This window comes from Ferrovibrio sp. MS7 (assembly GCF_038404985.1).
In the GTDB taxonomy this organism is placed as follows: Bacteria; Pseudomonadota; Alphaproteobacteria; order Ferrovibrionales; family Ferrovibrionaceae; genus Ferrovibrio; species Ferrovibrio plantarum.
In genome coordinates, this window is sequence record NZ_JBBKBA010000003.1 from 278,134 (window position 1) to 391,032 (window position 112,899).

Annotated in this window: 109 protein-coding genes and 2 tRNA genes (2 of these 111 cut by a window edge); 49 read left to right on the forward strand and 62 right to left on the reverse strand. The window is 62.8% G+C overall.

Annotated features, from left to right (window positions below):
• Positions 1–126 carry the start of a substrate-binding periplasmic protein gene (locus V6B08_RS19630; protein WP_341984118.1) on the reverse strand. The gene continues 609 nt to the left of window position 1, outside the view, so 126 of the gene's 735 nt are visible here — the first part of the coding sequence; it begins with the start codon at positions 124–126; its stop codon lies beyond the left edge, outside the window.
• A 179-nt stretch (positions 127–305) separates the two neighbouring features.
• Between V6B08_RS19630 and V6B08_RS19635 the strand changes: the two genes are divergently transcribed.
• The gene (locus tag V6B08_RS19635; protein ID WP_341984120.1) at positions 306–1,529 is read left to right on the forward strand and encodes an MFS transporter; all 1,224 of its coding nucleotides are present in this window, start codon (positions 306–308) and stop codon (positions 1,527–1,529) included.
• Positions 1,530–1,547: 18 nt separating this feature from the next.
• Here V6B08_RS19635 and V6B08_RS19640 read toward each other — a convergent pair whose 3' ends face one another.
• A complete protein-coding gene (locus tag V6B08_RS19640) occupies positions 1,548–1,946 on the reverse strand; it encodes an OmpA family protein (RefSeq protein ID WP_341984121.1) in 399 nt (132 codons plus the stop codon).
• Positions 1,947–2,047: 101 nt separating this feature from the next.
• A complete protein-coding gene (locus V6B08_RS19645) occupies positions 2,048–2,425 on the reverse strand; it encodes a nuclear transport factor 2 family protein (protein WP_341984123.1) in 378 nt (125 codons plus the stop codon).
• Positions 2,426–2,484: 59 nt separating this feature from the next.
• On the opposite strand from V6B08_RS19645, the gene V6B08_RS19650 reads away from it, so the two are divergent.
• Positions 2,485–3,909, forward strand: coding sequence for a dipeptidase (locus V6B08_RS19650; RefSeq protein WP_341984125.1), 1,425 nt, complete (start codon positions 2,485–2,487; stop codon positions 3,907–3,909).
• Between the two features lie 50 nt (positions 3,910–3,959).
• Here V6B08_RS19650 and V6B08_RS19655 read toward each other — a convergent pair whose 3' ends face one another.
• The 6 genes from V6B08_RS19655 to V6B08_RS19680 form a co-directional block, all read right to left on the reverse strand.
• Entirely contained in the window at positions 3,960–4,385 is a 426-nt protein-coding gene (locus tag V6B08_RS19655; RefSeq protein WP_341984127.1) for a cytidine deaminase, read from the reverse strand.
• 1 nt (position 4,386) lies between these two features.
• Positions 4,387–7,044: a valine--tRNA ligase gene (locus tag V6B08_RS19660; RefSeq protein WP_341984129.1), complete on the reverse strand. Its 2,658-nt coding sequence runs from the start codon at positions 7,042–7,044 to the stop codon at positions 4,387–4,389.
• Positions 7,045–7,129: 85 nt separating this feature from the next.
• Positions 7,130–7,765, reverse strand: a complete 636-nt coding sequence (locus tag V6B08_RS19665) for a DUF2497 domain-containing protein (protein WP_341984130.1) — start codon at positions 7,763–7,765, stop codon at positions 7,130–7,132.
• A 209-nt stretch (positions 7,766–7,974) separates the two neighbouring features.
• Positions 7,975–9,369 (reverse strand): TolC family outer membrane protein, encoded by a 1,395-nt coding sequence (locus tag V6B08_RS19670; protein ID WP_341984131.1) that lies wholly within the window; start codon positions 9,367–9,369, stop codon positions 7,975–7,977.
• Between the two features lie 68 nt (positions 9,370–9,437).
• Entirely contained in the window at positions 9,438–9,767 is a 330-nt protein-coding gene (locus V6B08_RS19675) for a rhodanese-like domain-containing protein (RefSeq protein WP_341984133.1), read from the reverse strand.
• Between the two features lie 4 nt (positions 9,768–9,771).
• Positions 9,772–10,443 carry a protein-L-isoaspartate O-methyltransferase family protein gene (locus V6B08_RS19680; RefSeq protein WP_341984135.1) on the reverse strand — a complete coding sequence of 224 codons (672 nt, stop codon included), beginning with the start codon at positions 10,441–10,443 and terminating at the stop codon, positions 9,772–9,774.
• Positions 10,444–10,685: 242 nt separating this feature from the next.
• Here V6B08_RS19680 and V6B08_RS19685 point away from each other — a divergent pair.
• The 8 genes from V6B08_RS19685 to V6B08_RS19720 all read left to right on the forward strand — a co-directional run bounded on the left by V6B08_RS19685 (position 10,686) and on the right by V6B08_RS19720 (position 17,806).
• A tRNA-Cys gene (locus tag V6B08_RS19685) sits at positions 10,686–10,759 on the forward strand.
• Positions 10,760–10,894: 135 nt separating this feature from the next.
• Entirely contained in the window at positions 10,895–11,806 is a 912-nt protein-coding gene (locus V6B08_RS19690) for an AAA family ATPase (RefSeq protein WP_341984137.1), read from the forward strand.
• A gap of 3 nt (positions 11,807–11,809) precedes the next feature.
• A complete protein-coding gene (locus V6B08_RS19695; RefSeq protein WP_341984139.1) occupies positions 11,810–13,045 on the forward strand; it encodes a vWA domain-containing protein in 1,236 nt (411 codons plus the stop codon).
• A complete protein-coding gene (locus V6B08_RS19700; RefSeq protein WP_341984141.1) occupies positions 13,042–13,386 on the forward strand; it encodes an XdhC family protein in 345 nt (114 codons plus the stop codon). The genes V6B08_RS19695 and V6B08_RS19700 overlap by 4 nt, the downstream gene beginning before the upstream one ends.
• The gene (locus V6B08_RS19705; protein ID WP_341984143.1) at positions 13,383–14,117 is read left to right on the forward strand and encodes an XdhC family protein; all 735 of its coding nucleotides are present in this window, start codon (positions 13,383–13,385) and stop codon (positions 14,115–14,117) included. The genes V6B08_RS19700 and V6B08_RS19705 overlap by 4 nt, the downstream gene beginning before the upstream one ends.
• 4 nt (positions 14,118–14,121) lie before the next feature.
• Complete coding sequence (locus V6B08_RS19710) at positions 14,122–15,792, forward strand: NTP transferase domain-containing protein (RefSeq protein ID WP_341984145.1); 1,671 nt, start codon at positions 14,122–14,124, stop codon at positions 15,790–15,792.
• 179 nt (positions 15,793–15,971) lie between these two features.
• Positions 15,972–17,258, forward strand: coding sequence for an EAL domain-containing protein (locus tag V6B08_RS19715; RefSeq protein ID WP_341984147.1), 1,287 nt, complete (start codon positions 15,972–15,974; stop codon positions 17,256–17,258).
• Positions 17,259–17,380: 122 nt separating this feature from the next.
• Positions 17,381–17,806: a hypothetical protein gene (locus V6B08_RS19720; RefSeq protein ID WP_341984150.1), complete on the forward strand. Its 426-nt coding sequence runs from the start codon at positions 17,381–17,383 to the stop codon at positions 17,804–17,806.
• Positions 17,807–17,959: 153 nt separating this feature from the next.
• Here V6B08_RS19720 and V6B08_RS19725 read toward each other — a convergent pair whose 3' ends face one another.
• Positions 17,960–18,730 (reverse strand): hypothetical protein, encoded by a 771-nt coding sequence (locus tag V6B08_RS19725; RefSeq protein ID WP_341984152.1) that lies wholly within the window; start codon positions 18,728–18,730, stop codon positions 17,960–17,962.
• 157 nt (positions 18,731–18,887) lie between these two features.
• Here V6B08_RS19725 and V6B08_RS19730 point away from each other — a divergent pair, with 157 nt between their 5' ends.
• Positions 18,888–19,370, forward strand: coding sequence for a response regulator (locus tag V6B08_RS19730; protein WP_341984154.1), 483 nt, complete (start codon positions 18,888–18,890; stop codon positions 19,368–19,370).
• Between the two features lie 39 nt (positions 19,371–19,409).
• Positions 19,410–20,264 carry a formyltetrahydrofolate deformylase gene (gene purU / locus V6B08_RS19735; protein ID WP_341984156.1) on the forward strand — a complete coding sequence of 285 codons (855 nt, stop codon included), beginning with the start codon at positions 19,410–19,412 and terminating at the stop codon, positions 20,262–20,264.
• A gap of 19 nt (positions 20,265–20,283) precedes the next feature.
• Here purU and V6B08_RS19740 read toward each other — a convergent pair whose 3' ends face one another.
• A complete protein-coding gene (locus V6B08_RS19740; RefSeq protein WP_341984159.1) occupies positions 20,284–21,222 on the reverse strand; it encodes a hypothetical protein in 939 nt (312 codons plus the stop codon).
• Positions 21,223–21,299: 77 nt separating this feature from the next.
• Here V6B08_RS19740 and V6B08_RS19745 point away from each other — a divergent pair, with 77 nt between their 5' ends.
• The 3 genes from V6B08_RS19745 to V6B08_RS19755 are packed head-to-tail and all read left to right on the forward strand — an operon-like array spanning position 21,300 to position 24,671.
• Complete coding sequence (locus tag V6B08_RS19745; RefSeq protein ID WP_341984161.1) at positions 21,300–21,455, forward strand: DUF2256 domain-containing protein; 156 nt, start codon at positions 21,300–21,302, stop codon at positions 21,453–21,455.
• A complete protein-coding gene (locus V6B08_RS19750; protein WP_341984163.1) occupies positions 21,452–22,990 on the forward strand; it encodes a cryptochrome/photolyase family protein in 1,539 nt (512 codons plus the stop codon). Before V6B08_RS19745 ends, V6B08_RS19750 begins: the two co-directional genes overlap by 4 nt.
• 31 nt (positions 22,991–23,021) lie before the next feature.
• A complete protein-coding gene (locus V6B08_RS19755) occupies positions 23,022–24,671 on the forward strand; it encodes an adenylate/guanylate cyclase domain-containing protein (protein ID WP_341984165.1) in 1,650 nt (549 codons plus the stop codon).
• 4 nt (positions 24,672–24,675) lie between these two features.
• On the opposite strand, the gene V6B08_RS19760 is transcribed toward V6B08_RS19755, so the two are convergent.
• Complete coding sequence (locus V6B08_RS19760) at positions 24,676–25,302, reverse strand: LysE family translocator (protein ID WP_341984167.1); 627 nt, start codon at positions 25,300–25,302, stop codon at positions 24,676–24,678.
• A 74-nt stretch (positions 25,303–25,376) separates the two neighbouring features.
• Positions 25,377–25,646 carry a hypothetical protein gene (locus tag V6B08_RS19765; protein ID WP_341984169.1) on the reverse strand — a complete coding sequence of 90 codons (270 nt, stop codon included), beginning with the start codon at positions 25,644–25,646 and terminating at the stop codon, positions 25,377–25,379.
• A gap of 142 nt (positions 25,647–25,788) precedes the next feature.
• Between V6B08_RS19765 and V6B08_RS19770 the strand changes: the two genes are divergently transcribed.
• From V6B08_RS19770 to V6B08_RS19780, 3 genes are all read left to right on the forward strand, one after another.
• Positions 25,789–26,166 (forward strand): hypothetical protein, encoded by a 378-nt coding sequence (locus V6B08_RS19770; protein WP_341984171.1) that lies wholly within the window; start codon positions 25,789–25,791, stop codon positions 26,164–26,166.
• Between the two features lie 96 nt (positions 26,167–26,262).
• Positions 26,263–26,338, forward strand: a tRNA-Glu gene (locus tag V6B08_RS19775).
• Between the two features lie 163 nt (positions 26,339–26,501).
• Complete coding sequence (locus V6B08_RS19780; RefSeq protein ID WP_341984173.1) at positions 26,502–28,076, forward strand: tyrosine-type recombinase/integrase; 1,575 nt, start codon at positions 26,502–26,504, stop codon at positions 28,074–28,076.
• A 585-nt stretch (positions 28,077–28,661) separates the two neighbouring features.
• Here V6B08_RS19780 and V6B08_RS19785 read toward each other — a convergent pair.
• Positions 28,662–30,098, reverse strand: coding sequence for a hypothetical protein (locus V6B08_RS19785; RefSeq protein ID WP_341984174.1), 1,437 nt, complete (start codon positions 30,096–30,098; stop codon positions 28,662–28,664).
• 743 nt (positions 30,099–30,841) lie between these two features.
• On the opposite strand from V6B08_RS19785, the gene V6B08_RS19790 reads away from it, so the two are divergent.
• On the forward strand, positions 30,842–31,531 hold the full coding sequence (locus tag V6B08_RS19790; protein ID WP_341984176.1) for a recombinase family protein: 690 nt from the start codon (positions 30,842–30,844) through the stop codon (positions 31,529–31,531).
• 244 nt (positions 31,532–31,775) lie between these two features.
• Positions 31,776–32,072: a hypothetical protein gene (locus tag V6B08_RS19795; protein WP_341984179.1), complete on the forward strand. Its 297-nt coding sequence runs from the start codon at positions 31,776–31,778 to the stop codon at positions 32,070–32,072.
• A gap of 33 nt (positions 32,073–32,105) precedes the next feature.
• On the opposite strand, the gene V6B08_RS19800 is transcribed toward V6B08_RS19795, so the two are convergent.
• From V6B08_RS19800 to V6B08_RS19830, 7 genes are all read right to left on the reverse strand, one after another.
• Positions 32,106–32,498: a hypothetical protein gene (locus V6B08_RS19800; protein WP_341984180.1), complete on the reverse strand. Its 393-nt coding sequence runs from the start codon at positions 32,496–32,498 to the stop codon at positions 32,106–32,108.
• A gap of 885 nt (positions 32,499–33,383) precedes the next feature.
• Positions 33,384–34,469 carry a DUF5677 domain-containing protein gene (locus V6B08_RS19805; RefSeq protein WP_341984182.1) on the reverse strand — a complete coding sequence of 362 codons (1,086 nt, stop codon included), beginning with the start codon at positions 34,467–34,469 and terminating at the stop codon, positions 33,384–33,386.
• Positions 34,466–35,185: a hypothetical protein gene (locus V6B08_RS19810; protein ID WP_341984184.1), complete on the reverse strand. Its 720-nt coding sequence runs from the start codon at positions 35,183–35,185 to the stop codon at positions 34,466–34,468. The genes V6B08_RS19805 and V6B08_RS19810 overlap by 4 nt, the downstream gene beginning before the upstream one ends.
• Before the next feature lie 202 nt (positions 35,186–35,387).
• Positions 35,388–36,155, reverse strand: coding sequence for a hypothetical protein (locus tag V6B08_RS19815; protein ID WP_341984186.1), 768 nt, complete (start codon positions 36,153–36,155; stop codon positions 35,388–35,390).
• A 27-nt stretch (positions 36,156–36,182) separates the two neighbouring features.
• Entirely contained in the window at positions 36,183–37,289 is a 1,107-nt protein-coding gene (locus V6B08_RS19820; protein WP_341984188.1) for a hypothetical protein, read from the reverse strand.
• A gap of 47 nt (positions 37,290–37,336) precedes the next feature.
• Positions 37,337–37,834, reverse strand: a complete 498-nt coding sequence (locus V6B08_RS19825; RefSeq protein WP_341984190.1) for an MltR family transcriptional regulator — start codon at positions 37,832–37,834, stop codon at positions 37,337–37,339.
• A gap of 107 nt (positions 37,835–37,941) precedes the next feature.
• Positions 37,942–38,511 carry an SOS response-associated peptidase gene (locus V6B08_RS19830; RefSeq protein WP_341984192.1) on the reverse strand — a complete coding sequence of 190 codons (570 nt, stop codon included), beginning with the start codon at positions 38,509–38,511 and terminating at the stop codon, positions 37,942–37,944.
• Between the two features lie 86 nt (positions 38,512–38,597).
• Here V6B08_RS19830 and V6B08_RS19835 point away from each other — a divergent pair, with 86 nt between their 5' ends.
• Positions 38,598–38,879 (forward strand): hypothetical protein, encoded by a 282-nt coding sequence (locus V6B08_RS19835; protein ID WP_341984194.1) that lies wholly within the window; start codon positions 38,598–38,600, stop codon positions 38,877–38,879.
• A gap of 1,099 nt (positions 38,880–39,978) precedes the next feature.
• Here V6B08_RS19835 and recJ read toward each other — a convergent pair.
• The 5 genes from recJ to V6B08_RS19860 all read right to left on the reverse strand — a co-directional run bounded on the left by recJ (position 39,979) and on the right by V6B08_RS19860 (position 46,532).
• Positions 39,979–41,790, reverse strand: coding sequence for a single-stranded-DNA-specific exonuclease RecJ (recJ, locus tag V6B08_RS19840; RefSeq protein ID WP_341984196.1), 1,812 nt, complete (start codon positions 41,788–41,790; stop codon positions 39,979–39,981).
• 3 nt (positions 41,791–41,793) lie between these two features.
• Positions 41,794–42,741, reverse strand: a complete 948-nt coding sequence (glpX, locus tag V6B08_RS19845) for a class II fructose-bisphosphatase (protein WP_341984482.1) — start codon at positions 42,739–42,741, stop codon at positions 41,794–41,796.
• A gap of 40 nt (positions 42,742–42,781) precedes the next feature.
• Positions 42,782–44,101, reverse strand: coding sequence for a homoserine dehydrogenase (locus V6B08_RS19850; RefSeq protein WP_341984199.1), 1,320 nt, complete (start codon positions 44,099–44,101; stop codon positions 42,782–42,784).
• Positions 44,101–45,318, reverse strand: a complete 1,218-nt coding sequence (locus V6B08_RS19855) for an LL-diaminopimelate aminotransferase (RefSeq protein WP_341984201.1) — start codon at positions 45,316–45,318, stop codon at positions 44,101–44,103. The genes V6B08_RS19850 and V6B08_RS19855 overlap by 1 nt, the downstream gene beginning before the upstream one ends.
• Positions 45,319–45,416: 98 nt before the next feature.
• Positions 45,417–46,532 (reverse strand): OmpA family protein, encoded by a 1,116-nt coding sequence (locus V6B08_RS19860; protein WP_341984203.1) that lies wholly within the window; start codon positions 46,530–46,532, stop codon positions 45,417–45,419.
• 174 nt (positions 46,533–46,706) lie between these two features.
• Here V6B08_RS19860 and V6B08_RS19865 point away from each other — a divergent pair, with 174 nt between their 5' ends.
• Complete coding sequence (locus V6B08_RS19865; protein ID WP_341984205.1) at positions 46,707–48,524, forward strand: PHA/PHB synthase family protein; 1,818 nt, start codon at positions 46,707–46,709, stop codon at positions 48,522–48,524.
• A 23-nt stretch (positions 48,525–48,547) separates the two neighbouring features.
• Here the strand turns inward: V6B08_RS19865 and V6B08_RS19870 are convergent, their stop codons facing one another.
• The 4 genes from V6B08_RS19870 to V6B08_RS19885 all read right to left on the reverse strand — a co-directional run bounded on the left by V6B08_RS19870 (position 48,548) and on the right by V6B08_RS19885 (position 51,977).
• A complete protein-coding gene (locus V6B08_RS19870) occupies positions 48,548–49,693 on the reverse strand; it encodes a helix-turn-helix transcriptional regulator (RefSeq protein ID WP_341984207.1) in 1,146 nt (381 codons plus the stop codon).
• Positions 49,694–49,824: 131 nt separating this feature from the next.
• On the reverse strand, positions 49,825–50,955 hold the full coding sequence (locus V6B08_RS19875; RefSeq protein WP_341984209.1) for a dienelactone hydrolase family protein: 1,131 nt from the start codon (positions 50,953–50,955) through the stop codon (positions 49,825–49,827).
• 9 nt (positions 50,956–50,964) lie between these two features.
• Positions 50,965–51,591: a hypothetical protein gene (locus V6B08_RS19880; protein WP_341984211.1), complete on the reverse strand. Its 627-nt coding sequence runs from the start codon at positions 51,589–51,591 to the stop codon at positions 50,965–50,967.
• Between the two features lie 107 nt (positions 51,592–51,698).
• Positions 51,699–51,977 carry a hypothetical protein gene (locus tag V6B08_RS19885; RefSeq protein ID WP_341984214.1) on the reverse strand — a complete coding sequence of 93 codons (279 nt, stop codon included), beginning with the start codon at positions 51,975–51,977 and terminating at the stop codon, positions 51,699–51,701.
• A 206-nt stretch (positions 51,978–52,183) separates the two neighbouring features.
• Between V6B08_RS19885 and V6B08_RS19890 the strand changes: the two genes are divergently transcribed.
• The 9 genes from V6B08_RS19890 to rpmG all read left to right on the forward strand — a co-directional run bounded on the left by V6B08_RS19890 (position 52,184) and on the right by rpmG (position 63,681).
• Positions 52,184–53,341, forward strand: coding sequence for a helix-turn-helix transcriptional regulator (locus V6B08_RS19890; RefSeq protein ID WP_341984216.1), 1,158 nt, complete (start codon positions 52,184–52,186; stop codon positions 53,339–53,341).
• Entirely contained in the window at positions 53,342–54,508 is a 1,167-nt protein-coding gene (locus tag V6B08_RS19895) for a helix-turn-helix transcriptional regulator (protein WP_341984218.1), read from the forward strand.
• A gap of 158 nt (positions 54,509–54,666) precedes the next feature.
• Positions 54,667–55,155 carry a PAS domain-containing protein gene (locus V6B08_RS19900; RefSeq protein WP_341984220.1) on the forward strand — a complete coding sequence of 163 codons (489 nt, stop codon included), beginning with the start codon at positions 54,667–54,669 and terminating at the stop codon, positions 55,153–55,155.
• 115 nt (positions 55,156–55,270) lie between these two features.
• Positions 55,271–58,009, forward strand: a complete 2,739-nt coding sequence (gene topA / locus V6B08_RS19905) for a type I DNA topoisomerase (RefSeq protein WP_341984222.1) — start codon at positions 55,271–55,273, stop codon at positions 58,007–58,009.
• Between the two features lie 2 nt (positions 58,010–58,011).
• The gene (rnr, locus tag V6B08_RS19910; protein WP_341984224.1) at positions 58,012–60,330 is read left to right on the forward strand and encodes a ribonuclease R; all 2,319 of its coding nucleotides are present in this window, start codon (positions 58,012–58,014) and stop codon (positions 60,328–60,330) included.
• A gap of 93 nt (positions 60,331–60,423) precedes the next feature.
• Positions 60,424–61,815, forward strand: coding sequence for a coiled-coil domain-containing protein (locus V6B08_RS19915; RefSeq protein ID WP_341984226.1), 1,392 nt, complete (start codon positions 60,424–60,426; stop codon positions 61,813–61,815).
• Positions 61,816–61,935: 120 nt separating this feature from the next.
• Positions 61,936–62,634, forward strand: coding sequence for an NUDIX hydrolase (locus V6B08_RS19920; RefSeq protein ID WP_341984228.1), 699 nt, complete (start codon positions 61,936–61,938; stop codon positions 62,632–62,634).
• 30 nt (positions 62,635–62,664) lie between these two features.
• Positions 62,665–63,357, forward strand: a complete 693-nt coding sequence (locus V6B08_RS19925) for an NUDIX hydrolase (RefSeq protein ID WP_341984230.1) — start codon at positions 62,665–62,667, stop codon at positions 63,355–63,357.
• A gap of 156 nt (positions 63,358–63,513) precedes the next feature.
• Positions 63,514–63,681 (forward strand): 50S ribosomal protein L33, encoded by a 168-nt coding sequence (rpmG, locus tag V6B08_RS19930; RefSeq protein ID WP_341984232.1) that lies wholly within the window; start codon positions 63,514–63,516, stop codon positions 63,679–63,681.
• A gap of 160 nt (positions 63,682–63,841) precedes the next feature.
• Here rpmG and V6B08_RS19935 read toward each other — a convergent pair whose 3' ends face one another.
• Positions 63,842–65,209, reverse strand: coding sequence for a PleD family two-component system response regulator (locus V6B08_RS19935; RefSeq protein ID WP_341984234.1), 1,368 nt, complete (start codon positions 65,207–65,209; stop codon positions 63,842–63,844).
• 10 nt (positions 65,210–65,219) lie between these two features.
• Complete coding sequence (locus V6B08_RS19940; RefSeq protein WP_341984236.1) at positions 65,220–65,594, reverse strand: response regulator; 375 nt, start codon at positions 65,592–65,594, stop codon at positions 65,220–65,222.
• A 129-nt stretch (positions 65,595–65,723) separates the two neighbouring features.
• On the opposite strand from V6B08_RS19940, the gene V6B08_RS19945 reads away from it, so the two are divergent.
• Together V6B08_RS19945 and V6B08_RS19950 are read left to right on the forward strand one after the other, a co-directional pair.
• Positions 65,724–66,410: a hypothetical protein gene (locus V6B08_RS19945; protein WP_341984238.1), complete on the forward strand. Its 687-nt coding sequence runs from the start codon at positions 65,724–65,726 to the stop codon at positions 66,408–66,410.
• Between the two features lie 3 nt (positions 66,411–66,413).
• Positions 66,414–67,337: an ROK family protein gene (locus V6B08_RS19950; RefSeq protein WP_341984240.1), complete on the forward strand. Its 924-nt coding sequence runs from the start codon at positions 66,414–66,416 to the stop codon at positions 67,335–67,337.
• Positions 67,338–67,490: 153 nt separating this feature from the next.
• Here the strand turns inward: V6B08_RS19950 and V6B08_RS19955 are convergent, their stop codons facing one another.
• Positions 67,491–68,336 (reverse strand): EipB family protein, encoded by an 846-nt coding sequence (locus V6B08_RS19955; RefSeq protein WP_341984242.1) that lies wholly within the window; start codon positions 68,334–68,336, stop codon positions 67,491–67,493.
• Positions 68,337–68,457: 121 nt separating this feature from the next.
• Between V6B08_RS19955 and V6B08_RS19960 the strand changes: the two genes are divergently transcribed.
• The 8 genes from V6B08_RS19960 (at position 68,458) to V6B08_RS19995 (ending at position 74,452) form a co-directional block, all read left to right on the forward strand.
• A complete protein-coding gene (locus V6B08_RS19960) occupies positions 68,458–69,423 on the forward strand; it encodes a 2-hydroxyacid dehydrogenase (RefSeq protein WP_341984244.1) in 966 nt (321 codons plus the stop codon).
• A gap of 112 nt (positions 69,424–69,535) precedes the next feature.
• Positions 69,536–70,294, forward strand: a complete 759-nt coding sequence (locus tag V6B08_RS19965; RefSeq protein WP_341984246.1) for a GGDEF domain-containing protein — start codon at positions 69,536–69,538, stop codon at positions 70,292–70,294.
• Between the two features lie 97 nt (positions 70,295–70,391).
• Positions 70,392–70,859, forward strand: a complete 468-nt coding sequence (locus V6B08_RS19970) for a RidA family protein (RefSeq protein WP_341984248.1) — start codon at positions 70,392–70,394, stop codon at positions 70,857–70,859.
• Between the two features lie 4 nt (positions 70,860–70,863).
• Positions 70,864–71,334 carry a RidA family protein gene (locus tag V6B08_RS19975; RefSeq protein ID WP_341984250.1) on the forward strand — a complete coding sequence of 157 codons (471 nt, stop codon included), beginning with the start codon at positions 70,864–70,866 and terminating at the stop codon, positions 71,332–71,334.
• Between the two features lie 9 nt (positions 71,335–71,343).
• Entirely contained in the window at positions 71,344–72,093 is a 750-nt protein-coding gene (locus V6B08_RS19980; protein WP_341984251.1) for a glycerophosphodiester phosphodiesterase, read from the forward strand.
• Complete coding sequence (locus V6B08_RS19985) at positions 72,090–73,253, forward strand: GNAT family N-acetyltransferase (RefSeq protein ID WP_341984253.1); 1,164 nt, start codon at positions 72,090–72,092, stop codon at positions 73,251–73,253. The genes V6B08_RS19980 and V6B08_RS19985 overlap by 4 nt, the downstream gene beginning before the upstream one ends.
• A 109-nt stretch (positions 73,254–73,362) precedes the next feature.
• Positions 73,363–73,779, forward strand: coding sequence for an HIT family protein (locus tag V6B08_RS19990; protein ID WP_341984255.1), 417 nt, complete (start codon positions 73,363–73,365; stop codon positions 73,777–73,779).
• Positions 73,780–73,783: 4 nt separating this feature from the next.
• Positions 73,784–74,452, forward strand: a complete 669-nt coding sequence (locus tag V6B08_RS19995) for a tetratricopeptide repeat protein (RefSeq protein ID WP_341984259.1) — start codon at positions 73,784–73,786, stop codon at positions 74,450–74,452.
• A gap of 233 nt (positions 74,453–74,685) precedes the next feature.
• On the opposite strand, the gene V6B08_RS20000 is transcribed toward V6B08_RS19995, so the two are convergent.
• The 8 genes from V6B08_RS20000 to V6B08_RS20035 all read right to left on the reverse strand — a co-directional run bounded on the left by V6B08_RS20000 (position 74,686) and on the right by V6B08_RS20035 (position 84,109).
• Positions 74,686–75,600, reverse strand: coding sequence for an ABC transporter permease (locus V6B08_RS20000; RefSeq protein ID WP_341984260.1), 915 nt, complete (start codon positions 75,598–75,600; stop codon positions 74,686–74,688).
• Positions 75,597–76,586: an ABC transporter permease gene (locus V6B08_RS20005; RefSeq protein WP_341984262.1), complete on the reverse strand. Its 990-nt coding sequence runs from the start codon at positions 76,584–76,586 to the stop codon at positions 75,597–75,599. Before V6B08_RS20005 ends, V6B08_RS20000 begins: the two co-directional genes overlap by 4 nt.
• A gap of 55 nt (positions 76,587–76,641) precedes the next feature.
• Positions 76,642–78,249, reverse strand: a complete 1,608-nt coding sequence (locus V6B08_RS20010) for an ABC transporter substrate-binding protein (RefSeq protein ID WP_341984264.1) — start codon at positions 78,247–78,249, stop codon at positions 76,642–76,644.
• A gap of 179 nt (positions 78,250–78,428) precedes the next feature.
• Positions 78,429–79,481, reverse strand: a complete 1,053-nt coding sequence (locus V6B08_RS20015; protein WP_341984266.1) for a methyl-accepting chemotaxis protein — start codon at positions 79,479–79,481, stop codon at positions 78,429–78,431.
• 116 nt (positions 79,482–79,597) lie between these two features.
• Positions 79,598–81,970, reverse strand: coding sequence for an ATP-dependent Clp protease ATP-binding subunit ClpA (gene clpA / locus V6B08_RS20020; RefSeq protein WP_341984269.1), 2,373 nt, complete (start codon positions 81,968–81,970; stop codon positions 79,598–79,600).
• Between the two features lie 73 nt (positions 81,971–82,043).
• Entirely contained in the window at positions 82,044–82,373 is a 330-nt protein-coding gene (gene clpS, locus V6B08_RS20025; protein ID WP_341984270.1) for an ATP-dependent Clp protease adapter ClpS, read from the reverse strand.
• A 267-nt stretch (positions 82,374–82,640) separates the two neighbouring features.
• Entirely contained in the window at positions 82,641–83,168 is a 528-nt protein-coding gene (locus V6B08_RS20030; RefSeq protein WP_341984271.1) for a phasin family protein, read from the reverse strand.
• Between the two features lie 224 nt (positions 83,169–83,392).
• Positions 83,393–84,109 carry a hypothetical protein gene (locus V6B08_RS20035; protein ID WP_341984274.1) on the reverse strand — a complete coding sequence of 239 codons (717 nt, stop codon included), beginning with the start codon at positions 84,107–84,109 and terminating at the stop codon, positions 83,393–83,395.
• 195 nt (positions 84,110–84,304) lie between these two features.
• Here V6B08_RS20035 and V6B08_RS20040 point away from each other — a divergent pair, with 195 nt between their 5' ends.
• Entirely contained in the window at positions 84,305–85,546 is a 1,242-nt protein-coding gene (locus V6B08_RS20040) for a serine hydrolase (protein WP_341984276.1), read from the forward strand.
• 68 nt (positions 85,547–85,614) lie between these two features.
• Complete coding sequence (locus V6B08_RS20045) at positions 85,615–87,117, forward strand: TrkH family potassium uptake protein (RefSeq protein WP_341984278.1); 1,503 nt, start codon at positions 85,615–85,617, stop codon at positions 87,115–87,117.
• 3 nt (positions 87,118–87,120) lie between these two features.
• Here V6B08_RS20045 and V6B08_RS20050 read toward each other — a convergent pair whose 3' ends face one another.
• Both V6B08_RS20050 and V6B08_RS20055 read right to left on the reverse strand, forming a co-directional pair.
• Positions 87,121–88,395: a TRAP transporter large permease gene (locus V6B08_RS20050; protein WP_341984280.1), complete on the reverse strand. Its 1,275-nt coding sequence runs from the start codon at positions 88,393–88,395 to the stop codon at positions 87,121–87,123.
• A 26-nt stretch (positions 88,396–88,421) separates the two neighbouring features.
• A complete protein-coding gene (locus V6B08_RS20055; protein WP_341984282.1) occupies positions 88,422–88,982 on the reverse strand; it encodes a TRAP transporter small permease in 561 nt (186 codons plus the stop codon).
• A 38-nt stretch (positions 88,983–89,020) separates the two neighbouring features.
• Between V6B08_RS20055 and V6B08_RS20060 the strand changes: the two genes are divergently transcribed.
• Positions 89,021–90,130: a mandelate racemase/muconate lactonizing enzyme family protein gene (locus V6B08_RS20060; RefSeq protein WP_341984284.1), complete on the forward strand. Its 1,110-nt coding sequence runs from the start codon at positions 89,021–89,023 to the stop codon at positions 90,128–90,130.
• Between the two features lie 52 nt (positions 90,131–90,182).
• On the opposite strand, the gene V6B08_RS20065 is transcribed toward V6B08_RS20060, so the two are convergent.
• Both V6B08_RS20065 and V6B08_RS20070 read right to left on the reverse strand, forming a co-directional pair.
• Positions 90,183–91,157 carry a sialic acid TRAP transporter substrate-binding protein SiaP gene (locus tag V6B08_RS20065; RefSeq protein ID WP_341984286.1) on the reverse strand — a complete coding sequence of 325 codons (975 nt, stop codon included), beginning with the start codon at positions 91,155–91,157 and terminating at the stop codon, positions 90,183–90,185.
• A gap of 64 nt (positions 91,158–91,221) precedes the next feature.
• Entirely contained in the window at positions 91,222–91,989 is a 768-nt protein-coding gene (locus V6B08_RS20070; protein WP_341984288.1) for a GntR family transcriptional regulator, read from the reverse strand.
• Positions 91,990–92,179: 190 nt separating this feature from the next.
• On the opposite strand from V6B08_RS20070, the gene V6B08_RS20075 reads away from it, so the two are divergent.
• Positions 92,180–93,241: an MBL fold metallo-hydrolase gene (locus V6B08_RS20075; protein WP_341984290.1), complete on the forward strand. Its 1,062-nt coding sequence runs from the start codon at positions 92,180–92,182 to the stop codon at positions 93,239–93,241.
• Positions 93,242–93,243: 2 nt separating this feature from the next.
• Here the strand turns inward: V6B08_RS20075 and V6B08_RS20080 are convergent, their stop codons facing one another.
• From V6B08_RS20080 to V6B08_RS20095, 4 genes are read right to left on the reverse strand one after another with little or no spacing between them, the layout of a single operon-like run.
• Positions 93,244–93,507 (reverse strand): BrnA antitoxin family protein, encoded by a 264-nt coding sequence (locus tag V6B08_RS20080; RefSeq protein ID WP_341984292.1) that lies wholly within the window; start codon positions 93,505–93,507, stop codon positions 93,244–93,246.
• Entirely contained in the window at positions 93,488–93,793 is a 306-nt protein-coding gene (locus V6B08_RS20085; RefSeq protein WP_341984294.1) for a BrnT family toxin, read from the reverse strand. Before V6B08_RS20085 ends, V6B08_RS20080 begins: the two co-directional genes overlap by 20 nt.
• 37 nt (positions 93,794–93,830) lie before the next feature.
• On the reverse strand, positions 93,831–94,304 hold the full coding sequence (locus V6B08_RS20090; protein WP_341984296.1) for a hypothetical protein: 474 nt from the start codon (positions 94,302–94,304) through the stop codon (positions 93,831–93,833).
• Entirely contained in the window at positions 94,301–94,699 is a 399-nt protein-coding gene (locus V6B08_RS20095; RefSeq protein ID WP_341984298.1) for an acyl-CoA thioesterase, read from the reverse strand. Before V6B08_RS20095 ends, V6B08_RS20090 begins: the two co-directional genes overlap by 4 nt.
• 127 nt (positions 94,700–94,826) lie before the next feature.
• On the opposite strand from V6B08_RS20095, the gene parE reads away from it, so the two are divergent.
• From parE to V6B08_RS20110, 3 genes are all read left to right on the forward strand, one after another.
• On the forward strand, positions 94,827–96,797 hold the full coding sequence (gene parE, locus V6B08_RS20100) for a DNA topoisomerase IV subunit B (RefSeq protein ID WP_341984485.1): 1,971 nt from the start codon (positions 94,827–94,829) through the stop codon (positions 96,795–96,797).
• 13 nt (positions 96,798–96,810) lie between these two features.
• Positions 96,811–97,470, forward strand: a complete 660-nt coding sequence (locus V6B08_RS20105) for a Rossmann-fold NAD(P)-binding domain-containing protein (RefSeq protein WP_341984300.1) — start codon at positions 96,811–96,813, stop codon at positions 97,468–97,470.
• Positions 97,471–97,541: 71 nt separating this feature from the next.
• The gene (locus V6B08_RS20110; protein WP_341984302.1) at positions 97,542–98,744 is read left to right on the forward strand and encodes a GGDEF domain-containing protein; all 1,203 of its coding nucleotides are present in this window, start codon (positions 97,542–97,544) and stop codon (positions 98,742–98,744) included.
• On the opposite strand, the gene V6B08_RS20115 is transcribed toward V6B08_RS20110, so the two are convergent.
• From V6B08_RS20115 to V6B08_RS20160, 10 genes are all read right to left on the reverse strand, one after another.
• Entirely contained in the window at positions 98,722–99,426 is a 705-nt protein-coding gene (locus tag V6B08_RS20115) for an alpha/beta fold hydrolase (protein ID WP_341984303.1), read from the reverse strand. The genes V6B08_RS20110 and V6B08_RS20115 overlap by 23 nt on opposite strands.
• 92 nt (positions 99,427–99,518) lie before the next feature.
• Positions 99,519–100,355, reverse strand: coding sequence for a universal stress protein (locus tag V6B08_RS20120; RefSeq protein WP_341984304.1), 837 nt, complete (start codon positions 100,353–100,355; stop codon positions 99,519–99,521).
• Positions 100,356–100,534: 179 nt separating this feature from the next.
• On the reverse strand, positions 100,535–101,371 hold the full coding sequence (locus V6B08_RS20125; RefSeq protein ID WP_341984306.1) for a universal stress protein: 837 nt from the start codon (positions 101,369–101,371) through the stop codon (positions 100,535–100,537).
• A gap of 224 nt (positions 101,372–101,595) precedes the next feature.
• Positions 101,596–102,699, reverse strand: coding sequence for an ABC transporter ATP-binding protein (locus V6B08_RS20130; RefSeq protein ID WP_341984308.1), 1,104 nt, complete (start codon positions 102,697–102,699; stop codon positions 101,596–101,598).
• A complete protein-coding gene (locus tag V6B08_RS20135; protein WP_341984310.1) occupies positions 102,692–103,669 on the reverse strand; it encodes an ABC transporter ATP-binding protein in 978 nt (325 codons plus the stop codon). Before V6B08_RS20135 ends, V6B08_RS20130 begins: the two co-directional genes overlap by 8 nt.
• A gap of 7 nt (positions 103,670–103,676) precedes the next feature.
• Positions 103,677–104,609: an ABC transporter permease gene (locus V6B08_RS20140; protein ID WP_341984312.1), complete on the reverse strand. Its 933-nt coding sequence runs from the start codon at positions 104,607–104,609 to the stop codon at positions 103,677–103,679.
• Complete coding sequence (locus V6B08_RS20145) at positions 104,609–105,583, reverse strand: ABC transporter permease (protein ID WP_341984315.1); 975 nt, start codon at positions 105,581–105,583, stop codon at positions 104,609–104,611. The genes V6B08_RS20140 and V6B08_RS20145 overlap by 1 nt, the downstream gene beginning before the upstream one ends.
• Positions 105,584–105,640: 57 nt before the next feature.
• Positions 105,641–107,227, reverse strand: coding sequence for an ABC transporter substrate-binding protein (locus V6B08_RS20150; protein WP_341984316.1), 1,587 nt, complete (start codon positions 107,225–107,227; stop codon positions 105,641–105,643).
• A gap of 218 nt (positions 107,228–107,445) precedes the next feature.
• Complete coding sequence (locus V6B08_RS20155) at positions 107,446–108,402, reverse strand: M14 family metallopeptidase (protein WP_341984318.1); 957 nt, start codon at positions 108,400–108,402, stop codon at positions 107,446–107,448.
• Complete coding sequence (locus tag V6B08_RS20160) at positions 108,399–109,052, reverse strand: LysE family translocator (RefSeq protein WP_341984320.1); 654 nt, start codon at positions 109,050–109,052, stop codon at positions 108,399–108,401. Before V6B08_RS20160 ends, V6B08_RS20155 begins: the two co-directional genes overlap by 4 nt.
• Before the next feature lie 169 nt (positions 109,053–109,221).
• On the opposite strand from V6B08_RS20160, the gene V6B08_RS20165 reads away from it, so the two are divergent.
• Complete coding sequence (locus V6B08_RS20165; protein ID WP_341984322.1) at positions 109,222–109,908, forward strand: pyridoxamine 5'-phosphate oxidase family protein; 687 nt, start codon at positions 109,222–109,224, stop codon at positions 109,906–109,908.
• Here the strand turns inward: V6B08_RS20165 and pdxR are convergent.
• From pdxR to V6B08_RS20180, 3 genes are all read right to left on the reverse strand, one after another.
• Entirely contained in the window at positions 109,881–111,278 is a 1,398-nt protein-coding gene (gene pdxR / locus V6B08_RS20170) for a MocR-like pyridoxine biosynthesis transcription factor PdxR (protein WP_341984324.1), read from the reverse strand. The genes V6B08_RS20165 and pdxR overlap by 28 nt on opposite strands.
• Positions 111,279–111,403: 125 nt before the next feature.
• On the reverse strand, positions 111,404–112,090 hold the full coding sequence (locus tag V6B08_RS20175) for an NnrU family protein (RefSeq protein WP_341984325.1): 687 nt from the start codon (positions 112,088–112,090) through the stop codon (positions 111,404–111,406).
• A 20-nt stretch (positions 112,091–112,110) separates the two neighbouring features.
• Positions 112,111–112,899, reverse strand: the 3' end of a protein-coding gene (locus V6B08_RS20180) for a tetratricopeptide repeat protein (RefSeq protein WP_341984327.1). The gene runs 1,014 nt beyond the window's last position; only the last 789 of its 1,803 coding nucleotides appear in the window; its start codon lies off the right edge, out of view; its stop codon occupies positions 112,111–112,113.

Here is a 112,899-nt window from a genome sequence, read left to right on the forward strand (position 1 = left end):
AGTGCCAGACAGCGTGGTGTAATGCGGCGGGTAATCGAGATCCTCGACGCCGACAATTATGCCACGCGGCTGAGACCGGACATCGAAGCCGACGCCGAGTGCAGCCACCGCTAGAAATATGTACACAAACAATCTAACCACAAGAGGTTTTTGCCATAGGGCCAGGGGCAGCACAAGTGAGCTTTGCTGCGCGGCACCGCAAATCACAACCAGGGCTGTGTTTTTGGGCAAAAACCGCTACAGTGCATGCAACCGGCGGTAAAGCCGGGATGGAAACGCCGCCGCCAGCATAACCCAAACCGCTAATGACCGATCTCGCCCTCCCTGCCGGCCAGAAGCCGGAATTGCCCTTCCGCGACATGCAGGTGATGGCGCTGATCGGGCTGGCGCATGGCATCAGCCATTTCTTCCAGCTTGTGCTGCCGAGCCTGTTTCCGCTGCTCAAAGATGATTTCCAGGTCAGCTATACCCAGCTCGGCGCCGTGATGACTGTGTTCTATGTCACCTCCGGCCTGTTGCAGACGCCGGCCGGTTTCCTGGTCGACCGCATCGGCGCGCGCAACGTGCTGCTTGGCGGCCTCGGCCTCTATTGCGCCGGCATACTGCTCTATGGCCTGGCACCAAGCTTCTGGATGCTGTTTCCCATCGCCCTGCTCGCCGGCGCCGGCAACAGCGTGTTCCATCCCGCCGATTACTCGATCCTCAATGCCTCGGTGAACCAGACCAGGCTCGGCCGCGCCTATGGCTCGCATACGCTGGGCGGCAATCTCGGCTGGGCGCTGGCGCCGCCGCTGATGGCCGGTGCGGCCTTGCTGCTCGGCTGGCGCGGCGCGCTTGCGCTGGCGGCGGTGATCGGTTTCGCCACCCTGGCCTTGCTGCTGCTTGGCCGTGAGCGCCTGGCCGAGGATGTGAACAGCAAGGGCCGCGCCCAATCCGCCGGCGGCGACAAGGCCAGCCTCGCGCCCATGCTCAGCCTGCCGGTGCTGGTCTGCTTCGGCTATTTCCTGCTGCTCGCCATCGGGCTGGTGGCGATCCAGAATTTCCTGCCGACCACGCTGGATGCGCTGCATGGCACGCCGCTCAGCCTCGCCACTATCGCCCTCACCAGCTTCCTGCTCGGCGCTTCCGCCGGCGTGATGCTGGGCGGCATTGTGGCGGACCGCGGCATTCCGCCGGGCAAGATCGTGGTGTTCGGCCTGCTCAGCGCCGCTGCCCTGCTGCTGCTGGTGGCGCGCTTCGACCTGCCGGCCTTGCCGATGGTCGCGGCGATTGCTGCCGCCGGCTTCCTGCAAGGCAGCACCACGCCATCGCGCGACCTGATCGTGCGCGCCGCCGCGCCCAAGGGCGCCTCGGGCCGCGTGTTCGGTTTCGTCTATTCCGGCCTCGATGCCGGCTCGGCCCTGGCGCCGCTGGCGGTCGGGCTGCTGCTCGACCACGGCGCACCGCAGCATGTGCTGGTGCTGTCAGCGGCAACCTTTGCGCTGACCACGCTCACCGTCTACGGCATCCGCCGCGTCAGCGCGCAATAGGCTTCAGTTCAATAGCCCCTAGTTTATTAGCATGGGCTGGCGCTGGCGCAGTTCGGCGTTCACCATCGGGCCACCCTCTCCTGGCAGACTGATGCGGCTGGCGGTGACGGCGACATGGCCCGGCTCGACGCCGCGCGCCAGCAGGTAATCACGCACGGCTTCGGCACGCGCCAGGCTGAGCATCACGGCCTCGTCGCCCTCATCCAGCGAAGCTTCGCCGGTAAGGGTCAGTTCAGCATCATCGAGCAGCGCCACCTGAGTATCCAGCACGCGCTGCGCCAGATCGCTCAAGCCCGCCGATTGCTCGGAGAAGAATACAACCGTCTGTTTCAGCGTGTAGTCACGCTCTGCCTCCTGTGCCAGGACAGCGCCCGGCAGGGAAAGCATCAGGGTGGTTATCAGGGCAACAGCACGCATGGCCATCCTCCTTGATCGGATGGCCCTAGACTCCCGCCAGATTGGGGCCGCTTTGTGGCCCTGTTATGGAATCACTTTGACACTGCCGCCGGAAAACCACGTTAAACCGTTTCGAAATGATAGGTTTTCGAAATAATCTGCCAACGGCCATCGAGCAGCACGAAGTTCAGGTAGTCGGTGAACAGGCGCGGCAGGATGGCGCAATTCAGCTTCACCAGCGCCGTGTTCGGCCCGGTGACATCCAGCAGCAGCAGGCGCTCATGCTCGCGGCCCTGGCCCTTCGACTTGGCGGACGGGCGGGAATTCACCAGGTCGTACCACTGCTGCTGGTCCACATTCACCAGGGTGTTGCCGGTGGTGCAGTAGAGATGCGCCGCCGGATGGAACGCCTGCGCCAGTTTCTTGGTGTCGCCTTCATACAACCCATCGAGATAGGTCTGCACCACGGCGAGAATGTCCTGCTCTGGACGATTATGCATTGTTTGGTTTCCTCCTGGCTGCCTGCGCCGCATAATCGCCCGCGAAGCAGGAGGACGCAATGCGCATCGGCTGGGAGGATATCCACGCGGGCCGCACCGAAGCCCTGCACGGTACCTGGGTGGAACTGGAAGGCTGGTGCCTCGGCCTGGAAGGACCGCAGCGCAGCGACTATTTCGCGCTCACGGATGAGCCGGGCTGCTGCGCCACGCATCTGCCGCGCGATCCAGCACGGCGTGTGGAAGTGCTGGCTGCCCTGCCGCTGCGCCTCGATGCCCCGCGTCTGCGCCTGCGCGGCGAATGGCAACGCCTGCCCGGCGACGATCCCGACGACTGGCGCTACCAGCTTCGCCAAGCCAGCCCTGTCGCTGACCCGATGGAAGCCGCACCGCATCCCGGCTTCACCCGCCGCGCCATGCTGGCCGGCGGCGGCGCCCTGCTCGGCCTCTCCGCCTGGCGTCCCCAAGCCGCCCAGGCGGCAACACCGGCACTCGGCACAGCCGAGATGCGTGCCCTACTCACTGCCCTGCCCACCATCGACATCCACAGCCATGGCGGCTCGTTGATCGGCCTGCGCCGCACCGAGGAAGCCGCGCCCTTCTCACCGCTCGCCGAACCGATGCGCCAAGGCGGCATGGCGGTGGTCTGCCTTACCGTGGTGGCGGATACGCCGGTCACCACCATCACCGGCGGCCAGGTGAAGCCGGTGCGCGATCCCAAGCCCGGCGAACTTTATGGCTTCGCCACCAAGTCGTTTCCGCGCGCGCTGGCGCTCGCCAAGGCGCAGAATCTGAAAGTCATCACCACAGCAACCGAACTGGCGGCAACGCGGCCCGATAATCCCGGCGTGATCATCGCCAGCGAGGGCGCCGACTTCCTGGAAGGCAAGCTTGAGCGGCTGGACGAAGCCTATAACCGCTGGCAGCTTCGCCATCTACAATTGACGCATTACCGCCCGAACGAACTCGGCGATATCCAGACCGAGCCTGCCGTGCATGGCGGCCTCACGGCGTTTGGCGCCGAGGTGGTGAAACGCTGCAACCAGCTTGGCGTCGTGGTGGATGTGGCGCATGCGCCGATGAACATGGTGCGACAGGTGGCCGAGGTCAGCACCAAGCCGCTGGTACTGTCGCATACCTCGATGACCATCAAGCCCGGTCCGACCAGCCGGCAGATTTCGCGCGAGCATGCCCGCTTCATTGCCGCCACGCGCGGCGTCATCGGCATCTGGCCGCCCAGCGGTATCTACGCCACCATGGCCGAACTGGCCACCGGCATCGCCCGCGTGGCGGAACTGATCGGCACCGATTATGTCGGCATCGGCACCGACATGATGGGCTTGGTCGGCGCCTCGACGTTCGACAGCTATACCGAACTGCCGACCCTCGCCAATGCGCTGCTGGGCGTCGGCTTCAAGCCGGCGGAAGTGCAGAAAATCCTCGGCGGCAATTACGCCCGCGTCTTTGCCGCGACCGTTGGCGGCTGACCCTTGCTTCGTCACTCTCGCGAAAGCGAGGGTGACGAAGAAAATCAGCCTTAGGGCTGGCGGTGGTATTTCAGTGGCAGCAAGTCTGCGGTGCTAAAGGCACGCAGGCCGCCATCGACGTCCAGGATCACGCGGGCATCGGGCGCGAAGTCGCGCAGCATCTCGCGGCAGATGCCGCAGGGCGCCACAACTTGAATCTGCTGGTTAGCCTCGGTCGGCCTGGGATGCCGCACCGAGACGATGGCCGTGATCGGATCGTCCTTGCCGGCGCCCTGGGCCATCGCCTGCCCCACCGCCACCGCTTCCGCACAGACGGATGCACGCCCGACATAGGTATCGAGATGCAGGCCGGTGACGATCTTGCCCGAGCGCGTGCGCAGGGCCGCCGCGATGTGATGCCGCCCGACGGCGTAACGCTGCCGTATCAGCCCGCGCGCGGCTTCCAGCAATTCGGCATCTTCGGTGGGCAGCGTCATGTCAGCCAAGCTGCGCCAGCGCCTCGCCGAGTTTCTCGGCGAGCGCGCCCTGCACCACGCGGCGTTCGCGCTGTTCTTCCACCACGGCTTCCGGGGCGCGCGACATGAAGGTGGCGTCGCCGAGCTTGGCGTCGATCTTGGCGATCTCGGCCAGCGCCTTGTCGCGCTCCTTGGCCAGGCGCGTGCGCTCCTTGGCAATGTCGATCACATCGGCCAGCGGCAACACCAGGGTGGCATCATCCAGCACGACGCGGGCCGAGCCCTGCGGCACCGGCTGCTCCAGCGTGATCGTCTCGATGCGCGCCAGGCGCTTGATCGGATCGGCATGACGGTCCAGCCGCGCCGCCACGTCGGCGCCGCCGCCATTGACAATCAGCGCGATCTTCGCCGCCGCCGGCACGTTGAGTTCACTGCGCGCCGCGCGCACGCCCTCAATCAGGCGGATCAGCCAGTCGATCTCGGCAGTGGCTGCCGCATCGTCGGCGCGGGCGCCATCGCTCGGCCAGTCACGCAGCATCAGGAAGCCGCCACTCTTACCATCGGGGCTCTTGCCGTCAAACAACTGCTCCCAGAGTTCTTCCGTGATGAACGGCATGAAGGGATGCAGCAGATGGATCAACTGCCGCAGCACATAGGCGCAGGTGGCGCGCGTCTCGGCCTTGGCGGCGCCCTCCTCGCCCATCAGCACCGGCTTGATCAATTCCAGATACCAGTCGCAGAACACCGACCAGGTGAACTGGTAGAGCGCGGCGGCGGCCTCGTTGAACTTGTAGGCTTCCAGCGCGGCGGTGGTCTCGCGCGCAGCACGGCCCAAGCGGCCGATGATCCAGCGGTTCACCGTCTGCTGCACGGCGGCGGGATCGAAGCCGGCATCAAGCCGGCACTCGTTCATCTCGGCGAAGCGCGCGGCGTTCCACAGCTTGGTGGCGAAGTTGCGGTAGCCCTCGACGCGGCTCTCCGACATTTTCACGTCGCGGCCCTGGGCGGCGAAGATGGAGAGCGCGAAACGCAGCGCATCGGCGCCGAATTTGTCGATCAGGTCGAGCGGGTCAAGCACGTTGCCCTTCGACTTCGACATCTTCTGGCCCTTCTCGTCGCGGACCAGGGCGTGGATGTAGACGGTGCGGAACGGTACTTGCCTAGTGAAATGCAGGCCCATCATGATCATCCGGGCGACCCAGAAGAAGATGATGTCGAAACCGGTGACCAGCACGTCGTTCGGGTAATGCGCCTTCAGCACGTCGGTCGGTTCCGGCCAGCCGAGCGTCGAGAACGGCCACAGCGCGGACGAAAACCAGGTATCGAGCACATCCTCGTCGCGGGTCAGCGCAACGGTCTTGCCGTAATGCTTGCCGGCCTGCGCTTGCGCTTCCGCCTCGTCATAGGCGACGAATACCTGATTGTCCGGGCCATACCAGGCCGGGATCTGGTGGCCCCACCAGAGCTGGCGCGAGATGCACCAGGGCTGGATGTTACGCATCCATTCAAAGTAGGTCTTGTCCCAGCTCTTTGGCACGAACTGGATATCGCCCTTCTCCACCGCCTCGATGGCGGGCTTGGCCAGCACCTCGGCGTTGACATACCACTGCTCGGTCAGCCATGGCTCGATCACCACCTGCGAACGGTCGCCATGCGGCACCATATGGGTGTTGGGCTCGATCTTCTCGACCAGTTCGAGCGCCTCGAGATCGGCCACCACCTTCTTGCGCGCGGCGAACCGCTCCAGGCCACGATAGGCTTCCGGCACGTTGTCGTTGAGATGGGCGTGCTTGTCGAAAATGTTGATCATCTCGAGGCCATGGCGCTTGCCGACCTCGAAATCGTTGAAGTCATGCGCTGGCGTCATCTTCACCGCGCCCGAGCCCTTGGTGGGATCGGAATACTCGTCGCCGACAATCGGAATCCGCCGGCCGACCAGCGGCAGGATGGCATACGAGCCGATCAGGTGCTTGTAGCGTTCATCTTCCGGATGTACCGCAATGCCGGTATCGCCCAGCATGGTCTCGGGCCGCGTGGTGGCAACGGTGATGAATTCGCCGCTCCGGCCTTCCAGCGGATACTTGAAGTACCAGAGATGCGAACGCACCTCATGCTGCTCGACCTCAAGGTCGGAGATCGCCGTCAGCAGCTTCGGGTCCCAATTGACCAGCCGCTTGTCCTTGTAGATCAGGCCATCGCGATAGAGTTCGACGAACACCTTGCGCACGGCGGCGCTGAGGCCTTCATCCATGGTAAAGCGTTCGCGGCTCCAGTCGCAGCTTTCGCCAAGCCGGCGCTGCTGGCCGGTGATCATGCCGCCGGATTCCGCCTTCCACTCCCACACCGCCTCCAGGAACTTGGCGCGGCCCATGTCGTGACGGCTCATCTGCTTGGCGGCGAGCTGGCGCTCCACCACCATCTGCGTCGCGATGCCGGCATGGTCGGTGCCCGGCTGCCACAGCGCATTGCGGCCGCGCATACGCTCGAAGCGGATCAGCACATCCTGCAGGGTATGGTTCAGCGCATGGCCGATATGCAGGCTGCCGGTGACGTTCGGCGGCGGCAGCGCGATGGTGTAGGGCCTGCCGGATTTCACGCCGGGCTTGAAGGCGCCGGCCTGCTCCCAGGCCTCATAGAGGCGCTGTTCCACGGATTGCGGCTGATAGGTCTTGTCCAGCATGGTCCAACTCGGGGGCAAAAACGGGCGCAAATAAAAGACGATCCGGGCCAGTCAGTCCAGCCCGGAGAGCATCATTCAGGCGGATTTACAGGTGGTCCTGCTCCTCTTCCGCCTGAATAGTCAGGCGGGCCACCTCGCGCTCGACGATGCGCTGTACGATGGTGGCGAGATGCGCGTCGAGCCATTCCTTGAGCATCGGGCGCAGCAATTCCTTCACCAGCTCTTCCAGCGTGCGCTGGCCATTGCCCAGGCCCATGGCGCGGCCGCCGGCGACGGCGCCGGCAAGGGTGCCAAGATGGCTCGCGGCCCGGGTGGCCGTCGGCTGCGAGACCAGGGCCTCGTAGTCGTCGTCCCGCACCACATCGGTGAGGTCGTAGATTTCCTCGCGCGGCGGCGGCGGCGGGCGACGACGCGGCGGCGGGGGCGGGGGCGGAGGGACATATTCCTCCTCCGGCTCCGGTTCCGGGTCGGCCATACGCGGCGGCGGTGGCGGCGGGGGTGGAGGCGGCGGCGGCGGCTCGGGTTCCGGCTCCGGCTCGGGCTCGGGTTCCGGCTCGGGCGGCGGCGGTTCCGGCTCGGGTTCTGGCGCAGCAGCTACGGGTTCGGGCTCAGGCGCCGGCGCGGCGGCATTCTCAGCCCCATCCTCGGAAATAATCCGGCGGATGGAGGCAAGAATCTCCTCCATTGTCGGTTCGCTCTGCCCTGCCTTAGGGTCGCTCATCCCCTGCCCGATCTTCCCGTCACGGGGAAATCACCCCGGTCTGGCTGCTTGAACCTGCCTGTAGCGCGGCTAGCGGCACGAAACGGTGCCGACCAGCCGGTAACACCGACTCGTCAGCACCATGATATGCCTACAAAAGATAACCGAACTGTTAAACCGGGTTAAGGCGTTTTTCCCGATCCTGCAAGGCCTTCGCCGAAAATCTGCGATTATTCGACGTCGAGCCCGCCATCGGTGCCAAACCACAGGTCGCGCACCCGCGTGTAGTTCTCGGCCGGATCGTAAAGCTGTACCGGCAGGGAGAGGTTGCGGGCCGAAAGACGGCCAACCGCCGAGTAGAGCACGAAGCCGGCGACATACTCATCGCGCTCGGCGCGCACCTGCGCCACCTGGGCATCGAGGTATTCCTGCTCCGCGTCCAGCACGTCCAGCGTGGTGCGCGAGCCGACCTCGGCTTCCTGCTGCACGCCTTCGAGGGCGATGCGCGAGGCCTGCACCTGCGCCTTGCGGGCGTTGATGTTGGAGCGCGCGGTATTGAGGTTTTCCCAGGCCTGGGTGACGCTCTGGCGCACCAGGCGGCGCTGCTCGTCCACCTGGATGCGGCGCTGATTGAAGGTCTGCTTGCGCTGGCGGGTCTGGCTGTAGACGCCGCCGGCCTCATACAGCGGCACCGTCACCTGGATGCTGGCGCGGGCGGTGTTGAGGTCGAGATCGGCGCGGCTCTGCTCCGTGGTGCGGGCCGCCGAAGCATTCAGCGACACGCTGGGCAGCAGCGCGCCGGAGGCCGCGCGCACATCGGCGCGGGCCGACAGCTCGCGGAACTGCGCCGCCTGCAATTCGGGGTTTTCCTTGTCGCCAATCGAAATCGCCTCGTCCTCGTTGGCCGGCAGGGTCGGCAACGGCGGCGGCGGCACCAGGCGGCCCGGCTGAAGGCCGGTGATGCGGGCGAAGGTGGCGCGGCTGGAGATCAGCGCGCCCTCGGCGGAAATGCGGTCGGCGGTGGCACGGCTCAGGCGCGATTCCGCCTGCGCCACGTCGGTGCGGGTGATTTCACCGACGCGGAAACGCTCGCGGGTGGCTTCGAGCTGGCGACGCAGCACACCTTCGTTATTGCGGGTCAGATCGACCACGGCCTGATCGCGCAGCACGTCCATATAGGCCGTGACGCTATCCTGCAGCACGCGGCGCTCGGTGCTGGCGAGATCCTGGCGGGCGGCCTGGACCAGCGCCTCGGCACTGTCGGTCAGCGCTTCGACGCGGCCACCGCGATACAGCGGCTGGGTCACCGAAACGCCGAGCGAGGTCGGGTTGATCGTGTCGCTCATGGTGGAAGCGGTATTCGGCTTGTAATCCTGGCGCAGCACGCCGGCTTCGCCGGTCAGGCTGACGGTTGGACGCCAGCCGGAAAGCGCCTGCGGCACGCCTTCATCGGTGGCCCGCACCGCGGCGCGGGCGGCACCCAGTGTCGGGTTGTTGGTATAGGCGTTGGACAGCACCTCATTGAGGGTCTGCGCTCCGGCCTGGGACGCGGCCAGAAGCCAGGCGGCAGACAAGATCGCAGCACTACCAAGAAGCGCACCGCGCAAGAAAGATACTTTCGCCATTCCAACCACCATTCTTCCCCTGGGCCCCGTCTCCGGGCAGCCCGCCATATTCAATCAGCCAGAAACCGTCAGTAGGTCGCCATGTCCGGGTCGATCCGTTCGGCCCAGGCATGAATACCGCCGGCGAGGTTAATCGCCTGTGAAAATCCATTCGCCCGCAGCCACTGGGTGGCCCGCAGGCTGCGCCCGCCATGATGGCAGAACACCACCACCCGGCTGGCCTTCGGCACTTCCCCGGCCCGCGCGGGAACCTGGCCCAGCGGGATATGGATGGCACCCGGCAGGGCGCAAAGCTTCACTTCCCAATCCTCTCGCACGTCGAGCAGGGCGACATCTCCCTTGCCCTCGAGCCAGAGCGACAATTCCTCAACTTCGATTTCCACCGGCAGGGCAGTCATCGGCTCAGAACACGAAGCCCGCAGGACGCTCGAAGCCCGGCAGCGGCCGCGTGGCGGCGTCGAAGATCACACGTTCGGCGAACAGGTTTCCGGCGCGCTTGACCAGCACGGCCTGACCCATCGGCGCCCCGGTCGGACGACGCACCGCCACCAGACGGCCGCCCTCGGCAAGCTGCTGCTTGAGCTGGGCCGGGATTTCCGGCACCGCGCCGGCCAGCAGAATCACGTTATACGGCCCCTGCTTCGCCAGGCCATCGGCCAGCGGGCCTTCGATCACCGGGGCATTGTCGAGGCCAAGCTGGGCCATCAGCTTGGTCGCTTCGGCGGCAAGCGCCGGGTCGCTTTCCAGGCCGATCGCGGTGCTGGCCAGGCGGGCCAGCACGGCCAGGTCGTAGCCGGTGCCACAGCCGACCACCAGGGCGACATCGCTGGCGGCGATATCGGCTTCCTGCAGCAGGCGGGCCAGCACCAGCGGCTCCATCAGCGCGCGACCGGCGCCGACAGCGATATCCTCATCCAGATAGGCCACGCCCCGGTAGGATTTCGGCACGAATTGTTCGCGCGGGGTCGCCGACATGGCCGCAATCAGGCGCTCGTCGATCACCTTGTTCGGCAGCAACTGGGTCAGCACCATCTGGCGCCGGGCCTCGGCGAAAAGTCGGTCGGCGGAAGCCATCACACGATTCCGGTTTGGAGCAGAGGGAATTAGCCCTCGGTTTATAATGCCGCATTGCGGCAAAAACAACGTCCGTAGTTTGGCTTAGCCGCACCGGCCTGTGACATCTGTCACAGCCGCCAGTAGCCCGCCGGGGGTCTTCGGGCCAGAGACTCCGGCCTGGCTGCCCACGCCCCCCGGCACTTGACCCGGCCAACCGCTTCCGCCTACAAGGGCCGTCGCATCTGCTTGATGCCTTTCGGGGTCCGGTGGCGGAGTGGCTACGCAGAGGACTGCAAATCCTCGTACGCCGGTTCAATTCCGGCCCGGACCTCCATATTCCCCCTCCTGAAAGCCTTCCTTCAACCTGCGCTAGCAGGCCGGGTGAATTGCGCGCCACCCCTGGCCTGGGGCAGGATGGCCGCCCGTCCCGCTCCCCGCGGTTCCGTAGTCTGACCGGAAGCCCCCGCCTATGTCCGCCCTGCCCGCCTCCATCGATGCCGTCGAAACCCTGCTCGCCCATGGCGACTACGTGGCCGACCGGCCGCTGGCCACCAGCCTGTTCCTGGCGCTGAAAATGGGCCGGCCGCTGTTTCTCGAAGGCGAAGCCGGCGTCGGCAAGACCGAGATTGCCAAGGTGCTGGCAACCACGCTGAACCGCCGCCTGGTGCGGCTGCAATGCTATGAGGGCCTGGACCTCAATTCCGCCGTCTATGAATGGAACTACCCGCGCCAGATGCTGGAAATCCGTCTGGCGGAAGCCGCCGGCGAACAGGATCGCGGCAAGATCACCCGCGACATCTTTTCCCGCGACTTCCTGATCGAGCGACCGCTGCTGCAGGCGTTGCAGGACGATGCCGCCGGCCCGCCGGTGCTGCTGATCGACGAACTCGACCGCACCGATGAGCCTTTCGAGGCCTATCTGCTGGAAGTGCTGTCCGATTTCCAGATCAGCGTGCCCGAACTCGGTGTCATCAAGGCGGCCGAGCCGCCCATAGTCATCATCACTTCGAACCGGACCCGCGAAATCCACGACGCGCTGAAGCGCCGCTGCCTCTATTATTGGGTGGATTATCCCAGCGCCGAGCGCGAACTGGCGATCCTGGAGCGCAAGGTGCCGGGCGCGCCGAAGCGGCTGAGCCAGGAGATCGTGCGTTTCGTGCAGGCGCTGCGCAACCAGGAACTGTTCAAGCTGCCGGGCGTCGCCGAGACCATCGACTGGACTCGCGCGCTGACCTTCCTCGACAAGGTGGCGCTGGACCCGGAGACCATCGACAACACGCTGGGCGTCTTGCTCAAGTATCAGGACGACATCGCGAAGATGCAGGGCAGCGAGGCAGCCGCGATCCTGCGCCAGGTGCAGCAGGAACTGGCGGGGCTCTGACGCATGAACCTGATGGCGCCAAGCGAAAGCCCGGAAGGCGGCCGCTTCGCCGAGAATATCGTGCACTTCGTGCGCATGCTGCGCGCCGCCGGGCTGCGGCTCGGCCCCGGCAAGGCGCTGGAGGCGGTGCGCGCGGTGGAAGTCGCCGGCATCCAACGGCGCGACGATCTCTACTGGACTTTATTCTCCGTGCTGGTGAACCGCCGCGATCAGCGCGAATTATTCGATCAGGCGTTTCATATCTTCTGGCGCGATCCGAAAATCCTCGAACGCCTGATGCGCATGATGCTGCCCGAAGCCGAGGGTGGCGCCGAGCCGCAGAAGCATCAGATGTCGCGCCGCGTGCAGCAGGCGCTGATGCCGAACCGCCAGGGCAAGGCGAAGGAAGATGACCGCGAGCGCGAGATCGAACTCGATGCCACGCTGACTTTCTCGGCCAGCGAATTGTTGCAGACCAAGGATTTCGCCGAGATGAGCGCCGAGGAAGTGGCGGCGGCCCATGCAGCGCTGGCGCGCATCGCATGGCCTTTCCCGCCGCGCCGCACGCGCCGCTTCAAGCTTGATCCCAGCGGCAAGCGCATCGATCTGCGCGCCACGCTGCGGCGCTCGCTGCGGCTTGGCGGCGGCGCCATCCCGCTGGTGCGCAAATCCAATGTCACGCGCGAACCGCCGCTGGTGGTGCTATGCGACATTTCCGGCTCGATGAGCCAGTACAGCCGCATGTTCCTGCATTTCATGCATGCCCTGAGCAATGACCGAAGGCGCGTGCATAGCTTCCTGTTCGGCACCCGGCTGTCGAATATCTCGCGCCTGCTGCGCCAGAAGGATGTCGACAAGGCGCTGGCCGATGTCGGCTCGCGTGTGCCGGACTGGTCCGGTGGCACCCGCATCGGCGCCACGCTGGCCGAGTTCAACCGCTACTGGTCGCGCCGCGTACTCGGCCAGGGCGCCGTGGTGCTGCTGCTCACCGATGGCCTCGACCGCGAGCCGGGACCGCAGCTCGCGCGCGAAATGGAACGGCTGCACAAGTCATGCAAGCGGCTGATCTGGCTCAACCCGCTGCTGCGCTGGGATGGCTTCGAGCCGAAGGCGCTCGGCATCCGTGCCATTCTGCCGCATGTTGACGATTTCCGTCCCGTGCACAATCTAGACTCCATCGCCGAACTCGCCGCCGCGCTCAGCGGCCAGAACGACATCGGCAACCGGCTGCAACAGAACCTCGGAAGGATGGCGGCATGAGCCTTAATCAAGAGAGTAATGCAGCGCGCGAAGATCTGCTCGCCGAGGCCCTGGCCTGGAAAACCTCCGGCAAGGGCGTTGCCATCGCCACCGTGGTCACCACCTGGGGCTCGGCGCCGCGCCCGGTCGGCAGCCAGTTGGTGATCGATGATGAAGGCCGCTTCCTCGGCTCGGTCTCCGGCGGCTGCATCGAGGGCGCCGTGGTCACTGAAGGCCTGGACGCGATCCAGGATGGCAAGCCGCGCCTCTTGAGCTTTGGCGTGTCCGATGCCCAGGCCTGGGAAGTGGGCCTGGCCTGCGGCGGCAAGATCCAGGTCTATGTGGAGCGGCTGGACGGATGAAACAGGAAATCCTCACCCAACTCCAGGCCGACCGTGCCGCCAAGATTCCGGTGGTGCTGGGCACCTTCCTCAATAGCGGCGAGCAGCGGCTGTTCTATCTCTATGGCAAGAAGGGCCTGAAGGATATCGATCCGCGCATCGGCGAGGCGGCGCGCGCCGCCATGCTGGAAGACAAGCCGCGCACCATCGAGACCGATGACGGCCCCCTCTTCCTCAATGTGTTCAATCCGCCGCTGCGCCTGATCCTGGTTGGCGCCGTGCATATCGCGCAGGCGCTGGTGCCGATGGCGCAGTTCGCCGGCTACGAAGTGGCGGTGATCGATCCGCGCAGCGCCTTTGGCAGCGAGGCCCGCTTCCCCGGTGTGTGGCTGTCGAATGAGTGGCCGGACGAGGCCATGGCGCAATTGAAGCCTGACCTGCGCACGGCGGTAGTGACGCTGACGCATGATCCGAAGGTGGACGACCCGGCATTGCAGATGGCGCTGAAGTCGGACGTGTTCTATATCGGCGCGCTGGGCAGCAAGAAGACCCATGCCTCGCGCCTCGAACGCCTCACCGCCGCCGGCTTCGGGCCGGAGGATCTGGCGCGCATCCATGGCCCGGTAGGGCTGTCCATTGGCGCCAAGACACCGGCTGAAATCGCCATCGCCATCCTGGGCCAGATGACTCAGGCTTTGCGCCAGCCGGCGCCTAGTTCACATTCGGGCGCTACCACCAGCGCCGCCGCCTGACGTCATGTTTTTCGGTCCGGTTCCGGTTCGCGAGGCGGAAGGCTGCATTCTCGGCCATTCCATGAGCGTCGGCACGCAGCGGTTCCGCAAGGGCCGCGTGCTGAGTGCCGAGGATGTGCAGGCGCTCCGCCAGGCCGGACAGGACAGCGTCTATGCCGCCCGGCTCGGCCCCGACGACGTGCCCGAGGACCAGGCCGCCAGCCGCATCGCCGAGGCCGCGGCCGGCACATCGACACGCGCCGCCACCGCCTTCACCGGCCGCGCCAATATCTATGCCGAAGCCGCCGGCATCGCCGTGCTGGAACCGGCCCGCGTCGACGCCCTGAACCTGCTGCATGAAGCCGTCACCATCGCCACGGTGGCGCCTTACGATGTGGTGGAACCGGGCCAGATGCTGGCCACGGTGAAGATCATTCCGTTTGCCGCACCGCGCGATGTGGTGCAGCGCGCCGCTGAAATCGCTGCCGAAAACGGCCCGCTGGTGCGCGTGGCGCCATTCGCGCCGCGCCGTGTCGGCCTGGTGATGACCCGCGTCGACGACACCAAGGACAGCGTGCTGGCCAAGACCGAGGCGGCGTTGCGCGAGCGCCTGCTGCGCCTGGGCAGCGATCTCGGCGGCAGCCTCACCTGCGAGCATGACGCCACGGCCATCGCCGTCTGCGTGGCGCAACTGCGCGAGCAAGGCTGCGCGCCGATCCTGGTGTTCGGTGGCAGCGCCATCGTCGACCGCGAGGATGTGGTGCCCGCCGGCATCGTTGCCGCCGGCGGCATTGTCGAGCATTTCGGCATGCCGGTGGATCCCGGCAACCTGCTGCTGATCGGCCGCCTGGCAGAAGTGCCGGTGGTTGGCGTGCCGGGTTGCGCCCGTTCGCCGAAGCTGAACGGTTTCGACTGGGTGCTGCAACGGCTCTGTGCCGGCCTCGGCGTCGGTCGTGCCGAGATCATGCGCATGGGTGCCGGCGGCCTGCTGAAGGAAATTCCGACCCGGCCGCAGCCCCGATCAGGTCCGGGCGCCGGCACCAAGTCGGAAATTCAGGCGCCGACAGTCCAGCGCCGGCCCCGCATCGCTGCCGTGATCCTGGCCGGCGGCCTGTCCAGCCGCATGCAGGGCGGCAACAAGTTGCTGGCCGACCTGGAAGGCAAGCCGATCCTGCGCCATGTGGTGGAGCATGTGCTGGCCTCCCCCGCCCGGCCTGTCATAATCGTTACCGGCCACCGCGCCGAGGAAATCCAGGCCGCCGCCCTGGCCGCCGCCCCCTCCGATGGCCCAGGGCCAGATAGCTTGAGCTTCACCCACAACCCGGATTTCGCCGGCGGCCTGGCCACCTCCCTGGTGGCCGGCATCCGTGCCCTGCCCGAAGGGCTGGACGGCGCCCTGATCTGCCTCGGCGATATGCCGGACGTGCCACCGCGGGTGCTGGACAAGCTGATTTCCGCCTTCAACCCGGTGGAAGGCCGCGCCATATGCGTGCCAGTAGTGGGTTCCAAACGTGGCAACCCAATCTTGTGGGGCGCCCAGTTCTTTAATCAGCTCAAAGGCTTGGACGGCGATAGCGGTGCCCGCCGGCTGCTTGAGCAGCATTCTGACTGGGTTTGCGAGGTCGCTGCCGGGGATGATGGCGTGCTCAACGACATCGACACCGCCGAAGCGCTCGCCGCCCGCCGCCTGCGCTAACGGCCCAGGCGAACACCCAGGCTCTGCGTGTGTCACATAGCCGTGATTTCCACCAGTCTGGGGGAAATTAATGCTTTATTATCCCCGTAGCGGTTATTAACCAATCATCCGGCTTTTTAGCTGGGTCATAATTTGTCATAGTGCCGCCGACAGGGATTTTTACATCCGGAGGCGGCGCCGTGCAGCCCCCGGGGTGGGAGAAAGCGGCCGAGTCGATGATGAGCGAGGTCAATAATACGACGCCGGCGTCCGATGACGAAAAGATGTTCACGGACTTCGACCGCATTGTTCGCGGCAAGATCTTTGGCGGCCGCATCTGCGCCATCATGCAGTTCGTCAACCCGAAGAATTTCGAGCGCAACCGCGAAAGCTACAACATCGTAGTGCACGCGATCCGCTCTCTGATGTCGAAATACGAGGGCAGCTATTATACGCTGCACGACTATTCCATCGTGCTGTTCGCCCGCCTTTCCGAGCGCTTTTTCGAGCAGAGCTTCGAAAAGATGGTGCTCGAGATCGACGACGTGCTGACCCGCAATAACGTCGCCATCGGCCTCACCCCTGAGGAAGCCGAGAATGCCGTGCGCTGGTATCGCTTCGACCACAACCTGGATGAACTCCAGGAGTGGATGGATGCGATGGCGCAGCGTTTCCGCGTCTTTTCCGAGCGCCGCAAGCGCCTGCTGGCCAAGGCCGGCACGGGCGCCGGCGCCACCGATGGCGTGCCGATTACCCCCGGCGCCCTGCAGCAGATCGAGGACATCCTAAAGAAGGCGGATGTCACCACCTTCATGCGCCGCCAGCCGATTTCCGTAGTGTTCGGCAACCAGCCGCCGAAGCCGATTTTCCAGGAAATCTATGTCGGCGTGAACGAATTGCGCCAGGCCATCGCGCCGAATGTGAACCTGCGCGGCTCGCGCGCCCTGTTCCAGTATCTGACACGCACGCTGGACAGCCGCGTGTTCCGCTCGCTGCTGGATGGCTTCGTCACCCGCAACAGCGGCCCGTTCTCGATCAATCTCAATGTCTCGACGGTGCTGAGCGACCAGTTTCGCGATTTCGACAGCCGCATCGGCAACATCGTCAAGAAAGAGCAGATCATCATTGAGCTGCAGCGCTGGGACGTGTTCTGGGATTACGCCGAATACCTGCTGGCCTGCGAATTCCTGCAGAATAACGGCTACCGCATCCTGATCGATGGCATCACGCCCGACCTGCTCGGCCTGTTCGGCCGCAAGGAACTGCGCGCAGATTTCATCAAACTGTTCTATTTCAAGGACCACCACGACGACTGGGTGGCCAAGGATATCCAGCAGAAGATCACTGACGCCGATCCGAACCGGGTGATCATGGCGCGCTGCGAGACCGATGAAGCCCTGCGCGCCGGCCAGCAGGCCGGTATCCGCCTGTTCCAGGGCTGGCATATCGACAACCTGATCCGCGCCGCCAAGGAAGTCATTTCCTGATTGTTTACGCGCCGCTTGCTGGCGGCGGGCGGTCTCGTGCTATGCTGAATTGAGCCGAAGAAATCCGCCCCGGCGGGCAGCGCAGCCTGTCGCCTGCCTGGCCCTATGTACAGGTGATTGCCATGTGGAACCGCACTTCCTCCAAATCCGCCCTGCCCGAGCAAGAGATGAAGGAACGCATTGCCGCCACCTCCCCGCGCCCGCTTTCGGCCAAGGATAACGAGCGGATCGAGAAGATCCTGGCCTCCATCGCCATCGACACCTCGCAGACCTTCAACGCCATGCTCGACTCCCTGATGGGGGAGCGGCCGGTGACGCATCACCAGAGCAACCAGACCCGCGACTACATCGTCACCGTATTCGACGAGATCCGCATGGACTCGAACCGCGAGGCGATCCAGTTGGCGCGCAAATTCGCCGATCTCTGCATGCGAGCCGCCGACCAGCTCAACGACAATCACCAGCGCACCGTGGCGCGCTGCGTCAGCGAATTGTTCGAACAGTTCGCCGCCAAGCTCGACCACCGCGAGCCGGCAAACTCGAATTAAGCCTACTTACCAGCGTCATGCCCGGGCTCGACCCGGGCATCTTTATCAGGCGGCACGAGATGCCCGGCTCAAGGCCGGGCATGACGAGTGGAGTACGGTTAACCGTCATGGCCCGCCCACACCTGCAATCTACGCGTTTGTTTTCGGATAGCCTCAATCCGCCGGCTTGTAGCGGGCCAGGTTGACCATGAAGTCGCCAAACACCTCGGCCGGGGCCTCGCCCACGGTGTCGATGAAAAGCTGCTTGTCGGCGCCCTGCAGGTCGCGCAACGGCCGCACCAGACTGTCGAAGAAGGTGTAGAACTCTCGATTGCCGAAGGGCAGCGGTTCGCCATCGAATTCCTTCTCGATGAACACATTGGTTGCCAGGCCGACACTGGTCGGATCATGCTGCATGATCTTCAGCACCCAGTCGCGCCGGACCTCGAAGGCACGGAACGCCTTCACCACGCGAGCAATCACCGTGTAGAAAATCGCCTTCATGCGCGGATCGGCATAGAAGGCGTCCCAGCCCTCCTGGGTGTCGCCGGCACGCAATTCCTCGGCCACCTGGGCGCAGCTCTCGGCGAATTCGCTCACCTGGTCGCCGAACAGCGAGCGGATGAAGAAGAAGAAATTGCCGATCACGCGGCGGTCCAGCCGGCCTTCCTCGAATAGATCCGAGAGCGGGTGCACCACCAGCCGGCCGAAGGCATTGGTGCGGATATTGCGCTTCTTCTCTTCTTCCTGCAGGCGTTCGAGCTGCTGGTAGCTGGCGCGGTAGAAGTGGTCGAGATCGGATGAATCCTTGGTTGCCTCGACGATGCGTTGCAGATCGGCAAGGTTGAGCGGGCGGCTGGCCAGGCTCTCGCCCAGGGCATGCAGCAGGGCATCCAGCACCATGTTGGACATCTTGCGCAGATACTCGGGACCGGCATTGAACATCGACTGGCCTCCTCCTCGGGGCCTTGGGATTCGCACCTTTTTTGAGCATAGGAAGCCCCCGCCCAAGATGCGAGGCAAATCTTGCAATTATCGCGCGGGTCTTCCACACTCAGGGATTGTTAACCCAGCCCTAACCAAAGCGACGCCGGCAACGACCGTGAACACCCGCCTGCCTGCCTTCGATAATATGACCCGCCTGCCAGTGGACCTGCGGGTGCGGCGGATCATGATTGTCGACGACGATAATGTGTCGCGCCAGATCGCACTGCGGCTGCTGCAGCAATTCTCCTTCGGCCAGGTGCTGGAAGCCACCAATGGCGAGGAAGCCCTCTCGCTGCTCAAGGCCTCGGAAACCCCGATCGACCTGCTGCTGGTGGACCTGATCATGCCGATCATGGATGGGTTCGACCTGATCGACCGCATCCGCAGCGGCGAGCGCGGCATCGACCAGAATATCCCGATCATCATCATGTCTGGCCGTACCGACCCGGAAACCTTGCAACGGGTGCGCAAGATGCGTATCAACGGTTTCGTCGCCAAGCCGCCCCAGGCGCGCAATTTCTTCGAGCGCATTGTGGCGGCGCTGCAAAGCGCCAAGGCGAAGCCGAATTCCGATCCCGCCGTCCGCAAGCTGACCTGACCCCTCCCCACCAGCCCCCCCACTTATCAGCAAAGCTCCATGGGCCTGATCCTTACCCTGTCCTGCCTGGACCGCCCCGGCATCGTTGCCGCCGTGTCCGGCTTCCTCGCCGAGCAGCGTTTCAACATCCGCGAGTCCGCCCAGTTCGGCGCCGCCGAGACCGGCCTGTTCTTCATGCGCGTGACCATCGACGACCTCACCGAGAGCCACCGCCCGGTGGAGGATGTGCGCACCGCCTTCGCCCCTGTCACGGCGCCGTTCGGCATGACTTGGGCGATCCATGACGAAAGCGCGCGCCAGCGCGTGCTGGTCATGGTGTCGAAATTCGGCCATTGCCTGAACGACCTGCTCTATCGCTATTCCATCGGCGCGCTGCCGATCGAGATTCCGGCCATCGTCTCGAACCACCGCGAATGGTATCAGCGCGCCGCAGCCCATGACATCCCGTATCACTACCTGCCGGTGACACGCGACAACAAGGTGGCGCAGGAACAGCGCCTGCGCGACATCATCCGCGAGGAGCGCATCGACCTGGTGGTGCTGGCGCGCTACATGCAAGTGCTGTCGCCCGAACTCTGCGCCGACCTGCAGGGCCGCGTCATCAACATCCACCATTCCTTCCTGCCGAGCTTCAAGGGCGCCGCGCCCTATAGCCAGGCGCATAAGCGCGGCGTGAAGCTGATCGGCGCCACGGCGCATTATGTCACCAGCGACCTCGATGAAGGTCCGATCATCGAGCAGGAAGTGGCGCGCGTCGACCATTCCTATTCGCCGGAGCGGCTGGCCGCCCAGGGCCGCGATATCGAAAGCCTAGTGCTGGCGCGTGCGGTTGGCTACCACGTCGAGCACCGCATCTTCGTCAACGGCAGCAAGACCGTAATTTTCCGGGGCTGAACGCCCCGGCATTTTTCAGCTACTTCTTCTTCGGGGCGCAGTTGCGCGCCACGCCCATCACCGGCTTGATGCTGAAGGGCTGCGCTGCGTCCTGGCTGACGGTGATTTTCAACGCATCAACGATGCTGTCGCCGGGCACTTCCACCCGCAGCAGATTGGGGATTGGCGCCGCGTCTGGGCCGAAGCCCGGCGCTGCCGGCTGGATCACGCATTCATGGCTGTCGCCATGCACCAGCAATACCGGCTTCTGGAAGCGTCGCGTCTCCTCCTCCAGCAGCTTCATCAGATCGTCCATGCCGTCGCGCGAGCCCTTGCCGTTGTCGATCGTGTACCAGAGGTCGGCCTGCATGAAGAGCACCAGCGCGCGGTCGCCACGGGCAGAAGAGAAAAGCTGCCGCAGCCAGCTCAGGTTGGCATCGTTGCGGGCAGCATATTCGGTGCGGTCGCGGCGCATGTTGTTGAAGCTGCCGACCACATGCAGCGTGCCGAAGCGGATGCCGTCCGTGCGCCAGGCCTGGTTCTCGGGATAAGCATTGCTCTGGCGCTCCAGCGGCATCGGCCTGGCGCCCAGGCTGTCCGGGCGCTGGAAGAACATGCGCCGCAGCAGCTTCAATTCCTCATTCGGGTCGCTGGGCGGATTTGCGCGATGGCAATCGGTCCACTCGTTGTCCCCCGGCGTATAAATCAGCGGCGCCTGAAACATCGCGAACCAGGTCTGCACCCGCTTGTTCCAGGCTTCGCCGCAGGCGGTATGGCTGGCCTTGGTATCGCCGACATGCACCGAGAAGCGCGGCTTCTCGGCGTTGATGGCGTCGAACAGGGTCTCCATGTCGGGGATGTCGCGGTCCTGGTAGGGCATGTCGCCGAGCGCAACAAAGCTCCAACTGCCCTGCGCCAGGACAGGCCGGCCCAGGCAACCGATGACGAGTACAAGGACGAGAGCCAGGATGACGCGCATGTTGAATTCCTCCTCTGCGGCAAATCATAGCCGGAAGCGCCGTGGCAGCAAGATGCCGGCAATGACGGGAGAGTGACATGCACCGCAAGCCGCATCTGCCAAGCAAGCTCTGCGCAGTCTGCCAGCGGCCTTTCGCCTGGCGGCGTAAATGGGCCCGGGACTGGGAGCAGGTACGCTATTGCTCGGATGGCTGCCGCAAGCGCGGCAGCCATGGGCGCAAGGTGACGCCATGACCATCGCCAGCCTGCGCCTGGTACTCGGCGATCAACTGAGTCCGGCGCTTTCCAGCCTGCGCGATGCCGAGCCGGCGCATGACCAGATCTTGATGGCCGAAGTGATGCAGGAGGCCAGTTATGTGCCACATCATCCGCAGAAAATCGCTTTCATCTTTTCCGCCATGCGGCATTTCGCCGAAGAACTGCGCAGCCGTGGCTTCACGGTGCATTACACCCGCCTTGATGACCCGGCCAACAGCGGCAGCCTGTTTGGCGAAGCGCAAAGATTTGTCACGCTGTTGCAAGCGCCCCGGCTGGTCCTGACCGAGCCGGCGGAATGGCGCCTGGATCATGCCATGCGGCGCTGGGGCGATGAATTGAACCTGCCGGTGGAAATCCGTGATGACGACCGCTTCCTGTGCAGCCGTGCGGCCTTTGCCCGTTGGGCTGAGGGCAAGCGGCAATTGCGCATGGAATTTTTCTATCGTGCCATGCGGCGCCGGCATCAGGTGCTGCTGGATGCCACCGGCGAACCGGAAGGCGGCCAGTGGAATTTCGATGCCGAGAACCGCAAGGCGTTGCCCAAGGGCCTGGTCATCCCGCAGCGCCCTGCCCCCGCCCCCGATGCCATCACGCGCAGCGTGCTGGACCTGGTGCGCGCCCGCTTCCCGCATCACTACGGCCAGCTCGAACCTTTCCGCTGGGCGGTGACGCGGATCGAGGCCGAGGCGGCACTGAATTGGTTCATCGCCCATGCCCTGCCTGATTTCGGCGACTACCAGGATGCCATGGCGGCAGAGGAGCCGTTGCTGTTTCATAGCGTGCTGTCGCCTTACATCAATGTGGGGCTGCTCGATCCGCTGCAGGTGATCCGCGCCGCCGAAACGGCATACCGCAAAGGCCAGGTGAAGCTGAATGCCGCTGAAGGCTTCATCCGCCAGATCCTAGGCTGGCGCGAATATGTTCATGGCCTCTACTGGCTGGATATGCCGGGTTATGGCGACAGCAACGCACTGGATGCCCAGCGCCCCTTGCCGGAATTTTTCTGGACCGGCGAAACCGGCATGAACTGCCTGCGTCATGCCATCGGCGACACCCTGCGCCATGCCTATGCCCACCATATCCAGCGCCTGATGGTGATCGGCAATTTCGCGCTGCTGGCCGGGCTGGCGCCGAAGCAGGTGCAGGCTTGGTACCTCGCCGTCTATGCCGATGCCTTCGAATGGGTGGAATTGCCCAACACCCATGGCATGGCTTTATTCGCCGATGGTGGCCGCATGGCCTCGAAGCCCTATGCCAGTTCCGGCAAATACATCCAGCGCCAATCCGATTATTGCCGTGGTTGCACATATGACGTGTCGCAATCCACTGGACCGAGGGCTTGCCCGTTCAACGCGCTTTACTGGGACTTCCTTGCCCGCAACCAGGGCAAGCTCGCCGGCAATCCGCGCCTCGCCATGCCCTATCGCAACTGGGCCCGCTTCAGCGCCGAACGGCAGACAGACTTGCGCGCTCGGGCCGCGCAATGCCTGAACAAAATCGACCGATTGTAGGCGGGAACTACAACCGTTAGATTGCCGCGCCATGAGCGAGACAGTCTACGACGTCTACATCTTCGCCGATTACCGCTGGCAACTGGTGCGGCAATTCAAAAGCCACCAGCGCGAGCCGGCGGTGGAGTATGCCGAGTTCATGTATCGCGAGAAGCATGTGCTGGCCTACCGTGTGGTGGAAGAAACCCACGACGATGAGGGCGGCCAGCGCGAGCGCAAGATCGCCAACAAGAAGAAGGTCGATACGCTGCCGACCCGGCCGCCGCCAAGCCGCGTGGCAGCGCGCAGCATACCGGGCGCCCAGGCGCGGGTAACGCCCGGCGCCAGCCAGCCGGCACCAGGCAGCGACGCCCTGGCTCAGCCCGAACCGCTATCGCCGCGCGGGCGGCAGGCGGTGGCGGTGCTGCTGGCGGCCCTGGTGATCGGCGCCCTGGCGATCCTGGCCTTGCTGCTGAAAGCCGCCGGCGCCGCTGGCTTCGTTTCCACCACCATGCTCACCGGCCTGGCCGGCGGCTTCTCCGTCGCGGCGGCCCTCGGCCTTGGCCTGCTGGCTTCCGCCCCCGATGAGCGCAGCCGCATCCTGAGCCAGCTTTTCCGATTCTTAAGCGAGGCCGAGAAACAGCAGCACGCCGGAATGGTGCCGGTCGCCGTGCCGCTGACCCAGCCAGAAGCGGTGGCCGCGCTCGAGCCCGCCTTGAGCGAGCCGGAGCCCGAGCCGGAAGCCCTGGTGCAGCTCGACCCCGAAGACGCAGCCAGCCTGGTGACGGCGGAGCGGCACCGCTCGCTCGGCACCGTGATGCAGGGCTTTGTGCTGCTCACCCGGGCCTGGATGGCCAAGCTGCTCGGCCTGCCGGGTGCGGCCGAGAATGGTCAGATCACCGGCCATATGCGCTTCGGCCTGCATCTCTTCCTCGCCGGCCTGTGCGAGCAATCGGGCAAGCTGAAGCAATGGCAGCCGCATGAGCAGCGCTACGTGCTGGCCCAGAGCCTGGCGGAATTGTTCGGCGATGCCGCTGGCGCGCGGCGCTTCGCCGGCATCATCGACGATTATCTCGCCGAGCCGCGCTACATGGAGATGTACAAGGCCGGGCTGACCTGGGATGGCCGGCTGGACCAGGGCCTGCCCGGCGGACCGGCTCTGGTGGAGCGCTGGCTCAGCCGCAGCGATGGCCGGGCTGTCGAGCAAGTGGTGGTGATGTTCACCGATATCGTCGGCTCGACCGAATTCACCCAGCTCCACGGCGACAGCATGCAGATGGAATTGGTGCAGGCGCATGACCGCATCGTGCGGCAGTCGATCGAGGATCATAACGGCCGCTGGGTGAAGCATACCGGCGATGGCGCCATGGTGGCTTTCGACCGCGCACTGGAAGCTGTGCGTGCCGCCCTGCAGATCCAGGGCGAAGTGCGCGTGCATAACGAGATCATGCCAGCCCTGCCCTTGAAGCTGCGCATCGGGCTATCGGCGGGCAAGCCGATCAAGGCCGGCGACGACCTGTTTGGCTCGACCGTGCAGCTTGCCGCCCGCGTCTGCGGCCTTGCCATCCCCGGCCAGATCACTACCTCGGCCACGGTGCACGAGGCCTGCGCCAATGCCGGCATCGTGTTCACCGCGCTTGGCGACTACACGCTGAAGGGCTTCCAGGAGCCGCAGGCGGTCTACGCCATCAACCTGACCTGAGCCTCTACGAGAGGCGTGCCGTCAGGATCTTGAAGCCGGCATAGCCGAAGGCCAGCGCGAAAAGCCCCTCGAACCAGCGGCGCAGGCGCAGATAGGCGCGCACTGCCGGCGCACTCGAAAACAACAGCGCATAGCCGGCGAAGACCAGGGTGCTCTGCAGCGCCATGGCGCCGATTATGATCAGCAGGGTATGCGGCGAAGTCTGTGGCGGCACGCCGATGGCATAGAGCGAGCCGAAGAACAGGATCGGCTTCGGATTGGTGAGATGCAAAGCCAGGCCGCCGGCATAAGCCCGCCGCAAGGAGCCATACTGAACCGCTTTCGGGGCCACATCGCCGGGTTTCAAGGCCGAACGCGCCGATTTGAAGGCCAGGAAGATCAGGTAGCCGGCGCCGACATAGCGTAGCAATTCAAACAGCCAGGCATTGGCCAGCATCACCGCGCCGAGCCCGAAAGCGGCAGCGGTGGACCACATCAGCGAACCGGTGGCGACGCCGCCAGCAACCGCCAGGGCGAAAGGCCGGCCCGCCGTCATTGCTGTGCCGGCGATATTGAGCGTGGCGGGGCCGGGGCTGCCCGTGGCAAGCAGGGCGGCGGCGAGGATCAGGGGGAGATTTATCGTGTCGAGCATGGCCGCAGCTTGGCGATGGCGACCGTGAAAATTCAAGGGCTGAGATGTACCGCTACAATCCTGTGGCCAGCCTGCTACTTGAGGGCCGCTTTGCGGCCCTCGTGCGACTGGATGAGCTGCTCGCAGCGCACTTCGATATCGTAGGCGGTCTGGCGCGAGAAGCCGCCCTGCACCTTGCGCAGGCCTTCGTTGATGCATTCGTTGCGCGATGCCGGCGCCAGCGGCAGGGTATCTTCCGCCTGCACTGCAGCCACAACCTTCATGCCAATCACGCCGGTGGCGCCGAGGCCGCCGAGCACCAGAATGCCGACCAGGGCGGCACGCTGCAATTGTGAAAGTTTCATGGTCGACTCGTCTTTCTGAGAGGCTGTTTAGATGCATTTTTACCGACCGGAACCGCACGTCAAGCACTGTTACTTTTGGTGAGAATCTGACGCGCGGAGATTTTCGACGACATACGTTTTCGCCGCAAAAATAGCCACGAAAATGCTGGTCATCATGACTCGAACAGGCGTGGCTCGATTCAATACGAAAGCGAAAACCGTTGTGGTTGCGTGGGCTTCCACTCCGAAACCGCAAACCGATAGCGGCGGGCTGGTGGCTTCAACAAGGGGCGGATGTGGCATGCGTTGCAGGTTTTTGATCGTGGCATTCGGGTTGCTACTGCTTGCCATCGCCAAGCCAGGCTTGACCCAATGGCATCCCTTAGCGCCGCCGCCGCCGAAATGGACCGCCTCTATCAGCCTGATCAGCGGCTATGCCCACGCCTATCGCCCGCCGCCCAGCCCGAGTACCGGCACCAGCCCGGCGACGGTGGCACAGACCAGCGCGCCGGCCAGGGCGCCCTTTTCCATTACCCCCTGATTTTGCGCGGCACCGGCTTGATTTGACCGCCGAACCGGGCTACACCCTGCCCCGCCTCACCGGCTCGCCTCCCGCCCATGCGGCAGGCCCAGGACCGGCCCCTTCGTCTAGAGGCCTAGGACACTACCCTTTCACGGTAGGTACACGGGTTCGAATCCCGTAGGGGTCGCCAACACTTCAGCTTTCAGTTCCAAGTCCTTTTAGGCGCTACGTCAATCACTTAGGCGAAGCGCTATACCTACAAATCTATCTACAGGGCTAGCTACATCGGCTATTCTAAGGCTCCGGGACAGGGGGCAAGAATGGTTAGGGCGAGCGGCAGCAAAGTACCCTACTTGAAGCGCAACAACGGTTGCTGGGCTTACCAGCGGCGCGTGCCGAAAGACTGTATTCAGCTAGTCGGCTTTGAATGGATAAGGCTGCAAAGCCCCTCCCCCCATGACCGGCGAGCGTCCGAGAAGTGGGCCACCCAGCTTACCGCGCATTGGGATAACGAGTTTGACAAGGCGAAGGCTACGCTTGCCAATCAAGGTCGCCTCCGCCAGCAACTAGAAGCCGCCGCAGCCATCCCGGCTCTGCCAGCCATCGCCCTTCCATTCTTGGAGGCCCTAGGCCCGCTAGAAGCCCTACAGGACGCCAAGCGGGCAGTCATGCTGCCTGCCGGGCTAATCACTCCGGAGGCCCTAGCCCAACGCCTACAGGTCTTAAGCGGCTATGAGCGGCTGATTAAGCAAACCCAGGCCCTTTTGGAGCGGGACGTAATCGAGGCCACGGGCGGGACCACTGCCGACGACCCGGTATTGTCCGAGGTCGCCAAGTCTATGCGGGACGGTATCGAGGCCGACAAGCGGGCCATCAATGCGGCTGCTACCGGCAGCAACGCCAAGCCGCTCGCTGAAGCGGTAGAGAGCGCCATAGCTCTGTGGGAAGTAACCAACGGCCCCAAGCCCAGGAGCGTTGAGGAATGCCATCGGGCAATGAAGTATTTCCAGGATTCGTTAGCCGGTGAACCAGTGTCGCTGGAAAACGTCACAAAGGACCAAGCACGGGCGTTTATCGCCCACCTTAACAGCCTCAAAAAGTCGGATGGCAGTCAGCTAGCTCTCGCCACCCGCGAGAAGTATCGGAACTTTGTGTTTGGCATTTTCAAGACGCTTGAGGATGCAGGGAAGATTGAGGTCAATCCCTTCTACCGGATTGGCTTCTCCCGTGCCTTAAAGAAGAAAGACGCGGGCGGAAAGCGCGAGACATTCAGTCGCGACCAACTGCTACTGCTGTATAAGACGGCCTTGGAGTTTATCGGCACCACCGAACCTGACAATCAGGCGCGTGGCTGGGTGCTGCTACTTGGCATCACAACGGGCGCACGCCTTGGAGAACTGACCAAGCTAGAGTCGTCACGAGTTCTGCAACGCGATGACGTGTGGTGTGCCCACATTGAAGACGGCAAAACAGCGTCAAGCACACGTTACCTGCCAATTCCTCAAGCTGCTCTTGATGCCGGTTTCTTGCGCTACCACCAAACCAACAAAGAGCGGTCTTTTCTTTTCAACTATGCAAGCTACGACAAGTCCGACATTGAAGGGCTCGTAAAAGCTATGTCTAAGTGGTTCGCCCGCCTACTGACCGACCTGGGAATCAAGACCAGTCGCGGGCTGGTGTTCCACTCACTGCGGCACACGATGAAAGATGCTCTCCGCTTGGCGAAGATTGACAAGGAGCTTCGCGACCGGGTCCAAGGCCATACCGTAAGCGACGAGGCCGGGAAGTATGGCGCTGGCGACGCACTCGCGGCTCTAAAGGATGCCCTCGATACGGCTTACGCCACCTATACCGCAAAGCCGGTCGCTCCCCCTGCTCAAATGCCAGATGGGCAGAAACCGGCTGGCGCCTGGGAACAATCCGTGTAGCTCGCCACACCCACCAGGCGGCGCGAGCCGCTACATTGCCGCTGCAATAACTCGCCAGGGCGCCCAGGAGGCCCGCGCAGCACCTCGGAAGGCCACCCCGCTACCCACCCAGCGGAAACGCAACAAAGATTCTCAGTGAGTCTAAAAACCGCCCTAGCGGCGATTTCGACCTTCGCCCGCTCAAGGCCCGGCGGCTGGGAATTGAGGCCCAGGTCCAGAAAAGCGGCATTCTCGAATAAAAGACAAAGACTTAAGCCATTACCCCCCTCAAGCTTTTTATATTTTTGCGGTCCAGGCCTTCTGGGCGGACGCCGGAATTAACCTCCGCTAGTTATTGCTCTCTCTCCCTCTCAAGGCTGATTAAACGTCTCTTTAACGAGGACTAGATTGATAGAGACCTAGAGCTATTGAGAGAGATTAAGGATAGGGGGTGTGGGGGAAAGGATTGAGTTGCGGGTTATTATCTATACCTCGACCACAATCACTGTCTCCCCACGCCAACACCATCCAATGCAGACAAGCCAAGGATAATTGCTGCATCGGATAGCAAGGTGCTTAACGGTAATCCAATAAGAAAACCGTATCTCAGAAATCCCACGGCTTCTGACTCTCAACACTTGCGCTCGCGTCTAGTTTCGCGATGTCGGCTGGCCTGATGTTTTCGCTAGACGCCCCTGCATCACGTCTCGAAAAAAGAGATTGCCGGGCTATAGGGCCGTCACACCCCTCCACTTCCATGGCAGGCATGATGCCACAAACGCTGTAATAGGCGTTTCCGAAGGCAACAAGTGCAAAGCCTGCTTTAGAAGCAGGGACAATCAGGCTGTCGTGGACCGATAAACACGGAATCTCTTTGCGGACCAGTTCAAGCATCGTCGTAACCAGCGCCTGGCTTTCGAGATACATTAGGTCGAGATAGCCGAGTTGACCCTGGCTAAACCACTCCCGAAGAGCCGGAGTGTGAGCAAGCATCGAAGTTTCTATTTTCTTGATCGGATAGAGGCCCAAGTCCAGGCCAGACTCAGCAGCCTTCTTGACGTGCCCCTTGGTCCAACGAGACGGTAGTTTGTTCAAGCCAATGGCTTGTGTGAACCACAGCTTGCCAATCAGTCGAGGCGTCTCGGGCAGCGTATAGGGATCATGTTCATGCGGATTGTAGTCTAGCCGCCCAAGAGCACTGTGCGTCAACATCGGCATGCAAGACTTAATATCAATCTCAACGACTGGTTCGCCGTTGAACGTCATGGTTAGGCGCTGCTGCTCAGGTAGATTCTGATAGCTGCCTTCTCCAATCGAATAGAGCCGCCCTCCCTTATTCCAAGCGTAATCAGCTTTTCCCCCATCATTGAAGATGCGGGTAAAGCCCCGATGCGTGAAAGGTTGGATATCGACCTTAGAAAGGTAGGCGTTGATTTCCCTCACCTCGGCCTCAAGGCTGCGGGTCAACTCGGTAGCGTCAAACTTGATCGGTCGCCCCGATTGCTTGTTATCACCATATCCAGACGACGGCCCACGCAGAAGGAGCGCCTTCCCTGGGGGAGTGAATCTGAAATGGCGGGCGAACTTGTCTAATCCCAGGTTGACGCCATGTACTTGAGCAAGAGCAATCAGTGCCGATCGCGCTCTAAAGCGAGTTTGACGCCCCCAAATCCGGCCTGTCCTGCTAAAGGCGGATGCTTCTGCAAATCCTACTTTACGCTCAACTAAAGCAAGACGTTCAAGTCCCTCGATAGTGGCCCTGAATGCCGTGTAGGGATGATCCGTGCTACCTGCAAAGCTGGCCTCTGCAAGAGAGTGGCGGCACCAGCCTTTTGCGTTTGACCGCTTGACCGACTCCCTCACCTCAAAGAACCGAGCGTTATCCAAGAGGTCGATAACAATAGCGGAAACCGTCCGCTCAAAAGCCGCCGCTTCCGCACTGGTACGCTTCCGCTTCCTGGCCTCGCTCAGCAGGAGCTTTGACAGTAGGTCCGCCACCAGGGCCTTAGCCTCGGCAGATACCGGGTAGCCCTTAAGGTCCATGTGCGGGGCATCCATAAGGGCCGCGCTGTCGCTTGGCTCTTGTTCCGCCGGGCTAGGTCTATCTTGCTCAGCCGACATGCGAACCTCGATAAAAAAACACGTTTCCTTGTATATATTTAGCGTGAGGTAATCGCAGATATTGCGTCAATTGGGATGCCAATGGCACTATATATAGCGCTTGCATCTGGGCTAGTTACCTCGCGCCACAGAGATAGCCAGCCCGATAGCCGCCTTTAGGTGCTCGGCCTCGGCTACCAACTTTTCAACACCGGCAAGCTGCTCTGTGACGCCCTCAACGGTTGTCTCTAGGGCGATGCCTACCGACCGGCTGCCCTGGCCTGTCATCGCATCCACAGACAGATGAGCCATGGCAACCCGAGGCTTCCGGCCTACCTGCCGAACGCCCGAAACAATATCCATATCGTAGCGGAACTCGGCTGGCTCAAGTTGTTCGACGCCTTGTTGAGCCGCGTCATTAGTATTGTTTCTCAATGCCCCAGCCTCCGTGAATATATGACACAGTCGTAGCGCACCTTCTTAAGTACAAACTGGCGCCATCCTTATTATAGAACAAATACTTACGATGAATAACCGCCAGAAACCTGGGTTATTACTTTGCGGTCTTATGCTCTGGAATGTTGTAATTGTATCGAAAATAGCCCTTTTAATTTTTATATTGCCATCTTGAGGAATTGTCTTTAACGTCAATATCATTACAGACAACGACCATAGACAGATACGATATGACTGCCTCAGCAAAGCCCTGCATCGGTTACGTCCGCGTCTCGACCGCCAAACAGGGCGCTAGCGGCCTTGGCTTGCAGGCCCAGGAACAGGCCATCCGGGAATACGTCACCCGCCTGCCCAACGGCTCTCTGGTGTTGCCTCTATATGTCGAGGTGGAGAGCGGCAAGCGGATAGACCGCGTTGAGCTTAAGAGGGCGCTGGATAAGTGCCGCCTCATGGGCGCTACGCTGGTCGTCGCCAAGCTGGACCGGCTCTCCCGCAACGCTCAGTTCCTCATGTCCCTGGTCGATAGCGGCGTAGACGTGGTGTTCTGCGACCTGCCGAATGTGCCGCCTGGTCCGGTGGGCCGCTTCCTGTTGCAGCAGATGGCCGCTGTAGCCGAGCTAGAGCGGGGCCTGATATCCGAGCGTACCAAGGCAGCCCTACAAGCCGCCAAAGCCCGTGGGAAACGCCTAGGCGGCTACCGTGGCGGTGCCAAGGTTGACCCGGCGATGGGCCTAGAAGCTCGCCAGAAGGCCGCTGAAGGTTTCCGGGCAAGGGTGCTGCCTGCTATCGAGGAAATGCGCGCTAATGGCATTACCAGCGCTAATGCGCTTGCGAGAGAGCTGACTGAACGAGGCATCAAGACCGCCCGACAGTCAAGCCAGTGGTCACCTGCCCAGGTCTTGCGGGTGTTGGCCGGGTAGGAGTTCCAAGGTCTGAAAAACAGACCCCTGGGGGTAGAGAAAGCGCGATTTCAAAAAAGCCGTTAAAGGTCCCTTTTGTTATTGTTGTTAGTGGGGACAGTGAAGTGAGTGAATGAGATGAAAATTAAAGGATATTGCAACGAATATAAAAAGGGGGCTGATTAGACTGTGGCTCATTGCAACGGTAGTATGGGCTGGAGGGGCTGCGCTATATGCCTACAAGGAGTGGGATCGCTCTTCAAAGGTGAGTCGCTACACCATCAAAGGCAATGTGAACATCGAAGTGATGTTGCCTAAATGGCTTACAATGAATGAAGGCATTGTAAGGCAGGCCCTCGATCTTCCTGAGTATAAAGAAAGAAATGTTGATTGCGCTTTTATTAGGAAGCCCTATTGCGATGACCCTATGTATTTCTACCACCCAGCTACAAGGCCGGGCTATCTTCAATATGTAATCGTTGGTGCTCTAGTGCCTGTCACAGCGCTTATCGCACTCATGGTCATAAGCTGGGTACTCTCCGGCTTTAGTCGGCGCTTCTGAAAGACAATAACTAGCTCTAGATGGGCGCTCTACCTAATCCTCATAGCTATACTTAAAATCAGTAAGGTTAAGGTCTCTCGAAGTCAGCACTACGGCGAATCGCTTGAACAACACAACGAACTCGCCGAGCGATAGCTCAAGCTCAACACGCTTAACCGGCAGCGGGCCACAATTAGCGCGGACCAAGCTCTCCACTGCATCTGCGTTCGATAGCTGGGTTATCGTCGCGCAAACGAACACGGAGCCAAGCTCTCCGCCATGGACCTCGCCCACCCACAAGTGTGCAGACAGGAGGAATTCACCCTCATTCATTAGTCCGCGTTCTGTGAGCAGGTCGGAAAGGCTATTCTTATCAGCATCGTCAGCAGCTGCAGTGCCCTTCCAGTCGTTATATTGAACGCTCGCGCGATAGATGTTCTCAACCATTGCCCCCTCCACAATCACATACAAAAACTCGTAATGACGCGAGAATTACACTTTGCACCATACCACGGCGCCTGCCGTATTCCATCCACTAACCCAATTCCTATTGGTCCAGTAGAAGCCATCGATAGTCGTTGCTGTGCCATCTGTCCTGATATTCACGAAGCCCGCACCATCGTGTTGTGGCAATCACTCTGTTACGGGTTCTTAGTGAGGGTGTTGTGCAGATATGCAAGCACGATACCGCCGCTTTCCTTTCTGCGGATAACAACAACAAAGGTTTCGGACTCTGAGTATATATCTGTGGTTATGAGGCATACACGATGGACAAGCGATAACCGCTTGATCGGACTCGCCTTATCCAGTGTGCGTGGGTTCGGGCATCACCGGGGCATCACCACAGCGCATAGCCCCCAAGCGTGATGGTGGAAAACCGCCCCAAGCGGTCGATATCATATAACGCGCGTGCGCGAGGGAAGCACACCGGCAAGTGAGTGAAACCCGCAGCAACTGAGACGTAGGAGCGATGGAAGTTGTGTAGAACGGTGAAGGCATACTCGCCTTGCTCAGGCTGAACATGGATGGGCTCAAGCATCACACCGCTGACTAGGCCGCTTAGGAGCCGGATCGTCCTCGCCCTGTCCAGCCCGGCAAACCACGGCGGGCGTTGCGGTGGCCTGACTTGCCCAATCTCCATCAGATCGATTGGCAAATCATTCAATGGACTGTCGGCGGGGACTGCAGCCGGGAAGGCATTACGGTTGGGCTTTAACCCGACAAGTCCAGCCGTTCCCAATCAGTCGTTGCTAATTTCGAATTCTCGATCGTCGCTGAGCCTGCACTGCACATTCGCCCCATGTCTCAGACGCTGTTATGCACGCAACTGGCTCACTTCGAGACCTGCTTGGCCGCTTCCCGTTGCAGCCTCTTCTCATGTAGTCGGGTCAATCGGCGTTCAGTAGAAAGAAACGCTTCGCCGACTTTCTCACACAAATCTTGTAGCGCCCTTGCCATAACAATGTGCTCGGTAATAGGACGTTGCAAGATCAGGGCGGAGGTTATTTGAATTAGACTTATCGCCATCGAATGGGCCGGATCGGTAAGCCCCCTGTTGCTGAGCCCAACAAGCATCACTTGCGCGTTCTCGCCCGCCATTCCTAGCAAAGTGTGATGTGGCTTGAAGTTTCCATGGATGTATTGCGACGCCCACTTATAGCGCGGCCTCCAATGATCCATACCGTTGCATTCTTCGATGTCAGCGAAGTTCGGTTTATCTTTCTTGATGACTGGCTTGCACCACCAGTAGTCACCCTTTACTTCGCCGGGGTAGGCATCCTGAACATGCTTAAATAACACCTCTATATGCTCAATCTCTTCCTTTGAGAATTCCCCAAGATTCGCCTTCTTGTGGTGCTTTTGGTGCTGGCGCATCGCGTAATAGTTCTGCACATGCACATTCAACAGGTAGCGCTTCGCCACCTCTTGATCGCTACCGAAGATGCAGGCCCCCACTACCGACAACTCATGAAGACTCCTCCATCTTGAAAACGCTCCATCGGCAAGCCCACTCTCTAGCAAGCACAAGATTTCATTAGCGATCAAAATGGATCGCGCGTGCAAACCCACCATAGCTTCAAATTTATAGTCAGTTGAATCGAATGCTTGCTGCCGATACTTGTTGTTAAAACTCGACCCCACGTCTTCGGCGTAGATGACCAGTGCCTTTAATAGCTTGAACGGCTTTCCCCAATGACGTTTATGTCTTGTCAGAAAGCCTCGGTCTTCACGCTCCCGCTTCGAAACATACTTTGGAATATTTTTGTATATCTCTTCATAAACTGTGACCGTCATTTCGTGCAAAATATCTTCGACAGCCATTCGCGCTTGAAGCGTCGTGATCTTGCCTTCCGCGACAAGCTGGTCTAGCTGTTCCGTGACAGATTCCAGAATGTCTTCTGGTTGCGGTTCCGTCATCTCACGGGGCCCCGCCCCACAACTGCCTCGACCCGACGAGAAAGCTTTGCGCGTAGGTCAGCAGGCGCTTGCCACGATATGGTGTTGTACTGGCGTATATCGAAATGGAGGTCGCCCATTGCATCTTCGCGGCAGGTCCAGATCACCGGCAGGCCGAGGCCCATGGCGAAGCCGGATTCGAAGTAGACCCCTCCCCTATGCCCCGTAAAATCCGCAACGACAAACTTTGACCGACGAATCTGCATAATAATCTCATCGTCGATCTTATTGACGTGCTCCTTCTGATCGACGCGAAATGCTCGATAGCCAGCATCCAGAAGCGCGGGCGCGATCCCAGCCGTGAACGCCTCTGCTACGGCATCACCGAACCACATTGCGACAAAACCTTGATCGGAGGCTGGTACCTTCGCCCTCAATTCTTCAACGCGGGAAAACCCTTTCGGCGTTACCCCAATCGTCGTGTCTAATAAGGTCCCACCGGCTTGGATTGTGACAAAACCTTCTTCGCTAAGGAAATTCAGTAAGTATCGAACCTCCCGCTCCCTTCCAGTGAATGCCTTCCGTTGAAAGTACAGCGTGTTTGGTGATATTTTCTGGTCTATCGTCTTTATCGCCGCTGCGAATGCCATCAATAAATTGTTGGCTCGCTCCTGTACGCTCGGCACCGGAAACGCTTCAATTTGATTCAAAAGCTCGCCGCTTATGGTGACCGGCATACCTCTGTCCGACTGCCACCTGAGCCAACAACTTAGCTTTATCTTCTCATCATCGTTTAGGCGCAGTATTGTATTCGCCAGCGGCAGAAAGAACTGGTAATTCCCACAGCCTTCGCATTCGAAATGCATGTTCGTGTGACGGTGATCTACCGATGCAGGTTTCGCGCAGAGCGGACAATTCCCTACAGTCATAATGCCCCCGTCACATCGAAAATGGGTCTCGGGTTTCGAGCTTTACGTTGAGTTCGTCCAGCTCATTATTCATTTCATCGTCGGATGCCTTGCGAAGCGCCCAGTGTTTAGGATTGAACGATCTAGCCCGCTCTTCTTCAAAGTCTCCGTCTTGGTCGAGCAGTTGGCTGCATTTGCGACCTCCCCCAGCAAGCCGCATCAAGAAGTCGCACATCTTTTTCTTATTGCGAGTCAGAATTTCTATAGCCACCACCTCGGTCATGCAGTCCGCTTTCACCCCGGCAAGGATTTTGTCCTCCACCTCGTAGTAGAACTCAATCTTCTCAGGAAGGATCAGTGTGAATGCACGCAGAGCAATTAAACTATCAGCAACTCGTGGCTTAATGTCGGTGATCCGGGCGAGATTTGCATTGAGCACACCGGCCTGAAAATGATTAAGCAACCGTTTTTCAGTCGCGCCATACCGGCTTTCGGCAGCTTCGTTCTTCCACCATTGAGCTTCGTCGTATGCGGTTCCATATAGGCTGCTGATTTCAGTCCACAGTGCTTGCCGAAAGTTTCGCTTAGCCTTCTCGGCTTCGCTCACCTTCTGCCAATATGTCAGTAGCCAAATGAACGCCGATGACCCGACCGCCAACGATGAGCCCACCATAGCGCCTATCAGCGTTGAGTTTGCATTTTTTAGGAGTTCGCCGCCGAAATTGAGCAATGCCCATACGCCAATGTAGGGCAGCAGTAGCGCGCTGATAGCAACTGACAGAATCAGATTTGTCCGCATTGTCCCTACCCCCATGGACTTTGTCGATTAATCTCTATCCCACCCAGCTTTACCATCGCAGAATTCACAGCCGGTATAGCTACTACCCTCTAGATCACCGCCACCCATTTGCATTTCATTGCACCAGCCACAGGTGGCGATTGTCGGTTCTACACTCAGACATTCGGTGCAGACATAAACCTCTTTATGCTTCACCACGGTATCTACACCGATACAGTAAACGCAGTTCTTAGCACCGGTCGTCATTTCATGATCAACGTCTTCCGTATTGAGGGCATCGGCGATCTCAGAGCTGGTCAGCGTATGCCCACATGATTTGCATATGCCCTGTGTTCCGTGGTCGGCCTCCATTCGTATTGTGCTGCCACATCCTACGGTCGAGCATTTGAATTCGACATAGCGCTGGTGCAGCCCGCACACTTGGCAATCAAGGTCGAGGATCATATCAGTTACGCTCGACTCCTTCGAAGCCACGAACTGACAACCACCGCACTCCTCGTACTTGATGCCTTTCTTCTGATCGTTTTGTATTTCCGGCAATTCGCTGTCATACACCGCCTTTAGATACTGCCAATTCTGGCGCATCAATTTGTCAACGGCAGTGATCTCTACCCCGTACTTGGAGAACGGCTTCCCCCAACTCTTCAGCAGTCGTTCGAGGTGGTACCAGCCCAAGCACTGTTCCTTGATAACTGCTTCGATCTCTGATGGCTTTGCCCTCTTGGTTGCCGCCTCGTGGTAGAAATGAATGACACGGTTCCTGTTCTCGGCAATCGACTTAAATGCTGCCTTAGCATCGTCCGGAATATTCTCGCCACATACATTTCGGAGGCGAAGGATCGCATCATCTGTTCCAACCGTCTTCGACTTACCTTCGTAGAAATCTCGTTGTATCGCTTTTGATGGGTGCTCAACCACCAGCGTCCAATGCTCTTTCATCAATCTTGCTTTGAACATCAGCTCGATTGCAGTGGCGAAATTGATGATCGAGTATTTCGGGTGTGTTTCTATTTCTTTCGCGGCCCGATCAAGGAAGTCCAACGCGCTTTCCACGAGTCGTCGAATTGGCTTCTCGCTTCCGCCTTTAGCTTCGGCGGTCATGTTTCCCGCGAACAAATCTTTCTGTCGGCTCATGATTATTCCTTTGGGCCCTGCATCGTAATGCGGAGCGTCGTATCGTGTTATTTCATCGGCTTCTGCTTCTTAATGCGACTTGGCCTCGTCCCGAGTGTGACGTTGATCACTTGCGTTGAATGCCAAAATTTTTGTGCTGGCGTGTACTTCAGGTCTTTGCTGGAAAACTCAGTCGACAATTTCGAACACAACTTCACCACTGCCGGTTCATCGAACGAGCAATCGGGCTTATGTGCGAACTCGTTTCTGATCTTCGCTAATGTCTTTATCTCTTCGTATTCGCACTTGCTGATGAATCCTAGCGCGTAACACATACGCGCACGCGCAACCAACGGGCCTAGTGCGCCGTCAATCCCAACAATCTTCTGAGATTCTTCTGCATCGATTAAGTGCGCCAGCACCATCTGGCGTAATGTTTCATCAATGCTTGCAATTATGACCAGGACTTTTCCCCGGTCCGATTCATTGTCCATGTAATTATACACGCCGAACGTTCGCTTTACGTCCGGATGAGATATATCGAACACCACTGGCTTCTTTGTCATGCTGCGATCCGTTCTATTAAATCAGTGTGGTCTTTCTTGACGTTTCCCACATTGCGGCTCACTGGTAATGCTTCCATAAGATCGGGATCGTAAGGCTGAAATAGCGGTTACGGATCACCCTCGACTTCATCGAGCCACGCCTCCCAATCCTGTTCGTCTGAAATCACCGGCATCCGATCATGGATCGTTGCCATCAGCGAATTCGCCGTCGTGGTGAGGATTGAGAATGTCTTGTACCACCCGCTGTAGCCACTCTCTGGTGAATCCTTCCAGCCTTCCCAGATCACGGCTATCATCATCGGGGCTTGATCCTGGCTGCGGATTAGTAGGGGCCGTTTCACCTTCCCCTCTGCTCGCCACTCGTAGAACAAATCGACAGGCAGCAGTCCGCGACGCTTCTTGAATGCTACCCTGTAACTGGGCAGCGTCGCCACAGTCTCCGACTTGGCGTCGATCATGTTCGCCTGCTTCTGCTTGTCAGGCATGAAGCTAGGCACAAGGCCGAAGTGGAGCAGGTCAAGGCTGCCCTCCCCCGTTTCGGGATTTACCCGACACACCACCGCCTGCTGGATCGGGCAGAGATTATAACGCGGACCTGTGTTGGGCAGCCGCCACCGCACGCCTAGGGGTTCGGCGTAGCGGGCCACCTCACTGGTCTGTCCTATCCGTCCACACATTGACCGATGCCATCTCTTTCAAGCACCCGGACTATATTTGGAGAGCAGCCGCCCGGCTGCAAGTTCAACGCATACGGAATCCCATCATGGCCGACAACCTTTCCCCCAGAACCGTTCGCCGCTTCGGTCGCTATCGCGGCTACATCCTCGTCGAATACGAAGACGGCTCTATCTCGATCTGCTCCCCATCTGGCGTCCGACTTGCCGTCCGGTTCGGCATGGGGAAAGCTCTCGCCTTGATCGACCATTGGTGGGATAACGACGCCCATCCCCGGCCCGAAGACCAGCCCGACCCCGAGCCGATGCCGCCCGGAGAGTGGGAGCTAGAATGGGATGATCCCGTCCCGGTGTCTCGGCCCCGGCTATGAAAAGATGTGCGTAACCCCGTATCCGGCTCAGAACCCGTATCGACTCATGCTCCCTTTATATTCTTGTTGGGAATATGATCAATATTATGAGAGCTCTAGTGGAGTGCATCCGGTTTTGGATCGGTTTGCAAGCCATCCGCGACCAGTGCGGTGGTCGCTGGGAGGTGGACCTGAGACGGGCCGTCCGGGCTCCGGGTGCAGCGGCCAGGCAGGAGGACATTCACGACAGGGCACGGTGCCCGATGTGCCCCTCCGGCCGTGCGCTCGCCAGCGATCCAGTCATCAACAAGCCGAAGCCGAACAAGCTGATCTGCTTCAGCCACGCATGAAAGGAAGTTCAAGACAGCGAGCCCCCCAACGCATGACCCGATACCAAGGCCGTCCCACTCAGCACCAGCTTGAGCACCGCTTCCCCAAAATCGTGGAGATCGTGATTCCCCCGTTAGGCCCCGGGCTCCGGGTAATGCTGACCCACAATTGGCTACGACTGCACGCTGGCGAATATGCCAACTTGTCACGCAGCGACCGTGCCACGTTCGGCGGTGGTCGGGATAGGTAGCGCGGCAATGCTGGTCTTGCTCATTTTTAGGTGTGTTGGGTTGCACACTGTAGAGTCTTTGCTGGCTAAGTCGGAGCCCAGAAAATAGTAATCAACTGGGCATCAGCAGGAGGGATGAAGCGGGATATTCGGAGATTAAAGGGGGGATACACGAAACCGATCACAAAGCCGCATGTATCAAAGCGAAAATTCGAATTCCCCCTCACTTCACGCCCACTTACCAATTTGCCAGTATGTGCCTATGTCCTACTGTATGGTAAGTCAGTAGCTGACTCACTGTTTCGGCAGTCATACAAAGAAGTGCATAGATAGACTTAAGACTGTGGTTTCAATAGTACTGTCTCTCTAACCCAAACATGCATCGCAATAGTGTATAGAGCCGAGAGCTCGCTTCCCAATTTCGTTCAAACCAACTATCTACTTTACTATCTACATCGATCAGCCGCCCGCAAAGCAAGTTACTGATTTACAACAACATAAAATAAGGGTCGCCGCCTCCCGTAGGGGTCGCCACCTATTTTTCTTGAAAATCCGGGTTATTCACGCCACGTGAGCGGCGTCTTCCAGCACAAGCTGGATGCGGCGCTCGCCGCGCCAGTAATCGGCGCGCAGATGGCCGGCGAGATGCATCGGGCGGCCGGTACTGCGGGCCGCGATCAGCGCCTCGGCAAGTTCCGAACCCTTGGCGCTGCCGCCGCCATCCATGACGCGGAAGGCGATGCCGCGCAGCCGTGGCCCGTCGCCGCTTTCCGAACAGACCAGCAGGCGCAGATGGCGCTCGCCCACCACATCGGCCTGCAGGATGCGGGCGCGGGTGATGACAAAGCGCGGCTCGGCATTGCCCGAGCCATAGGGGCCGAGCATTTCAAGCTTCTCGTAAAGTTCCGTCGAACAGCCGCCGACATGCAGCGCGCCATCGAGGCCGAGGCTGGCATCGGCGCCGGCCTTGGCCACCTGTGGCGCCAACCGGGCGCTGAGGAAATCGTTCAGCGCCTGGATGCCATCGGCTGCCACCGTGAGTCCCGCCGCCATGGCATGGCCGCCACCATTCACCAGTAGGCCGGCCTGCTTCGCCGCCACCACGGCGCCGCCGAGATCGACGCCCGGCACCGAACGGCCCGAGCCTTTGGCAAGGCCGTTGTCTTCAATCGCCAGCACGAAGCTCGGCCGCCCCGCCGCCTCGCGGATCCGCGCGGCGACAATGCCGATCACGCCGGGATGCCAGCCCGCGCCAGCCACCAGCGCCAACGGCGCCTCATCAGGGATGGCTTGCAGCGCCAGCATGGCATCCGCCAGCACAAGCTGCTCGATCTCCTGGCGCTCCTTGTTCAGGCGGTCGAGTTCGCGCGCCAGATTGGCCGCCTCGCGCGGATCGTCGCTGGCGAGCAGCCGCGCGCCGAGATCGGACAGGCCGACGCGGCCACCGGCATTGACGCGCGGCCCGAGCAGGAAGCCGAGATGATAGGCGCCGGGCGGTTCGTTCAGACCGGCGACATCGGCAAGCGCCGCCAGGCCGACATTGCCGCGCCCGCGCAGCACCTTGATGCCTTGCGTCACCAGGGCGCGGTTTAGGCCGGTGAGCGGCACGACATCGCAGACCGTGCCGAGCGCCACCAGATCGAGCCAGCTGAGCAGGTCCGGCTCCGCGCCTTGCGCATAATAGCCGCGCTGGCGCAAAGCGCGGTTCAACGCCACCAGCAGCAGGAAGGCAACGCCGACGGCGGCAAGCTGGCCGTGGCCGGGCTGCTCATCCAGGCGATTGGGATTCACCACGGCCACCGCTTCCGGCAGATGCGGTTCGGCGAGATGGTGGTCGATCACCACCACATCGAGGCCGAGCTTCTTGGCTTCCGCCAGCGGCTCGAAGGACAGCGTGCCGCAATCGACCGTGACGACGACGCGCACGCCCTCCTCTGCCAGCTTGCGCATCGCCGGTGCGTTCGGGCCATAGCCTTCCTTCTGGCGGTCCGGGATATAGACCCGCAGCGGCCGGCCGATGGCCGAGAAGAACCGCTTCAGCAGCGCCGAGGAGGTGGCGCCATCCACGTCATAGTCGCCGAACACCGCCACCCGCTCGTTGCGCTCGATGGCCACGGCCAGCCGCGTGGCCGCCGTATCCATGTCGTGAAAGCGCGAGGGATCGGGCAGCAGGCGGCGCAGCGAGGGCTTGAGGAAATCCTCCACCGTCTCCGGGTCAACGCCGCGCCCGGCCAGCACGCGGCCCAATATTTCCGGCAGGCCGGCGCGCTGCGCCAAAGCCAAGCCGATGCGGTCATCGCCGCTGCGCAGCCGCCAGCGCCGCCCCTGCAGGGATTTATTGACGCCGAGGAAGGCTTCCGGCTGCGGCTGCATCGCTCAATCGAGCGCGTGCAGGATCACCGCCTCGATGCGGCGGATGGTGCGGGTCTCGGAGCGCATCGAGACCGAATGCACCTTGTGGCCGACTGCGGCGCGTTTGACGCCGGACAGCAGCGAGCCATCAGTGACGCCGGTGGCGGCGAAGATCACGTCGCCCGAGGCCAGGTCGGTGATCTCGTATTTGCGGTCCAGTTTCTCGATACCGAGCCGGCGGGCGCGCGAACGCTCATCCTCGTTGCGGAAGATCAGCCGGCCCTGCATCTGGCCGCCGATGCAGCGCAGGGCCGCCGCTGCCAGCACGCCTTCCGGCGCGCCGCCAGAGCCCATGTAGATGTCGATGCCGGTATCGCTGTCGGTGGTGGCGATGACGCCGGCAATGTCGCCATCCGAGATCAGCGCCACGCGGGCGCCGGTGGCGCGCACCGCGTTGATCAGTTCCATATGGCGCGGGCGATCAAGGATGCAGACAGTGAGATCGGATACCGCGACATTCTTGGCCGCCGCCAGGGATTTGAGATTCTCGGCCGGGCTGCGATCAAGATCGACCACGCCGGGCGGCAGGCCGGCACCCACCGCGATCTTGTCCATGTAGACATCCGGCGCATGCAGGAAGCAGCCGGCATTGGCAAACGCGATCACCGCCATCGCATTGGGTGCGCCCTTGGCGGCATTGGAGGTGCCTTCCAGCGGATCCAGCGCGATATCGATGGCCGGCCCCTTGCCGCTGCCGACTTCCTGGCCGACGAACAGGCGCGGCACGTCATCACGTTCACCCAGCCCAATCACCACCTTGCCGGCGATGTTCACGGCTTCCAGCGCCTTCAGCATCGCCGCCGAGGCGGCTTCGTCGGCGGCCTGCTCGTCACCCAGGCCGATCAGGCCGGCGGCGGCAATGGCGGCGGCTTCAGTCACGCGCACGGCTTCGAGCGTCAAGTTGCGCTCCATCGAAATGCTCTTCGCCGCCTTCGCCTTGGCCATCATTGCCTCACAGCGTTTCGATACGGATCAGGCGCGGCGCTTCCTGCATGGAGCGCAGCTTGGCGATCCGCTTCAGTGCCCGCACCATATCGGCCTCGCGGGCTTCATGGCTGATCAGCAGCACCGCCACCGGGGTATTCTCGCCCTCGGCACGGCCACGCTGCACCAGGCTTTCAATCGAGATCTTGTGGTCGCGCAGCACCGCCGAAACATCGGCCAGCACGCCCGGCCGGTCCTTCACCAGCAGGCGGATATAATAGCGGCCGACATGATCGGCCATCGCTGCTGACTTGAGCTTGCCGAGCTTCGCCGCCGGCACGCCGAAGGCGAAGCCGCTGCGACCCGCGGCGATATCGGCGAGATCGGCTACCACGGCCGAAGCGGTCGGGTTCTGGCCGGCGCCCCGGCCCTCGAACATCACCGGGCCGACGAAATCGCCTTCGGCGGCAACGGCGTTGAACACGCCATCGACATGGGCAATCGGCGTGTTGGCCGGCACCATGCAGGGATGCACACGTTGTTCGATGCCGCGCGGCGTACGGCGCGCGATGGCCAGCAGCTTGATGCGGTAGCCGAATTCGCGCGCGAACGCGATATCCACCGCCGAGACATGGCGGATGCCTTCCACATGCACGGCCTTGAAATCGACCTTGGTGTTGAAGGCCAGTGCGGTCAGCACGGTCAGCTTATGCGCGGCGTCGATGCCATCGACATCGAAGCTCGGATCGGCCTCGGCATAGCCGAGCTTCTGCGCATCGGCGAGCACGGCGCTGAAATCGCCGCCCTTCTCGCGCATCTCGGTGAGGATGTAGTTGCAGGTGCCGTTGAGAATGCCGTGCACGCGCTTCACGTTGTTGCCGGCCAATCCCTCGCGCAGCGCCTTGAGGATCGGGATACCGCCCGCCACCGCCGCCTCGAAAGCCAGCGGCACGCCGGCCTGCTCGGCAGCCAGCGCCAGCTTGTCGCCCTGCATGGCAAGCAGGGCTTTATTCGCCGTCACCACGCCCTTGCCGTTGCGCAGCGCGGTTTCGCAGAGTTCCTTGGCAACGCCGCCGGAGCCGCCGATCAGCTCGACCACCACATCCACATCGGGATCCTTGGCGATATCGACGGCATTGCTGTACCAGCGCCACTGACCTGCCGGCAGACCGCGCTTCTTGCGCTTGTCGCGCGCTGAAACCGCCACCACCTGGATCGGGCGGCCGCCGCGCGCGGCCAGCAGGCCGGCCTGTTCATGCAGCAGGCGCACCACACCAGCGCCGACAACGCCGAGGCCGGCGATACCAACGCGCAACGGCGACTGCTTGGACGATGCAGAACGAGCCATCAGCCAGCCACCTTCTTCAACGGCGCCTCTTCCTGATTGGAGGGCGAACCCAGCAGGCGCTTGATATTCTTCACCGCCTGGCGCGTACGGTGCTCATTCTCGACAAAGGCGAGACGGACGAAGTTGTCGCCGTATTCGCCGAAGCCGATGCCCGGCGCCACCGCCACCTTGGCCTCGCGCAGCAGCAGCTTGGAGAACTCCACCGAGCCGAGATGGGCGTAGCGTTCCGGGATCGGCGCCCAGGCGAACATCGAGGCATTCGGGTTCGGGATTTCCCAACCGGCCTGGGTCAGGCCCTGCACCAGCACATCGCGGCGCGATTTGTAGACGCCACGGATTTCCTCGACGCAATCCTGCGGCCCGTTCAGCGCCGCCGTGGCCGCCACCTGGATCGGCGTGAAGGCGCCGTAATCGAGATAGGACTTCACGCGGGCCAGCGCGCCGACCAGCTTGGCATTGCCGGCACCGAAGCCGATGCGCCAGCCCGGCATGTTGTAGGTCTTGGACAGCGAGGTGAATTCGATGGCGACATCGCGCGCACCCGGCACCTGCAGGATCGAGGGCGGCGGGTTGCCATCGAAATAGATCTCCGAATAGGCCAGGTCAGAGATGATCCACATGTTGCGCTTCTTGGCGAAATCCACCACCGCCGCGTAGAAGTCGAGATCGACGGTCATCGCGGTCGGGTTGGCCGGGAAGCTGACGATCAGCGCGATCGGCGCCGGCACGCTGTGGCGGTAGGCGCGATCCAGGCCGGCAAAGAAATCGAAGCCCGGGCCGATCGGCACGGAGCGCACATTGGCGCCGGCGATGATGAAGCCGAAGGCATGCATCGGATAGCTCGGGTTCGGCACCAGCACGGTATCGCCCGGCGCCGAGATCGCCATGGCGAGATTGGCCAGGCCCTCCTTGGAACCGAGCGTGACGATGCATTCCTTATCGGCATCCAGCGTCACGCCGAAGCGGCGGCCATAGTAATTCGCCAGCGCCTTGCGCAGGCCGGGCACGCCACGGCTGGAGGAATAACGGTGGGCACGCGGGTTCTGCGCCGCTTCCACCAGCTTGGCGACGATATGCGGCGGGGTCGAATTATCCGGGTTGCCCATGCCGAAGTCGATGATGTCCTCGCCCTGGGCACGCGCCTGGGCCTTCATCCGGTTGACTTCCTCGAACACGTAGGGCGGCAGGCGCTTGATGCGGTAAAACTCGGTATCCATGGCGTAGGTTCCAGTCTGGGAGAAATGAGCCGCCAGAAACGACAAAAGCGGGACTCGGTGGAGCCCCGTGCCGCCGCTGCTATCTAGCTCAATGTGGTCTAATTTTCGAGATAGATTTCGACGCGGCGGCTTTGTTCGGCGGTAGCGCCTGCGGCGGCCTGGGTATAGGCCGGGGCTCCCTCTGCCCTGGCCTCCAGAATCATCATGTTGGCCGGCACGTAATGTTTCTGCAGTTCGGCACCCGCGCTCTGGGCCCGCTTGGCGCTGATATCGGCAGCTTCGATGGTTGCCGAGGCATAGCCGACGACCCGAAGGCGGCCCTTGCCACCGACGCCCTTCTGATAGAAGGCCACATTCTTGAGCAATTCACGATCGCGCGCGTCCAGGACGGCCGAATTGGCCGCGAACCGCACCACGGCAAGAAGCTGGCGACCGCCAGGCTGCATGGTAGCCGAAGCCGGCACGGCGCCGGCCCCACCCAGCCCTGCAACCTGGGTTCCGGCCGGCTGGGCAAGCTGCGGCTGGCTCTGGGCCAGGTTCGGCGGCAGCACGGTGGCGGCGGAAGCCTGCAGGTTGGCGGCGTAGACCGAACCCATATTGGCGGCGTTGGCTGGCGCCTGATATGCGGGGGCCTGGTAAGCTGGCTGCTGCGGCGCGGCCTGGGCGGCCGGGGCATTCACCGCCCGCTGGCCGACCGGATCGTTGCGGCCCGCGGCCAGGCGCTGCATCTGCTGCGCCGGCACGGCGCCGCCTTGGAGCTGCTGGTTGGCCTGGATTTGACCCTGGGCCTGGCCCGGCAAGCCGGGAAGCTGGGTCTGCGGCGCGGCCGGGGCCGGCGGCACCTGGTTGCCGGTGGCCGGGCGGGCACGGAGCTCTTCGTCCGTATACCGCGCATTACTGCGGTCGGCGGCCAGCGTACCCATGGCCTGGCGGCGGTCGGCACTGCTCGACTGCTCCACCGGGCGCGGCGGCACGCGGCCGAGATTGGGGAACCGCTCATCGGTTGCGGCGGTGGCCGGCTTGGTAGCCTGCTGGGTAGCGACCGGATCATCATCGCCGAACCAGTTCAGCGGGTTGGCCCAGCTCGCCGCGTCGGACACGGTGGAACAGCCGGGCAGGACCAGCAGGGCGGCAAAGGCAGCAGCCAGCATGGCGGCACGGGCGCCAGTCGGGCGCTTGGTCGTCTCTGCCGTGAACTGGCTCTTGCTGCTCATCACCGAACTCCTCGAAACCTACCCCGCGCCAATCTGCCTTGTAGCATCATGGCTTGCGGGCATTACCCACAATCCCGTAACCTCATGTTCCGGCGCCAAGCGGCGGCGGGCGAGCGCGCCATGAATAAGGCCGACCGCCCGGAGGAAACGGGGTGAGAGAATAGGGATAGTCGGATGAACAAGCAACCAGACAGTGGCGTGAAGCTTCCCGACCCGACCGAATGGGCCAAGAACTGGAACGAGATCGCGGAGCAGAGCCAGAAGCTGGTTTCCGAATTCCTTGCCCGCCAGGGTAGCGAACCGCTGCCCTCCCCGGCCGCCATCGCCCCGGACCCGCTCAACATCGGCTCCGCCTTCATGGAAATGACGGCGAAGATGATGACCAACCCGGAAAAGCTGGTGGAAGCCCAGGTCGAGCTGTGGCGGGCCTATACCGAGCTGTGGACCTCCTCGGCGCAGCGCTTCATGGGCCAGGAGGCGCAGCCGATCGCCCAGCCGGAAAAGGGCGACAAGCGGTTCAAAGATGCCGCCTGGAACGAAAGCTACCTGTTCGACTACATCAAGCAATCCTACCTGCTCACCGCGCGCTGGCTGCAGAAGACCGTGAACGATGTCGACGGCCTGGATGCCAAGACACGTAAGAAGGTGGATTTCTATACCCGCCAGTTCGTCGATGCGATGGCGCCGTCCAACTTCGTGATGACCAATCCGGAAGTGCTGAAGGCGACCATCGACAGCAACGGCGAGAATTTGGTCAAGGGCCTGCACAACCTGCTGGAGGATCTGGAGCGCGGCAAGGGCAAGCTGAACATCAAGATGGTGGATGCCAAGGCGTTCGAGGTCGGCGGCAATGTAGCCACCACGCCGGGCAAGGTTGTCTACCAGAACGACCTGATGCAGCTGATCCAGTACAGCCCGACCACCAAGGAGGTCTACACGCGGCCGCTCTACATCGTGCCGCCCTGGATCAACAAGTTTTACATCCTGGACCTCAAGCCGGAGAATTCCTTCATCAAGTGGATGGTGGCGAAGGGCTACACCGTTTTCGTGGTGTCGTGGAACCAGCCCGATGAGCGCCATGTGGACAAGACCTTCGAAAGCTACATGCGCGAAGGCATCCTGGATGGCCTCGATGCGGTGAAGCAGGCCACCGGCGAAGAGGAAGTCACTGCCATCGGCTATTGCATCGGCGGCACCCTGATGGCCTCCACCCTGGCTTGGATGGCGGCGCAGGGCGACAACCGCATCAAGGCTGTCACCTTCTTCGCCGCCCAGGTGGAATTCTCGGAGGCCGGCGAACTCTCGGTGTTCATCGACGAGGAGCAGATCAAGTATTTCGAGGAGCTTATGTCGCAGAAGGGCTATCTCGAAGGCACCGAGATGGCGAACACCTTCAACATGCTGCGCGCCAACGACCTGATCTGGTCCTTCGTGGTCAACAACTACCTGCTGGGCAAGGAGCCCTTCCCGTTCGACCTGCTGTACTGGAATGCCGACGCCACCCGCATGCCGGCGAAGATGCACAGCTTCTATCTGCGCAACATGTATCAGCGCAATCTGCTGGCCCAGCCCGGCGGCCTGGAATTGGGCGGCCAGAAGATCGACCTGCGCAAGATCAAGATTCCGGTCTACCTGCAGGCCAGCCGCGAGGATCACATCGCGCCGTTCCGCTCGGTCTACAAGGCATCGCAGCTTTATTCCGGCCCGGTGCGCTTCCTGCTTGCCGGCTCCGGCCATATCGCCGGCGTGATCAATCCGCCGGCGGCGAAGAAGTACCAGCACTGGACCAACGACACCAAGACCAACCCGGCCAAGGTCGAGGACTGGATCAAGGGCGCCACCGAGCATCCCGGCTCATGGTGGGAGGACTGGGATGCCTGGCTCTCGGCGAAGTCCGGTCCGAAGGTGAAGGCGCGCGTGCCGGGTGACGGCAAGCTCAAGGCCATCGAGGACGCCCCCGGATCCTACGTGAAGAAGCGCATCATCGACTGATGCGCCAGAGCTGTCCTGCTGCTTCAATGCAGCGGGACAACCAGCCGGCATGAGAGATCGTGCAGAACACGCCCGATCAATTCCGATTGGCGGCTGGTGCCGGTCTTGGCGAAGACCTGCCGAATCTGCACCTTGATCGTGTGAGTGCTGATCCCAAACTGGGCACTGATCTGATCCAGCGTCAAATCCTCCAGCAAGGCGATGACCAGGCGACTTTCCGCTGGCGTCAGGCCATACAGGCTGCGGAGCATCTCGGGCGCCGGTGAGAGCCGCAGCTCAGGATCGTTGATGAACAGCATGACGGCCGAGCGCCACGCCAGGGGCAGGCCCTTGGCCGCTCCCGGCATCGGCGCCACCATCACCGCATAGGGCTTAAGGCCCGATGGCCGCTCCACCCGGACCATGCTGGCCGCCTGGGTATGTGCGGTCAGGCTCGCATAGCGCCCCACACGCCCCGCCAGGGCAACGCTCTGCGCCAATTGGCTGTTGGCCGTTCGGTTGCCGACCCGCAACTGACCGCGCCGGAAAGTAATGCCATCATCCTGCCGGCATATCTCGTCGGCAGCCTGGTTGGCATAGAGCAGACGGCCTTGATCATCGACGATCACGATGCCGGTGGAAAAGCGGTCCATGGCCGCTTCCCGCAAGTGTCGTTCATCGGCCAGCAAGTCGAATTGCCGGTTCAACCGCATGGCCCGCTGCAGATGCGGTCCCATAAACCCAATCAGCCGCTCCATCTCATCATAGTGGCGATTGCCCGCTTCCCGTTGCAGCGATGCGAAGAGCAGATGCCGGGCAGGATCCTGCTCGGTCAGGTAGCCGAAGCTGGAATCCACCCCCAGCGGCTTGGCCCAGTCGTTATAGAATTCCGACCTGTAGAAATCCGCAGGCTTCACCATCTCGCTGCCGAACAGCACGCGCCCGGCAGTCATCTGTGGGATCGACAAAGCCCAGGGATTGGTCGTGACGTAGTAATCGTTATAGGAGGCGGCATGGCTGGGTGGCAGGCCGGAGACGGTCAGGCTCAGCGCCCGCCCCGCCGAGGCCCGCTCATCCCATGAACGCACGGCAATGACAAAGCCGGGGAAATGATGGCACAGCCGGTCAACAAAACGCTGCCATTGGCCATCCTCGAAAGCCGAGGCATAGATCACCTCAATGGCTTCCAATGCTATGGTCTCGACAGAGAGCCGCTTTGGCACTTAACACCTATCCAGCCAGGGCCGATCATCGTGCAGCATCGGGATTAAACCAGCTTGGCGCTTGAAAGCGAAGCGCGAAGTTACAACCCCTTGCCGCCCTAATTCTTTGCCATGGCACGGTCGAGAAAGCCGAACAGCCGGTTGGCGGTGTCGGCGGTAATCGTACCGCTGTAGGTATAGACCACCTTCGCGCCACGAATGTCGGTCTTGGAAAAACCGCTCATCCTTGGGCAATCCCAGCAATGAGTGGCATTGGGAAACACATGCCACTCCACAGGCGCGCCAGCCTGCTTCAGCTTTTCCAGCCCCGGCAGGCACTCCTCTGGCGGCGCCTCGGTATCGGCGCCCCCCATCAGCACCAGCATCGGCTTGTCGATATCCTGGCGCAACACGCCCATGCCGGCGACGCAGGCCGGATAAACCGACACGACCGCATTGATCCGGTCGCCGGCAGCAAGTGTCTCGCCGAGCAGTTTGCTTGCCGCCATCATCCCGGTCATGCCGCCAACGGAAAACCCGGTCAGACCGATCCGCTGTTTGTCCACGAAGTCGAAACCGCGCAGATGCTGCGCTGCCAGCGCTGCGTCACGCACGATACGTTCGTAGGTGACGCCACCTTTCGGGCCATAGCAGATGGTATCGATACCGCGGCTGCCGATGGCGTCCAGGACGAAGGCGACATAGCCGCGCTTCACCGTCTCATGCGCCCAATTGATCAGGTCCGGATCAGTAGCGCCAGCCGAACAGCGGCTGACGATAATCAGCGCCGGAAACGGCCCCTGCCCCGCCGGCTTATAGATCGCGGTGACACCCTGACGCGCCGCCGTCAGCTCGACCGGCCCCGTTGGATAAATGATATCCGCCGCCTTGGCGGCATTGGCGCGAACCTGGTCCGGCGACAGCATTTCGATATCGGCGGCGGTGAAGGTCTTGGCCTCTCGACCACAGGCGGTACGCATCTGCGCGCCAGCTTCAAGGCCCGATGCCACCGGTTCGGCATAGCGGCCCTTGGCAGCGATGGCGAGGTCGAGCACGGTATCCACCGTCAGCTTTTTCCGCGCATCCTCGTCCATCTGGCAATAAACGCTGATGTCTGGAAACTTGCCCTTCAGTGTCGCAACAATCTTCTCGACGAAGGCCGGATCGGGCTTACCTTGTGCCTGCGGCGCAGCGGGCATGAGTCCCGCCAGCAGCAGGCTGATGCCCGCGATGGCAATGCAGCGTTTCATAGCCCCTCGTTACGGTGCCCGCTTGTAGGAGATCATTTCGTGGTAGCGGCCATTGCGGCTTACCGCCACCCAATGGCCCACCGAGGGCGCATACCAGTAGCTGAAATGGTATTGCCCCTGGGCGTGCTTGAACACGCAATCCACCGGGATGGTATCGAAACGCCCGGCCGTGACCGCGATATTCTGGGATTCCTCCACCGTGCAGGTAACCTCGAAGGGCAGATTGGCGCCACCCGTCTCATTGACGCCACGCGATTTTACCGATTTGCCCTGCGCCAGCGGGAAAATCGCATCCATCGGGCTTTCGGTCTTCATCTTCAACGCGCCGGTGAAACCACTGCCGGTCCATTCTGGCATATTGGTGAAGGCCCGGCTGTGCTTCATCACGCCGAACACCCGGCTTTCGTAGGTGATGATGTCGCCATCGATGGCAACAACGCGCTGCACATCGTCCAGCGGCCCGACCCGGAAGGTGAATTCATCACCGATCTTGTATTGCGGCAGCGGTGCCGGCGGCAGCGCCGTGGTCACCGGCTTGGCATCGCGACTGGTGGGGCCGCAGGCGGTCAGCAGCGGGCCAGCCAGCAGCAGGATACAGGTTGAAACCAGGCTGGTCCGGGACAGTGTCAGCGGCATGGCGGTCTCTCGAACGGTGGCAGGACAAGGCAACACAAGCCGCTATCCGGAGGGAGGGGTATAGGTATGACCCGGACAGCGGCTTGCGGATGGGCCGGCTGGTGGGATCAGCCGCCCATGCAGGAACGGCCGATCTTGGCGCCAGCCTCGGCGCCCACGGCCTGGGGATTGCCCTTGATCTTGCCGGCACCAGCCAGCGTGCGGACCTGGGTGGTCACGGCAGTCTGAATGCCCGCCGGGCCACCGCCACACAGCTTGGCTTTGTCGGGGTTCGCGGCGGTGACGGCGCTGACAACCGCATCGACCTCGGCCGGATTCTCCGCCGCCTGAACCATGGGGGCGGCGAGAACAAAAATAGCGGCGGCGCAAAACATGCTGAATTTCATTGTTGTCTCCCGGTTAGGTTGGAGGATGGGGTGTAAATGACCCTCACTTAAAGTTGTTACTCACCCCACCCGTTTAGGCTATCGGGGTGTTTATTAATTGCGCATCACTCGAACGAGCTATGCGCATAAACATTCTCTTTATTGGATGCATTCCGGTGCTAATCTTCTCGCATAAACAGAGGGTATATTTCCGGCGGGGGCAGAGTATGGACGTTGTGCTATTTTCCACCCTGGTCGAGGCGCTTTACGAAGCCGCCCTCAATCCTGCGCAGTGGAATGGCATGGCGCAGCGCATCGCCGCCGCCTTCGACGCCCCAAGCTGCGCGCTGCAATTCCGCGACTCATCCGCCAATCAGACAGCGGTGCTTTACGTCACGGATAACTACGACCAGAAGTCGCTGCAGGATTATGAGAGCTATTTCGCCAGCCGCGACCCCTATGTCGACGGCGCGCTGCGCGCCGGTGTCGGCAGGCCGATGCTAGGCCAGGAGATAATCTCCCCCCAGGATTACATGAACAGCGAGATTTTTGTTGATTTCGCTAAACGCATCGGGATCTGCCATATCGTCGGCGCGATGCTGCCGGTCAGTTCAACCGCCATTGGCGGGCTCGGCATCCATAGTGAAGTTGGCGCCGCACCCTTCACTGCCGAGCACAAGACCCAATTTACATTGCTGCTGCCACATGTGATCCGGGCCTTGCAACTGCATAGCCGCCTGAACACGCTGGAACGCGATCGTGCCATCGGCTTCGGAGGACTGGAGGCCTTGAGTGTCGGCGTGATGGTGGTAGCCCTTACCGGACGGCTGCTCTTCGCCAATAGCAGTGCCGAGCGGCTGCTCCAGCTCGGCCAGGGCATCACCGCAAGCCATGGCTACCTGCGCACCCAGATGCCTGCCAACCAGCCAGCATTGCAGAAGGCAATCCACGATGCCGCGCTGATGCCCCAGGGCGGTTCCCGCACGGCTGGCGGCCTGGTGCTGGCGCCGCGCGGTCCCGGTCCCGAAAGCGAGAACAAGCAGCCGCTCTCGCTGCTGGTCTGCCCGGCGCCCGGCAATGCCATGGGCAGCGACCTGCGCAAAGCCGCTGCCGTGATCTTCGTCAACAACCCCGACGATGAACGCAGCCCCAGCGAGGCAGCACTGATGTTGCAGTTCCGCTTCACGTCGGCGGAAACCAAACTCGCAGCCGCCCTGCTGGAGGGCGAACAGCTTGAAGAATATGCCCAGCGCGCTGGCCTCAGCCTGCATACGGTGAAATCGCAGCTCCGCCAGGTATTCGCCAAAGCCGGCGTCTCGCGCCAGGCGGAATTCATCCGCAAGGCACTGTCCAATCCCATCCTCAGCCTTTGCCGGGAGAACTGAATGGATGTGATGCAGCTCTCATCGCTGATCGAGGCGCTTTACGAAGCCGCCCTCAATCCTGCGCAGTGGAATGGCATGGCACACCGCATCGCCGCCACCTTCGATGCGCCGAGCTGCGCGCTGCAGATACGGGATGAAGCCGCACCACAGACATCCCTGCTCTGCTTCACAGATAATTACGATGAAAAAATGCTGAGCGACTATGCCGAGCATTTTTATGCTGATGATCCCTATGTTGAACGAGCGATGAAAATTGGTATCGGCGTGCAGGTTGCCAGCAGCGGCATGATGACCAAGAGCAGCCTGTATAATTCTAAGTTTTATGCAGACTTCGGCAAGCGGGGCGATATCTTTCATCTTACTGGTGCCATGTTGCGCATCAGCGAAACCGCGCTCGGTGGCATTGGCATCCATCGCCCGTATGGCAGCCCGGATTTCCAGGCAGCGGATAATCATGCTGTCAGCCTGCTGTTGCCGCATCTGACCCGCGCGCTGCAAGTAAACAGCCGCCTAAGCACACTTGAACGCGATCGTGCCATCGGCTTCGGAGGACTGGAGGCCTTGAGTGTCGGCGTGATAGTGGTGGCCCTCACCGGACGGCTGCTCTTCGCCAATCGCTGCGCCGAGCAATTGCTGCGTCTTGGGCAAGGCATCACCGCAAGCCATGGCTACCTGCGCACCCAGATGCCTGCCAACCAGCCAGCATTGCAGAAGGCAATCCACGATGCCGCGCTGATGCCCCAGGGCGGCTCCCGCACGGCTGGCGGCCTGGTGCTAGCGCCGCGCGGTCCCGGTCCCGAAAGCGAGAACAAGCAGCCGCTCTCGCTGCTGGTCTGCCCGGCGCCCGGCAATGCCATGGGCAGCGACCTGCGCAAAGCCGCTGCCGTGATCTTCGTCAACAACCCCGACGATGAACGCAGCCCCAGCGAGGCAGCACTGATGTTGCAGTTCCGCTTCACGTCGGCGGAAACCAAACTCGCAGCCGCCCTGCTGGAGGGCGAACAGCTTGAAGAATATGCCCAGCGCGCCGGCCTCAGCCTGCACACGGTGAAATCACAGCTCCGCCAGGTATTCGCCAAAGCCGGCGTCTCGCGCCAGGCGGAATTCATCCGCAAGGCACTGTCCAATCCCATCCTCAGGCTCTGCCGGGAGCCGCAAATGGATTGAACTGGCAGCTGCCGCTCCTGGCGTTGCACCGGCAGCTCATGGCGGCCTGCCCCAAGGTATCTTCCGGACGGCCAATCGGGTTATAGTTAATAAAGTATGAATCGCCCGATTCGCCGCCTTCTGGCTGGCATCGGAAGTGAAAGGATTCGGAACAGCCGATGGCCGACCCGGCACCCGTCCTGACCCTGCCGCTCTTGCGCTCGCTTTACGCCTATTGGGACGGCAAGCGGCAGGGCCGGCCTCTGCCCGACCGCGCCGATATCGACCCGATCGAGATGCGGCCCTGGCTGGGGAACCTGATGCTGGTCGAGCGCAGCGGCGAGGATGACTATATATACAGGCTGTACGGCTCGGCTTTTGTTGACCAGTTCAAGGTCGACATGACCGGCCAGTCGATCTCCGCCCTGCCGCAGCAGCAGGCGCTGCTGCTGCGCACCGAATACGCCGCTGCCGTGCGTGCCGGCATCCCGCTCTCGCGCCAATATACCGCCACCTTCGACTATACCTCGCGCGACAAACGCTCGGCTTGGCAGGTGGAACGCACCTGGGAACGCCTGGTGCTGCCGCTCACGGGCGGGGCTGAGTCGGTGCGGATGCTCCTGGTTGGCGCCTATCCCCTTGAAACGGTTGAAGAACCAGCCAAGTAACGGCATCGCCAAAGCGGTTCGATTTGACAGCGGCCCGGCTTTTGCCCATGTTCTGGCCGCCGTTAACACCCGCTGGCACTCCCCGCCGGCGCCTATTTGAGATGCCCCGGACCCGATGAAAGTTGTCGTCGTCGAAAGCCCTGCCAAGGCCAAAACCATCGAGAAATACCTCGGTCCCGGCCACCGTGTGCTGGCCTCCTTTGGCCATGTCCGCGACCTGCCGGCCAAGGACGGCTCGGTGGAACCGGACAAGGATTTCGTGATGCATTACGAGATGTCCGGGCGCGGCAACGAGTCGATGCGGGCCATCGCCACGGCGCTCAAAGATGCCGACAGCCTGATCCTGGCGACCGACCCCGACCGCGAGGGCGAGGCGATTTCCTGGCATGTGCTGGAAGCGCTGGAAGCCAAAAAGGCGGTAAAGGGCAAGGCGGTCAGCCGCGTGGTGTTCAACGAGATCACCAAGGCCGCCGTAACCGATGCGATGCGCAACCCGCGCGACATCGACATGGACCTGGTTAATGCCCAGCAGGCCCGCCGGGCGCTGGATTACCTGGTCGGTTTCACGCTCTCGCCCGTCATGTGGCGCAAGCTGCCGGCGGCGAAGTCGGCTGGCCGCGTGCAGTCGGTGGCGTTGCGCCTGATCTGCGAGCGCGAGACCGAGATCGAGGCGTTCCGCGCCCGCGAATACTGGACGATTTCCGCCGAGTTCCTCAACGCTGCCGGCCAGAAGGTTTCGAGCCGCCTGGTGGAACTGGCAGGCAAGAAGCTCGACAAGTTCGACCTCGACAATGGCGACAAGGCGCATGCGGCGGTGGCGAAGCTCGCCAACCTCGCCTACTCGGTCGCCGATGTCTCGATCAAGCCGGCGCGGCGCAATCCCTACCCGCCCTTCACGACCTCGACCCTGCAGCAGGAAGCCGCGCGCAAGCTCGGCTTCTCGGCGCAGTTCACCATGCAGCTCGCCCAGCGCCTCTATGAAGGCGTCGATATCGGCGGCGAGACCACCGGCCTGATCACCTATATGCGTACCGACGGCGTCAGCATGGCTGACGAGGCCATCCGTTCGGCGCGCGACGTGATCGCCGAGGATTTCGGCCGCGAGGCGGTGCCGCAGAGCTGGCGCGTCTACAAGTCGAAGCAGAAGAACGCCCAGGAAGCGCATGAGGCGATCCGCCCCACCGACTTCCGCCGCCGCCCGCGCGCCGTGGCGCGTTATCTCGACGATGCCCAGCTCAAGCTCTACGAACTGATCTGGACCCGCGCGCTGGCCAGCCAGATGGAAAGCGCCGAACTCGAGCGCACCAGCATCGACATCAAGGATGGCGCCAATACTGGCACTTTCCGCGCCACCGGCACCGTGGTGCTCTCGCCCGGCTTCCTCAAGCTTTACGAGGAAGGTACCGACGACAAGAGCGGCGATGACGAGGAAGGCGCGCGCCTGCCGAAGCTGAATGTCGGCGACAAGCTCAGCACCCAGGACGTGAAGCCGGAGCAGCATTTCACCGAGCCGCCGCCGCGTTTCTCGGAAGCCAGCCTGGTGCGCAAGCTGGAAGAACTCGGCATCGGCCGGCCTTCCACCTATGCCGCGATCCTGGAAGTGCTGCGCGCCCGCAATTACGTGAAGATGGAAGCCAAGCGGTTCGTGCCGGAAGATGCCGGCTGGCTCGCCTTCGCCTTCCTGGTCTCCTTCTTCGACCAGTATTTCGCCTATGACTTCACCGCCAATCTGGAAGAGAAGCTCGACGAGATCGCCGAGCACAAGCTCGACTGGAAGAAGGTGCTGGAGGATTTCTGGCGCGATTTCAGCCAGGGCAGCGACGACCATACCTCGGTGAAAGACGCCATCACCCGCATCGACGAAAAGATGGGCCGGCGCGGCGAAGTGCTAGATGCCATCAATGCGATGCTGGAGCATCATTTCTTCCCCGCGCGCGAAGATGGCCGCAACCCGCGCCTCTGCCCGGCCTGCAACAAGGGCGCGCTGGGTATTAAGGCCGGCCGCACCGGCGCCTTCATCGGCTGCTCGGATTACCCGGAATGCCGCTACACCCGGCCGCTTTCCGCCGGCAACGGCAATGGCGACGAGATGGCGCTCTCCGGCCCGCAGGTGCTGGGCGAGGACGAGAATGGCGTGCCGGTTACGCTGCGCCAGGGTCCGTTCGGCCCCTATGTGCAGCTCGGCGAGGCCGAAGGCGAAGGCAAGGCCAAGACCAAGCCGAAGCGCGCGTCGCTGCCCAAGGGCTTGCAGGGCGAGGAAATCTCGCTGCAACTGGCGCTGAAGCTGCTGGCGCTGCCGCGCGTCGTCGGCCTGCACCCGGAAACGCAGAAGGAGATTCTCGCCGGCCTCGGCCGCTTCGGCCCCTACCTGCTGCATGACGGCAAGTATGCCAAGCTGAAAGACGCCATGGAGGCGCTGGAAATCGGCATCAATCATGCGGTTGAGAAGATCGCCGCTGCTGCCGCGCGCGGTCCGGGCCGCAAGCGACCGGAGCCGAAGCCTTTGCGTACCATCGGCGCGCATCCGGCAGATGGCGAGCCGGTGAACGTGATTGATGGCCGCTATGGGCCATACCTGAAGCACGGCGACACCAACGCGCCGATCCCGCGCGGCGAGGATCACACCACGCTGTCGCTGGAAGCCGCCATCGCGGCCATCGCGGCCCGTGCCAAGGGCGGCAAGGGCAAGAAGGCTTCGGCCCGCAAGGCGGCGCCGAAGAAAGCTGCCGCGCCGAAGAAGCCGGCAGCCGAGAAAAAGCCTGCGGTTGAGAAGAAAGCCGCGCCCAAGAAGGCTGCCGCCAAGAAACCGGCCGCGAAGAAGAAAGCCGCGCCGAAGAAAGACGCTGCGGAATAGACGTGGCGAAGAAACCGCGCGGACCGCTGCCCTCGAAACAGGAAATCCTGAAGTTCATCGCCGCGAATCCCGGCATGGTCGGGAAGCGTGAAATCGCCAAGGCGTTCAATGTCGCGCCGGCCGAGCGTGTGGCGCTGAAGGGCCTGCTGCGCGAGATGAAGCGCGAGGGCGAATTGCAGCCCGCCTCCGCCGGCACCCAGCGCCTGCTGCCCACTGGCACGCTGCCGGAAGTCTGCCTCGCCGATATCGTGCGCCAGACCCGCGATGGCGACCTGGTGGCCCGCCCGGTGGAATGGACCGGCGAAGGCGACCCGCCGCAGATCGACCTTTCCAACAGCGGCGGCCGCTCGCGCGAGCTGGGCGCCGTCGGCATCGGCGACCGCGTGCTGGTGCGTATCCGCCAGGCCGGCTCGCACCGCTACCAGGGCCGCATCATCCGCGTGCTGGAACAGCGCGAGCAGCCGGTGCTGGGCCTCTACAGCATCACCGAGGAAGGCGAAGGCCGGCTGCAGCCGACCGACCGCAAGCTGCGCCATGAATTCCTCATTGCGCCGGAAGATGCCGGCAAGGCCAAGCCCGGCGAACTGGTGGTGGCGCAGCCGCTGGCCGGCCGCCGCTTCGGCCTGCGCTCGGCCCGCGTCACCGAAGTGATCGGCCATGCCGAGGACCCGCGCGCACTCAGCCTGATCGCCATTCACACCCACGGCATCCCCACGGCCTTCTCTGGCGATGCGATGCGCGAGGCGGAAGCCGCCAAGCCGGTGACGCCGAAGGACCGCGAGGATCTGCGGCCCGTGCCGCTGATCACCATCGACCCGGAAGATGCCCGCGACCATGACGATGCGGTCTTCGCCGAACCCGACACCGACCCGAACAACCCCGGCGGCTGGCATGCCATCGTCGCCATCGCCGATGTGGCGCATTATGTGCGGCCCCATAGCGGGCTGGACCGCGAGGCACGGGCGCGCGGCAATTCCACCTATTTCCCCGACCGCGTGGTGCCGATGCTGCCCGAGGCGCTGTCGGCCGATCTCTGCTCGCTGATCGAGAACAAGGACCGCGCTTCGCTGGCGGTGCACCTGTGGTTCGATGCTGATGGCAACAAGCGCCGGCACAAATTTGTCCGCGCCATCATCCGTGTCGCCGCCGGGCTGCATTACGCCCAGGTGCAGCAGGCCATCGACGGCGCGCCCGATGAGGGCTCAGCGCCCTGGCTCGAAAGCGTGCTGAAGCCGCTCTATGCCTGCCATGCGGCGTTGAACCGCGCGCGGCAGGCGCGCCAGCCCTTGAGCATCACCTCCGACGAGCGCCGCGTGGTGCTGGCACCGAACGGCGCCATTGCCGCGATCCGGCCACGCCAGAGTTTGCTGGCGCATCAGGTGATCGAAGATTTCATGATCGCGGCCAATGTTGCCGCCGCCGAGGAACTGGAGAAGCATCGCACGCCCTGCATGTACCGCGTGCATGAACCGCCCTCGCCCGACAAGGTCGATTCACTCCGCCGCTTCCTGGAAACCCTGGACCTGCGGCTGGCCAAGGGCCAGGTGCTACGGCCGCATCACTTCAACCGCATCCTGGAAGCCGTGCAGCAGAGCGAGCATATGCGGCTGGTCAACACCGTGGTGTTGCGCACCCAGATGCAGGCTTACTATTCGGCCAACAACCAGGGCCATTTCGGCCTCAACCTGGCGCGCTATGCGCATTTCACCTCGCCGATCCGGCGCTATTCCGACGTGCTGGTGCATCGTGGCCTGGTCAGTGCCCTGCGGCTCGGCCCGGATGGCCTGACCGACGAGGACCGCGCCAGCTTCGACAATATCGCCGAGCATATCTCCTTCACCGAGCGCCGCTCGATGCTGGCGGAACGCGACAGCCTCGACCGCTTCGTTGCCGCCTTCATGGCCGAGCATGAGGGTGCGGATTTCGCCGCCCATATCACCAGCGTCAACCGCTTTGGCCTGTTCGTCGAACTGGATGAGACCGGCGCCGATGGCTTCGTGCCGATGTCGGCTTTGGGCGACGACTATTACATGCATGACGAGGCACGGCATGCATTGGTCGGGCGCCGCACCAAGAAGCGGTTCCGCTTGGGCGACGCCGTGATGGTGCGGCTGGTCGAGGCAACGCCGGTGACCGGCGGCCTGCGCTTCGAACTGCTCAATGCCTATGGCCAGACCACAGGTAGCAACCGCCCGCGCAAGCAGCCATCAGGCAAGCAGCCATCAGGCAAGCAGCCAGGCGTGAAATTACCCAAGCCGAAAAAGCCGAAGCCCGGCCGCCCCGCCGGCATCCGCACCGGCAAGAAGCAGAAGAACCGCTGAGTTTTCTTAAAATTTCGAAACGCCTCAGCACTGACCGGCGTCAACATCCTATAATTACAATTAATCTATTTTGGGTTGCAAAGAATGCACCCGATGATACATTTTCTGGCGTGTAAAATTTCATTTTATTGGAGCAAAATAATGCATCCTGTTCTTAGCAACATATGCGCTGAGCTTGATAAAGTTGCTGCAGCCATTCAGTCAAATGTAAGTAGCGATGAACCTTTAAACGTTGCTCATAACAACTGGAGCTTCCCTGGACTTACACGGTCTGAACTGATTGAAAGAGTAAAAAGTATCACCGACGAGATTCGGGAGCATTCCCCTGCAGAAATTGGTCATGCTGAACCTCGCCTTGCAGATTATCCAAGACGTCTAGTTGCTTTGAGGAACAATACTATTCCTCAATTGTGGGGGAATGCGCAACATGCCGTGCCTGCATTACTCGAAACATTGACCGCCTTGTCAATTGCGCTAAAGCCAATCCTTGCCTCAAAAGACCTCACTGAAAAAGCGCGCGAGGCATTGTTAGCTTTAAAAAGATTAAATACCAAAATTCGCACTATTGAAGCCACTCTTACTGCACTCGAACCTCGCTCTACAATTCTATCTACAATGATCGAAAGGATTGAGAGTGCCCACGAAGCAGCGGATCAGCTGCCGGTAGATCTTGAGGCTCTTTCAGAAGCGCATAACAAAATTGTTGAGCTCTCTAAACAAGCCGAAGATGCCTTAGAGTTGGCGAACAAGGAAAAGACTAAGATTGAGAGCCTTTATAGTGAAGCGCAAACAATTGATGCCAAACTTCGCAAAAACTCAATTGAGTCTGATGCTGTAGTAAAGAAAGCAGAAATGGCATACTCCGCTGCCACTAGCCAAGGGCTTGCTGCGGCATTTGCAGAGCGCTCTCGCGCACTTGATTTTTCGATGCGACTTTGGGTTATAGGGCTGGTTGGAGCCTTAGTTGCTGGTAGTTTTTTTGGATATCTACGATTTCAAGAACTAGCAAACTCTCTCAATATGCCAACCGTTTCAGACATTTCCTTAGTTATCAACTTGGTTCTTTCTTTCTTTTCTATAGGCGCTCCGATTTGGTTTGCATGGATTGCAACCAAACAGATTGGGCAGTGCTTTAGATTATCAGAAGACTATGCCTTTAAGGCGTCTGTTTCGAGGGCATATGAGGGGTATCGGAAGGAGGCTGCAAGAGTTGACGACATGTTTGAGGAGAGTGCTTTGGAGCCACGTCTCCTGGCTTCTGCATTGACCCGGCTTGATGAACAACCACTTCGCCTAGTGGAAACCGCGACTCACGGAAGCCCATGGCAAGAATTATTAGCTTCAGAAGCCGTACGTGACGCTATAAAGAACATTCCTGATTTTGGGCAGCGTGTAATTGATATGGCTCGCATCTCCCTGAGCAAGCCAAACGCCTCAGCGCCAAATATAGGGAAAGCTTTGGCCCCGGAGGTAAAACCAGAGTAGATGCCATCAGCCTGATCGGCTCAAATTGTTGAGCAGTAGAACCTATAACCAGACAACAATGTGTTCGCATTGACTAAGCCGTTGCCCCGACTCCACGAACGGGCGTTAGATAGTCGAATCATGACGGAAACGATCAAAAAGCCCTCGCCGCCGATCCGCGACGCCGCCACCCTTATCCTCTACCGCTTTGAAGCCGGCCGGCTGCAGGTGCTGCTCGGCGAACGCGCCGCGTCCAATGCCTTCATGCCAAAAACCTATGTGTTCCCCGGCGGCCGGCTGGATCTGGCGGATTACCGCGTGCGTCCCGCCGCGCCGCTGAATGCCGCCACCGCTGCCCGCTTTGCCCGCGCCCGCATCACCGGGCCGCGCAAGGCGCTGGCCCTGGCGCTGGCCGCCATCCGGGAGACCTTCGAGGAAACCGGCCTGCGCCTCGCCAGCCCGGCCAGCCGCAGCATCAGGGGCGAACTGCCCCAGGGCTGGGCGGAATTCTGCGCCGCCGGCCTGGCTCCCGACCCCTCCACCCTGGCCTATGTCTGCCGCGCGGTGACGCCGCCGAAGCGCCCGCGCCGCTTCGATGCCCGCTTCTTCGCCGCCCCGGCCAGCGTCGCCAGCGGCGAGCTGCGCCCTTCCGAAGAACTCGGCAACCTGCTCTGGATCACGCCCGACGATGCCGTCCGGCTCGACCTGCCGCCGATCACCCAGGAAGTGCTGCGCCGCCTGCCCGACTGGCTGGCCGAACCGGCTTTGCATAATCCCGATCTGGGCATCCCGTATTTCCGGCGCGGCTATTCCGGTCGCGACACGATGATTCTGGAATGACCGGGATTCTGGAATGACCGGAATTCTGGAATGAGTGATCAGGAAAGCCAGCTGCCGCCTTTCGCCCGGCCGGAACAGGGCTTTCCGTCGCTCGAGCCCGGGACCCGCCCGGTACGCCCACGCGATGCCGCCAGCCTGGTGCTGCTGCGCCGCCGGCTTTCGGGCTCCTGGGAAGTGCTGCTCGGCCGCCGCGCCGGCAAGCACCGTTTCCTGCCCAATGTCTATGCCTTTCCAGGCGGCCGGGTTGACTTGAGCGACAAGTCAGATACTCACCACAAGCCATTGGATAAGAACACGGAAAGTCGTTTGCTTAAACACGGATGTTCAATCCGTGAGGCGCAGGCTCTGGGCATCGCCGCTGCACGTGAAACCTGGGAAGAGACCGGGCTGGCGCTGGGGCCTTTGGTGTCAGGCAACCTGCAGCCGGATCTCTCCGGCCTGGCCTATCTCTGCCGCGCCATCACCCCGGCGCAGAGCCCGATCCGCTTCCATGCCCGCTTCTTCGTCGCCGATGCCGAGGCCGCCTCGGGCCAGCTTGGTGGCTCGGGCGAACTGCTCGACCTGAGCTTCCGGCCGCTCGACGACGCCCTGGCGCTACCGCTGGCGGATATCACCGAGTTCGTGCTGACCCAGCTTAAAGGCCTGGAAAGCCTGTCTCAGCCCGCCCGCACCGCCTTCTGGCGCTACCGCGCCGGGCGCCCGGTGGTGTCTTGGGAGGGCTGACAGGGAATACCTATGTTCCGGGTCTGTTTCACGTGAAACGCTAAAAAACCGGGCGCCCCCTGTTTCACGCCCCGCAGGGCACCCTTTCCTTGACAAAGCGCCGCGAATCCCTATGCTGCGCCAACTTTTTAACGCCCGTCTGTTGGAATCAATCCCATGGCCAAGCCGACCACCCTGAAGATCAAGCTCGTGAGCACCGCCGATACGGGCTTCTTCTACGTGACCAAGAAGAACCCGCGCACCAAGACCGAGAAGCTCAGCTTCAAGAAGTATGATCCGGTGGCGCGCAAGCACGTGGAATTCAAGGAAGCCAAGATCAAGTAATCAGGCGCTTGAGTAACCATCCAGTTACTTAAGCCTGGACATGCAAACGGCGCCATCCGGCGCCGTTTTTCATTTTATCTGCTTTTTGTTTTGACGGCCGCCCCATACCCGGTCCGCCGCGCAGCCGGCCCGGTTGCCCGACGGGCTACTCGCCGAAGGACTACTCGGCCGCGATATGCACCTGGTTGCGCCCGGCGGTCTTGGCCCGATAGAGCGCGTCGTCGATTCGCTTGAGCAAGGCATCGGCCGGTTCGCCGAGACGGCTGGAGCCGAGGCCAATGGAACAGGTGACGGTAAGCTGGCCCACCGGCGCACTCACCTTGATCGGCACCTCGCCAATCGCCCGATGCAGGCGGCTGGACACCACCTGCGCCGCTTCCAGCGCCGTATCCGGCATCAGCACCACGAATTCCTCGCCGCCGAAACGGCATGCCATGTCCATGCCGCGGATATTGCGCACGATGCGTGCGCCGATCTCGCGCAGCACTTCGTCGCCGACGCCGTGGCCATAGGTGTCGTTCACCTGCTTGAAATGATCGAGATCGAGGATCAGCGCCGCGGTGCCATGCTGCGACGGGCTCTGACTCAACAGCGTGCCAAGATGCGAGGCCATGTAGCGGCGGTTATACAGTCCGGTCAGCGGATCGGTCACCGCCATCTCGATGCTCTGCTGGTAATGCTGGCGCAGCCGCTCCTGATAGCGCTTGCGGCGCACCTGGGCGCGTAGACGGGCGATGAATTCGTTGCGGTCGATCGGGCGCACCACATAGTCGGTGACGCCGATTTCCAGGCCCTTCACCAGTGCGCGCTGATCGTCCGGCCCGACCAGCAGCAGGATCGGCACATTGCGGGTTTCTTCCGTGGTGCGGAGCTGCGAGCAGAGTCGCAGGCCATCGGGATTCTTCAGGCCCAGACTGACCACGATGGAATCGTATTCCTGGCGCCGTGCCTCGGCCACTGCGCCCGCACCATCGGCCTGCATATCGAGCATGAACTGGCCTTCGATCATGCGCTGCAGCCGCACCTGATCGCGCGGATTGTCCTCCACCAGCAGCAGCCGCGCGCTGGCGTAATCTTCGTCCAGGCTCGGCACCGGCGGCGACAGCACGCCGAGCGAGGCAGAGGTACGCTCGCGCATGCGCAGCTCGTCCAGCATCAGCTTGACACGCAGCAGCGACCGCACCCGGGCGAACATCGCCACGTCATCCACCGGCTTGGTCAGGAAATCGTCGGCACCAGCGGACAAGCCCTGCACCCGGTCCTCCGGGTCGCCGAGCGCCGTCACCATGATCACCGGGATATGCGCCGTCACCGGATCGGCCTTCAGCCGCCGGCAGACCTCGAAGCCATCCATGCCCGGCATCATCACGTCGAGCAGGATCAGGTCCGGGTTGCCCTGGGCCGCGGCATCCAGTGCCTCAGGCCCATTGGATGCGGTGATGACTTCGTAATATTCGCTGGTCAGCTTGGCTTCCAGCACCTTGATATTGGTGCGGATATCGTCGACGACCAGGATGCGCGCAGTCATGACGACCGCGTCAGTTCTTGGCGTCCAGGAAGTGCTTCACCGTCTCGATGAACTTGCCGACCGAAATCGGCTTGGCGATATAGGCGTCGCAGCCGCCCTCGCGCATCTTCTCTTCGTCGCCCTTCATGGCAAAGGCCGTCACCGCCACCACCGGAATGGAGCGGAGGTTGTCGTCCTCCTTGATCCACTTGATCACTTCCAGGCCCGAGACCTCGGGCAACTGGATATCCATCAGGATCAGGTCCGGCCGGTGCTGACGCACCATGGCCAGGGCCTCCATGCCATCCTTGGTTTGTAGGGTCTGGTAGCCATGAGCATCCAGCAGGTCGTGGAACAACTTCATATTGAGTTCGTTGTCCTCGACGATCAGAACGGTCTTGCTCATCCGGCTTGTCCCCGACTAGCGCCGCCACACGGGGCGGTTTCTATCCGTATTATCTCAACGATATGTAGCATCCGGTTGCAACCGGGCCAAGCCGTTTCAGGACCGCGAATCATGTATAATGTGTCAGTCATGCCCGAGAACAACCCGCTCCCGCCTTCGGCGAATCCCTCCCCGGCCACTGCCGCCCAACTGGCCGAATTGCGCCTCACCCCCGGCCGCCCCCTGCTGGTGGTCGATGCCGATGAGGTGCTGTTCTATTTCATGCGCGGATTCGAACGCCATTTGCAAGCCAATGGCTTCTATTTCAACTGGGCCTCCTTCGCGCTGAACGGGAATGTGCGCCGCCAGGCCGACGATACCGCCGTGTCACAAACCGAACTTTCGCCGCTGCTGGATCATTTCTTCGCCAGCGCCACCGACCTGCTCGACCCGGTGGATGGTGCCGCCGAGGCCCTGGCGGGACTGGCCGGACTCGCCGATATCGTGGTCTTAAGCAACCTGCCACTGCATGCCCGCGATGCCCGCGCCACCGCTTTGCACCGCCACGGCATGCCCTACCCGATTATCGCCAATACCGGCCCCAAGGGACCGGCGATGGCCGCCTTGCTGCGCCACGCCCCGCGCCGCGCTGCCTTCATCGACGATATTCCCCGCAACCATGCTTCGGTGGCCGAGGTAGCGCCCGATGTGCACCGGGTGCATTTCATCGCCGATCCGCGCCTCGCCGTGCTGCTGCCGCCTTCCGAGCATTGCCAGCATCGCGGCGAATCCTGGGCGGCGATGGCACCGCATCTCGCCGCGCAACTGAGCGGCTAGACCATGCGCATCGGCGTGGATCTCGGCGGCACCAAGATCGAGGCCATTGCGCTCAGCGACGATGGCGTGATCCGTGCCCGCCGCCGCATCGCCGCACCGCGTGATGATTACACCGCCACGATCCGGGCCATTCGCGATCTGGTGCAGGCGGTGGACAGCGAAGCCAATGTCGTCCGCTTCGGCCCGCCGGCACCGGTCGGCGTCGGCATTCCGGGCACCATTTCGCCAGCCACCGGCCTGGTGAAGAACGCCAATTCGGTCTGGCTGATCGGCCATGCCATGGACCACGATCTGCAAGCCGCCCTGCAGCGGCCGGTGCGGCTCGGCAATGATGCCAACTGCTTCGCGCTGTCGGAAGCCGCCGATGGTGCCGGCCAGGGCTACCGCACCGTGTTCGGAGTCATCCTCGGCACCGGCTGCGGCGCCGGCATCGTGGTGAACAGCCAATGCCTGCTCGGCCCCAATGCGATTGCCGGCGAATGGGGCCATAACCCGCTGCCTTGGCCGGAGCTAGGCGAATTGCCTGGCCCGGATTGCTATTGCGGCTTGCAGGGCTGCAACGAGACCTGGATCTCGGGCCCAGGCTTCGAGGCCGATTATGCCCGCGCCAGCGGTACGCCGCGCCGGGCCAGCGACATCGTGGCCCTGGCGGCACTGGGCGATGCCCAGGCGGAAGCCGCGTTGCAGCGGCTGGAAAACCGCCTCGCCCGTGCCCTGGCCGGGGTGATGAATCTGCTCGATCCCGATGTCATCGTGCTGGGTGGTGGCCTGTCGAATATCGAACGTCTCTACGCCAATGTGCCGAAGCTGTGGCAGCGCTGGGCGTTCAGCGACCATGTCTCGACGCCGCTGCTGCGCAACCTTCACGGGGACAGTTCCGGCGTGCGCGGCGCCGCCTGGCTGTGGCGCATCGGCGAGCGGAACTAAAGCGCCACCGCCGCGTTGATACCCCGGATGACACACATCATGGGGCTACCATGCGCTATATTCTGCTGTGGCTTGTCGGCGTGCCGATACCGGTGATTCTGCTGATCTGGTTCATGTTCAGCTAGCAGCGATCCCAATCGGCAAGGATCCCGATCAGCAACGATCCTTGGGCAGTATCTCAAGCGATTGCAGCGTGGCGCGGATGGCGTAGTCGCCATAATCGAACACGATGTCGTCGCTGATGCCGTTCTCATAGAGCCGGAAGGCGATCTCGTAATCCGGCGTGTCGCTTTTCTTCGCCGTGGAGAAATAGGCCAGCCGCACGCGCCAGGAACGCTGCTGCTTGAGGCCATCGAACCGCGCCTCGGCATTGGGCGGCAGGGTGCGGCCGATAAAGCCGCCGATGCTGGCAAAGCCATCCGCCGCAGAGCCGTCGAACACATCCGCCCGCAACAGATTGCGCGCGGCGCGGCCGGCCTCGATCAGGCGGATGGTGTGATCGGTGGGAAACATCGCGCCGGCCGGCAGGTCCAGCGTGGTGTCGGCGGGCTGGGAAAACGTGATGCGGCCACCGCCCGGTCCCAACTGGCCCTCGCCGACTAGTTCTTCCTCATCCTCGCCGTTCAACTGCTCGCGCAGGCGGAAGCGGAAGCGCTGGCCATCCAGGCTCTCGAAGGAACCGAGCGTCATGTCGCTCAGCACCTGGCCATCATCGGTCTGGGTTTCGATCACGAAACGCTGGTTCAGCACATAGCCATCGCAGCTATTGAGGAATTCCAGCGTCAGGCCGCCACCGATGCCGGAGCGGTAGTTCCGTGGATCATGCCGCGCAATGGACAGGCCATAGATGGCGCGGTGCGAAACCAGGCCCTTGCCGATGGCCTGCAACGCCTTGGGATCAGCCTGTTCCTGGGCATGGACCGGCCCGGCCGCCGGCGAGAATGCCAGGCTGGCAGCCAGCAACAGCAAAACAGCAAACCAAGCAAAAAGGCGCTTCATCGAATCCTTGCCCGCGGCACGTCCGCTCTTCACAATATAGGGGCGCTGCGGCGGTGCAACATGCCGTCGCGCATCTAATGGAAAAATAACGCGAATCCCCAATAGTGTGAATGCAGGGACCATGAGCCGCTTCCGCCTGTTGCTGACCCGCCGCCTGCCGCCCCATGTCGAAGCCCGCGCCCAGCGCGATTATGACACCCTGCCGAACCCGGAAGACACGCTGTTGAGCCCGCAGGAGATCGCCGCCCGCGCCAGCAGCCACCGCGCCGATGGTATCCTGGTCTGCGCCGGCGACCGCGTCACCGCCGAGGTGGTGGCGCAACTGCCGGCCAGCGTGAAGGTGATTGCCACCTTCTCCGTCGGCTACGAACATCTCGACGTGGCGGCAATCAAGGCCCGCGGCATCATTGCCACGAACACGCCCGATGTGCTGACCGAGGCCACCGCCGACACCGCCTTGCTGCTGCTGCTGGCCGCTGCGCGGCGGGCGCATGAGGGCAACAAACTGGTCCGCGATGGCGCATGGCGCGGCTGGCACACCACGATGCTGCTGGGCCGCGACCCCAAGGACAAGCGGCTTGGCATCTACGGCATGGGCCGCATCGGCCAGGCGGTGGCGCAGCGCGCCCGCGCCTTCGGCATGCGGATCCATTATCACAACCGCCGCCGCCTGCCGCCAGAGCAGGAACTCGGCGCGGTGTATCACGACACGCTGGAAAGCCTGCTCCAGGCATCCGACTTCTTTTCCATCAATGCGCCCTCGACGCCGGAGACGCGCGGCCTGTTCAATGCCGAAAAGCTCGCCCTGCTGCCGCGCGGCGCCATCTTCGTCAACACCGCGCGCGGCGACATGGTGGTGGACGAGGCTTTGCTGGCAGCGCTCAAATCCGGCCAGATCCGCGCCGCCGGCCTCGATGTTTTCGCCGGAGAGCCGAACCTGCATCCAGGCTATGCCGCGCTCGACAATGTGTTCCTGCTGCCGCATGTCGGCAGCGCCACCGAGGAAACCCGCGATGCCATGGGCTTCGCCGCGCTCGATAACATCGACGCGGTGCTGGCGGGCCGGGCGCCGCTAAGCCCGCTCTGAGCGGAAATTTTTGCCCAGCGGCGCAGGATGGTTTTTTCCTGATTTCCAACAATAATTCTCTGGCACGGTGATTGCTTTGTAAGACCCGGAACAAAGTCACACGGGTTTCGTCATGAGCTTCGCCCTGCCAGCCAATGATCTGCCGGTCAACCTCGCCGACTGGCGTGCCGACCAGGCTCCCGCCTTCGGCGCCGCCCTGCCCGAGTCGGCCCGCTCCGACTCAGCCCGGCCCGGCTTCGCCAGCCTTGTACTGCGCCTGCGGCTGCAACTGCGCCGCGACAACGACCCCGCTCGCCTGGCGCTGCTCGACCAGATCCTCGATGTCGCCGCCGAAAGCGAGCAGAAGCTTGCCGATCAGCAGCAGCGCATCGAGGACCTCGAACGCGTCAGCCTCACCGATGAACTCACCGGCCTGGCCAACCGCCGGGGCTTCGAGCATCACATGGACCAAGAACTGGCCCGCGCCCGCTGCCAGAGTGGCGGCGGCGTGCTCGGCTTCCTTGATCTCGACGGCCTGAAGGGCATCAACGACGGCCATGGCCATGCCGCCGGCGACGCCGCTTTGCGCCATGCCGCGCGGCATCTGCACCAAGCTGCAGCGCCTGAGGATTTCGCCGCCCGCCTGCATGGCGATGAATTCGCCCTGGTGCTGCCAGGGACCAGCGTGGCGGCAGCCGAAGCCCGGCTGCGCGGCCTCTGCGCTGCGATCCGCAACGAACCCCTGCTCTGGGGCCAGGGCCGGCTGCCGGTCGGTCTTTCCTATGGCCTGGTGCGCTATGATGGCCGCGCCAGCCTGGCCAGCCTGCTGAAAGCCTCCGACCGCGCGATGTATCTGCACAAGGAAACGCGGCGCGCGCGCCCCGTGAGTTAGGCCCGTGACTTAGGCCTGTGAGTTAAATGCGCCATCGGTTGCGGTCAGGGACTGCTTGGGGCTAGATTCCGGCTCCAGTAAGCAAAGGGTATCTCCCATGACTGCCAGCCATGAAGCGCGTCTCAAGACGCTGGGCATCGAATTGCCCAACCCGGCCACCCCGGCGGCCAACTATGTCCCCTACACCATCAGCGGCAAGACGCTCTATGTCGCCGGCCAGATCACCATCTGGAACGGCGAATTGCGCTATCTCGGCCGGCTCGGCGCCGATATGAGCCTGGAACAGGGTGTGGAAGCGGCGCGGCTCTGCGGCCTCAACCTGATCGCCCAGGCGCGCGCCGCAGCCGGCGGTTCGCTGGATGGCATCAAGCGCGTGCTGAAGGTGGGCGGCTTCGTCAATTCGACGCCGGATTTCATCCAGCAGCCGCAGGTGATCAACGGTGCTTCCGACCTGTTCGCGCAGGTATTCGGCGATGCCGGCAAGCATGCCCGCTTCGCGGTCGGCGCGGTGTCGCTGCCGCGCGGCGTATCGGTCGAGATCGACGCCATCTTCGAACTGGTCTGACATCTTGGCCGGCCGCATCGCCGCCCGCCTGAAAGAGCTAGGCCTGGTGCTGCCGCCGGCGCATCTGCCGGTGGCGACCTATGTCGGCTGGCAGCGGCTCGGCCGCGAAGTATGGGTCGCCGGCGTCGGCCCTACCTGGGGCCAGAGTGTACGCCATCAGGGCAAGCTCGGCGGCTCGGCCTCGATGGCCGATGGCGTGGCGGCGGCACGGCTGACGGCGCTGAACCTGCTGGCGCAGGTGAGCCAGGCGGTGGAGGGTGATCTCGACCGCGTCGAACGCTGCCTCAAGGTGTTCGCCCTGGTGAATTCGACGCCGGATTTCCAGCAGGCGCAAGTCGTCGCCAACGGCATCACCGATCTGTTGCAGGAGGTGTTCGGCGAACCGGGCCGGCCCGCGCGCACCGCGATCTCGGCACCGTCCCTGCCCTTCGACATCACGGTGGAAGCTGACGCCGTGTTCCTTATCCGCGAGTAGGCAAACGCAATGACCGAAGCCCCCCCGAAATGGCTCTTGAAGACGCCGGTGGCGCATCGCGGCCTGCATGACATCGCCAAGGGCGTGCCGGAAAATTCGCGCCTTGCCTTCCAGCACGCAATCGACAACGGCTATGCCATCGAACTGGACGTGCGCATCACCGGCGACGGCCAGGTGGTGGTGTTCCATGATGCCGTGCTCGACCGCCTCTGCGGCAAGTCCGGCCGCGTGTCGGAAATGAGCCTGGCGGCGCTCAAGCGCGAAACCATCCTCGGCACCACCGAGACAGTGCCGAGCCTGAATGATGTGCTCGACCTGGTGCAGGGCCGCGTGCCTTTGCTGGTCGAGATCAAGAAAGACAATGCCGACCCCGCCGGCGCACTCGAGCAGGCGGTCGCCAACATGCTGCGGCATTATCCCGGCCCCGTGGCGGTGCAATCCTTCAGCCCGCGCACCGTTGCCTGGTTCCGCGACCACGCCCCGCAATTCGTGCGCGGCCAGATCGCCTGCGCGCTCGCCGAGATGGGCAAGAACCTGAACTGGTATCAGAAGCTCGGCCTGCGCTGGATGCTGAACCGCTTCCATGGCGAGCCGATGTTCCTGGCCTATGACGTGAACGACCTGCCGGCGCCGCTCACCGCGCGCTACCGCGCCCATAACCTGCCTGTGATCAGCTGGACGGTGCGCAGCAAGGAGCAGCGCGCCCGCGCCGCCGCCCATGCCGACAACATCATCTTCGAGGAGCTATCCACGAAGTGAGCAACCTCACCGTCCGGTCGATTGGCGGCATCGCCAATATGCCGGCGGTGGCTTGGGATGCCTGCGCCGGCACGGATAACCCTTTCCTGCTGCATGGCTTCCTGCTGGCGCTGGAGCAATCGGGCTGCGTCGCACCGCGCCACGGCTGGCAGCCGACGCATCTGGTGGTGGAGGATGGCGACAAAGCCGTCGGCGCCATGCCGCTGTATTTCAAGGGCCACAGCCAGGGCGAATACATCTTCGACCAGGGCTGGGCGAATGCCTATGAACGCGCCGGCGGGCAGTATTATCCGAAGCTGCTGTCTGCGGTGCCGTTCACGCCGGTGACCGGCCCGCGCTTCCTGGTTGCGCCGGGCCATGACCCGGAAGCCGTACGCGGCGCGCTGCTGCAGGGCGCGCTGGAAATCGTCAAGCGCCACAAACTCTCCTCGCTGCATGTCAACTTCGTCACCGAAGCCGAGAAGGACTGGGGCGAGAGCACCGGCCTGCTGCATCGCTTAGGGGAACAGTTCCATTGGCAGAATGACGGCTATGCCGATTTCGATGCTTTCCTGGCAGCACTTGCCTCGCGCAAGCGCAAGGCGATCAAGCGCGAACGGCGCGAAGCGGTGAGCGATGGCATCGAGATCGAGGCGTTCTCGGGCGCCGCACTGCTTGATGAACATTGGGACGCCTTCTTCGAATTCTACATGGATACCGGCAGCCGCAAATGGGGCCAGCCATACTTGAACCGCGATTTCTTCCGCCGCCTGCACCGGGCGATGCCGGAGCGCGTGGTGCTGGTGCTGGCGAAGCGCGAAGGCCGCTGGATCGCCGGCGCCTGGAACATGCTGGGCAGTGACACGCTCTATGGCCGCAACTGGGGCTGTATCGAGCAGCATAATTTCCTGCATTTCGAATGCTGCTACTACCAGGCCATCGACTATGCCATCCGGCATGGCCTCAAGCGTGTCGAGGCCGGCGCCCAGGGCGAGCACAAGCTGGCGCGCGGCTATCTACCGAGCCCGATCCATTCGCTGCACTACATTCCCGATCCCGGCTTCCGCCGCGCCGTAGCGAACTTCCTGGACCAGGAGCGCGCCCATATGCAGGGCCTGATCGCGGCACTGGATGAGCATTCCCCCTTCCGACATGCGGACAGCTCAGCGGAAAGTGAGTGAAAGCTTGCCGGCTTGGCGGTATCGTCGTCATGCGCGGGCTTGACCCGCGCATCTCAATCTCAATGAGCCCACCGGATCAAGTCCGGGGGTGACGCCCTGGGGATGGAAAATGAGCGGCGACAATTGCGTGTTCTGCAAGATCGTGGCGGGAGAGATCCCGAGCATCAAACTCGCCGAGGAAAAGCATTGCCTCGCCATCATGGACATCAATCCCTTTGCGCCGGGCCATGCCCTGGTGATCGCCAAGGAGCATCACCCTGACCTGTTCAGCACGCCGGCCGAAACCGTCGGTGCCGTGGCCAAGCTGGCCAAGCGCATCGCCGGCGCGGTGCAGCAGGCCACCACGCCGGACGGCCTCAACATCGTGCAGTCGAACGGGCCGGGCGCGGCGCAGTCGGTGCTGCATTACCACGTGCATGTGCTGCCACGGCACAAGGGCGATAATGCCAAGCTCAACTGGAGCCTGACGCCGGGCGACCGCGATGCGATCATCGACATGGCGGCGAAGATCAAGGGGTTTCTGTGACGCCATGAAACGCCTGGCTGCCTTCGCCTGCCTGCTGCTGCTCAGCCAGCCCGCCCTGGCCGCCGACTGGCTGGAGCGTTGCGAGGCCGGGATCAAAGCCGGCGATGCCGCCGCCTGCGAGCGTGCGCTGGAACAGAAGCCGGATGATCCGGAAATCCTGCGTCGTCTCGGCAATGCCTATTTCCATGCCGACCGTTTCCTGGAAAGCCACCGCGCCTATCAGGCCGCTTTGCGCGCCGCGCCGAATGATGCCGGCCTGCATTACGAATATGCCAGCCTGCTGGTGCTGATAAATGAATACCACGAAGGCGTGCGCGAGGCCGAAGCCGCCGTGAAACTGGCGCCGGACCACCGCCTGTCCTGGGCCCTGCTCGCCACCTGCTATCGCATGATGAAACGCCCGGATCAGGCCATCAAAGCGACGCTGCGCGCGGCCAGCCTGGGCGACCGCCGCGAGGCCTACACGCTGGCCCATGCCTATGGTGATGGCAGCGACGGGCTGCGGCGCGATCCGAAGCAGGAGGCACGCTGGCTGGAGCGCGCTGCCCTTGCCGGCCATGTCGCCGCCATGGATGACCTGGCTGAATTATTCGCCAAGGGCCGGCCCGGCATTCCCGCCGACACGGCCAAGAGCCGCTACTGGCATGAGCGGGCGATGGCGGCATTGCGGTGACGCCCTCCTCCTTCGTCATCACCGGGCTGGCCCTTCGGTCCCGTGCGCCGACGAGTGCGGAGGCGGCTTTGCCTCCCCTCCCTCGTCATGCCCGGACTTGATCCGGGCATCTCTCCCAGTGTGGCCTGAGATCGCCGGGTCACTGTAAGCGCGCGAGCACCTAATGTGCTCGTGGGCGCACAGGCCCGAAGGGCCCGGCGGCGATGACGTGTTGTGGATGGGGAAATTGGAAGCTACTGCAGCTTCGGATTCAGCGCGTCGCGCAGCCAGTCGCCGAGCACATTCACCGCCAGCACCAGCAGCACCAGGGTGAGCGCCGGGAAAAACACGGTCCACCATTCGCCGGAGAACAGGAAACTCTGGCCGACGCGGATCAGTGTGCCGAGCGAGGGCTGTGTCGGCGGCACGCCAACGCCGAGGAAACTGAGCGTGGCTTCCGAAAGGATCGCCAGCGCCAGGCCGACGGTGGCCAGCACCAGCACCGGGCCGAGCGTATTCGGCAGCACATGGCGCCAGACGATGGACCACGGCGCGCGCCCGATCACCTTGGCCGCCGCGACATAATCCTTGTTGCGCTCGACCAGCGCAGCCGAGCGCGCGACCCGGGCGAAATGCGGCCATTCCGCCACACCAATGGCAAAAACCAGCACGAACAGCGCGATCTCGCCATGCAGTTCACGCGGCAGTGCGGCGCGGCCGATACCGTCGATGGTCAGCGCGATCAGGATGCTGGGAATGGTAAGCTGCACATCGGCGGCGCGCATCACCAGGGTATCGAGCCAGCCGCCGCGATAGCCGCAGAGCACGCCGATCAACGTGCCGAACACTGCCGCGAAACCAATCGCCGCGAAGCCGACGAACAGCGATACCCGGCTGCCGTAAAGAATGGTGGAGAGCAAGTCGCGGCCCTGGTCATCGGTGCCGAGCAGATACTTGCCCATGCCGCCTTCCACCCAGGCCGGCGGCGTCTGCGCATCCATCAGTTTCAATGACGATGGATCGAAGGGATTGAATGGCGCCACCAGCGGCGCGAACACGGCAGACAGGATCATCACGGCGGCGACGATGGCGGCCACCACCACCACCGGCGAGCGGCGGAAGCTGTAGGCCAGGTCGCTATCGTACCAGCGGGCGAGCGTCTTGATCATGTGTTCTTGCCCGCCTGCCCCTGCTGCGCGCTGAGGCGCGGGTCAATCAGGAAATAGACCAGATCGACCGTGAGATTGAGCACCACGAACAGCAGCCCGACCATCACCAGATAGGCCGACATCACCGGAATATCGGCGAAAGTGACGGCTTGGATGAACAGCAGGCCCATGCCGGGCCACTGGAACACGGTTTCGGTGACGATGGAAAAGGCGATCAGGCCGCCGACCTGCAGGCCGACAATCGTGACCACCGGCATCAGCGTGTTCTTCAGCGCATGGCGGAAATGCACCACGCTGTCGGTGAGGCCTCGGGCGCGGGCGAATTTGATGTAATCGGTGCGCAGCACTTCCAGCATTTCGGAGCGCACCAGGCGCAGTACCAGGGTAAGCTGGTAGAGGCAGAGCGTGATCGACGGCATGATGATGGCGGCCCAGCCGGATTTGGTGAGGAAGCCGGTGCTCCACCAGCCAAGCTGCACCACCTGCCCGCGCCCGAAGCTGGGCAGCAGGTCGAACTGCACCGAGAACAGATAGATCAGGCCGATGCCGATCACGAAAGTGGGCAGCGACACCCCGACCAGCGATGCCGTGAGCACGGTGCGGGTGAGCCAGCTATCGCGCCTGAGCGCGGTGTAGACGCCGAGCGGCAGGCCAAGGATCAGCGCCATGATGGCGGACAGCGCGACCAGTTCCAGCGTCGCCGGCAGGCGCTCGCGGATCAGGATGCTGACCGGGCGCTTGAGGCGGTAGCTGAGGCCGAACTCGCCCTGTGCCGCATTGACCAGGAAACGGCCAAACTGCACCAGGGCAGGATCGTCCAGCCCAAGCTGTTCGCGCAGGGCAGCACGGTCCGTGGTGGTGGCATCCTGCCCCACCATGTTGTTGATCGGATCGCCGATGTAATTGAACAGCACGAAAGCGACCAGAGCCACCGCCAGCATGACGGCGAGCGCCTGGCCCAGACGACCGATGAGATAACCGAGCATAGGGGCGGACTCTAAAGGAAACGGGCCGCCCTGCGAAGGGCGGCCCGCTGACCGATCACTTCAGCTTGGCGAAGTGGAAGCGCGGCACGTTGTCGGCGATGATGGGCATGTCGAGCTTTTCGGCCATGGCCCAGTTCAGCACCTGATGATGCAGCGGCAGGTAGATCACTTCGTCGTTGACGATGTCCCAGGCGTCGCGGATCAGCTTGTCGCGCTTGGTGGCGTCAAGCTCCGAGAGCATGCCGTTGATCATGCCGTCCAGCTTCGGGTTCGAGTAGTTGGTGAAGTTCCAGGAGCCGTTCTTGCCGTCCGGGGTCTGCACCAGATACGAGAACACGTAATGCGAGTCGAAGGTCGGCACGCCCCAGCCGAGCAGGAAGAAGCTGGTATCCTTCTTCTGCAGCTTGGGGAAATGCAGCGTCTTGGAACGCGCCGCGAGATCGACCTTGATGCCGGCCTGGGCCAGCATGCCGACGACCGCCTGGCAGATTGCCTCGTCATTGACGTAGCGATCGTTCGAGCAATCCAGCGTCACGCCGAAGCCATTCGGGTAGCCGGCATCGGCCAGCAGCTTCTTGGCCTTCGCCACGTCATACGGCAGGCGCTTGTCGATAGCGGCATCATAGCCATGCACGCCCGGCGACGTGATCATGCCGGCGACCACGGCATCGCCGCGCATCACCTTGGTGCGGATCGCTTCCATGTCGATGGCATGATACATGGCCTGGCGCACGCGCTTGTCGGCCAGCGGGTTCTTGCCCTTGACATCGGAATACTTCAGTTCCGGGCTGCCGACATCGAGGCCGAGGAAGATCGACCGGATTTCGTTGGTCTTCTTCACCTGGATGCCAGCCGTGCGGCGGACGCGCTCCACGTCCTGCACCGGCACGTCGAGCACGAAATCGAGCTGGCCCGAGAGCAAGGCGGCAACGCGGGTGGCGGCGGTGGTCACCGGGGTATAGACGATCTCGTCGATGTTATGCGGCGCGTCCTTGAGGCCCCACCAGTTCGGGTTCTTGGCGGTGACGGTGCGGACATCCTGCTCGCGCAGCTTCAGCGAGAACGGGCCGGTGCCGTTGGCGTTACGCACGGCATAGGTCTCTTCCTTGTCCTTGTAGCTCTGCGGGTTCAGCACATTGTGCTTTTCCGCCCAGCTCTTCGACAGGATGAAGATATTGGCGATCTGGTTCGGCAGGATCGGGTTGGCGCCATCGGTGATCACATGCACGGTAAAATCATCGACCTTCTTCACATCCTTGACGGAGGCGATGTAGGTCTTGAAATCCGAGTTGGCATGCTGGGCGCGCTTGACCGAGAACACCACGTCATCGGCGGTGAAGCTCTCGCCGCCATGGAACTTCACGCCCTGGCGCAGCTTGAATTCCCAGGTGGTGGCGTCGAGCGCCTTCCACGAAGTGGCCAGCGCCGGCACGAACTTCAGATCGGCCGAGTAGCCGAGCAGGCCTTCATAGACCTGGAACGAGCCGGTGCGGGTGAGGCCTTCGTTCTGGCTATGCGGATCGAAGGTGAGGTAGTCGCCCTGGCTGGCCCAGCGCAGGGTCTTGCCCTGTGCATGAACCTGGGGGGCGTAAGCCGCAGTAGAAATCGCCGCCAGCGCGAGCGCGCCGGCAAGCAGAGCCGCCTTGAGACGGAAGGTTGCCATTGGTGTCTTGCCTCCATGCAATGCCGGCCCTGGCTGGTTTTCGATTGGCCGGCGATTGATGCAGAATTTATGTAAAATAAACATATAAGTCCACGCGGCGGCGGGCTGGCGCGCAGGAAATTCATTTGGGGATTCAGGCAATATTCTTGCCTGTAGCGTTTACCCTAGGTCAGCCCGGGTCAATGACGCGGCTGCTGCACGATCACGCCGTACCAGCCCAGACCGTCATAGGTCTCATACCCAAGCGTATGGGCGAAGGCGACCAGGCTGCCATCGGCGGCATAATAATAGCCGCGTTCCCGCCCCTCGGCCTGCAGGTCGAAGGGCTGATACAGGCCCTGGCCATCGGAAGCGGCAATCACCCGGCGCTTGGCGTCGAGCAGCAGCACACGGCTGCGTTGCCATTCCTCGGCGCTCAGGCTCGGTTCATCGCAGACGACGCTGCTGCCCTGCTTCTCCCAATCGAAGATCACGCCCAGCACGCCCAGCGGCGCACCATGGATCTGGCCGCCGGTACGCACCGCCGCGGCATAGATCGCCACCGCCTTGCGCTCATGGCTGACACTCTGGCTGATCTCGTCAACACAGTAATCATCGCCGCTGCGCGACTGCATCGCCTTCTGGAACCAGGACGTGCGCGACACATCGGCCCGCGCGACGCGGGGAAACCGCTTCGGGTTGGCGGTGGCCACCACCCGGCCCGAGGCATCGGCCAGCACCAGGTTGAGATACACCGTATAGAAACGGTTGATCACGCCAAGCCGTTCGCTGGCCAGGGCATGCAGTTCCTCGGAAGGCTCGGCCAGAGCCTGCCACATCGCGGCATCGGTGGCCCACCAGCGGCAATCACAGGTCCGCTCATACAGGTTGCGCACGATCAGTTGCACGATGGTCTGCGCCATGTCGGCAAGGCGCGGTCCCTCCAGATCCTTCACGATCTGGGTGACGATCTGCTCGGCGGCCTGCTTGGAAGCACTGATCCGCTTCAACACCACATCGCGGAAGCGTTTGGAATTGTCGGCGGTCTGGTTGGCCAACGCCTTCACTTCCTGCGCCACCACCGCGAAGCTGCGGCCGACTTCGCCGGCGCGCGCCGCCTCGATGGAGGCATTCAGCGCCAGCAACGTGGTCTGGAAGGCAATGTCTTCATTCTGCGCGCCGAATTCCTGAACGTCGCGCTCGATGCCATCGATAACCTGATGGACTTGCAAGTGATGATTCTGATCAGCCATGGACCTGACTCAAAGCTACTGACGGGAACGACGCCGGCCCTGCCGGCGTCGCATACGGTCCAAAAAGCGTGCAGAATCTATGCCAAGAAAGCGTTCAACCGCCGGAATAAGCCCACTTAATTGGCGTATTCCGGCTCTTTGCTTTCCGTAGCGTCACCCTTGCCCTTCGGCGCAGGAGACTTCTCGGCGGTGATCTCGAAGCCGAGCTTGCCGTCCTTCACCGTCACCAGGATATGACCACCCTTGACCAACTGGCCGAACAGCAATTCGTCCGCCAGCGGCTTCTTGATGTTCTCCTGGATCACGCGGCCAAGCGGCCGGGCACCATAGAGCGGATCGTAGCCATGCTCGGCCAGCCAGGCGCGGGCCTCGTCGGTCAGCGCGATGGTGACATTGCGGTCGGCAAGCTGGCCTTCAAGCTGGGCGACGAACTTGTCGACCACGCGCGAGATGGTTTCCTGCGCCAGCGGCGCAAAGCCGATGGTGGCATCCAGGCGGTTGCGGAATTCCGGCGTGAACAGCTTCTTGATCGCTTCCTCGTCCTCGCCTTCCTTGAGGCCGCGGCCGAAGCCGATGGCCTGCTTCGACATCTCGGAAGCGCCGGCATTGGTGGTCATGATCAGCACCACGTTGCGGAAATCGACGCTCTTGCCGTTGTTGTCGGTGAGCTTGCCGTGGTCCATCACCTGCAACAGGATGTTGAACAGGTCGCCATGCGCCTTCTCGATCTCGTCGAGCAACAGCACGCAATGCGGATGCTGGTCCACTGCATCGGTGAGCAGGCCCCCCTGGTCGAAACCGACATAGCCCGGCGGCGCACCGATCAGGCGGCTGACGCTGTGGCGCTCCATGTATTCCGACATGTCGAAGCGGATCAGCTCGACACCCATGATATGGGCAAGCTGGCGTGCCACTTCGGTCTTGCCGACGCCAGTGGGGCCGGAAAAGAGATAGGAGCCGATCGGCTTTTCCGGTTCGCGCAAGCCGGCACGGGCCAGCTTGATGGCGCTGGACAGCGCATCGATGGCGGCATCCTGGCCGTAGACCACGCGCTTCAGCTCGGCATTGAGGTTGCGCAGGCTTTCCTTGTCCTCGCGGCTGACCGACTTCGGGGGAATGCGCGCGATCTTGGCAACGATGGCTTCCACTTCCTTGACGCCGATCACCTTGCGACGGCGCGATTCCGGCTTGAGCAACTCGGCGGCGCCGACCTCGTCGATCACGTCGATGGCCTTGTCCGGCAGCTTGCGGTCATTGATGTACTTGGCCGAAAGCTCGACGGCCGCCTTGATGGCGTCGTCGGTATAGCGGACATGGTGATGCTCTTCGTAATAGGTCTTGATGCCGCGCAGGATCTTCACCGCATCGGCCAGTGTCGGCTCGTTCACATCGATCTTCTGGAAACGGCGCAGCAGCGCGCGGTCCTTCTCGATATAGGACCGGAACTCCTTATAGGTCGTCGAGCCGATGCAGCGCAGCGCGCCGGAAGCCAGCGCCGGCTTCAGCAGGTTGGACGCATCCATGGCGCCGCCAGACGTGGCGCCGGCGCCGATCACGGTGTGCATCTCGTCGATGAACAGGATGGCGTTCGGCTGCGCTTCCAGCTCCTGCATCACCTGCTTCAGGCGTTCCTCGAAGTCGCCGCGATAGCGCGTGCCGGCGAGCAGGCTTCCCATGTCCAGCGCGTAGATCACGGCTTCCTTCAGGATGCCCGGCACTTCGCCATGGATAATGCGGCGCGCGAGCCCTTCGGCAATCGCAGTCTTGCCGACGCCGGGATCGCCGACATAAAGCGGGTTATTCTTGGTACGGCGGCACAGGATCTGGATGGTGCGCTCGATCTCCGGCTCGCGGCCGATCAGCGGGTCGATCTTGCCGGCCTTGGCCTTGTCGTTGAGATTGACGCAATAGGCGCTGAGCGCCTCCTTGTCCTTATCCTTGGCGCCCGGCTTCTCGCGCTCGCGGTCGCCACGCTGCTCGCGCGCGCCCTCCTCGCCCGAAGGCGCATCGGCGCCACGCACCGGTCGGCGCTCGTTGCGCGTGCCCGGTGCCTTGGCAACGCCATGGCTGATATAGCTGACGGCATCGAGGCGCGTCATGTCCTGTTCCTGCAGGAAATGCACGGCATGGCTCTCGCGCTCGGAGAAGATCGCCACCAGCACATTGGCGCCGGTGACTTCCTCGCGGCCGGAGGATTGCACATGGAACAGCGCGCGCTGCACGGCGCGCTGGAAGCTCAAGGTCGGCTTGGCATCCTGCGGCAGGCCGGTGACTACCAGGCCGCGCAGTTCTTCATCGATAAAGGTGCCAAGCCGCTCGCGCAGCTTTTCGATATCGACATTGCACGCCCGCATCACCGCGATGGCGTCGGAGTCTTCGGTCAGGGCGAAGAGCAGATGCTCAAGCGTAGCGAATTCATGCTTCTTGGCGCCGGCCAGCGACAGGGCCCGGTGCAGGGATTGTTCAAGCGTGCGCGAGAAGCTTGCCATTCGGTCTACGCCTCCATCAATCGCGTTCCACTAACTCAGTCACGTTCCACTAACTCAATCACGTTCCACTAACTCAATCACGTTCCATCGTGCATTGCAGTGGATGCTGGTGCTGGCGGGCGAAATCGACCACCTGGGTCACTTTCGTTTCCGCCACCTCGTAGGTGAACACGCCACAGATGCCGACGCCCTTCTGGTGGACATGCAGCATGATCTGTGTGGCTTCCTCGCGGGGTTTGTTGAAGAAACGCTCCAGCACATGCACGACGAACTCCATCGGGGTGTAGTCGTCGTTCAGCAACAGCACCTTGTACATTGGCGGCTTTTGCGTCTTCGGCTTGGTCTTGGTGACCACGCCGATTTCGGTACGCCCGCGTCCGTCGCGTCCATCCCGTTCGCTCATGCCCGCCCACTCATCGGCTCTACTCTGTCCAGCTCACTGCTGATGCCGTGGCTCATTCCTGTGCTCCGCCCGACTAGGGAAAGCGCCGTCTGCGCCGCCGCATCGGTTAAGGATATGGGAACATGGTAAAAAAATACCAGCACCCGGCGGGTAAAAAAAGATGGCGTTTCGCGTCTTGACCTCACCTGTGGACAAAAAAGAGCCCGGCGTTGCCGCCGGGCCCTGTACTCAAACGCTGTCACAAAACCGTGTGCGGCGTGGCGCCAATCAGGCGGCCAGCGGCTTCACGAACTTCTCGACCGCCGCCTGAACCTGGGCGTTGATCGGGGCGAAGGTGTCCTGCGCAACCTTGGCCGACACTTCGCTCAGCTTGGTGGCATGGGCGGCATAGGCCTCGAAGGCGGTCTTGGCGAAATCGTTCTGCAGTTCGATGAGTTCCTGCAGGGTCTTGGCGCCAAACAGGGCCTTAGTAGCGGCCAGGTTGTCTTCGTACTGAGTCTTCGCGAAAGCCAGCACTTCGGCGTTGATGGTCTCTGCGCCCTTCGAGGCGACGTTGCCGGCGGCGACGAAGGCGTCGATGTTGGTCTTGGAGAACTTGGCGGCGTCGTCGTAACCCTTCACCACGGTTTCCAGACGCTCCTTGGCCTGGGCAAAGGCGCGCTCGGTGGCTTCGGTGGTGGCCTTCAGCGCCTTCTCCATCTGCTCCTTGGAGGTGGCGATCAGGGTCTCGTAGGGGGCGGCGCCCTCGAACTTCGGCGCTTCGATCTTCGGCGCGACGGTCTTGGTCTTGGCCATGGGAATAATCCTTCTAGCGACTGTTGATCCTGGGGTGGGTGCTCATAAAGCCGCCCCGGCGTACCGGCGCGGCAGAAAAAATGCTGCGGTGCAACATTGATGTTTATATGGGCACGCCTTGGGTTGCGTCAAGGGATTTTTTGTGCGCCGCAATATAAAAATGCGGCAGCGCAGCGTTCCCTTGCGCGATCAATAGTTTATTGCCTAATTAAGGACCTGGGCGCCTAATTAAACGCCCGTTGGGTATACACCAAGCCGTTGTCCCCGACGATATAGCGCGGCGGCACAACCTTGGGCTTCTCGCTGGTTTCGTTGAATAGCATCGAATACGGCGGCAACGGCACCTTGCGCGGCGGATTCACCGCCACCCCGGTACGGTCGAACGGCGCCAGCACCTCCAGGAAACGCAGATCCTTGAAGCCAGCGGTCTCCGCCGGGTAGCCCTCGGCGGCCCAGGCGTTGAAGTGGAACTTGCCATCGCGGCAGGCACTGGCGGTCCAGAAGAAGTCATCACCGCGCAATTCCATGTTGCGCTTCGCCGTAGCCTCGAAGCCGGCATCGGTCAAGGCCTTGGTAACAGTGGAGAATTCGGCTGCGGTCAGGCGATAGAGGGCTTGCTCACCGCGCCACGGCTTGAGCGGGTCCTCCACCGTGAGGCGCAGCAGCGAGCCGGAGCCGATCACCCTCGCCTCCAGCATGGCACCGCCATCGGGCTGGGCCGAGAAATCATAGGAGCGGCGCTGTTCGTCGTGGCGGCCATTATAGACCAGACGGTAGCGCGCCGGCTGGCCGGGCTGGCAGCTCACCGCCAGATCGTCGCCGCCGACATAGCGGTCCCAGGAATAATGACGGCGGATCGGGTCGTCCGTAGGGCCGACCGAGGCACAGGCGCTGAGCGCCAAAACCGCCGCCAGACCAAACCATTCCTTAACCCGACGCATTTTAGACTCCATAAGTTGTGCTGCCGCCTGATGGTTAACGTTATGCTGAATCATAGCTGAATCAAGCGTTTGGCAGACTTTTCCACTGGACAAGCCGAATCGCGATTCATACACTCATGCCAAGCGAATCGGGCGAATTGATGGCCGTCCATCTCGCCTAGTGTATGAGTCAAGCAGGATAGTGACGGGGGATCAATGATGCAGGTTGGCGCTCTGGTGCGGGGTATTACGGCCCTAGTTGTAACGATTTGTTTCTCCATCCTGCTCAGCCAAAGCCCCGCCCTCGCCCAGGGCAAATATGCCGCCATCGTGGTCGATGCCGATTCTGGCCGTGTACTGCACGCCCAGGATGCCGATGCCCTTCGCTACCCGGCATCGCTGACCAAGATGATGACCCTGTACATGACCTTCGATGCGCTCAACAGCGGCCAGTTGCAGATGAACCAGCCGCTGAAGGTTTCGGCCCACGCCGCTGCCCAGCCCTATGGCATCGAACTGCGCGCCGGCCAGACCATCACCGTGCGCGATGCCGTGCTCGCCGCCATCACCAAGTCCGCCAATAATGCCACCGCCGTGCTGGCCGAAGCCATCGGCGGCACCGAGGCGCAGTTCGCCCAGATGGCGACCCGCCGCGCGCATCAGCTCGGCATGAGCCGCACCACCTTCAAGAATTCCTCCGGCCTGCCGAACAAGCAGCAGCAGACCACGGCGCGCGACATGGCAACGCTGGGCATGGCGCTGATCAAGAACCACGCGAAATACTATCACTACTTCTCCACTGCCGAATTCCAGTGGAAGGAAGCCACCATCCGCAACCACAATCATGTGCTGGCGCGCTATGAAGGTGCCGACGGCATCAAGACCGGCTTCATCGCCGCCTCGGGCTTCAACCTCGTTGCTTCCGCGAAGCGCGATGGCCGCCGCGTGCTGGCCGTGGTGTTCGGCGGCCCGAGCATCGTCGCCCGCGACAACCGCATGATCCAGCTTCTCGATGCCGGCTTCGAGCGCATCGGCAAGCCGGGCAACGACCCGGTGATGGCCTCCGTCGAGCCGGCGCCGGCCTTCAGCCTGATCAGCTCAGCGCAGGCCGCCGAAACCGGCAGCATTGCCCGCGCCGCCAAGCCGAAAACCAATGCCAAGGCCGAAGCCGCCGTTGCCAAGGCGCCGGCCCAGAAGGGCAAGAAGCAGAATGGCAATGGTGCCTGGGCAGTGCAGCTTGGCGCCTTCAAGAAGCAGGATGCGGCCCAGGCCACTGTCGCCAAGGCGCAGGCCAAGGTGCCCACGGGTGAGCCGACCATCGAGACGCTGCGCGCCGATAGCGGCATGCTCTACCGCGCCCGCCTCACCGGCCTCACCGAAGCCGATGCCCGCAGCGCCTGCAGCAACCTGAAGCGCAAGAACCTGACCTGCACGGTCGTCTCGCCGTCTGCTGGCTAAGAGCTGGCGCGGGCTAGTCCACCGAAGTTGCTTGATTTTCAGGCATGGCGCGGCCAAAGTCCGCGCCAATGACCGCGCGCCGGCCCACCACCACATCCAACGCGTCCGACGCTCGCGCCGAAGGCATCAGCCTGGCGCCAATCCTCTATTTCGTCAGCGTGGTGATGTGCTGCCTCGGCGCCTTCATGCTGGTGCCGATGGCGGTGGATATCGTCGACCGCCACCGCGATGCCTACACCTTCCTGGCCTGCGCGCTTGGCACCATCTTCGTCGGCGCCGGCATCGCCATTGCCACCCATAACAAGCAGCAGCGTATCAGCCAGAACGAAACCCTGCTGATGCTGCCGGTCACCTGGGTGGTGGCCTGCCTGATCTGTGCCGTCCCTTTCATGCTCTCGGTACTGCGGCTGCCGCTGGCGGATGCGGTGTTTGAAGCTGTGTCCGGCCTGACCAATACCGGTTCCACCGTGATTGTCGGCCTGGACAATGCGCCACGCGGCATCCTGTTCTGGCGCTTCCTGCTGATGTGGATCGGCGGCTTCGGCGTGGTCACCATCGCCGTGCTGCTGCTGCCTTTCCTGCGCATCGGCGGCCTGCAGCTTTTCAGCCTCGATCTCTCGCCAAGCTCATCGAAATTCGTGCCGCGCATGGTTGAGGTGGTGACGCAGATCGGCCTGATCTACGTGGCCCTGACAATTCTCGGCGCCGTGAGCTACTGGCTCGCCGGCATGAATGCCTTCAATGCCATCGGCCACGCCATGACAGCGCTGGCCACCGGCGGCTATTCCTCGCACGACTCCAGTATCGGCTTCTACAACAGCGCGGCCATCGAATGGGTCAGCGTTGTGTTCATGACGCTCGGTGCCATGCCGTTCGGTCTTTATATCCTGGCATTGTATGGACGGCCTGGAGCCCTCTACCGCGACCAGCAGGTGCAGCTATTCCTTGGCATCATCTGTGCCGCCGCCTTGCTTATTGCTCTGTGGCGAATGGTGCATTTCGATGTAGAGCTGATGCAGGCGCTGCGCGAGGGTTTCTTCGTCACTGTCGCCACCATCACCACCACCGGCTTTACCAGCCACGACTACTCCACCTGGGGCGGCTTTGTTGAAGCGATTGCATTGATGCTGATGCTGATCGGCGGCTGTACCGGCTCCACGGTAGGCGGCATCAAGGTGTTCCGCATCTTCGTGATGATCCAGATCCTGCGGACACAAATCCACCGCCAGATTTTCCCGCATGGCACTTTCCGCGTCACTTTCAACGGCGAAACCGTGTCGGATGCCGTGCGCGCCGGCGTCGTTACCTATTTCTTCACCTACCTGCTGACCCTGGCATTTCTGACCATCGCCATTGCCGCAACAGGCCTGCCGTTGAGCGAAAGCCTCGGCGCCGCCGCCACCGCGCTCGGCAATGTCGGCCCTGGCCTCGGCCCCAACAACGGCCCCTGCTGCACCTTCAAGGAAGTGCCAGAGGCCGCCAAGTGGCTGATGAGCTTCGGCATGCTCGCCGGGCGGCTCGAGATTCTCATTCTGATCATCCCGTTCAGCCGCTATTTCTGGCGCACCTGACGATTAGCGATACCACAGCGTCGGCAGGTAAAGCGTCAGGATCGGGAAGGCCGAGATCGCCACCAGCACGATAATCAGCGGGATCAGGAACGGCAGCACCGCCATCACGGTCTTATCGAAGCTCATCTTCGCCACGCGCGACAGCACGAACAGCACCATGCCGACCGGCGGTGTCAGCAGGCCGATCATCAGGTTCAGCACCATGATGACGCCGAACTGAACCGGGTCGATGCCAAGCTTGGTGATGGCTGGCATGAAGATCGGCACCAGAATAGAGATCGCCGCGATGGTCTCCATGAAGCAGCCAACGATCAGCAGGATGATGTTGATGATCAGCAGCAGCATCAGCGGGTTGGTGGTGATGCTGAGCAGGCCGCTGGTAAGCTGCTCGGTGATCCGTGTGGTGGTGAGCACCCAGCCGAACAGCGAAGCGGCGCCAACGATGATCAGCACGCTGGCGGTGGTCTCGATGGTTTCCAGCGAGATGCGGTAGAACTGCTTCACATTCAGCGAGCGATACAGGAACACGCCGAGGATCAGCGCCCAGGCACAGGCCGCGATGGCCGCCTCCGTCGGCGTGAAAGCACCTGAGCTCATGCCGCCGATCAGCAGCACCGGCGTGAACAGCGCCGGGATGGCGCGCAGAAAAGTGCGGCCCAGCGTCGGGATATGGAAAGCCTGGTCGCGGCCGATATTGTGGCGGTGCGCGTACCAGGTGACATAAATCATCATGGCGCCAGCCATCAGCAGGCCCGGCACAATGCCGGCAACGAATAGCTGCCCGATGGACACATTCGCCATCACGCCGAAGATCACCATGGGCAGCGAAGGCGGAATGATCGGACCGATGGTGGATGATGCCGCAGTGATGCCAACCGAGAAATGATCGGGATAGCCATGGTCGCGCATCGCCTTGATCTCGATGGTGCCTAGCCCGCCGGCATCGGCCACCGCCGTGCCCGACATGCCGGCGAAGATCACCGAGCCAACCACGTTGACATGGCCCAGGCCGCCGCGCAGCCAGCCGACGGCGGCAGTGGCGAAATCATAGATGCGGTTGGTGATGCCTGCCGTGTTCATCAGATTGCCGGCCAGGATGAAGAACGGCACCGCGATCAATGGAAATGAGTCGACGCCGCCGGCCATGCGGTGTAGCACCACGAAATCCGGGATGTTGGAAAGAAACGCCGTGTAGAACAGCGACGAGCCGCCCAGCGCGACGAAGATCGGAACGCCGAGCAGCAGGGTGGCGAAAAAGAAGACAAGCAACGCAAACATGCGGGTAACTCCTGCGAATCCGTAGTTCAGTCGATGATGAGGCTGGCCTTGTTCGGATCTTCGCGCCAACCGCGCTTGGCATTACCGAAAACCACGCGGACGCAGCGATAGAGCATCAGGAAGCAGCCCAGCGCGACACCGGCATAGACGATGCTCATCGGCCATTCGATCACAGTCATGGTCTGAATCTGCATCCGCTCGGTAACGGTGATGCCGAACCAGCAGAGTGCGGTAATAAATCCGAGCGTAATGATGTCGATGATGAAGCGGCTTAACCGCGCCAGTCTATCGGGCAGGAAATGCTGGATTGCCTCGACGCCGATATGGGTGCCGCGCCGCATCGCCGTGGCACCGCCGATGAACGTGACCCACATCAGCAGGTAGCGCGAAATCTCCTCGGTCCAGGCGTAGGAATCATTGAGGATGTAGCGCGAGAAGAATTGCAGGAAGACCACGAAGGCCAAGCCCCAGAAAATCACAAAGCCCAGCATGTCCTCGATATAAGGCTCAATCTTCACTTCCGGATCGGAGACTTCGATCAAATGCGGGTCTTCGCCGTGTGACGGGTTCATCTCTGGCTTGGTCATGACTTAGCCTCTAGACTGCAAGAAAATGGAGGAAGCGGATGGCAACGATTACGCGCGTGGAAATCCTGCAGGTCGATCTGGCGCCGCTGGTGAAGCGCACCGATGCGATCCAGGCTTTCATCACTCAGGAAACGCCGATGGTGCGCATCACCACCAGCGACGGACTTACCGGCACCGGCTACAGCTACACGATCGGCACTGGCGGTTCCTCGGTTGTGGCCTTGCTGCGCGATCATCTGGCGCCGCGCCTCCTGGGCCGCGATCCGCTGGAGATCGAGGCGATCTGGAAAAGCCTGTTCTTCTCGACGCACGCGACAGCGGTGGGCGCCATCACCGCGCTGGCGCTGGCGGCCATCGACACGGCTCTCTGGGACCTGCGCTGCCTTGCCGCCAACCGGCCATTGTGGCTGGAAGCTGGTGGCGCGCAGCGGAGCGTGCCGGTCTACACTACCGAGGGTGGCTGGCTGCATATCGAGCCGCAGGCGCTGGTGGATGGCGCACTCGCCGCCAAGGCCGGCGGCTTCGGCGGCAGCAAAATAAAGGTCGGCAGGCCGCATGTGGCGGAAGACATGGCGCGGCTCGGCGCGGTGCGCGATGCCGTCGGCCCGGCCTTCGAGATCATGGTGGACGCCAATCAGGCTTTCACGGTGGCGGAAGCGATCCGCCGTGCGCGGCATTACGAGGCGCTGGACCTGGCCTGGTTCGAGGAACCGCTGCCGGCCGAGGACATGGACGGCCATGTGCGCTTGAGCCAGTCGACCAGCCTGCCGGTGGCGGTGGGCGAATCGATCTATCACCCCAGCCATTTCCGGGAATATCTGCAAAACCGCGCCTGCTCTATCGTGCAGGCCGACGTGGCGCGCATCGGCGGCATCACGCCATGGCTGAAGGTGGCGCATCTGGCGGAGAGCTTCAATGTGGCGATCTGCCCGCATTTCCTGATGGAATTGCATGTCTCGCTGTGTGCCGCCGTGCCCAATGCCGCCTGGGTGGAATGGATTCCGCAACTCGACCCGGTGGCGAGCAGCAGGCTCAAGGTGACGAACGGCAAGGTCACGGCGCCGGATATGCCGGGCCTTGGCATTGCCTGGGACTGGCAGGCCATAGCGAAGCATCAGGCCTTTACCCCCATCGTCATCAAAGCGTGATTGAAGAAAACCCGGCGGCGCCGCATGCACCGCGCCGCCGGGAGGTTCGGATTTACTTCAGCGCCTGCAGCGTGTCGTATTCCGCCTTGCTCCAGCCGGCGCCCGCCGAGGCATCGTTATGCAGCGGCGCGGCAGCGGCAATGAACGGCTTGCGGTCCACTTCCACCACGGTCTTGCCGAGTTTGCGGAATTCCGCCGCCAGGTTCTGTTCCGAGATACGGATCTGATCCGTGGCGCGCGAGGCGGCGGTCTTCAGCACATCGGTGAAGATCGTCTTCTCGTCGGCGCTCAGCTTGTTCCAGACATGGCCGCCGACAATGCTGAGCAGGCTTTCGGTGATGTGGCCCGACAGCATGATGTGGCTCTGCACTTCGTAGAACTTCTTCGCCATGATGGTCGGCAGCGGATTCTCCTGGCCGTCCACGGTGCCCTGTTGCAGAGCGAGGTAGACCTCGGCAAAGGCAATCGGCGTCGCATTGGCGCCCACCGACTTGGTGAACATCAGGTACAGCGGCGCCGGCGGCACGCGCAGCTTCATGCCCTTCATGTCCTCGGGCTTGTTGATCGCCTTGTTGGCGGTGAGATGCCGCTGGCCGTAATAGGTCAGTGCCGTCACCTTATGCTTGGTCTTCTGCTCGTAGCCCGACGCGATGTCGGTGAACAGCTTGGAATCGCGATAGGCCTTCCAATGGTCGAAATCGCGCAGGATGAACGGCGCGTTCGAGATCGCGATCGGCTTGTGGATCGAACCGGCAAAAGCTACGCCGGTGTAGATGATATCCACGGTGCCCAGCGTGAGCGCCTCGTTGATCTGGTTCTCGTTGCCGAGCTGCGAGGCGGCAAACACGTCGACCTGGTACTTGTTGTTGGTGCGCTTGGCGATTTCCTGCGCCGCCCACAATGCCTCGGTATGATAAGGCTCGGGCGTTTCATAGACATGCGCCCATTTCAGCTTGGTCTGCGCCAGGGCGGGCGTGGCGGCGACGGCCATGGCCAGGCCGGCAGCGGCGAATGCGAACAGTTTCATCGTGCGGTTCCTCCGGTTTTTATGAACAGCTACACAAGTGCCCCGGTGCCTCCGGGGCGCGGGGTCAGACTTCATCCTCCTCGGTGAAGTAATCGGGATTGAGGCTGCGGATATCGGGCAGGCTGCCCTGCAGGCCGTCGAGATGGTGGTCCATGGCGCGCAAAGCCGCTTCGCCGTCGTGGCGCGCGATGGCAGCCACCACCGCTTCATGCTCCTCGATCACGCGGGCGATGCGACCCACCTGCGGCAGGGTGAGCCGGCGGAAACGGTCGACATGGAATTTCACCTGCCTCACCAGCACCCAGATGCCGGGATAGCCGGCCGCCTCGGCGATGGCGGCATGCAGGGCCTCGTCGGCATTGTGGAAGGCTTCCGCGTCATTGGCCAGTTCGGCCTCGCGCTGGCGTTCGATGATGGCGTGAAGGCCGGTGATCTGGCTTTTCGACGCCCGCTCGGCAGCCTTGCGCACCGCCACCTCTTCCAGCGCGCGGCGGATCACGATGGCCTCGCCGAGCTTGGCATAGGGAATGCGGCTGACCGTGGTGCCGGATTTCGGCACGATCTCCACCAGGTTCTCGTCGGAGAGCCGCAGCAGGGCCTCGCGCACCGGGGTGCGGCTGACACCGAAGCTGCGCGCCAGATCGTTTTCGGACAGCGACGAGCCAGGCGGCAGGGCCAGCGAGAGGATGTCTTCGCGCAGCCGCTCATGCACGCGCGCCGCCGCCGTGGCGCTGCGCCCCAAGGTACGCCCCTGGCTTGTGCCGGACAGATTGTTGCGCTGTACCGGCGGCGCCAATACCGGCACCGCCTGCACCTGCGGGCCGCTCGACATGGCTCCCCGCTCCCCTCCCTGTGGCTGCCTGCCGGCCTTGCTGACCTGACGGCGCCTTTGCATATCTTGTATGTAAGATATGTGCTGCCCTGGGGCGGCGTCAACGGTTCTCTCACATGGGTTGCAAATCACCAAAAGTTCAAACCCTTCCGGGGTTTGCCGGTTCCCGCCGGCGCCCTATCCTCGGTCCATGACGCCAAGAGCCCCCTCCTTCGCCGCCCTGCTGCTGTTGCTTCTGGTATTGGGCGCCTGCACCCCCGCGCCCGACGCCTTGCAGGCCGAGGGCAAGCCCTATCACCACCTGGCCGATGGCCGCTTCCGCAACCCGCCGGGCAGCCCGCCGCGCACGGCAGGCTTCAGCGATTTCGCGCCCTTCCTGTTCGGCCAGTTCCTGCGCTCCTTCGATCCGCCGGAGCCGCCGCCCGGCCATGTGCTCAGCGCCGCCGAAACGCAGGCTGGCCGCGCCGCGCTGGCCGGCCAGGACCATGTCACCTGGCTCGGCCATGCCGCTTTCCTGATGCGCCTGAACGGCGCCACGCTGATCACCGACCCCTATCTCTCCACTCGCGCCGGGCCATATTTCTTCGGGCCGCAACGCTATGTGCCGGCGGCGCTGGGCGTCGAGCAATTGCCGCCGCTGGACCTGCTGCTGGTGAGCCATAACCATTACGACCACCTGGATGAGCGCACCATCGAGGCCCTGCCCGGCAAGGATCGCGTCACCGTCGTGGTGCCGCTCAAGCTTGGCGATTTCTTCCGCGAACGCGGCTATGCCAAAGTGGTCGAGCTGGATTGGTATGACAGCATCGAGCGCAGCGGCCTCAAGATCACCGCCGTGCCGGCAGTGCATTTCTCGCGCCGCACACTGTTCGATACCAACCGCACATTATGGGCCGGCTTCGTCATCGAGGGCGGCGGCAAACGGGTCTATTTCAGTGGCGACACCGCCTATGGCGCGGTGTTCAAGGACATCGGCAACCGTTTCGCGCCAATCGACCTGGCGCTGGTCGGCATCGGCGCCTATGAACCGCAGGCAATCATGAAAGCCAGCCACACTACACCAGAGGAAGCTGTGCAATTGGGCCACGATATCGGCGCGAAACGGTTGGTCGGCATGCACTGGGGCACCGTGGTGCTGACCCAGGAACCGGCCTTCGAGGCAGCGCCGCGCTTCCGCGATGCCGGCGGCAAGGCCGGCTACACAGCGGATGCCGTGCTGCCGCTGAAGATCGGCGAGAGTTTGGGGTTCTAGTTCTAGCCGACTTTCTCGGCCAACCATGCCTTGATCAGAGACTGATAGGGCATGTCACGCTTGTTGGCTGCCACTTTGATCTGATCCAAAAGGCCGACCGGCAGGCGCAGGGAAATCGATGTGGTGGTCGGCTTCAGATTGGGCAGGCGCGCACGCTTCGCCTTGCTCCAATCGACGTAATCGCTGGAATCATGGCTTTCCCAGAAAGCCCGCTCTTCCGCTTCGGAAGCAAAAGCCGACATGGTCTTAAACTTCTTCTTCGCCATAACGCAGCCACTCCTTCCTATGCATGCCGCGCGCCGATATGACCCGGATCATTGTGCCCTGACTGCGCAACGTGAACGTGATGTGCAGCAGGCGGCCATCGTCACTGCGGCCAAGGGCATGATACCGAGGTTCCCCTCCGCTATGCCGCTCATCAGACAGCAGCAATAGCGGCTCATTGAAGAACACCTGCTCGGCCATGCTTTGACTGATGCCGTGCTTGTCCTCGCTCTTGCGGGCATTGCCGCCATCCCAGTCGAACCCGAGAATGCGGTCGAGATCAATCATTTCTGTATATTATGATAATATACAGAAATGGGCAACCCTACTCTTCCTCCGGCCCGCCGCGGGCGTAGCGCAGGAAGGCCTCGCCGACCAGCAGATGGGTGATGGTGCCGTTGCCGTCATCCAGCGGCAGGATCAGGCGGTCGTATTGCAGGATGTTCGGCCCGTCCCAGCGCGTGATGCTGATATGGAACGGATGGCCTTCGCGGCTGGCGAGATCGAGATGCTGGCGGATCACGGCGCGGCTTTCGCGTGTCACGCCATCGCCATCGGGCGGCAATACCGCCAGGGCCTTGTAGGCCTTGCCCATGGAGCGGTAGCGGTAGCCGCCATAGGGCTCGATCTCGACCAGCGCCAGATCGGCGCCACCCGGCAGCTTCGAGAGTGCCGGCAAAGCCGCCACCGGCAGGATCGGCTTGTCGCCGCGGGTGGTGTTGTACCAGGCCAGCAGGTCAACCAGGGCCGGCGCCTGCACCTCGTCGGCCAGCCAGCCGCGCGGCGGGGGCGTGATCATGACGCAGCCGGGGCGATCGGGCGCGGCCGGCCCTGATCGTCGATGGCGACATAGATGAAGGTGCCTTCCGTCACCTTGATCTCCTCCGGATCAAGCCGGCGGGCGACGATGGTCTCCATATGCACCGAGATCGAGGTGCGGCCGACCCGCGTCACCGTGGCATAGATCGACACCACGTCGCCGACCTTGATCGGCTGCTTGAAGGTCATGGAATCGACCGCCACGGTGGCGACCCGGCCCATGGCCCGCCGCGCCGCCATGATGCCGCCGGCAATGTCCATCTGGCTCAGCACCCAGCCGCCGAAGATATCGCCGTTGCCGTTCATGTCGGAGGGCATCGGCGCGGTCCGGATCACCGGTTCGCCCCGCTTGGTCTTAGCCGCCGCTTCGGTCATCCACCACTCCTGCTTGCCGGATTAAGTGCTTTTCGCGCCTGCAAAAAATACTATATTTGGTAGCCAACGATTCGTCCGCCCCTATACAGGGGTCCCTGATTGCAGTATAGCGCGGCCCATGAATTCGATGAATGACTTGTTCCAGGGTGGCCCCAAGGGCGGCTCGGACTACACCGCCAAGGATATCGAGGTCCTCGAGGGCCTGGAACCGGTGCGCCGCCGCCCCGGCATGTATATCGGCGGCATCGACGAGCGCGCCCTGCACCACCTGTTCGCCGAGGTGCTGGACAACTCGATGGACGAGGCCGTGGCCGGCCATGCCGACCGCATCGAGGTGGAACTGCTGGCCGATGGTTCCCTGCGGGTGGCCGATAACGGCCGTGGCATCCCGATCGACAAGCACCCCAAGTTCAAGGACAAGTCGGCGCTGGAAGTGATCCTCACCACGCTGCATTCCGGCGGCAAGTTCTCCGACAAGGTCTACTCCACCGCCGGCGGCCTGCATGGCGTCGGCATCTCGGTGGTGAATGCGCTGTCCGACCGCCTGGTGGTGGAAGTGGCGCGTGACCGGGAATTGTGGCGCCAGGATTATTCGCGCGGCACGCCGCAGGGCAAGCTGGCCAAGGTCGGTGCCGCGCCGAACCGTCGCGGCACCACCGTCACCTTCCATCCCGACGAGCAGATTTTCGGCAAGGGCGCGCATTTCCGCCCGGCTCGTCTGTTCAAGATGGCGCGGTCCAAGGCCTATCTCTATCCCGGCGTCGAGATCCGCTGGAAATGTGCCGCCGACCTGCTCAAGGGCGACGACGAGACGCCGGCTGAAGCGACGCTGCATTTCCCCGGCGGCCTGCAGGATTATCTGAACGCTGCCCTGGAAGGCCAGGCCACCATCACGCCGGTGCCGTTCGCCGGCCGGGCACAGTTGGCGGGCGAGCGCGGCCAGGTCGAGTGGGCGATCCACTGGCCGCAGGAAATCGGCGATGGCTGGCTGAATTCCTACGTCAACACCGTGCCGACGCCGGAAGGCGGCACGCACGAGGCCGGCTTCCGCTCGGCCCTGCTGCGCGGCTTCAAGGATTACGCCGACCTCACCAACAACAAGCGCGGCGCCCAGATCACGGCGGAAGACATCGTCAGCGGCGCCACCGCCATGCTGTCGCTGTTCATCAAGGAACCGCAGTTCCAGGGCCAGACCAAGGAAAAGCTGGTGACGGTGGAAGCCGCCAAGCTGGTCGAAACCGCGATCAAGGATCATTTCGATCATTGGCTGGCGGGCGCCCCGCAGCAGGCCACGGCTTTGCTGCTGCGCATCATCGAGCGCGCCGAGGAACGCCTGCGTCGCCGGGCTGAAAAGGAAGTTGGCCGCAAGAGCGCCACGCGCAAGCTGCGCCTGCCCGGCAAGCTGGCCGATTGCTCGGATGACAGCGCGGCAGGCACCGAAATCTTCATCGTCGAAGGCGACAGCGCCGGCGGCTCGGCCAAGCAGGCGCGCGACCGCAAGACCCAGGCCATCCTGCCGCTGCGCGGCAAGATCCTGAACGTCGCCTCCGCCACCTCGGGCAAGCTGGCCGCCAACCAGGAACTGGCCGACCTGATCCAGGCGCTCGGCTGCGGCACCGGCACCAAGTATCGCGACGAAGATTTGCGCTACGACAAGGTCATCATCATGACTGACGCCGACGTGGACGGCGCGCATATCGCCTCGCTGCTGATCACCTTCTTCTTCCGCGAGATGCCAAGCCTGATCCGCAATGGCCATCTTTATCTGGCGCAGCCGCCGCTGTTCCGCATCAGCCAGGGCGGCAAAACCGCCTATGCGCGTGACGACGCGCATAAGGAAGAGCTGATGAAGACCACCTTCAACAGCCGCGGCAAAATAGAGATCAGCCGCTTCAAGGGCCTCGGCGAAATGCCACCGCAGCAATTGAAGGAAACCACCATGGATCGCAAGAACCGGGTGTTGCTGCGGGTGCAGGCCGGCACCGACATCGCGGAAGAAGCGCATGACATGGTGGAGCGCCTGATGGGCCGCAAGCCGGAAATGCGTTTCCAGTTCATCCAGGAAAACGCCCAGTTCGCGGGCGAGATCGACATCTAGACAGGGGGATGCCATGGCACGCTTGCTGATCGCCGGTGCAAGCGGGTTGGTTGGCAAGATTGCTCTCTGGGCCGCGCTGGACGATGCCCGCGTCGAGCAGGTGGTCGGCATCGGCCGCCGCCCGCTGCCGATCCAGCATCCCAAGCTGGAACAGCGCATCAGCGACTTCACCACCCCCCTGCCCGATCTCGGCCACTTCGATGGCGCCCTCTGCGCGCTCGGCACCACGATAGCCAAGGCCGGCAGCCAGGCCGCCTTCCGTGCCATCGACCAAGATGCCGTACTGACCTTCGCGCGCGCCGCGCAGGCTGCAGGCGTGCAGCGCTTCGCCCTGGTCAGCGCAGCCGGCGCCAATGCAGCGGCGAAAAACTTCTACCTCTCCGTGAAGGGTGCCGTGGAGCGCGACCTGGAGACCATGGGCTTTCCCATCCTGGTGCGCCTGCGGCCCGGCCTGATCATCGGCGACCGCGCCGAGCGCCGCCCCGCGGAATGGCTGTTCCAGAAGATCAATCCCCTGATCAACCCGCTGCTGACCGGCAGCCTGCGGCGCTACCGCTCGATCCCGGCCACCACCATTGCCCATGCCCTGCTCAATGCCGGCCTTGCCGCAACGCAAAGCGCGGTGCTGGAATTCGACGGCATCCGTGCCATGGCGGGCAGCGCCGACACCTAAAGGGTGGACTGCAACCGGCACGACTTGCTAGTTTCACCCGGTAGAAACACAGGCAGCCGGAGAATTCGGCCATGAATATACATCTGGACGTGACGACCCTGTCGTTCATGTCCGTCGTCGTCATGACCATCCTGGCGGCGCTGATGTGGTTCCTGTGGCATGGCCATCGCGATGAGCGGGCAACCCTGCTCTGGGCCCTGGGCATGACCGGTTCGATCTTTGCCATCGGCCTGGTGATCCTGCGTGGTCAGATTCACGACATGCTGTCGATTGCCATCGCCAACACAATGGCGATTGTCACCTATTGCCTGTTCTGGTGGGGCAACGACGAGTTCTTCCATCGCCGCCCCAGATACATGATCGGCGGAATCGCCCTGGCGGTGTTCTTCGCCTTCCAGGTCTATTTCGCCCTGCTTGACCCCAGCCTGCGCACGCGCGTGCTGATCTATACCGGCGCCTGCGTTGCGTTCGGACTGGCCTGTGCGGAATCGGTGACGCGGCGGCCAGAACCCGGCATGCGATTGCAGCAACTGCTGCTGGCCGGCGTATTCCTGATGCTGACGGCATTCAACATCGTGCGCTTCTACGTCACCTGGCGTTCACCGAATTCCAGCGAGATATTCGATCCCGGCCCGCTTAACATGCTGAACTTCATCCTGCCGCCGCTTGGCGCGGTGGTAGGGGCTTTCGCCTGGGCCTTGATGGTGAACCAGCGGCTGCGCGCCCGCATGGCCGACCTGATCCGCCAGGATGCCCTCACCCGGGTGCTGAATCGCGTCGGTCTGGATGAAATCGGACAGCAGGAAGTGGCGCGCTACCTGCGGCACCAAAAGCCGCTCAGCGTCATCATCATGGACCTCGACTCCTTCAAGGCGCTGAACGACCGCCATGGCCATCGTGCCGGCGATGCCCTGCTCTGCGAGATCGTTGCCTCGGTGCGTGACCTGCTGCGCCGCGAGGACCATATCGGCCGCACCGGCGGCGACGAGTTGACCCTGATCCTGCCGGAGACGCCGCAGGACGGCGCCGAACAACTGGCCGAACGGGTGCGCCGCGCCGTAGCCGCCGCGCAGCACAAGACCGAGACCGGCGACGTGCTGAATTCAAGCGGCAGCGTCGGGCTGGCGACGCTGGACGATGCCAGCGGCGATATGACCTGGGATCAATTGCTGAACCGCGCCGATGCGGCTTTGCACGAAGCCAAACGGCTGGGCCGCAACCGCGTGGTGGTGGCGCCCGGCGATGCCGGGCTTACCCTCGCAGCCATGCTCTGAGCAAGGTGGCGACCTTGCCGGCCCGCTCCATCGGCGGCAGGTGGCCGGCATCGCGCACGATTTCCAGCTTCGCGCCCGGGATCAGTGCCGCCATCTCGTGATGCAGCTCCGGCGGCGTCAGCGCGTCGCTCTCGCCGCACAGCACCAGGGTCGGCACACGGATATGAGGCAGCGACGGGCGGCTGTCCGGCCGGCCCATGATCGCAGTCTGCTGCTTGATGAAGCCATCTGGCCCGATCTCGTCGGCCATGCGGATCAGGCGGTCGCAAAGTGCCTGGTTGGACAGGTTCTTCTGATGCACCAGGAAGGGCAGCAATTGCGGCGTCACGCCACGGAATTTGCCAAGCCGGGTGAGATCGAGGAAAGCCTTGCGCCGCTGTGTCTGCTCCGGCGTGTCGGGCCGCGCCGAAGTATCCATGAGTGCCAGCCGCGTCACCCGCTCCGGCGCCTGGCGCATGATCTCCTGCACGATATAGCCGCCCATGGAGAGGCCACAGAGCGCAAATTTATCCGGCGCCTCGGCCAGCACGGCGCGCGCCATGTCGCCAATATCATCAAGCTGCATCTGGCCGCAGGGCACCACGCAATGCGCCACATCGCTCAGGCGTGCCACCTGCTCACGCCAGAAATCGGCGGTGAGCAGAAGACCGGGAACCAGGACCAGCGGCTGGCGCGTAGACATCGGGCTATCCTTCACGCGGGGAACACACGGAAGGATAGCCCGATCCGCCGGCGACGAAAACCCGCCGCCGGCCCCCCACTAGCCGAACAAACCTAGTTGCTGAGCAAGACCGGCACCGTCATGGCATCGAGGATGGTTTCGGTGACGCCGCCGAACACCATCTCGCGCAAGCGAGAATGGCCATAGGCGCCCATCACCAGCAGGTCCACCTCGCGGTCGGCGACCGTCGAGAGCAGCGCCTCGCCCACCGAAATATCGTCGGCCACCGTATTCGCCAGTTCGACGGTGACGCCATGGCGGGCAAGATGCCGGGCCAGAGTGGCGCCCGGCGTGCCGCGCGACTTGTCGGCATTGATGCTCAGCACCGTCACCTTCTCTGCCGCCTTGAGGAACGGCATCGCATCATGCACGGCGCGGGTGGCTTCCTTGGTGCCGCTCCAGGCGATCATCACGCGCTTGCCGATGCTGGGGAATTTGCCGGCATAGGGCAGCACCAGCACCGGGCGACCGGCACTCAGCGCAATGTCATGCGGCAGCAGGCCGATGGCAGGCGCCAGCACCGGGTTTTCCGCCGGCGACGGATCGGGCTGGCCCAGCACCACCAGGTCGACGGCACGGGCAGCCGAGGCAGCGGCTTCGATTGGCGGGCCTTCCGTGACGATCCATTCCGCCGCCACGCCCTCGCGGGCGGTCGCGGCTTCGAAAGCGGCCTGGGACTTGGCGGCAGCGGCCAGCGACTCATCGACCTGCTGCTGTATGAAGGCGGCGGGCACGAATTCGCCGGAGTAATACGGCACCACCGGCGGCGGCACGGTATAAAGCCCGATCAGATGCGCCTTGAATTTCTGCGCCAGGCGCAACGCCACATCGGTTTTCACCGCGCTGCGCGGATCGTCGGAAAGATGCAGGAGAATATCTTGATAACCCATGGCAACCTCATTGCCGATGCGGGTGCGAAACGGAAAGGTAGGGCCGCATCGTTGAAATGAGTATGGCACGGCCTGCCGGGAACCTCCTTGACCCAGGTCAAGGAGATTGGTTGTTTGCAAGGCCGTGGGAACGCCGCGCTGGTTGCCGAGCCGGCGGCGTCAATTGCTGGCAGCCAGGATCAGTTGCTCAGCAGAATGGGCAGCGTCATGGCGCCGAGCACCGTTTCGGTGACACCGCCAAACACCATTTCGCGCAAGCGAGAATGGCCGAAAGCCCCCATCACGATCAGGTCGCATTGCTGCTTCTGCGCTTCAGTGAGAAGGGCATGACCGACCTTGGCACCGCTGGCACTGGCGATCACGCCCTCGGCGCGGATGCCATGGCGGCGCAGCAGATCGACGATCTCCTCCTGCGGCGCGCGACCCTTGCGCTCCGGCCCGAAGGTGAGCACCACCACGCTTTCGGCGCCCTTCAGCAGCGGCATGGCATCATGCACCGCGCGGGCGGCCTCGCGCTTGCCATTCCAGGCGACCAGGATGCGGCGGCCAACATCAGAGAAGGTGCCGATATGCGGCACCGCCAGCACCGGCCGGCCGGCCTGCAGCGCCAGTTCCTGCGGCAGCACATCGGTACCGTAGGGAATGGCGCCGGGATCGCTCGGCTCCGGATCGGGCTGGCCGACGATGACGATATCGCTGGTGCGCGCCTGCACCCGCAGGGCCTCCACCGGCGCGAGATCGCTCTGGCGCCAGCGATGCGGCAGGTTGGCCGCGGTGCAGGCGGCGATGAAGGCGTCGCGCGTGCCGGCCGAAGCATGCTGCGCGTCGTCCATCTGCTTCTGGATCAACTCGGTGGGAATATACTCGCCCATGTAATAGGGCACATTCGGCGGCGGCACGGTGTAGAGGCCGGTAAGCTGCGCGGCGAAGCGACGCGCAAGCGCTATGGCCAGTTGCGTGCGGGCATTGTTGCGCGGGTCCAAGGTGAGATGGACCGTGATGTCACGATAGCTCATCGCCTGCCTCCTTCGGCTCGGTTGCCGGCCCGCCCGTCCCCCTGGCTTGCCGATCCGGTTCAGTTTTCAACGTGGCGATACTCTAGTGAGGTTAAATCTAGGGCCTTGGGCGCGGAATTCCAAGGGGCGTCGCCGCCCCTTCGCCCTACATCATGGTTACACGAATGTTTATGTGGCCTAAGCGGCGCCCGGAATCTTTACGCGGCGCCTGACATCTTTGCCGCCTACGCAGCAGCTGACTTCCACACCGGCAGGCGGTTCTCTTCCACCGCGTGACAGGCCACAGCACCGCCGCTGACCGGCAGCGGCTTCGGAATCTCCGCCTTGCAGCGTGCATTCGCCAGCGGGCAACGCGGGTGGAAGCTGCAACCCGAAGGCGGGTTGAGCGGAGAAGGCACTTCACCCGCCACCGGCGTGCGGGCGCGACCGGTCATCTCCAGATCGGGAATCGCATCCAGCAGCATGCGCGTATAGGGATGCAGCGGGCGTTCGAACAGCGTGCGCTTGTCGGCCCACTCCACCAGGCGACCGAGATACATCACGCCGACCTTGTCGGAGACATGATAGACCACCGCGAGGTTATGGCTGATGAAGAGATAGGTCAGGCCCAGGCGGCGCTGCAGATCCTTCATCAGATTCAGGATCTGCGCCTGCACCGACACGTCGAGCGCCGAGGTCGGCTCGTCACAGACCAGGAATTCCGGCTCGCCGGCAAGCGCGCGGGCAATCGAGATACGCTGGCGCTGGCCGCCGGAGAATTCATGCGGGAATTTGCGCGCATCCAGCGGCGAGAGACCGACCTGGGTCAGCAATTCGCCGACGCGCTGCTCGATCGCCTTGTTGTCCTTCAGCAGGCGCCGGAAGCGCAGCGGCTCGGCGATGATCTTGCCCACCCGCCAGCGCGGATTGAGCGAGGCATAGGGATCCTGGAAGATCATCTGCATCCGGCCCTGGATTTCCGGATGCTTGGCGCGTTCGGCGGTGGGGCCGACTTCGACGCCATCGAAATTGATCGAGCCGCCATTCAGGCCATAGAGGCCGACGATCAGGCGGGCCACGGTGGACTTGCCGCAGCCGGACTCACCCACCAGGCTGAACGTCTCGCCCTGGTTGATGGTGAAATCGACGCCATCGACGGCGCGAACGATACGGCGCCCCTGGGCATTGGTAAGGCGCTGCCACAGCGAACCCTGGCCGGAGGTCAGGCGCTTCAGCAGTCGGCCATCGAGAATCTGGTTCAGCAGCGGCGGCGACACATCGAAATAGCGCTTGAGGCCAGCGACTTGCAGCAGCGGCTTGGCCTGCTTGGATATGCCCGTCTTAGACATGGGCTGCCTCCTTCTGCACCAGCCAGCAGGCGGCCATGCTCTGGCCAGCCGGCATCAGGTTGGGCCGCTCCTGGAAGCAGCGGTCGATGGTCTTGGGGCAACGCGGATTGAAGGCGCAGCCCTTGGGGATGGCGTTAAGGCGCGGCATCGAGCCGTCGATCTGGGTCAGGCGCTCGACATCCTGGCCCATATTCGGGATCGCGCCCATCAGGCCGATGGTATAGGGATGATGCGGGTGCTTGATCACATCCTGCACCGGGCCGATCTCGGCGACACGGCCGGCATACATCACCGCCACGCGGTCGGCGGTCTCGGCGATCACGCCCATGTCGTGCGTCACCAGCAGCACCGCCGTACCCTTCTCGCGGCACAGCTTCTTCAGCAGCGCGATGATCTGCGCCTGGATCGAGACGTCCAGCGCCGTGGTCGGCTCGTCGGCAACGATCAGCTTCGGCTCCGCGGCCAGCGCCAGCGCGATCACCACGCGCTGCCGCATGCCGCCGGAAAACTGGTGCGGATACTGCGTGATGCGTTCGGCAGCCGACGGGATACCGACATCTTCCAGCAGCTTCACGGCTCTGGCCTTGGCATCGGCGAGCGTCATCGGCAGATGCGTCAGGATGGTTTCGACGAGCTGGTCGCCGACGCGGTAGAGCGGATTGAGGCTGGTCAGCGGGTCCTGGAAGATGGCGCCGATCTCGCGGCCACGGATCTTGCGCATCTCGTTATAGGGCAGATTGTCGATGCGGCGGCCTTCGAGCAGGATTTCGCCGGACGCGATACGGCCGGGCGGTTCCAGCAGGCCGATGATGGCCGAGCCGGTCATCGACTTGCCGGCACCGGACTCGCCCACCATGCCCAGCACTTCGCCGGCATCGATATGCAGCGAGATATCGTCGACCGCGACCAGGGTGCCGCGTCGTGTCGGGAATTCGACCCGGAGATTATTCACTTCGAGGAGTCGAGCCATTGCGCCGCTACCTGAGCTTGGGGTTGAGCGCATCGCGCAGCCAGTCGCCGAGCAGGTTCACTGCCAGCACCAGGATCGCGAGGGTGAGCCCCGGGAAGATGGTGATCCACCATTCGCCGGAGAACAGGTATTTCTGCCCGGTGCTGATCAGCGTGCCGAGCGAGGGATTGGTCGGCGGCAGGCCAACACCAAGGAAGCTGAGGGTGGCTTCGGTGATGATCGCCAATGCCAGGTTGATGGTGGCGATCACCAGCACCGGGCCGAGCACATTGGGCAGCACATGGCGGATCGCAATCAGCGCAGGCGACAGGCCAATGACGCGCGCCGCCTGCACATATTCCTTGTTCTTCTCCACCAGCACCGAGCCACGCACGGTGCGGGCATACTGCACCCAATAACTGAGGCCGATGGCGACGATCAGCACCACCAATGCCGAATTGTCGCGGCGGTCGTTGCCGAGCAGGCTGCGGGTGACGCCGTCGATCAGCATGGCGACCAGGATCGCCGGGAAGGAAAGCTGCACATCGGCGATACGCATGATCACCGCATCCACTGCGCCGCCGACATAGCCGGCGATCAGGCCGAGCGTGATACCCAGCACCATGGCGAAGATCACGGCGAGGAAGCCGACCAGCAGCGAGGTGCGCGAGCCATACATGATGGCGGAAAGCAGGTCGCGGCCCTGATCATCCGTGCCGATGGGGAATTGCGCCATGCCCGATGCATTCCAGGCCGGCGGCATGAAGGCATCGGAAAGGTTCAGCTTGGCCAGGTCGAGCGGGTTATGCGGCGCGATCCAGGGCGCGAACAATGCGCCAATGAAAATCGCCACCGTGACCCAGAAGGCCACCACCACCAGCTTCGAGCGCTTGAAGCTGAAATAGATGTCGCTGTCGCGGGCGCGGTGGAACAGGTCGGCGGCGGTGCTGAGAGCGCGCATCACTTATGCCCCCCGGTGCGCAACCGCGGATCAACGACAAAATACAGCATATCCACGATCATGTTGATCATCACGAACAGGAAGCCGATCAGCACCAGGTAGCAGGCCATCACCGGGATATCGGCGAATTGCACCGATTGCAGGAACAGCAGACCCATGCCCGGCCAGGAGAACACCGTCTCGGTGATGATGGCGAAAGCGATGATGGCGCCAAGCTGCAGGCCGGTGATGGTGATCACCGGCACCAGGGTGTTCTTCAGCGCATGGCCGAAATGCACCGCGCGGTTGGTGAGACCACGGGCGCGGGCGAACTTGATATAATCGGTGCGCAGCACTTCCAGCATTTCCGAGCGCACCAGGCGCATGATCAGCGTCATCTGGAACAGGCCGAGCGTGAAGGCTGGCAGGATGATGGCCTTGAGGCCGGAGACAGTGAGCAGGCCGGTGCTCCAGCCGCCGATGCGGACAACCTCGCCGCGCCCGAAACTGGGCAGCCAGCCAAGCATCACGGCGAAAACCAGGATCAGCAGGATGCCAATCAGGAAGGTGGGCAAGGAAATGCCGACCAGCGATATGGTCAGCATAAACCTGCTGGCCCAGTGATTGGGATAGAGGCCGGTGAACACGCCCATCGGGATGCCCAGCGCCAGCGCCATCAGCGCGGCGACCAGGCTCAGTTCCAGGGTTGCCGGCAGGCGGTCGACAATCATCTTGGCGACCGGCTCGGTGGTGCGGTAGCTCAGGCCGAACTTGCCCTGCACGGCATTGCCGACAAAGCGGGCGAAGCGTACCGGCATGGGGTCGTCGAGGCCGAGCGTCTTGCGCAATTCCTCGCGGGCCGCGGCGGGCAGATCGGTGCCGCCGATATTGGCCACGGGGTCGCCGACATAGTTCGACATCATGAAGGCGATGAAGCCGACCGCCAGCATAACGAGGGCGGACTGAATCAGGCGGCGGATAATGAAAGCGATCATTGGGGCTGCTTGAAGCGGATGGCGGCCCGGTTCGACCCGGGCCGCCTCCTTGGGTACTTACTTGACCTTGACGAAGCGCAGCGGGAAGTAATTATCCGAGAGCTGCACCAGGTCCACGCTGTCCTTGGCCGCCCACACCACGACCTGCTGATGCAGCGGGATGTAAGCGAAGTCCTCGAGATACAGCTTGGTGGCCTCCTTGATCATGGCATCGCGCTTGGCCTTGTCGCTTTCGCGCTCCATGGCATCGGCGAGGTCATCGACCTTCTTGTTGGAATAGCCACCGGCGTTGAACAGGCCCTTGCCGGTCTTCTGGTTCGGGGTCTGGATCAGGGCCTCGAAGACGTTGTGCACGTCATAGGTGGCGCCCGGCGACCAGCCCAGCATGTAGAAGCTGGTATTCGGCGACTTCTCCATGTCCGACGAGGTGCGCAGGATCTTGGCGAAGTACTTCGAGCGCGTCTGCGCGTTCAGGTTCACCTTGACGCCAACGCGGGCCAGCATCGCCACGGCAGCCTGGCAGATCGCTTCGTCCTTGACGTAGCGGTCGTTCGGGCAGTCGAGACCGACCTCGAAGCCCTGCGGGTAGCCGGCTTCGGCGAGCAGCTTCTTGGACGCTTCCGGATCGAACTTCGGACGCACGTCGAGCGAGGCATCGTAGCCGTTCAGGCCGGTGCCGATCATCAGCGCCGTCGGCTTCGACTGGCCGCGCATCACGGTGCGCTTGATGGCTTCCACGTCGATGGCGCGGTAGAACGCTTCGCGGACCTTCTTGTCCTTGAACGGGTTCTTGCCCTTGACGTTGGAATCCGGCAGCTCGTCGAGCTGCTGGTTGAAGCCGAAGAACACCACGCGGGTTTCCGGGCCCTCGAGGACGCGGCGGCCGGCGGTCTTGCCGATGCGGTCGGTATCCTGCGGCGGCACGGTGTAGATCATGTCGATCTCACCCGACAGCAGGGCGGCGACGCGGGTGGCGTCATTGGCGACGCGCTGGAACACCACCTCGGTGAGGTTATGCTCGGGCTTGTCCCACCAGGTCGGATTCGGCACCAGCACGGTGCGCACGTCCGGCTCGCGGATCTTCAGCATGAAGGGACCGGTGCCGTTGGCGTTGCGGGTGGCGAAGTTCTCTTCGTTCTTCGTCATGTCCGCAGTGAACTGGGCGTTGTTCTTCTCGGCCCACGCCTTCGACATGATGCCGATCTGGGAGAGCTTGTCGGCCAGCAGCGGGTCCGGATACTTGGTCTCGATCTCGACCACGAAATCGCTGACCTTGCGGACTTCCTTCACCGACACGAAGTTGCCGGTGACGTTCGAGCCGCGGCCAGCGGCGCGGCCATAGGAGAACACCACGTCATCGGCGGTGAAGCTCTCGCCGCCCTGGAACTTGACGCCCTCGCGCAGGGTGTAGCGCCACAGGGTCGGGTTGACCATCTCGGTCTTGGTGGCGAGCGCCGGCTCCAGCTTCAGGTTCTTGTCACGCCGCTGCAGGCCTTCATACATGTTGAGATTGAAGCTCAACAGGAAGGTCTCGTTGCGGGCATACGGATCCATCGAGCTGACGTCGCCGTCATTCGCCCATTTGAAGGTCTTCGCCGTGGCCATGTCTGCTGCGAGCAGCGACAGCGCCGCGACGGCGGCCATCAGCGTTCCTTTGAAGAATGCGCCTGGCTTCATTGTCCCCTTGTCCTTTTCACGTTGCGCCACGAATCGCCAGGGGTGAGCAAGTGTGGTGGCTCACCCCCGCGAGCCGTTATCCGATGTCCCGCCATGCCGGCCCTGATTACCGGTCTCCAGCAGACATTCCTCGGATCATAATGTTAAGCCGATCAAGCCGTCTATAGGCGAAAATTATCGGAAAGTTATGGCAAAGGCCGGGCCAGCGACACGACGTCGCGCCCCTGCTGGATGCGCCGTGTCGGCATGATCACCGTGCAGCGGGGAAATGGCGCCCGCACCTCGGTATCGCCATCCATGGCGATCAGCTCGCCCTCCTCCAGCTCCTCGAAGCCGACCCAGGGCTTCACGAAGCGGAATTCCGCCGTCTGCGCCACCAGCACCCGGGTTACCTCGTAGCGCCGCGGATTGCCGATTTCCGCCGGATGGCGGGCGGCGAGTTCCGGCGTCACCATGCCGAAGAAGTCGAGGAAGCGGATGGTGATATCGATGGCAAGCTGGCCCGAGGCGGCAGCGAAATGCTGGCCGCATTCCACCACCAGACCCAGCGGCGGCTTCTCGGCCGCGCCGTAATCGCCATACTGGATCAACGGCCGGCCGGGATGCATCACACCCGGCAGCAGCACATGATGCAGCGGCGAGTGCAGATGCTTGGAGATTGCCGCATACTTCGGCTGCGGTTCGTGGATCAGCATCGGCGGCACGGCATAGGATGTGGAATGGATATCCAGCAGTGCATCGCCCTCGGCGAAAATCGGTCGCAGCTCGCGGGCGCGGCGCAGTTCGGTATTGTCCTCCACGCTGTCCAGCAGTGCGCTGTCCCAGATGCGGTTGAAATCGCGGTCGACGAAGCGCGATTCAAACGGCTTGGCCGGATCGAAGCGGCCATAGGCCTCCATGTTGGAGAATGACAGCGTCAGCTTGCCCCGGCGCGGCCGGATGTTCTGCTCCAGCAGATGCGTCACCGCCACCATGCCGCAGAATTCGTTGCCATGGGTCAGCGCGTTCACGATCACGTGAGGCCCGGGACGGCCAGAGTCGAAGGTATGCACGTAATCGACGCCACGATTGCCCTTACGGTAGGCGGACAGGTCCTTCGGCGTGATCTCGATCGGCGGCAGGCCGTCATGCTGACTGGTCATCGGATTCCCTGACTCCACATCCACAGAACGCTCCCCAAGCCATACAGCGCAAAGCCAAGCAACAGCAACCCGGAGAGGCGGTTCACGGTGGCAAGCCCACCCTCGGCAAGCTGGCGGCGGAACCGCCCGGCCAGCGCGGCGAGCGACAGCCACCATACCGAGGAACCGATAAACACACCCAGCACCAGCCAGCCGGCCTGTGCCTGATCTACGCCCACGGCACCGATGCCAAGGAACGCGAAGATGCCGAGGAACGCGACAATGGTGATCGGGTTGGTGGCGGTGAGCAGGAAGGTGGAGAGCAGGCCATGCACCAGATCATCGCGCGGCACGCTGGGCAGCGGTGCTGCCGGATCGTGGCGAGCCCGCAGCATCTTCGCCCCCATGAACAGCAGGAAGGCGCCGCCGATCAGGCGGAACAGTATTTCATGGCTTTGCAGCCACTCGGCGATCAGGCTGAGACCGAAGGCGGCGATGCAGCCATAGAGCGCATCGGCGAAAGCAGCCCCCAGGCCGGCCATCAGGCCACTGCCGGCGCCGAGTGCCAGGGTTCGCTGCACGCAGAGCACGCCCACCGGCCCAACCGGCGCGGCGATGACGAATCCCGCCAACCCGCCCTTGCCGAGCATCAGCAGGTTTTCCAGCAACAAGGCGACTCTCCGTAGCGGCTAAATCCAAATCAGGGGTAGCACGGGGCCGGCATCCGGGCCAACCCGTGCCGCCTTTCTGGTATCATCATTTATCCAGATTCCGGTTCTTTATCTGGTGCCTGAATCGGCCTAACCAGGGGACCAGAAAGTTCTGCCCTGGAGTTTCCCCATGAACGCCCTGCCTCCCCAGACCTCAGCCGATAATGGCGCCAAGCCCGCCTCCGACCGCGTGCGGGTGCGCCGCCTGCATGAGCGCGGCCGCTACGACGCCGAGACCGTGCATGCCATCCTGGATGCCGGCTATGTCTGCCATATCGGCTTCGTGCAGGACGGCCAGCCGATGGTGATTCCAACCGCCTACTGGCGCGAGGGCGACCATCTCTACATCCATGGTTCCAGCAAGAGCCGCATGACCATGATGCTGGCGGAAGGCATTCCGGCCTGCGTCACCGTCACCCACCTGGATGCCCTGGTGCTGGCGCGCTCCTCCTTCCACCATTCGATGAACTACCGCTCGGTGGTGGCTTTGGGCCGCTTTACCAAAGTCGAGGGTGATGGCGCCAAGATGAAGGCGTTGGAGTATTTCGTCGAACGCATCGCCAAGGGCCGTTGGTCCGAGATCCGCGGCCCCGATGCCCAGGAGATGAAGGCCACCATGGTGCTCTCCATGCCGCTCGACGAAGCCTCGGCCAAGATGCGCGTCGGCCCGCCAAAGGATGACGAGCCGGATATGGGCATCCCCTGCTGGGCCGGCCTGGTACCCTTCGCCACCGGCTTCCAGGCGCCGGTGCCGGACCCGCTGCTCGCGCACGGTACGCCGCTGCCGGGTTACTTGAGCAATTTGCCCAGCAGCTGAGCCGCGCGCTCGAGTTCGGCCGGCGGGAAAGCGGCATAGCCGAGCAGCAGGCCGCTTAACTGCCGGCGGATGGCGTAGCGCGACAGCGGCGCCACCGTCAGCCCCTGGGCGGCAGCGGCCAGGGCGATGGCCTTGTCATCGCGCTGGTCGGTGAATTCCGCCACCAGATGCAGCCCGGCCTCGGCCGGACCGACCCGCAGGCTGGGGCAATGGCGCTGCAGGGCGCCAAGCAGAGCCTGCTGGCGCTCGCGGTAGAGCTTGCGCATGCGCCGCACATGCTGGGCCAGGTGGCCCTCGGCGATGAAATCCGCCAGCACCGCCTGGGGCAGCAGGGCGCCATGGCCATCGGCGGTGGTCTTGGCGCGTACGAAGCCGGCCACCAGGCGCGGCGGCAGCACCAGGTAGCCGATGCGCAGGCCGGGAAACAGCACCTTGGAAAAGGTGCCGACATAGATCACCCGGCCGCCATCGGGGCCGGCGGTATCGTCCAGGCCCTGCAAGGCCGGCAGCGGCGGGCCGCCATAGCGGTATTCACAGTCATAATCGTCTTCCACGATCATGCTGCCGCGCTCGCGCGCCACGGCCAGCAGCCCCAGGCGGCGGGCCAGCGGCATGGTGCCACCGAGCGGGAACTGGTGCGAGGGGGTGACGGCGATCAGCTTCGGCGCCGCCTTCAGCCCCGCCACCTGCTCCGGGTCCAGCCCCTGGGCATCCACCGGCACGGCTTCGAGCCGCGCCCCCACGGCGGCCAGGGCCTCGCGGGCGCCGGCATAGCCGGGGTCTTCCACCACCGCCAGGTCGCCGGGATCGAGCAGCACCCGGCCAACCAGATCAAGCGCCTGCTGCGCGCCGGAAACCACCAGGAGCTGGTCGGCCGTGCAGGTCAGGCCGCGCGCCTCGGTCAGATAACCGGCCAGGGCCTGGCGCAGGCTCGGCAGCCCCTGCGGATCGCCGCCGGCCATCAGCCCGGTCTCTGGCCGCCGCAACCGACGATTGGTAAGCCGGCGCCAGGTCTCCAGCGGGAAATCTGCCAGCGCCGGCAGCCCGACGGCGAAGGGCCGGGCCGTGGCCGGGGCGGTACGGTCAGGGGCGGCAGCGATCAGGCGGTGACCGCGATCCGAGAAACCCGCCGGGCCGGACGCCGCCCGGGCAGCCTGGCCGAGATCGGCCGGCACATCGTCGGCGACATAGACCCCGGAAGCCGGCCGCACCGCCAGGTAGCCTTCCGCCACCAGGCGGTCATAGGCGCCCAGCACCGTGTTGCGGGACAGCCCCAGTTCCTCGGCCAGGGCACGGCTGGAAGGCAGCCGCTGGCCCGGGCCGAGCCGGCCATCGAGCACACCGGCCCGGATCGCGGCGTATAATTGCATTTGCAACGGCGGGCCGCCGGCGCCCCGCTGGGGCCGGAACCAGCCGATGAAATGCCCTGCCGCGCGCCGCGCCATACCTCACCTTTTACATAAGATCATATTTATATAATAAATATATGTTATTATTAATTATAATACGGTATCGCCGGAACCCCGGTCATGATGTGATGGAAGGCCAGGATAAGCGCATAAAGCACTACAGTCACAGCAATATTGACCGTGCCAAGATCGTTGAACCTGAACCGCTGCCTTCCTTCCAGCACTGCGGCAAAAGGAATGATCGAGGTTTTTCCGATAAATACCTGCCAATCCTCGCCAAATTTGGCTGCCCGCTTGCGGTCGATGGAGACCATGCCGTTCAGCGCCGTGACCAGGAAGGCGCCGAAGAAAGCCCAAGCGGCGGCATCGCCATTGGCTACCATATGGCTGACCGCCCAGAGGCTGAAACCCCAGAGCATGGGGTGGCGCGTCACCTTGGTGAAGCCCAGTACCGGCAGCGTGCCTTTCAGCAGCATGTCCGGGCCGGCGAGCGTCGGGTTGCTGGGACGCAGCGCGGCCACCAGGAACAGCAGGGCAACCGGCATCACCAGCAGCGGCACCACGGCGAGCGCCGGCGACGGCGCCCAGAATTCCACATAGGGCGCCCGGCCAAAGGCCCAGATGAGGAAGGCCAGTGACACCGCGCTGAGGCCGGAGAAGATGCCCCGGTAGCGTGCCTCCCCGATCCCGGCGATCAGTCCGGCGCGCAGCGGGCCTGCTACTATGACGTGCAAGGCCACCCAGGCGATGGCGGCGATGATGAGCAAGAGCATGGGGGCCTCCTGACCGTGGATCAATCTTCATCAGCCTGGGCGGCGGCGGCCTCGGCCAGCAGCGCCTGGGCCAGTTGCCGCGCCCGTGCCTGGGCTTCCGGCGCCGCGATCTGGCGCTCCAGCATGCGCCGGTTCGGCCCGGCCTCGGCCAGGCCGAGCCGTTCGGCCACCGCCCAATGCGCCCAGGCCAGCACCGGATCGGCGGCCACACCCTCGCCCCGGTAATAGAAATCGCCAAGCACGAACAGCGCCTCGGCATTGCCGCGCCGCGCTGCCCGCTGCAGGAAATCCAGTGCCACTTTCGGGTCCTTCGGCACGCCTTCGCCGTTGAAGCTGTAGCGCGCCAGCAGGAACAGCGCCTCGGCATTGCCGGCCTCGGCGGCCTGGCGGTAGAGCCGGATCGCCAGCGCTGGATCGGGCGTCGCGCCACCCTCGCCGGCCTCGACATAGGCGGCATATTTGAACATCGCCCGGCTGGAACCGGCCTCGGCGGCGCGCTTGAACCAGACCAGGGCCTCGCGGGTATCGGGCTTCAGCCCGGCGAAACCGGCCTCATGCCACAGGCCAAGACGGAAGGCGGCGCGCGGCACCCCCTTCTCGGCCACGCCGCGCAGCACCGTCACGGCCCGCGCCGGATCGGCTGCCCGACCCTGGCCGAGCGCCAGATACATGGCGAAATTGTTGGTCGCCGCCGGATGCTGCTGGGCAACCGCGCGTTCCCACCAGTCCATGCCCCGGGCTTCGTCGCGGCCGACGCCCTCGCCGTTGAAATAGGCCAGGGCCAGATGGTTCTGGGCATCGGCATCGCC

Excerpts from the sequence above, each read along its gene's own strand:
- V6B08_RS19635 (WP_341984120.1), top strand. The coding sequence starts at position 306 with ATGACCGATCTCGCCCTCCCTGCCGGCCAGAAGCCGGAATTGCCCTTC.
- V6B08_RS19640 (WP_341984121.1), bottom strand. The coding sequence starts at position 1,946 with ATGCGTGCTGTTGCCCTGATAACCACCCTGATGCTTTCCCTGCCGGGC.
- V6B08_RS19645 (WP_341984123.1), bottom strand. The coding sequence starts at position 2,425 with ATGCATAATCGTCCAGAGCAGGACATTCTCGCCGTGGTGCAGACCTAT.
- V6B08_RS19650 (WP_341984125.1), top strand. The coding sequence starts at position 2,485 with ATGCGCATCGGCTGGGAGGATATCCACGCGGGCCGCACCGAAGCCCTG.
- V6B08_RS19655 (WP_341984127.1), bottom strand. The coding sequence starts at position 4,385 with ATGACGCTGCCCACCGAAGATGCCGAATTGCTGGAAGCCGCGCGCGGG.
- V6B08_RS19660 (WP_341984129.1), bottom strand. The coding sequence starts at position 7,044 with ATGCTGGACAAGACCTATCAGCCGCAATCCGTGGAACAGCGCCTCTAT.
- V6B08_RS19665 (WP_341984130.1), bottom strand. The coding sequence starts at position 7,765 with ATGAGCGACCCTAAGGCAGGGCAGAGCGAACCGACAATGGAGGAGATT.
- V6B08_RS19670 (WP_341984131.1), bottom strand. The coding sequence starts at position 9,369 with ATGGCGAAAGTATCTTTCTTGCGCGGTGCGCTTCTTGGTAGTGCTGCG.
- V6B08_RS19675 (WP_341984133.1), bottom strand. The coding sequence starts at position 9,767 with ATGACTGCCCTGCCGGTGGAAATCGAAGTTGAGGAATTGTCGCTCTGG.
- V6B08_RS19680 (WP_341984135.1), bottom strand. The coding sequence starts at position 10,443 with ATGGCTTCCGCCGACCGACTTTTCGCCGAGGCCCGGCGCCAGATGGTG.
- V6B08_RS19690 (WP_341984137.1), top strand. The coding sequence starts at position 10,895 with ATGTCCGCCCTGCCCGCCTCCATCGATGCCGTCGAAACCCTGCTCGCC.
- V6B08_RS19695 (WP_341984139.1), top strand. The coding sequence starts at position 11,810 with ATGAACCTGATGGCGCCAAGCGAAAGCCCGGAAGGCGGCCGCTTCGCC.
- V6B08_RS19700 (WP_341984141.1), top strand. The coding sequence starts at position 13,042 with ATGAGCCTTAATCAAGAGAGTAATGCAGCGCGCGAAGATCTGCTCGCC.
- V6B08_RS19705 (WP_341984143.1), top strand. The coding sequence starts at position 13,383 with ATGAAACAGGAAATCCTCACCCAACTCCAGGCCGACCGTGCCGCCAAG.
- V6B08_RS19710 (WP_341984145.1), top strand. The coding sequence starts at position 14,122 with ATGTTTTTCGGTCCGGTTCCGGTTCGCGAGGCGGAAGGCTGCATTCTC.
- V6B08_RS19720 (WP_341984150.1), top strand. The coding sequence starts at position 17,381 with ATGTGGAACCGCACTTCCTCCAAATCCGCCCTGCCCGAGCAAGAGATG.
- V6B08_RS19725 (WP_341984152.1), bottom strand. The coding sequence starts at position 18,730 with ATGTTCAATGCCGGTCCCGAGTATCTGCGCAAGATGTCCAACATGGTG.
- purU (WP_341984156.1), top strand. The coding sequence starts at position 19,410 with ATGGGCCTGATCCTTACCCTGTCCTGCCTGGACCGCCCCGGCATCGTT.
- V6B08_RS19740 (WP_341984159.1), bottom strand. The coding sequence starts at position 21,222 with ATGCGCGTCATCCTGGCTCTCGTCCTTGTACTCGTCATCGGTTGCCTG.
- V6B08_RS19745 (WP_341984161.1), top strand. The coding sequence starts at position 21,300 with ATGCACCGCAAGCCGCATCTGCCAAGCAAGCTCTGCGCAGTCTGCCAG.
- V6B08_RS19750 (WP_341984163.1), top strand. The coding sequence starts at position 21,452 with ATGACCATCGCCAGCCTGCGCCTGGTACTCGGCGATCAACTGAGTCCG.
- V6B08_RS19755 (WP_341984165.1), top strand. The coding sequence starts at position 23,022 with ATGAGCGAGACAGTCTACGACGTCTACATCTTCGCCGATTACCGCTGG.
- V6B08_RS19760 (WP_341984167.1), bottom strand. The coding sequence starts at position 25,302 with ATGCTCGACACGATAAATCTCCCCCTGATCCTCGCCGCCGCCCTGCTT.
- V6B08_RS19765 (WP_341984169.1), bottom strand. The coding sequence starts at position 25,646 with ATGAAACTTTCACAATTGCAGCGTGCCGCCCTGGTCGGCATTCTGGTG.
- V6B08_RS19770 (WP_341984171.1), top strand. The coding sequence starts at position 25,789 with ATGCTGGTCATCATGACTCGAACAGGCGTGGCTCGATTCAATACGAAA.
- V6B08_RS19785 (WP_341984174.1), bottom strand. The coding sequence starts at position 30,098 with ATGGACCTTAAGGGCTACCCGGTATCTGCCGAGGCTAAGGCCCTGGTG.
- V6B08_RS19790 (WP_341984176.1), top strand. The coding sequence starts at position 30,842 with ATGACTGCCTCAGCAAAGCCCTGCATCGGTTACGTCCGCGTCTCGACC.
- V6B08_RS19800 (WP_341984180.1), bottom strand. The coding sequence starts at position 32,498 with ATGGTTGAGAACATCTATCGCGCGAGCGTTCAATATAACGACTGGAAG.
- V6B08_RS19805 (WP_341984182.1), bottom strand. The coding sequence starts at position 34,469 with ATGACGGAACCGCAACCAGAAGACATTCTGGAATCTGTCACGGAACAG.
- V6B08_RS19810 (WP_341984184.1), bottom strand. The coding sequence starts at position 35,185 with ATGCCGGTCACCATAAGCGGCGAGCTTTTGAATCAAATTGAAGCGTTT.
- V6B08_RS19815 (WP_341984186.1), bottom strand. The coding sequence starts at position 36,155 with ATGCGGACAAATCTGATTCTGTCAGTTGCTATCAGCGCGCTACTGCTG.
- V6B08_RS19820 (WP_341984188.1), bottom strand. The coding sequence starts at position 37,289 with ATGAGCCGACAGAAAGATTTGTTCGCGGGAAACATGACCGCCGAAGCT.
- V6B08_RS19825 (WP_341984190.1), bottom strand. The coding sequence starts at position 37,834 with ATGACAAAGAAGCCAGTGGTGTTCGATATATCTCATCCGGACGTAAAG.
- V6B08_RS19830 (WP_341984192.1), bottom strand. The coding sequence starts at position 38,511 with ATGTGTGGACGGATAGGACAGACCAGTGAGGTGGCCCGCTACGCCGAA.
- V6B08_RS19835 (WP_341984194.1), top strand. The coding sequence starts at position 38,598 with ATGGCCGACAACCTTTCCCCCAGAACCGTTCGCCGCTTCGGTCGCTAT.
- recJ (WP_341984196.1), bottom strand. The coding sequence starts at position 41,790 with ATGCAGCCGCAGCCGGAAGCCTTCCTCGGCGTCAATAAATCCCTGCAG.
- glpX (WP_341984482.1), bottom strand. The coding sequence starts at position 42,741 with ATGGAGCGCAACTTGACGCTCGAAGCCGTGCGCGTGACTGAAGCCGCC.
- V6B08_RS19850 (WP_341984199.1), bottom strand. The coding sequence starts at position 44,101 with ATGGCTCGTTCTGCATCGTCCAAGCAGTCGCCGTTGCGCGTTGGTATC.
- V6B08_RS19855 (WP_341984201.1), bottom strand. The coding sequence starts at position 45,318 with ATGGATACCGAGTTTTACCGCATCAAGCGCCTGCCGCCCTACGTGTTC.
- V6B08_RS19860 (WP_341984203.1), bottom strand. The coding sequence starts at position 46,532 with ATGAGCAGCAAGAGCCAGTTCACGGCAGAGACGACCAAGCGCCCGACT.
- V6B08_RS19865 (WP_341984205.1), top strand. The coding sequence starts at position 46,707 with ATGAACAAGCAACCAGACAGTGGCGTGAAGCTTCCCGACCCGACCGAA.
- V6B08_RS19875 (WP_341984209.1), bottom strand. The coding sequence starts at position 50,955 with ATGAAACGCTGCATTGCCATCGCGGGCATCAGCCTGCTGCTGGCGGGA.
- V6B08_RS19880 (WP_341984211.1), bottom strand. The coding sequence starts at position 51,591 with ATGCCGCTGACACTGTCCCGGACCAGCCTGGTTTCAACCTGTATCCTG.
- V6B08_RS19885 (WP_341984214.1), bottom strand. The coding sequence starts at position 51,977 with ATGAAATTCAGCATGTTTTGCGCCGCCGCTATTTTTGTTCTCGCCGCC.
- V6B08_RS19890 (WP_341984216.1), top strand. The coding sequence starts at position 52,184 with ATGGACGTTGTGCTATTTTCCACCCTGGTCGAGGCGCTTTACGAAGCC.
- V6B08_RS19895 (WP_341984218.1), top strand. The coding sequence starts at position 53,342 with ATGGATGTGATGCAGCTCTCATCGCTGATCGAGGCGCTTTACGAAGCC.
- V6B08_RS19900 (WP_341984220.1), top strand. The coding sequence starts at position 54,667 with ATGGCCGACCCGGCACCCGTCCTGACCCTGCCGCTCTTGCGCTCGCTT.
- topA (WP_341984222.1), top strand. The coding sequence starts at position 55,271 with ATGAAAGTTGTCGTCGTCGAAAGCCCTGCCAAGGCCAAAACCATCGAG.
- V6B08_RS19915 (WP_341984226.1), top strand. The coding sequence starts at position 60,424 with ATGATACATTTTCTGGCGTGTAAAATTTCATTTTATTGGAGCAAAATA.
- V6B08_RS19920 (WP_341984228.1), top strand. The coding sequence starts at position 61,936 with ATGACGGAAACGATCAAAAAGCCCTCGCCGCCGATCCGCGACGCCGCC.
- V6B08_RS19925 (WP_341984230.1), top strand. The coding sequence starts at position 62,665 with ATGAGTGATCAGGAAAGCCAGCTGCCGCCTTTCGCCCGGCCGGAACAG.
- rpmG (WP_341984232.1), top strand. The coding sequence starts at position 63,514 with ATGGCCAAGCCGACCACCCTGAAGATCAAGCTCGTGAGCACCGCCGAT.
- V6B08_RS19935 (WP_341984234.1), bottom strand. The coding sequence starts at position 65,209 with ATGACTGCGCGCATCCTGGTCGTCGACGATATCCGCACCAATATCAAG.
- V6B08_RS19940 (WP_341984236.1), bottom strand. The coding sequence starts at position 65,594 with ATGAGCAAGACCGTTCTGATCGTCGAGGACAACGAACTCAATATGAAG.
- V6B08_RS19945 (WP_341984238.1), top strand. The coding sequence starts at position 65,724 with ATGCCCGAGAACAACCCGCTCCCGCCTTCGGCGAATCCCTCCCCGGCC.
- V6B08_RS19950 (WP_341984240.1), top strand. The coding sequence starts at position 66,414 with ATGCGCATCGGCGTGGATCTCGGCGGCACCAAGATCGAGGCCATTGCG.
- V6B08_RS19955 (WP_341984242.1), bottom strand. The coding sequence starts at position 68,336 with ATGAAGCGCCTTTTTGCTTGGTTTGCTGTTTTGCTGTTGCTGGCTGCC.
- V6B08_RS19960 (WP_341984244.1), top strand. The coding sequence starts at position 68,458 with ATGAGCCGCTTCCGCCTGTTGCTGACCCGCCGCCTGCCGCCCCATGTC.
- V6B08_RS19965 (WP_341984246.1), top strand. The coding sequence starts at position 69,536 with ATGAGCTTCGCCCTGCCAGCCAATGATCTGCCGGTCAACCTCGCCGAC.
- V6B08_RS19970 (WP_341984248.1), top strand. The coding sequence starts at position 70,392 with ATGACTGCCAGCCATGAAGCGCGTCTCAAGACGCTGGGCATCGAATTG.
- V6B08_RS19980 (WP_341984251.1), top strand. The coding sequence starts at position 71,344 with ATGACCGAAGCCCCCCCGAAATGGCTCTTGAAGACGCCGGTGGCGCAT.
- V6B08_RS19990 (WP_341984255.1), top strand. The coding sequence starts at position 73,363 with ATGAGCGGCGACAATTGCGTGTTCTGCAAGATCGTGGCGGGAGAGATC.
- V6B08_RS19995 (WP_341984259.1), top strand. The coding sequence starts at position 73,784 with ATGAAACGCCTGGCTGCCTTCGCCTGCCTGCTGCTGCTCAGCCAGCCC.
- V6B08_RS20000 (WP_341984260.1), bottom strand. The coding sequence starts at position 75,600 with ATGATCAAGACGCTCGCCCGCTGGTACGATAGCGACCTGGCCTACAGC.
- V6B08_RS20005 (WP_341984262.1), bottom strand. The coding sequence starts at position 76,586 with ATGCTCGGTTATCTCATCGGTCGTCTGGGCCAGGCGCTCGCCGTCATG.
- V6B08_RS20010 (WP_341984264.1), bottom strand. The coding sequence starts at position 78,249 with ATGGCAACCTTCCGTCTCAAGGCGGCTCTGCTTGCCGGCGCGCTCGCG.
- V6B08_RS20015 (WP_341984266.1), bottom strand. The coding sequence starts at position 79,481 with ATGGCTGATCAGAATCATCACTTGCAAGTCCATCAGGTTATCGATGGC.
- clpA (WP_341984269.1), bottom strand. The coding sequence starts at position 81,970 with ATGGCAAGCTTCTCGCGCACGCTTGAACAATCCCTGCACCGGGCCCTG.
- clpS (WP_341984270.1), bottom strand. The coding sequence starts at position 82,373 with ATGAGCGAACGGGATGGACGCGACGGACGCGGGCGTACCGAAATCGGC.
- V6B08_RS20030 (WP_341984271.1), bottom strand. The coding sequence starts at position 83,168 with ATGGCCAAGACCAAGACCGTCGCGCCGAAGATCGAAGCGCCGAAGTTC.
- V6B08_RS20035 (WP_341984274.1), bottom strand. The coding sequence starts at position 84,109 with ATGCGTCGGGTTAAGGAATGGTTTGGTCTGGCGGCGGTTTTGGCGCTC.
- V6B08_RS20040 (WP_341984276.1), top strand. The coding sequence starts at position 84,305 with ATGATGCAGGTTGGCGCTCTGGTGCGGGGTATTACGGCCCTAGTTGTA.
- V6B08_RS20045 (WP_341984278.1), top strand. The coding sequence starts at position 85,615 with ATGACCGCGCGCCGGCCCACCACCACATCCAACGCGTCCGACGCTCGC.
- V6B08_RS20050 (WP_341984280.1), bottom strand. The coding sequence starts at position 88,395 with ATGTTTGCGTTGCTTGTCTTCTTTTTCGCCACCCTGCTGCTCGGCGTT.
- V6B08_RS20055 (WP_341984282.1), bottom strand. The coding sequence starts at position 88,982 with ATGACCAAGCCAGAGATGAACCCGTCACACGGCGAAGACCCGCATTTG.
- V6B08_RS20060 (WP_341984284.1), top strand. The coding sequence starts at position 89,021 with ATGGCAACGATTACGCGCGTGGAAATCCTGCAGGTCGATCTGGCGCCG.
- V6B08_RS20065 (WP_341984286.1), bottom strand. The coding sequence starts at position 91,157 with ATGAAACTGTTCGCATTCGCCGCTGCCGGCCTGGCCATGGCCGTCGCC.
- V6B08_RS20070 (WP_341984288.1), bottom strand. The coding sequence starts at position 91,989 with ATGTCGAGCGGCCCGCAGGTGCAGGCGGTGCCGGTATTGGCGCCGCCG.
- V6B08_RS20075 (WP_341984290.1), top strand. The coding sequence starts at position 92,180 with ATGACGCCAAGAGCCCCCTCCTTCGCCGCCCTGCTGCTGTTGCTTCTG.
- V6B08_RS20080 (WP_341984292.1), bottom strand. The coding sequence starts at position 93,507 with ATGGCGAAGAAGAAGTTTAAGACCATGTCGGCTTTTGCTTCCGAAGCG.
- V6B08_RS20085 (WP_341984294.1), bottom strand. The coding sequence starts at position 93,793 with ATGATTGATCTCGACCGCATTCTCGGGTTCGACTGGGATGGCGGCAAT.
- V6B08_RS20090 (WP_341984296.1), bottom strand. The coding sequence starts at position 94,304 with ATGATCACGCCCCCGCCGCGCGGCTGGCTGGCCGACGAGGTGCAGGCG.
- V6B08_RS20095 (WP_341984298.1), bottom strand. The coding sequence starts at position 94,699 with ATGACCGAAGCGGCGGCTAAGACCAAGCGGGGCGAACCGGTGATCCGG.
- parE (WP_341984485.1), top strand. The coding sequence starts at position 94,827 with ATGAATGACTTGTTCCAGGGTGGCCCCAAGGGCGGCTCGGACTACACC.
- V6B08_RS20105 (WP_341984300.1), top strand. The coding sequence starts at position 96,811 with ATGGCACGCTTGCTGATCGCCGGTGCAAGCGGGTTGGTTGGCAAGATT.
- V6B08_RS20110 (WP_341984302.1), top strand. The coding sequence starts at position 97,542 with ATGAATATACATCTGGACGTGACGACCCTGTCGTTCATGTCCGTCGTC.
- V6B08_RS20115 (WP_341984303.1), bottom strand. The coding sequence starts at position 99,426 with ATGTCTACGCGCCAGCCGCTGGTCCTGGTTCCCGGTCTTCTGCTCACC.
- V6B08_RS20120 (WP_341984304.1), bottom strand. The coding sequence starts at position 100,355 with ATGGGTTATCAAGATATTCTCCTGCATCTTTCCGACGATCCGCGCAGC.
- V6B08_RS20125 (WP_341984306.1), bottom strand. The coding sequence starts at position 101,371 with ATGAGCTATCGTGACATCACGGTCCATCTCACCTTGGACCCGCGCAAC.
- V6B08_RS20130 (WP_341984308.1), bottom strand. The coding sequence starts at position 102,699 with ATGTCTAAGACGGGCATATCCAAGCAGGCCAAGCCGCTGCTGCAAGTC.
- V6B08_RS20135 (WP_341984310.1), bottom strand. The coding sequence starts at position 103,669 with ATGGCTCGACTCCTCGAAGTGAATAATCTCCGGGTCGAATTCCCGACA.
- V6B08_RS20140 (WP_341984312.1), bottom strand. The coding sequence starts at position 104,609 with ATGCGCGCTCTCAGCACCGCCGCCGACCTGTTCCACCGCGCCCGCGAC.
- V6B08_RS20145 (WP_341984315.1), bottom strand. The coding sequence starts at position 105,583 with ATGATCGCTTTCATTATCCGCCGCCTGATTCAGTCCGCCCTCGTTATG.
- V6B08_RS20150 (WP_341984316.1), bottom strand. The coding sequence starts at position 107,227 with ATGGCCGCCGTCGCGGCGCTGTCGCTGCTCGCAGCAGACATGGCCACG.
- V6B08_RS20155 (WP_341984318.1), bottom strand. The coding sequence starts at position 108,402 with ATGACCAGTCAGCATGACGGCCTGCCGCCGATCGAGATCACGCCGAAG.
- V6B08_RS20165 (WP_341984322.1), top strand. The coding sequence starts at position 109,222 with ATGAACGCCCTGCCTCCCCAGACCTCAGCCGATAATGGCGCCAAGCCC.
- pdxR (WP_341984324.1), bottom strand. The coding sequence starts at position 111,278 with ATGCAATTATACGCCGCGATCCGGGCCGGTGTGCTCGATGGCCGGCTC.
- V6B08_RS20175 (WP_341984325.1), bottom strand. The coding sequence starts at position 112,090 with ATGCTCTTGCTCATCATCGCCGCCATCGCCTGGGTGGCCTTGCACGTC.